The organism is Roseateles paludis (genome assembly GCF_039872745.1).
GTDB classification, from domain to species: domain Bacteria; phylum Pseudomonadota; class Gammaproteobacteria; order Burkholderiales; family Burkholderiaceae_C; genus Pelomonas; species Pelomonas paludis.
The window spans coordinates 881,299-992,977 of record NZ_JBDPZD010000001.1 but is presented as its reverse complement, the minus strand read 5'-3'; the positions used below and the strand labels follow the sequence as shown (position 1 = coordinate 992,977).

Sequence of the window (111,679 nt, the reverse complement as noted above, 5' to 3'; positions counted from 1 at the left end):
CGGGGTGATGCTCTACGAACTGGCCAGCGGCCACCTGCCTTTTGGCTCGGCCAGCAGCAGCCGCACGGCGCTGGAGCACGCGGTGCTGCACACCCAGGCGCCCCGTATCACCCGCAGTGCTACGGGCGCCGAGGTAGACCCGCCCCAGAACGGGCCCGGCCGCCCGCCCGACGCCGCCCGTGCGCGCGGTGACCTGGAGGCCGTGGCCGCCAAGGCCATGCGCAAGGAACCTGGTGAGCGCTATGCCAGCGTGGGCGCCCTGATCCTGGACCTGCAGCGCTGGCTGGACCAGCGCCCGGTGAGCGTGCGCGCCGAGGACTGGCGCCACCGCACCCACCTCTGGATGCGGCGCAACGCGGCCCTGGTGACCGGCGGCGTGCTGGTGCTGGCCACGCTGAGCGTGGGCCTGGGCGTCAGCCTGCACCAGCGCCAGCTGGCGCAGCAGGCGGCCAGCGACGCCGAGGCCGTCAGCAGCTTCATGACCGAGTTGCTGGAGTCCGCCAGCCCCGACCGCCACGGCGGCCAGCCGCCGAGCCTGCTGCAGTTGCTGGAGAGCAAGCGCGCCGAGCTGCCGACGCGCTTCGAGGGCCAGCCCCAGGTCAAGGACAAGGTACTGGCCACGCTGACCGCCACCTACCTGGGCATGAACCGCTTCGACATCGCGCTGCCACTGGCCGAGCAGCGTCTCGCGTCGGCCCGGCAGCATTGGGGCGAGGACGCGCCCCAAACCCAGGACGCCCAGCTGGGCCTGGCCCGGCTGCTGGTCATCCAGGACAACAGCCGCCAGGTGATTGCGCTGCTGGAGCCGCTGTTGCCCAAGCTGCGCGCCCGCCTCGGCCCCGACCACGAGCAGACCGTCAGCGCACGCCAGGTGCTGCTGATGGCCTATGCGGGTCGCGGTCGCTTTGCGGAATCTGAGGCCCTGTTCCTGGAGGAGCGCGCCTCGGCGCGCCGGCGCTTCAAGCCCGACCACTACAGCTACCACTACAACGCCCAGTACCTGTTCGTGCTGCGCAGCGAGCAAGGCCGGCTGACCGAGGCCGAACAGCTGATGGCCGAGCTGGCCCGCCACGGGCACCTGGCCAATGAGCGGCAGCAGCGCTTTGTGCGGGTGACCGACCGCAACCTGGCCCAGGTGCAATGGCGCTTACTGATGGACAACGCCCAGCAGGCGCAGGCCCGGGCCCTGGCAGCCGGGCAGCGCATGGACGCCTTGCTGGGCCGCGGCAACGACCTGCATGGCAGCTTGCTGAGCGCACTGGCTGACCACCTGTGGCAGCTGGACGAACCCGCCGCTGCCCTGGCCCATTTGCTGCGCTGGCAGCAAGACCAGCGTGCCGTGGGCGCCGCGCCGCATTCCTTCGGCGGCGTGGTGCGCGAAATGGCCATCCTGGCCGCCCGGGCGCGTGCGGGTCAGGCGCTGGAGGCCCAGGAGGTCGAGGCCGGCCTGCAGGCCCTGGACAGCCAAGCCTTGGTGACCAGCCACCGCCGCGCCGAGGGCCTGCTGCATCTGGCCACCGCCAGCCTGTGCGGCCTGCCACCCGCGCAGGGCCAGCCCTTGTTGGCGCGGCTGCTGGAGGCCCTGGACGCGCCGGGCCTGATCACGCTGCCGCAGTGGCAGGCCCGCGCCGAACACGTGCGGGCGCTGGTCGCGGCGCGCCAGGGTTCGACGCAGGCCGCCCTGGAAGCCGCCCGTCGCGCCAGCCGCCTGCTGGCCGACCTGCCCGAGCCGCAGGGCCTCGCCACCTATGCGGCGCACCTGCATCTGGCGTCGGCGCTGCAGGCGGCCGGCGCGCCCGCCACAGAGGTCCAAGCCGCACTGGCGCGCGCCGATGCAGCACGCCCGGCGCGGCTGGACCAAGCCATGGCCGGCCGCCAGCACCCGCTGGACCAGTGGCGCCAGCAGGGCGCGGCAGGGGAGCCGCCTGCGGGCTTTTGAGCCCCACAGCGGCGCTTTGCGGGCACCGGCGGGGGCCCTCCGGACCGTGTCAGATGTCACGAAAAACGGGGTTAATCCCCGGAGAACCCGCAGTAGCTGTCGATAGTCTGTCCTCTCCAGAACCATTGCGGAGCCCGACTTCATGGCCAGCATCGCCGCCGACAGCCTCGCCCTCCAGCGCCTCTACCACTGGGCCCGCCAGTCGCCGGATCGCGTCACCCTGACCCAGCCCATGGGCGGCGGCGAGTGCAAGACCTACACCTGGGCCCAGGTGGCCGACGAAACGCGGCGCATCGCCGCCTTCCTCAAGGCCAAAGGCGAGGCCGAGGGCTGGGGCCCGGGGGCCAAGGTGGCCATCCTGTCCAAGAACTGCGCCTGGTGGCTGATGACCGACCTGGCCATCTGGATGGCCGGCTATGTGTCGGTGCCGCTCTACCCCACGCTGGCCGCCGACACGGTGAACCAGATCCTCACGCACAGCGAGAGCCGCTTCATCTTCGTCGGCAAGCTGGACGACTGGGCGCAGATGAAGCCCGGCGTGCCAGCCGGCCTGCCCGGCATGAGCTACGCGCTATCGCCCGACGACGCGCGCCAGCGCTACGAAGGCTGGGACGCCGTCTGCGCCCGCACCCAGCCGCTGCCGGGCGAGCCGGTGCGCGGTGCCGAAGAGCTTTGCACGCTGATGTACACCTCGGGCACCACGGGCAACCCCAAGGGCGTGATGCACACCTTTGGCGGCTTTGCCTGGGCCGTGCGCGAGGGCCTGACGCGCATCCCGATGGCGGCGTCTGACCGCCTGCTGTCCTACCTGCCGCTGGCCCATGTGGCCGAGCGCGCGCTGGTCGAGCACGGCTGGCTGGCCGAGGCCCCGCAGCTGTGGTTTGCCGAGTCGCTGGACACCTTCACCGCCGACCTGCAGCGCTGCCGGCCGACCGTCTTCTTCTCGGTGCCGCGGCTGTGGATCAAGTTCCAGCAGGGCGTGCAGGCCAAGATGCCGCCCGAGAAACTGAACCGATTGCTCAAGCTGCCGCTGATCGGCGGCCTGGTTCGGCGCAAGATCCTCAAGGCCCTGGGCCTCGACCAATGCAAGCTCGCCATCGGCGGCGCCGCACCCATGCCGCTGGCCCTGCTGGAGTGGTACGACCGGCTCGGCTTGCCAGTGGCCGAGGGCTATGGCATGACCGAGAACTTCGCGCTCTCGCACCTCACCATCCCCGGCAAGAAGCAGTACGGCACGGTCGGCCCTCGCTACCCCGGCGTGCAGACCCGCATCGACCCCGCCACCGGCGAGCTGCAGATGCGCAGCCCCGGCGTCATGCTCGGCTACTACAAGGAGCCCGATCTCACCGCCCAGGCCTTCACCGAAGACGGCTGGCTGCGCACCGGCGACAAGGTCGAGGAGCGGCCCGACGGCTGCCTGCGCATCACCGGCCGCGTCAAGGACCTGTTCAAGTCCAGCAAGGGCAAGTACGTCGCGCCCGCGCCCATCGAGGACAAGCTCGGCATGAGCCCCTACATCGAGGCCTGCTGCGTGGTGGGCGCCAACCTCAGCCAGCCGCTGGGCATCGCCATGCTGTCGCCGCTCGGGCTCTCGGTGCTGGAGGCCAATGACGCCGCGATCAACTCGACCTTGCTGGCCCACCTGGGCGCGCACCTGGCCGACGTGAACCGCCGGCTCGACCCGCACGAGCAGCTCGACTGCCTGGTGCTGATCCGCACGCCCTGGACGGTGGACAACGGCTTCATCACCCCGACCTTCAAGGTCAAGCGCAACCGCATCGAGGAAGCCTACGGCCCGCGCTTCGAGGCCTGGGTGGCCGAGAAGCGGCCCGTGCTGCTGGGGGACTGATGGCCTTTCGTGATTTGCAAGCCAGCCGGGTTTGACGGCGCGCAAATCCTGCACATTCTTAGGCCTTTTCTCTTGTCGTTTTCCCCTTGCAAGCGCCGCACAAGGCGCGCAAACTGGGTTCGCCTTCCCCACTTTTCGCAAGCTTCAAGACCCAGTTCATCCACGCCTTCACGACACCTCTTTCACCCTTCTTCCCTCCCTACTCCCTGTGAAAGGAGTCTCTATGAATTTGACGATCAGTGGCCATCACCTTGAGGTCACGCCAGCTCTGCGCGAGTACGTACTCACCAAGCTGGATCGGGTCACCCGCCATTTCGATCAGGTGGTTGACATCAATGTTCTGCTGACGGTGGAAAAGCAGAAGGAGAAGGAACGCAGGCAGCGCGCCGAGGTCACGCTGCACGTCAAGGGTCGCGACATCTTTGTCGAGCAGTCCCATGAAGATCTTTACGCCGCGATCGACCAGCTGATGGACAAGCTGGATCGCCAGGTGTGCCGCCACAAGGACCGGGTACAAGACCACGGCCACGAAGCGGTCAAACGAATGCAGGTGCCCGCCACCTGATCGCAACGAGGCGGCCGAGGGCCGCCTCTTCGCTTGAGGGCCCCGTTCATGCGCCCACAGTGGCGGAACTCGCTGAAACACCCAGTTCGGGGATTGCGTAGCGTATTTCGCGAGACATGCTGGGACCCCCTTGATCGATTGCGGTCATCCGAGTTTCATAATCTCGTCCTCTGCCCTCTTCGTTGTGTGGGGCCCCTGCTACCGCACAACGTCGCCCGACCATGAACCGTCTCGCCGCCATCCTTCCCGCCGACAACGTGTTGGTGCATGTGGATGCGTCCAGCAAGAAACGCGCGTTTGAAGCCGCTGGCCTGCTCTTCGAGAACCACCACTCGATGTCGCGCGCGCTGGTGACCGACAACCTCTTCGCCCGTGAGCGCCTGGGCTCCACCGGCCTGGGTCACGGTGTGGCCATCCCGCACGGCCGGATCAAGGGCCTCAAGAATCCGCTCGCCGCAGTGCTGCGCCTGAGCCAGTCCGTCGCCTTCGACGCGCCGGACGACGAGCCCGTCGATCTGCTGATCTTCCTGCTGGTGCCCGAGGCGGCCACCCAGCGCCACCTGGAAATCCTCTCCGAGATCGCCGAGATGCTGTCGGACCGCGAGCTGCGCGAGCGCCTCAAGTCCGAGCCCGACGCGGCCCAGCTGCACCACCTGATCTCGGCCTGGGAGCCGCTGAAGTCGGTCGCCTGACGGCCCCCATCGCGCGGCTGCCAACGTGCTAGCGTGTCGCTTTGCGCGACAGTGTTCCAGGCACCCATGAAACCCTCTTCGATCAGCGCCGAGCTGCTTTTTGAAAAGCTGCGGGACGACCTGCGCTGGGAATGGAACGCCGGCCAGGGCCACCCCGAGCGCCGCTTCCACGAAGCCGCCGTGCGCGATGCGCAAGGCGCCGCCGACCTGGTCGGCTACCTGAACTACATCCACCCCTACCGGGTCCAGATCGTCGGCCACCGCGAAGTCGCCTACCTAACCGCCGACACCCTGGAGACGCAGGACCGCCGCATCTCGCGCATCGTCACGCTGGAGCCGCCCGTCATCATCGTGGCCGATGGCCAGAAGCCCCCGCCGCGCCTCGCGGCCATGTGCGACCGGGCCGAGATCCCGCTGTTCAGCACCATGTCCTCGGCCGGCCATGTGATCGACGTGGTGCGCGCCCACCTCGCCCAGCTGTTTGCGCGGCGCACCACACGGCATGGCGTGTTCATGGACATCCTCGGCGTCGGCGTGCTGCTGACGGGCGAATCGGGCCTGGGCAAGAGCGAACTGGGCCTGGAACTGATCTCGCGCGGCCACGGCCTGGTGGCCGACGACGCCGTGGACTTCTATCGCATCTCCCAGACCGCCATCGAAGGCCGCTGCCCCGAACTCTTGATGAACCTGCTCGAGGTGCGCGGCATCGGCTTGCTCGACATCCGCGCCATCTTTGGCGAGACCGCCGTGCGCCGCAAGATGCGGCTCAAGCTCATCGTGCACCTGGTGCGCCGCGAGACCCTGGAGCGCGACTTCGAGCGCCTGCCCTACGAGCCGCTCTACGAAGAGATCATGGGCATGCCGGTGCGCAAGGTCATCATCGCGGTGGACGCCGGCCGCAACCTCGCCGTGCTGGTCGAGGCCGCCGTGCGCAACACCATCCTGCAGTTGCGCGGCATCGACACCTATGCCGAGTTCGTGGCGCGCCACCAGCGCGCCATCGAGTCGGGCGAGGCGCCCGAGTAGGCCGCGCGAATAGGACTCAACCCCGCCGGTTGGGGCAATCCTTCTTGATGCAGTTGGCGTAGAGCGCCAGCGAGTGTTCCTGCAGTTCAAAGCCTCGCTCGGCCGCCACCGCGTGCTGGCGGCGCTCGATCTCGGGGTCGAAGAACTCTTCCACCCGGCCGCAGGTCAGGCAGACGAGATGGTCATGGTGATGACCCTCGTTCAGCTCGAACACCGCCTTGCCCGACTCGAAGTGGTTGCGGGACAGCAGGCCCGCCTGTTCGAACTGGGTCAGCACGCGGTACACCGTCGCCAGACCGATGTCGGCGTTCTCGTCGAGCAGGGCCTTGTAGACATCTTCAGCCGTCATGTGCCGCTGCTGCGCGCGCTGGAAGACCTCCAGGATCTTGATGCGCGGCAGCGTGGCCTTGAGACCGCTGTTCTTGATGTCGGTGGACTGGCTGTGGGGCATGCTGGGGCGACGTGCCTAAAATCGGCCGGATCATAGCCAGCCAGGGTGCGTTTGCGCCTGGGCCCAATCCCTCGCCATGCGCATTGCCCTCCTGTCGTCGACGTTGCTGCTCCTGGGCGGCTGCTCCAGCCTCTCGCTGGACTCCCTGCCCTCTCTGCCGTCCCTGCCCACCATCACCGGCGACAAAGTGCTCGGCTTCATCACGCCCTACCGTGTCGAAGTGGTGCAGGGCAATGTGATCACCAAGGAACTTGCCGGCCGCATCAAGCCCGGCATGCCCAAGGGCGTCGTGCGCGACATGCTCGGCACCCCGCTGCTGACCGACGCCTTCCACGCTGACCGCTGGGACTACACCTTCACCATCGCCCGCCAGGGCGCAGCGCCGCAGAAGCGCGTCGTGGTGGCGGTGTTCGACGGTGACAAGCTCAAGGCCTTGGAAGCGCCGGACGACCTGCCCACCGAGCGCGAGTTCGTCGCCTCCATCAACACCTACAAGCCCGGCGGCAAGCCGCCGCGCCTGGACCTCGACGAGGCCGAGCGCAGCCGCCTGCCCAAGCCGGCCAAGAGTGCCGAGGCCGCTCCGACGGCTGCCGCCGAAGGCGTCGCCCCGGGCCGCGTCTACCCGCCGCTTGAAGCCAAGGCGGAGCCGCGTTCATGATCAAGGTCGCGGTGATGGGCGCCAGTGGGCGCATGGGCAAGATGCTGATCGAGGCCGTCGAGGCCGCGGACGACTGCCTGCTCCACGCCACGCTCGACCAGGGCAGCGACCTGCGCGCCGGCCTCAGCGGGGCCGACGTGATGATCGACTTCACCCGCCCCGAAGGCACGCTGGCCCACCTGGCCGTCTGCGCCGAGCTGGGTGTGCGCGCTGTCATCGGCACCACGGGCTTCGACGAGGCTGGCAAAGCCGAGATCGCCAGCTTCGCCAAGCGCATCCCCATCGTCTTCGCGCCCAATATGAGCGTGGGCGTGAACGTCGTGCTCAAGCTGCTCGACCTGGCCGCCCGGGCGATGAACGAAGGCTTCGACATCGAGATCATCGAGGCCCACCACCGCCACAAGGTCGATGCCCCCAGCGGCACCGCGCTGCAGATGGGCCAGGTGGTGGCCGACGCCGTGGGCCGCGACCTCAAGGCTTGCGCTGTCTATGGCCGCGAAGGCGTCACCGGCGCGCGCGACCCCAGCACCATCGGCTTTGCCACGGTGCGCGGCGGCGACATCATTGGCGACCACACCGTGCTCTTCGCCGGCATCGGTGAGCGCATCGAGGTCAGCCACAAGGCCAGCAGCCGTGCCATCTACGCCCAGGGCAGCCTGCGCGCCTCGCGCTTCCTGGTGAAGCAAGCGCCGGGGCTGTACGGCATGAACGACGTGCTCGGTTTCCGCTGAACGGCACGGGCATGGGCATGGGCATGGGCAGCTTCAACGACTTCTGGACCCAGGCCGATCTCGTTGGCCGTCTCGTCGCCCTGCTGCTGCTGACCATGTCGGTCAGCAGTTGGGCCTTGATCCTCTGGCGCGGCTGGCTGCTGCGCCGCGCACAAGCGGGCCTGGCGCGTGCGCTGCCCGCCTTCTGGCAGGCGCCGGCCTTGGCTGAAGGGCGCCAGGCGTTGCAGGGCTTCGACACCGAGGGCCTGCTGCAACCCCTGCTCGACGCCGCCACCGCCGACACTCAGCCCGCCACGCTCGAAGCCGCAGGCCGCCAGGACTCCCGCCTCACCCGCCGCCTGCGCGACGCCCTGCACGGCGTGCTGGCGCGCCTGCAGTTCGGCCAGGTGCTGCTGGCGTCCATCGGCGCCACCGCGCCCTTCCTGGGGCTCTTTGGCACCGTCTGGGGCATCTATCACGCCCTCGTGTCCATCTCGGCGGCCGGCAACATCACCATCGAGAAGATATCCGGCCCCGTGGGCGAGGCCTTGATCATGACCGCCGCCGGCCTGGCCGTGGCCATCCCCGCCGTGCTGGCCTACAACGTGTTCGGCAAGTGGGTCGCGGCCTGCGAGGCCGAGCTCGAAGGCTTTGCGCATGACCTGCGCGAGCTGCTCTCCAGCCAGGTCTGAGCATGGCCAGCTTCGGTCGTCTGGAGCGCAGCGGCACCTCTAGGCCGATGAGCGACATCAACATGACGCCGCTGATCGACGTCATGCTGGTGCTGATGGTGATCTTCATGCTCACCGCGCCCTTGATGACCGCCGCGCTGCGCCTCGACCTGCCCAAGAGCGAAGCCGCCACCACCGTCGACACCCCGAGCTTCATCGCCCTGGCCCTGACGCCCGATGGCCTGCTGCACCTGGGCGACGACAGCTTGCCCGCTGACGAATTCCGCAAGCGCGTGACCATGCTCGCCCGCGCCAACCCGCAGCTCGAAGTGCAGCTGCGCGCCGACCGCAGCGTGCCCTATGGCCGCGTGGCCGAGCTGATCGGCTGGGTGCAGGCCGCCGGGCTGAACCGCATCGCCTTCGTCGCCGACGCGGCTGCTTCGGCGCCCTGAAGTTGGGCCGGGGGCGCCGCAGCCCCCCCACCTACAATTTCGGGATGACTGCGAAGCCCGAACCCAGCCCCTACAACCCCACCGAAATCGAAGCCGCCGCCCACGCCTACTGGGCGGCGCGCGATGCCTACCGCGTCACTGAGGACGCGAGCAAGCCGCACTTCTATGCCTGCTCCATGCTGCCCTACCCCTCGGGCAAGCTGCACATGGGCCACGTGCGCAACTACACCATCAACGACATGCTGGCCCGCCAGCTGCGCATGAAGGGCTACAACGTCCTCATGCCCATGGGCTGGGACGCCTTCGGCCTGCCGGCCGAGAACGCCGCCATGAAGGGCAAGGTGCCGCCGGCGCAGTGGACCTACTCCAACATCGCCCACATGAAGGGCCAGATGCAGGCCATGGGCCTGGCCATCGACTGGAGCCGCGAGGTCGCCACCTGCCAGCCCGCCTACTACAAGTGGAACCAGTGGCTGTTCCTGAAGATGCTCGAGAAGGGCATCGCCGAGCGCCGCACCCAGGTCGTCAACTGGGACCCGGTGGACCAGACCGTGCTCGCCAACGAGCAGGTCATCGACGGCCGCGGCTGGCGCTCCGGCGCCCTGGTCGAGAAGCGCGAGATCCCCGGCTACTACCTGAAGATCACCGACTACGCCGAAGAGCTGCTCTCGGCCGTGGCCAACCCTGAAGATCCGAACTACCTGTCCGGCTGGCCCGAGCGCGTGCGCCTGATGCAGGAGAACTGGATCGGCAAGAGCCAAGGCGTGCGCTTTGCGTTCCCGCACAGCATCGAGGGCGGTGGCGACAAGCTGTGGGTGTTCACCACCCGCGCCGACACCATCATGGGCGTCACCTTCTGCGCCGTGGCCCCTGAGCATCCGCTGGCCACCATCGCTGCGCAGACCCAGCCCGAGGTCGCTGCTTTCATCGAGGAATGCAAGGCCGGTGGCACCACCGAAGCCGAGCTGGCCACGCAAGAGAAGAAGGGCGTGCCCACCGGCCTCGTCGTCACCCACCCGCTGACGGGCGCCCAGGTGCCTGTCTGGGTCGGTAACTACGTGCTGATGAGCTATGGCGACGGCGCCGTGATGGGCGTGCCCGCGCACGACGAGCGCGACTTCGCGTTCGCCCAAAAGTACGGCATCGAGATCAAGCAGGTGATCGCGGCTGAAGGCGAAAGCTTCTCGCTCGATGCCTGGGCCGAGTGGTACGGCGACAAGTCGCGCGCCGTCTGCGTCAACTCCGGCGTGCTCGATGGTCTGACGCACAAGCAGGCCGTCGACAAGGTCGCCGAGCTGCTGTCCGCCAAGGGCCTCGGCGAGAAGAAAACCACCTGGCGCCTGCGCGACTGGGGCGTCAGCCGCCAGCGTTACTGGGGCACGCCGATCCCGATCATTCACTGTGACGACTGCGGCGTGGTGCCGGTGCCCGAGAAGGACCTGCCCGTCGTGCTGCCCGAGGAGTGCATCCCTGACGGCAGCGGCAACCCGCTGAACAAGCACGCCGGCTTCCTCAACGTTGGCTGCCCGAAGTGCGGCAAGCCCGCCAAGCGTGAGACGGACACCATGGACACCTTCGTGGATTCGTCCTGGTACTTCATGCGCTACTGCGACCCGACCAACGACCAGGCCATGGTCGCGGAGGGGACGAAGTACTGGATGCCGATGAACCAGTACATCGGCGGTATCGAGCACGCCATCCTGCACCTGCTCTACGCGCGCTTCTGGACCAAGGTGATGCGTGACCTCGGCCTCGTCAGCGTGGCCGAGCCCTTCAGCAAGCTGCTGACCCAGGGCATGGTCCTGAAGGGCGCCTTCTTCCACAAGCCCGAGGGCGGCGGCAAGGACTACTACTGGGACCACGAAGTCGACGTGATCCACGACGACAAGGGCGGCATCGCGGGTGCCAAGCTCAAGAAGGACGGCACGCCTCTCGAGTACGAGATGACGACCATGTCCAAGTCCAAGAACAACGGCGTGGACCCGCAGGCGCTGATCGACCAGTACGGTGCCGACACGGCCCGTTTGTTCGTGATGTTCGCCAGCCCCCCGGAGCAGACGCTGGAGTGGAACGATGCGGCCGTGGAAGGCGCGCACCGCTTCCTGAAGCGGGTGTGGAACTTTGGCGCGCGCAATGCCGACGCCATCAAGACCGGCGGCGCCGACTACGCCGCGCTCAGCGCAGACGGCAAGGCCCTGCGCCGCGAGGTGCACAACGTGCTCAAGCAGGTCTCGTTCGACTACGAGCGCATGCAGTACAACACCGTCGTCTCCGGCGCGATGAAGCTGCTCAATGCGCTCGAAGGCTTCAAGGCGGAGGGCCAAGCAGCCGCCGTGCGCGATGGCTTCTCGGTGCTGCTGCGCGTGCTCTACCCCGCCACGCCACACATCGCCCACCAGCTCTGGCAAGACCTCGGCTTTGCCGCCGAGCTGGGCGACCTGCTGGACGCGCCCTGGCCCACGGTCGATGAGGCCGCGCTGGTGCAGGACGAGATCGAGCTGATGCTGCAGGTCAACGGCAAGCTGCGCGGCGCCGTCAAGGTGCCGGCGAGTGCCGACAAGGCCGCCATCGAAGCCGCAGCGCTGGCAACCGAGGAGTTCGCCAAGTTCAGCGAAGGCAAGACGCCCAAGAAGGTCGTGATCGTGCCCGGCCGCCTCGTCAACGTGGTGGTCTGATGCACCGCCGCGCCGCCCTGCTCAGCCTCGCGGCCCTAGCCAACCTCACCGGCTGCGGCTTCGCGCTACGCAAGGAGCCGGTGCTGCCCTTCCAGAGCCTGGCCCTGGTGGGCTTTGAGCCGGGCTCACCGCTGGCCGCCGCGCTGCGCCGCCAGGTGCAGCACACGCCCGTGCGGCTGGAGGAGGACGCGAGCCGCGCCCAGGTCGTGATCGAGGCGCTGCGCGAGGCGCGTGACCGCAGCGTGGTGGCCTCCACCGCCGCCGGCCAGGTGCGTGAGTGGGAGCTGCGCCTTTACTTCGACTACTGGCTGCGCACGCCCAGCGGCGAGTTGCTGGCGCCCAAGGTCGAGCTGCGCCTGACGCGCGACCTCAACTTCACCGAGACCCAGGCCCTGGCCAAGGAGCAGGAGGCGGGGCTGCTCTACAGCTCGATGCAGTCTGACGTGGTGGCGCAGGTGATGCGCAGGCTTGCGGCCGTGAGATTGCCCGGCTGAGCGCCATGCAACTCCGCCCCGAGGCCCTCGCCCCGCACCTGACCAAGACCCTGGCCAAGGTCTACACCGTGCATGGCGACGAGCCGCTGCTGGCGCAAGAGGCGGCCGACCTGATCCGCGCCACGGCGCGGCAGCAGGGCTTCACCGAGCGCCAGGTCTTCACCGTGCAGGGCGCCTACTTCGACTGGGCGCCGGTGCTGGCCGCTGCGCAGGCCATGAGCCTGTTTGCCGACCGGCAGTTCATCGAGATCCGCATCCCCACCGGCAAGCCTGGCAAGGATGGCTCCGAGGCCCTGCAGCGCTATTGCGAGCACGCACCCGACGATGTGCTGACCCTGGTCACCCTGCCGCGCCTCGACAAGACCCAGCTGACCAGCGCCTGGTTCACCGCGCTCGACGCCACCGGTATCACCCTGCGTGTCGAGCCCGTGGAGCGGCAGCGCTTGCCCGTCTGGCTGGCCCAGCGGCTCAAGGCCCAAGGCCAGCAGGTGGCCGATGGCCCGAACGGCCAGCAGGCCCTGGCCTTCTTTGCCGACCGGGTCGAGGGCAACTTGCTCGCCGCCCACCAGGAGCTGCAAAAGCTCGCCCTGCTCTACCCGGCGGGCGAGCTCAGCCTGGAGCAGATCCAGGCCGCCGTGCTGGACGTGGCGCGCTTTGACGTCTTCAAGCTCAGCGAGGCCGTGCTCTCGGGCCAGGTGGCGCGCGTGCTGCGCATGCTGGATGGCCTGGCAGCCGAGGGCGAGGCCGCCGTGCTGGTGCACTGGACGGTGGCCGAGGACGTACGGGCGCTGGCCCGCATCCGCGCCGCGCTCGACGCCGGCCGGCCGCTGCCGCTGGCGCTGCGCGAGGCGCGCGTCTGGGGTGCCAAAGAAAAGCTGATGGAGCGCGTCGCGCCCCGCCTTGACGCGGCCGACTGCGCCCGCCTGGTGGGCGCTGCGCAAACGGTGGACGGCATCGCCAAGGGCCTGCGCCACCCCGACTGGCCACTCGACGCCTGGGCCGCGCTGCGCCGCCTGGCGCTGATGCTGACCGAGACGGCCGCCGGCAAGACCGGCATCGCGCTACAGGCCTGAACCCACCCCGCGCCCGTTCGCGTGACGGACGCCACGCCAAGCGCGCTGGCGTCGTGCCCGCCCAGCCCACAGCGGTCGGATGCCCTCGCCGCCGGCGGCCTTGCGCGCTATCGTCGGCCCCAGGTTTCTCCCATGGTGACTCTCTCAATGCATCGGTCCCTGCGCCGGGCCGCGCTGGCTGGCGCCCTGCTCTGGCCAGCTGCGGCTGCGTGGGCCGCCCCCGTCACGCTGCAACTGCGCAATGCCGCCGGCCAGCCGGTGGCAGACGCCGTCGTGGCCGTGGAGCTGCGCGGGCGCCCACAGCGCACCAGCACCGCCAAGGCCGAGATGAGCCAGCGCGACCGCAACTTCCAGCCGCCCGTGCTGGTGGTGCAGACGGGCACCGCCGTGTCCTTCCCCAACTTCGACACCGTGCGGCATCACGTCTACTCGTTCTCGCCGGTCAAGGTGTTCGACATCAAGCTCTATGCCGGCACGCCGGCCGAGCCCGTGGTCTTCGACAAGCCCGGCGTGGCCGCACTGGGCTGCAACATCCATGACCGCATGAGCGCCCACATCGTGGTGGTGGACACGCCGCTCTTTGCCCGCACCGATGCGCGCGGCGAGGCCGTGCTCGACCTGCCGGCGGGCGAGCACCGGCTGCTGACCTGGCATGCCGCGCAGAAGCAAGCCCAGCAACTGCAGGCCCAGCCGATCGACGTCACCGCCAGCATCAAGAGCCTGGTCGTCACGTTGCCCGATTGATGCCAGATTGATGCCCGCTTTCCTCAACCTCCGCCGCCTGGAGGGCCGCATCGTGGCCCTCTTCCTAGGCTTGCTGTTGCTGGTGCAACTGGTGAGCTTGGTCGTCACGCGCAGCGCGGTGACGGGCAATGCCGAGGTCTCGCTCGCGGCCGACCTGCAAACCGGCGAGCGCGTGCTGCGCCGCCTGCTCAACCAGCAAGCCACGCGCCTGCGCGACGCGGCCGAGCTGCAGGCCAAGGACTACGGCTTCAAGGAGGCCGTCGGCCAGTGGCTGGCCCACCCAGACGCTGCCACCGCCGAGACCGTGAAGAGCGCGCTCGACAACCAGGGCGAGCGCATCGGCGCCCGCGTGGTGGCCTACTTCGACGCCCAGTTCCAGCTGGTGGTGGCAACGCACCCGGATGCGTCTGCGCTCTCGGCCGCCTTGCGTGAAGTGGCCGGCAAGGCCCGAGATGCAGTGCTCACGGTACGTGGCGGCCAGGCCTACCAGGTGGTGGCCGTGCCCGTGCGCACGCCTGCGCCGGTGGGCTGGGTGCTGATGGCCTTCACGCTGGACCGCGCAGTGCTGGACGACCTCAAAGCCCTGTCCGACCTTGACGGCGTGCTGCTGATGCGCACGGCCGAGTCCGGCTGGAAGCCGCTGGCCCAAACGCTCGATGCCTCGCGTGCCCAGGCCCTGGCCTTTGGTGCCGAAGGCGCGCCTCAGCTGACCGAGATCGACGGCGAACGCGTCAGCTCGCGCTTCGTGACCCTGATTTCCGATGGCGGCCAGATGGCCGGCGTGCTGCTGCTGCGCTCGCTGGACGCCGCGCTGGCGCCCTACCGCCAGCTGCAGCTGCTGCTGCTCGGGCTCACCTTGCTGGGCGTGGTCGTGTTTGCCGCTTTGAGCGTGCTGCTGGCGCGCTCCATCAGCGAGCCCATCAAGGGCCTGTCCCAGGCCGCGCGGCGCCTGGAGCGCGGCGACTACGAAACCCCCGTCAGCGCCTCGCCCGGCGTGGTCGAGGTGCGCAACCTGTCCATTGCGCTGGAGAACATGCGCGAAGGCATCCAGCGCCGTGATGCCCTGGTGGCCAACCTCGCCTATGTGGACCAGCTGACCCTGCTGCCCAACCGCGCCCGCCTGGCCGAACTGCTGCAGCAGCACCTGCTGACGCCCGAGAGCCACGGCGCCGTGCTGATGCTCAACCTGGACCGCTTCAAGCGCGTCAACGACGTGCTCGGCCGCGAGCTGGGCGACCGCCTGCTGCAAGCCGTGGGCAAGCGCCTCGGGCAGCTGTGCGGCGCCGTGCATGCCGACCTGGCGCGGCTCTATGGCGACGAGTTCGTCATCGTGCTGGAGCAGGTCAACGCCCGCCAGGCCAGCGAGGCAGCGTTTGCCATCCTCAAGGACTTTGAGCGCCCGCTGCAGATCGACGACCAGACCATCGACCTCGGCGCTGGCATCGGCATCGCGCTCTACCCCGAGCATGGCCACGAGGTCAACTTGCTGCTGGCACGCGCCGAGCTGGCCATGGACGCCGCCAAGCAGCGCCAGTGCGGCAGCCTGATCTATCACGCCCAGCTCGACGTCGGCAGCCAGGAGTCGCTCTCGCTGCTGTCTGAGCTGCGCCAGGCCATCGCGGCTGGCGAGCTGCGGCTCTACCTGCAACCCAAGGTGGACCTGCGCGCCCGCAAGATCGTCGGCGCCGAGGCCCTGGTGCGCTGGCAGCACCCCACGCGCGGCCTGGTGCCGCCGATGCAGTTCATCCCCTTTGCCGAGCAGACCGGCTTTGTGCGTCAGCTCACCGCCTGGGTGCTCGCGCAAACCGCCGCCTTCTCGCGCCAGGCGCTGGACGCTGGCCTCAGCCTGCGCCTGTCGGTCAACCTCTCCACCCGCGACCTGCTCGACCAGGACCTGCCCGCCAAGATCGAAGCCCTGCTCACGCCGCTTGGCGTGGCCCCGCAGACCCTGTGCCTCGAGATCACCGAGTCGGCCATCATGGACGACCCCGAGCGCGCGCTCTCCACGCTGGAGCACCTCAGCGCCCAGGGCTTCAAGCTCAGCATCGACGACTTCGGCACCGGCTACTCCTCGCTCGCCTACCTCAAGCGCCTGCCCGTGGACGAGCTCAAGATCGACAAGAGCTTTGTGCTCGCCATGGAGCGCGACCTCGACGACGCCCGCATCGTGCGCTCCACGGTGGAGCTGGCACACAACCTGGGCCTCAGCGTCGTGGCCGAGGGGGTCGAGACCGCACGCGCCTGGAACCTGCTCGCCGCCCTGGGCTGCAACGAAGGCCAGGGCTACTTCCTCGCCAAGCCCATGCCGGCCGACCAGTTCCTCGACTGGGCCAAAGCCTGGGCGCCGCCCTCGCAGCTGGAAGAGTCGGGCGAGAGCCTGCTGGGCTGGCTGGGCTGACCCAGCAAGGACAATGCGCGGGCCATGAGCCCCACCACCGCTGACCTGCCCCGCACCGCCGAGCTGCACGGCGCCGACGCCCCCGACTTTGCGGCCCGCTTCCGCGCCGAAGTCTTGCCCGCCAACCGCCCGGTCATCCTGCGTGGCCTCGTCAAGCACTGGCCCGCTGTGCAAGCGGCCCAGACCTCGGACCAGGCCGTCTGCGAGTACCTGCTGCCCTTCTACCAAGGCGCCCGCATCCCACTCAGTCTGGGTGACCCAGCGGCAGGGCGCCACCTGTTCTACCGCGAAGGCATGGCCGGCCTGACCTTCGAGCGCCGGCCGACCGAACTCGCCGACGGCCTGCGCCTGCTGCTCGCGCAGGCCCACGACGCCACGGCCCCCGCCATTTACATGGACTCCATGCCCCTGCCTGCGTGCTTGCCGCAGTTGGCTGGAGCTATCCCGCTTCCGCTGATGAATCCCCAGGTCATGCCTCGCATCTGGATCGGCAACGCCGTCCGGGTGCAGACCCACTTTGACCTGATGCAGAACCTCGCCTGCGTCGTCGCCGGCCGCCGCCGCTTCACGCTCTTCCCGCCCGAGCAGCTGCCCAATCTCTACATCGGCCCCATCGACTTCACGCCCGCCGGCCCGCCCGTCAGCATGGTCGACCTCGAAGCCCCAGACTACGACCGCTACCCCCGCTTCCGCGAGGCCCTCGCCCACGCCCAGGTCGCCGAGTTAGACGCCGGCGACGCCCTCTACCTGCCCTATGCCTGGTGGCACCAGGTCGAGTCCCTCTCAGGCTTCAACATCCTCGTCAACTACTGGTGGACCGACACGCCCCCGCCCACCAAACCCTTCGACGCCCTGCTCCACGCCGTCCTCGCCTTCCGCCACATGCCACCCGAGCAGCAGGCCGTATGGCGCGGGCTGCTTGACTACTTTGCGTTCGAGCACCACGGGCCGGCGCTGGCCCATCTGGCGCCTGAGCATCGGGGGCTGATGGGGCTCTCGTCACCGCAGCAGGCCGAGGCGATCAAGGGGATCTTGGGGGAGGCGTTCAAGCGGGGCTGAGTCCAAATGCTTGGACGACGAGAGACCAAGCGCTTGCTCCACCGGCTCGGGCGACTAGGAGGCTGGGGTCCGGCGGAATGGGCGGAGGTTGACCAGACGCGGCTTTGCGGCCTCGCCGGGGTCTTATTCACTGGCAACTTAGGGGGAGCGCCGCCTTTCCGCGTTGCTGATGCACGAGGGAATCCTCCATTCGGGGGGGTCGCCGTCACAGCTCCGCCAACTTATGCTAGTCTTGGGTTTTCCCTTAACCAACGTGAAGGAATGCGCACATGGGAGCGATTCATAAGGCTTTGGCTGTCGGCGCAATGCTCGTGGCCGCTGGCGGTGCTTCGGCCGTGACGGCCACGGCGTCGTTGAGCAATGTTCAAGTGCTGGTCTTTGATCTGACCCCGTTGGACGGCATCGCACCAAGCTTCAGCATCTTGTCCGGCAGCAATTACGCGAGTGCCTACACGCAATCGGGCTTGAATGTTTGGAATTACGACTCGCCGGCCGTCGCTCATCTCACCGCGACCGGTCTGGACCTCACCGGGGCGTCCAACGGCTCGGGTGTCAACCTTGGCAGCTACTCGTTGACGGCCTCGGCCAGCGACACCGCACTGAGCACCTATGGCTATGCCTACGGGTATGGCAGCGCTAACTTCCAAGTTGAAGTGGGCGCAGGCACGTTGGTGCTGATCACCGCTGACGCCAGCGTGGCCGCAGACGCTTCCGGGGCGGTGAACGGTACGTACGTTTACGGCAATACGTCCATCCAGTTCAACAACTGGACCGACGGCGCTGGGACCAGCAATTACGGCTACAGGCAGGCCTACACCGGCTTTGGCTACTCGAACCTGTCTCCCAGCAGCGCTGGGTTGGTTAGCGCTAGTTTTTCCAACTTTGGCGCCAGCACCTTGACGGCGAGCTTGAACCTTAATGCACAGTCCAGCGTCAACACTCCGATGGCGCCCGTTCCTGAGCCGTCGTCTGCCGCCATGCTGCTGAGCGGCTTGGGCGTTGCGTTCGGTTTGGCCTTCCGCCGTCGCGAGCGTCGGGCCTGATCGAGCTTCAGGCTCCATGCCAAGGCCACCCCGTGGGGTGGCCTTTTCAATTGGCGATCGGGGCTCGACGGGGTCGTCGGGCAGCCATGCCGCCAAACTCAATCTGAAGCTGGCGCAAGTTCACGGCGTAGGGCATTCAGCCCTGACTCAATCGTCTGAACACGAACCGCGCGTCGATCGCCGTCGAAGCGCTCGCACCACACCCGCAGCACCCCGCTGCGCCCCGCCAGCGCCAGCCATACCGTCCCGACCGGCTTCTCGGCACTACCACCCCCCGGGCCAGCGACGCCCGTGACGGCGACGGTCCAGTGGACGGTGCTGGGGACTCGGGCGAGCAGCCCTGTCGCCATGGCTTCAGCGACTTGGGCGCTGACGGCACCGTGATCGTCAATCAGGGCCTTGGGCACGCCGAGCAGCTCGGTCTTGGCCTCATTGCTGTAGGTCACCACGCCGCGTTCGAACCAGTCGCTGGAGCCGGCGAGGTCGGTGCAGGTGGCGGCGATGAGGCCGCCGGTGCAGGACTCGGCGGTGGCGAGGCGTTCGCCGCGGGCGCGGAGCAGCGTGGCGATCTCGGTGACGAGGGCTGGGGGCGTCATGCCAGCACGAAGCGGTAGACGGCGATCACGGCCAGCGTGCAGCCGGCGGCGACGAAGTCGTCGAGCAGGATGCCGGCGCCCTGGCGCCAGCCGATGGCCTCGCCGCGCTGGAGTTTGAAGAGGCCGTCGGCCCAGGCGACGGGGCCGGGCTTGGCGGCGTCGAAGTAGCGGAAGAGGCCGAAGGCCACGAGCTGGCCGACGAAGCCCATGGGGCCGGCGAGCCAGAGCACGAGCCAGAAGGCGACGACCTCGTCCCAGACGATGGCGCCGGGGTCCGCGATGCCCATGTGCTGAGCGCAGCGGGTACAGGCCCACCAGCCGATGAGGGTGGACACGGCGATGCAGAGCAGCCATTCACGGTCGCCCCAGGTGGGGAAGATCAGGCCCAAGGCCCAGAAGGCGAGCCAGGCCCAAAGCGTGCCCACCGTGCCGGGCGCCTTGGGCGAGAGGCCGCTGCCAAAGCCGAGCGCGATCCAGCGGGCCGGGTGGGGCCACATGAAGGCGGCGGTGGCGTTTCGCGGTGTCATGACTTGAAGTGATCAAAGCTGCGCCACGAGGTGGGCAGCAACTGGCCGGCTTCGTCGCGCACGCGCAGCCCCGGCTCGGGCTCGATGACGCCAATGCGGTAGAGCGGCAAACCCACGTCGGGCAGCGCGTGGCCGGGCGAGGCGGTGAAGACGAGTTCGTAGTCGTCACCGCCGGCCAGCAGGCATTCGATCTGCGCGGCGCGGGGCTGGGCCGCCAGCTGGGGGCTGCGCGGCAAGGCGGGCAGGTCGAGGCAGGCGCCCACGCCGCTGGCGGCGAGGATGTGGCCGAGGTCGCCGGCGAGGCCGTCGGAGATGTCAATGCTGCTGGTGGCGATGCCGCGCAGGGCTTGGCCGAGGGCGACGCGCGGGGTGGGTCGCTCCATGGCGGGGCGCAGGACATCGAGGCCGGCGCTGCTCACGCGGCCACGGAAAGCTTCCAGCGCGAGGCGGGCGTCGCCCAGGCGGCCTGAGACCCAGATCTCGTCACCAGGCTTTGCGCCATTGCGGCGCAGCATCTGGCCGGCCGGCGCCTCGCCAAAAACAGTGATGCAGATGTTGAGCGGGCCTTGCGTGGTGTCGCCGCCGACCAGGGGGCAGGCATGCGCGTCGGCCAGCGCAAAGAGGCCTTGCGAGAAGCCGGCGAGCCAGGCTTCGTCCACGCGCGGCAGCGCGAGCGCGAGTGTGAAGCCGCGCGGCGTGGCGCCGCAGGCGGCGAGGTCGGAGAGATTGACGGCCAGGGCCTTGTGGCCGAGTGCGGCAGGGTCCACGGTGGGCAGGAAGTGCCGGCCCTCGACCAGCATGTCGCTGGAGATGAGCCAGTGGTGCCCCGGCGTGGGCACGAGCGCGGCGCAGTCGTCGCCAATGCCAACGGCAACGCCGTGCGCTGTGTGGTCGGGCCGCGTGAAGTAGCGGCGGATCAGATCGAATTCACCCATCGAGCTGATTGTCCCGGAGCAGGTTGGTCAGCTCGACGGCGGACTTGACCTCCATCTTCTCGAACACACGCGCGCGGTGGACCTCGACGGTGCGCACGCTGATGTCGAGCGCATCGGCAATGAGCTTGTTGGGCTGGCCCTGGGTGACGAGGCGCATCACCTCGCGCTCGCGCTCGGTCAACTCCGAGAGGCGTTTGCCGCAGGCCAGGCGGTGGTCGCGCCGGGCCAGCGCGGCGCGGCTGTGCTCCAGGGCCTGCTGGGCGCGGTCCACGAGGGCGTTGTCGGAGAAAGGCTTCTCGACAAAGTCAAAGGCGCCGCGCTTGACGGCGGCCACGGCCGTGGGCACGTCGCCATGGCCGGTCAAAAAGATCACCGGCAGCACGTCGGTGAGGCCGCGCTCGATGAGCAGCTCAAACAGCGCCAGGCCGCTCATGCCCGGCATGCGCACGTCGAGCAGCAGGCAGGACGGGCAGGTGGGAAAGGGCGGCTGCCGGCTGTCCAGCAGCGCGAGGAAGACCTCGGCACTGTCGAACTCCTCGGACAGCAGGCGCCGTGAGCGCAGCAGCCAGGCCAGCGCCTCGCGCACCACGGGTTCGTCGTCGACCAGATAGATGAGTGGAATAGACGTCATGTCGCCCCCCCAGGGGTAGCAATCGGCAAGGTGAACCTGAATTCACACCCCCCGCCCTGCGCAGCAGCGAGGTTCTCAAAATCAAGCGCACCGCCGTGCTGCTCAATCACCGTGCGGCACAGGCTGAGCCCCAGGCCCATGCCCTCGCCGCGCGTGGTGAAGAAGGGCGTGAACAGCTGCTTGGCCACCTCGGAGGGGATGCCGGGGCCGTGGTCGCGCACGCTCAGCTCCACCCAGCGCTCGGCGCGCAGCCGCGCGGCCAGGCGCAGCTCGCGCGGGGTGCCGGGTGCCGCGTTCTCCATGGCCTGCAGGCCGTTGCGGCTGAGGTTGAGCAGCACCTGCTCGACCATGGTGCGATCACAGCGCACCTTGAGTCGCTCGGCCGGCAGGTCCAGCACGACCTGGCTGCCGCCCTTGCGCGCCTGCAGCCGGATCAAGGGCAGCACGGCCTCCAGCAGGGTGGCCACGTCGATGTTCTCGCGCAGGTGCTCGCGGCGGCGCACAAAGTCGTGCACGCTCTTGATCACGCGGCCCGCGCGGTCGGCCTGGGCGGCGATGCGCTCCAGCGCCTGTCGCACGAGGCCGGGGGTGTCTTCGGGCGGCTCGGGGTCGGCCAGCAGGTTGAGCGAGCCATTGGCGTAGCTGGCAATCGCCGCCAGCGGCTGGTTCAGCTCGTGGCTGAGCAGCGAGGCCATCTCGCCCACGGTGGCGAGGCGGGCCGTGGCCTGCAGGCGGTCTTGCTGCTGGCGCGAGAGCTCCTCCACGCGGCGCTGCTCGGAGATGTCGAGCACGGTGCTCATCAGCCCGGTCTGGCGGCCGTGGGCGTCGCGCAGCGGGGCCTCGTAGATGCGCACCGGAAAGCGCTCGCCGCTCTGGCGCATGAAGACGGTCTCAAAGCCCTGTTCGGCCTGCTGGTCGGTCTGCTGATCGGCGGCATGGGCGTCGCCCTCCGCCCAGCGGGCGCGGCGCTCGGCATTGCGGCGCAGGTAGTTCTCAACATGCTCGGGCGGCCAGTAGGGCGGCGGCCAGCGCCCGAGGATCTCGCCCGCCGGCAGGCCCACCATGCGGCAGAAGGCCGGGTTGACGTAGGTGACGCGGCCCTCGGCATCACGCGCGCGCAGGCCGGTGACGAGGGAGTTCTCCATGGCCTGGCGCACCGTCAGCGACTCGGCCAGCGCAGCCTCGACGCCCGCGCGCCGCCGGCCGTCTCGCGCCAGCAGCACCACCATGCCAAAGAGCGCGAGCGTGAGGCCCATGACCAGGGCGATGGGCAGGTTGGGCACCCAGGAGGGCGCACCGGCCACGCTGTCCACCCGCAGTTGGAAGGACTGGCCGGGCAGGTCGACGAGGCGCTGGAAGACATAGACCCCGCGCCCATGCTTGAGCCCGGCGCGCGCCAGCCGGGTGTTGTCGGCCTCGACGAGGCTGACCTCGTAGCCGCGCGCGTGCTCGTCCAGCAGCGCAGCCTCCAGCAGGGTGCGCAGCGCCAGGGTGGCGATGACGAAGCCATCGGGCTCGCCCCCATGCAGCCGCGCTGCGCACAGGTCGGCCACCTCCAGCCCCAGGCCCGGCGCCAGCGGCACAAAGTAGCTGCGCGAGATCTGGGCACTGCCCTGGCGCAGTGCGCTGGCGCAGGCCAGCTCGGTCTCGGGCACCAGGCCCTCGGGCCCGCTGTGCGGCAGCGGCGGGAGCTGGCGCGGGTTGTTCACCGCCTGCGTGAGCTGCCGATGCACGCCGCGCCACTCCATGCGTACCAGGGCGGGCGAGTCCTGCCAGGCGGGCGCTGCAGCGGGGCGGTCAGCCGCAAACTGCAGCAGCCCGAGCGACTGCGAGACCTGCTTGCGGATCTGTCCGGCCACCTCGGCAGCCACCTGCTCGGCCTGGTCCTGCGCCTTGCCGGCCTCGTGGCTGACGGTGAGGGCCAGCAGCAGCGACTGCGCCACCACCAGCAGGGCCAGCAGCGCCACCCAGGGCAACGCGCGGCGCCAACCCCAGCCGGGGCGCAGGCGGGCGGGTGTGGGGCTCGGTAAGGTCTGGGGCAAGGCCATCGCGCGGCCAGTATCACGCGCTCAGCAGCGGGGGCGGCACGCAGTTCCCACAAGGCACCGGCCGGGCGTCGGCGGCCTCAGCTGCCTCAACTGCCGCTGGTGCGTCCTTCAGCGGCCAGCGCTTCCTTGTCGCGCAGCACGCGCTGCATCAGCGCGAAGAAACGGTCATAGAAGTCCCCGGCCGGGATGGTCTCGGAGGCCACACGCACCATCGAGTCGTTCGACGAGGACAGTGGCACCGAGATCGAGCCCAGCGCGCTGACGCCAAGGCTGGCCGCCTGCGGGCTCTTCTTGAGCGTGAAGCGCTCCTGCTGAGCGCTCACATAGGCCGTGGCCACCTGGGACTTGACCCCGTCACCCACGCAGACCACGGTGATGGCGATCTCGACGTGCACCTCGCCCTCGGGCTGGAAGAACTTGATGCCACGCACCTCGCCGCCAGCCGCCTTGCCGATCACATAGCCCTGGCTGAGCAAGGCACGGCGCGCCGCCTCGCAGGTGTCGCTCACGTCGGCGTCAAAGAGCCGCGAGAAGGTCTCGTCGGCGCTGAAGCGCTCGGCCAGATAAACAGGCTTGGGCGTGGACTGCAGCGCAGCAGGCACTGCGCTGCAGCCAGACAAGGCGGCGGCGCAGGCCAGCAGGATCAGCGACGGGGGCGGGCGGTACGGCATGGGCCCGATTATCAGGTTCAGGGATACAGCCCGCGCTCCTCGCGCGCCTGCAGCACCCGCGTGCAAGCCACGGTGAAGGCCGCCGTGCGCAGGCTGATGCGGTGCTGCTCGCTCGTCTCCCAGATGCCCTTGAAGGCGCCGACCAGGATCTTGTCGAGCCGCACATTGATCTCGTCCTCGGTCCAGAAGAAGGACGAGAAGTCCTGCACCCACTCGAAGTAGGACACCGTCACCCCGCCCGCGTTGGCAATCACGTCGGGCACGACGGGGATGCCGCGCTCCGCAAGCACGGCCTCGCCGTCAGGCGTGGTGGGGCCGTTGGCGCCCTCCACCACCAGGCCGGTGCGCAGGCGGTTGGCGCGCTCGGCACTGATCTGGCCCTCCAGCGCGGCGGGGATGAGCACGTCGCTCTGCACGTCCCAGAAGTTCTCGTTGTCGATGGCATCGGCGCCGGGGAAGCCGGCCACGCCCTTGTGCAGCGCCACGTGGTCGAGCAGGCGGGCCATGTCCAGGCTCTGCTCGTTGAGGATGGTGCCACTGTGGTCCTGCACGCAGACGATGCGCGCGCCGTTGGCCACAAACATCTTTGCCGCCACCGAGCCCACATTGCCAAAGCCCTGCACGGCCACCCGCGCGCCTTCCAGCGGCAGGCCGAGCCGGCGCATGGCCTCACGCGCGATCACGAACACCCCGCGCCCGGTGGCCGCCACGCGCCCCAGCGAGCCGCCCAGCGGAATGGGCTTGCCGGTGACGACGCCCGTCGCCGTGGCGCCGGTGTTCATCGAGTAGGTGTCCATCATCCAGGCCATGATCTGGCCATTGGTGTTGACGTCGGGGGCCGGGATGTCCTGGTTGGGGCCGATGATGATGCCGATCTCGCTGGTGTAGCGCCGCGTCACGCGCTCCAGCTCCTTGAGCGACAGATCGCGCGGCTCGACCCGGATGCCGCCCTTGGCGCCGCCATAGGGCAGGTTCACCGCCGCGTTCTTGACCGTCATCCAGGCCGAGAGCGCCATCACCTCTTCGAGCGTGACCTCGGGGTGGTAGCGCACCCCGCCCTTGCCAGGGCCGCGGGTGAGGCTGTGCTGCACGCGGTAGCCCTCGTAGTGGGCAATGCGGCCGTCGTCCAGCTCGATGGGGATGTCAACAATCAACGCCCTCTTGGGGCGCCTCAGCGTCTCCGCCCAACGCGCCAGCTTGCCGAGGTAGGGCAAGGTGGCTTCCACCTGGGCGAGGTAGGTCCCCCAGGGGCTGTTGCGGGTGGGGCTGATGAAGGACAGGTGGTCCATGAAACTCTCCGTAACTGCGAGAGTTGCACGGTAGCGCAATGGCGGCGCCGCAGCTGGCGGCTAGGGCCTGTTAACGCTACGGGGGCTCACTTCCGCTTCACAGCAACGCGAAAGTCCGCGTCGTCGATCAGCTTGCCCACGAGGGTCTTGTAGAGCGCCCCGTACTGGTGGATCGCCGCAGGCAATGCCACGGCCCCCACGAAGGACGATTCCCAGGACGCCTCGGCGACCAGTTCCTTGTCAAAGACGACAGCCCCCGCGCGCTTGACCTTGAATCGGGCCGCCAATCGGCCTCGGCCGGTTCCGATGGCTGCATCCACCATGCTGTCGGTGAGCTCGCCTTCAATGGCCACCGGCGAGGCTGGGTCCAACAGACCAGCACCCTTCAGTTCTGCGATCAGCTCTTCGCGCAACTGCTTGGAGTAGCTGCCTGCGCTCGGTGAAATCGAAGACCCGCGCAGGCCGCCAACACTGGTGTCCATGGAGGCAGGCTTGCCAGCAGCCAGACGGAACTCGCCAACTTGCGCTGGGCCAATCTGGGCCGCCCGAAGCTTCTCGAGATTGGTTGCACTCGCGCTTGGGGGCGGCATCTGCACATTGGCACATGCCGTCAGCAACAGCACCTGGAGCGCCGCGAAGGCATAGGCGATGGAACGAAGGTTTGAGGTCAGCTTCATGTCGAGTCCCTTCACTTGAAGTTCGCGTCGCGCGAAATGTCGTTGAGCATGTTGCTCACGACGTCCTTGCCCATTTGCATGGCCGCCGTCTTCAGATCGGGCATCTTGACCGCGTTGCTGGGTGCCGCGCCCGAGCCCAGGCTGGTGTGGATGGCGTGCCTGACCTTCTTCGTGATCGGCTCAGCGCTGGGCGTTGCGCGGAAGGTTGCTGAACACACATAGCCGTCGGTGACTTGGGAGCCTGCCAGGCCAAAGGTCAGCCCGGTCACGAAGCCTTTGCTGAAGGCGTCGTCGGTCAGCGGGACGTTATTGATCGTGAGGCTGAGGGTGGCACCACCGGGCACCGGGCCCGCCTCCACAGCGCTGAACAAGCCACTGGCCTTGACCTGGGCCGTCACCTGGTCCTTGAGCATGCTCGTGGCCGGTGCATTGAGGACCCCCTTGGTCTGGAATTCAAACAGCAGCTGAACCGGGGCTGGCGACGCCGGCTTCTTGTATTCGCTGATCGGGATTTCCTTGGTGGTGCCGTCCAGATAGGGCGTGGCACAGCCGGTCAGCAAGACCGCAAAGGCCAGCGCTGCACTGCGCGCGAGACGGGACAGGAGTTTTTGCATGCTCATCGTCGACTCTTTCAAATTCAAATGTTGGCTCCGCCGAGACCGTTCTCTAGCGGAGCGCGACCTTAGCAGCGCGTGACCCGCGGCTTCGTTAGCGCGCACCCGCGTGCGCAGCGGGAATATTGCCAAGCGGGCCTGCCCGACAAGTACACCGCCGCCCCGCTGCCACCGGACACGGCAAATCCCTCGGCAGAGGCCCCGCATAACATCGGCCCCCGATGACCTCGCTGGACCTTGCCCTTCTCTATCTCGTCGCGGCCGTGCTGGGCGTGGTGGTGTGCCGCAGCCTGAAGCTGCCGCCCATGCTGGGCTATCTGGTGGTGGGGGTGGTGATCGGGCCCAATGCGCTGTCCTTTGCGCATGACACGGCCAGCATCCGCTACCTGGCGGAGTTCGGCGTGGTGTTCCTGATGTTCGCCATTGGGCTGGAGTTCAACCTGCCCAAGCTGCGCACGCTCAAGACCGCCGTGTTCGGCATCGGGCTGGCGCAGGTGGCGCTGACGATTGCTGGCGCCATGGTGGGCAATGGCTTGCTGGTGCTGGGCTTTGCCTGGCTGGGCCGGGCCTGGGAGCTGGACTGGCAAGGCGCCCTGGTGCTGGGCGCGGCGATGGCGATGAGCTCCACCGCCATCGTCGTGAAGATGATGGCCGAGCGCCTGGAGCTGGAGAGCCCGCACGGCAAGCTGGTGATGGGCGTGCTCTTGTTCCAGGACTTGGCGGTGGTGCCGCTGCTGGTGCTGATCCCCGCGCTGCACAGCCCGGCCTCGCAGCTGATGGCCGAGCTGGGCTGGGCGGCGCTGAAGGCCGCCGTGCTGCTGGGCCTGCTGTTCTACGGCGGCCAGCGCCTGATGCGCTGGTGGCTGACCCTGGTGGCGCGGCGCAAGAGCGACGAGCTCTTCATGCTGAACCTGCTGTTCGTCACGCTGGGCCTGGCCTGGCTGACCGAGCACGCGGGCCTGTCGCTGGCGCTGGGGGCCTTCATCGCCGGCATGCTGATCGCCGAGACCGAGTACCGCCACCAGGTGGAGACCGACATCCGGCCCTTCCACGATGTGCTGCTCGGGCTGTTCTTCATCACCATCGGCATGAAGCTGGACTGGCATGTGCTGGTGGAGAACTGGTGGCTGGTGCTGCTGCTGACCGGGTTGCCGGTGTTCGCCAAGTTCGTGCTCGTGGCGGGCTTGGCGCGGCTCTTTCAGGCGCCCACGGGCACGGCGCTGCGCACCGGCCTCTTCCTGGCGCAGGCGGGGGAGTTCGGCTTTGTGCTGCTGACACTGGGGGCTGACCACGGCCTGATCGCTCCGCACTGGATCAGCCCTGTGCTGGCCAGCATGGTGCTGTCGATGCTGGCCACGCCGCTGCTGATCCAGTACAGCAACCTGATCGTGATGAAGCTCTCGGCCAGCGACTGGTTGCTGCAGTCGGTGCAGCTCACCACCATCGCCAAGAAGGCCATCAAGGCCGAGGCCCACATCATCATTTGCGGCTTTGGCCGCAGCGGCCAGAACCTGGCCCGGCTGCTGGAGGGCGAGCGCATCCCCTACATGGCGCTGGACCTGGACCCCGACCGCGTGCGCCACGCCGCCGCCGCCGGCCAGAGCGTGGTGTTTGGCGATGCCGCCAAGATCCAGAGCCTGATGGCCGCCGGCCTGGCGCGCGCCAGCGCCGTGGTCATCAGCTATCACGACACGCCCTCGGCGCTGCGCATCCTGCACCTGGTCCAGGCCCATGCGCCCAAGGTGCCGGTGGTGGTGCGCACCATCGACGACAGCGACCTCGAAAAACTCCGCGCCGCCGGCGCCACCGAGGTGGTGCCCGAGGCCATCGAGGGCAGCCTGATGCTGGCCTCACACGCACTGGCCCTGGTGGGCGTGCCCATGCGCCGCGTGATCCGCATTGCGCGGGATGCGCGTGACAAGCGCTACGGCCTGCTGCGCGGCTACTTCCATGGCGCCGACGACAGCGGCGACGACGACGGCGAGCAGGCCCGGCTGGCCACCATCACCCTGCCTCAGGCCAGCCCGCTGGTCGGCGAGACCCTGGGCGACCTGGCGCTGCAGGCCATTGGCGTGCACGTGGTGTCGCTGCGCCGCGCCTCGGGGCGTGTCGAGTCCGGCGCCGACGAGCTGGTGCTGGCCCCCAATGACGTGATCGTGCTCTCCGGCCCGCCGCCCGCGCTGGCGCTGGCCGAGGACAAGCTCCTCAAGGGCTGACGCCACCGCCGCCTGCCACATCGGCGACAGCCCACGCCGCGCAGCGGCTGCACACTCAGCGCAACAACGCACCTGCACAAGCACCTGCAAAGCACGGCCATGCACTTCGACTACAGCCCCAAGGTCCAGCAGCTGCGCGCACGGCTGATCGAGTTCTTCGATGCGCACATCACGCCGAACGAGCGCCGCTTCCTCGACGAAGTGGCCGCCAACCGCGCGGCCGGCAATGCCTGGCAGCCCACGCGGCTGATCGAGGAGCTCAAGCCCCTGGCGCGCGCCGCCGGGCTCTGGAACCTCTTCCTGCCGCAGTCGGCCCGCGCCCCCGAGGGGCTCAGCAATCTGGAGTACGCGCCGCTGTGCGAGATCATGGGCCGCACCTACTGGGCGCCCGAGGTCTTCAACTGCTCGGCCCCCGACACCGGCAACATGGAGACCCTGGAGCGCTACGGCACCGAGGCCCAGAAGGACCGCTGGCTGGAGCCCCTGCTGCGTGGCGAGATCCGCTCGGCCTTTTTGATGACCGAACCCGAGGTGGCCTCCAGTGACGCCACCAACATCCAATGCCGCATTGAGCGGGATGGTGACGACTACGTCATCAACGGCCGCAAGTGGTGGAGCAGCGGCGCCGGCGACCCGCGCTGCCAGCTCTACATCGTGATGGGCAAGACCGACCCCGAGGCCGGCCGCCACGAGCAGCAGTCCATGGTGCTGGTGCCCGCCAATACGCCCGGCGTCACGGTGCTGCGCGCCCTGCCCGTGTTCGGCTACGACGACGCGCCCCACGGCCACATGGAGATCGAGCTCAAGAACGTCCGCGTGCCTGCTGCCAACGTGCTGCTGGGCGAGGGCCGCGGCTTCGAGATCGCGCAGGGCCGGCTCGGGCCCGGGCGCATCCACCACTGCATGCGCTCCATCGGCGCCGCCGAGCGCGCGCTGGAGTTGATGTGCCAACGCGCCGCCAGCCGCGTGGCCTTTGGCAAGCCGCTGTCGCGCCAGACCGTCACGCAGGAGCGCATTGCCGAGAGCCGCTGCCTGATCGAACAGGCCCGATTGCTCACGCTCAAGGCCGCCTACATGATGGACACCGTGGGCAACAAGGCCGCGCAGGCCGAGATCGCGATGATCAAGATCGTCGCGCCGAGCATGGCGCTCAAGGTGCTCGACTGGGCCATCCAGGTCCACGGCGGCGCCGGTGTCAGCGACGACACCCCGCTGGCCATGATGTGGGCCCACCAGCGCACCCTGCGCCTGGCAGACGGCCCCGACGAGGTCCACCGCAACGCGCTGGCCAAGCTGGAAGTGGCGCGGCATACGCCACTGAACCTGCGCTGACCTCTCGGCCAGAATCGCGGGCATGCCCCGCCCCCTCCTGAAGCGCCGCTCTGCGCTCGGCCTGCTGACCGCCTTGCCCATGGCGCCGCTGCTGCCCGCCTGCAGCGACCCTGAAGGCAAGGCCCGCCAGGTCATCGACACCGACTGGCACCGCGCCGACCTGCTGGATCGCCTGCTGCCCGCCTGGGCCAGCCGCGCCCCGACGCCGAACGGCGCGTTTCGCACCGCCTTCCAGCGCGACTGGACGCCCAAGCCGGACGACCGCGTCTCCCTCACCAGCCAGGCGCGCTTGATCTACAGCTTCGCGGTCGGGCACGAGCTCACCAAGGCCACAGGCCGCAGCAGCCCCGTCCCCTACCTCGACCTCGCGCGCCAAGGCGCCGACTTCCTGCTCTCCGCCCAGCTCGACCCGGTGCACGGCGGCTTCTTCCACACCGTAGGCCTCGACGGCAGCCTGCGCGTTGATGGCAAGGACACCTACGGCCACGCCTTTGCCCTGCTCGCGCTGGCCGAGCTGTATCGCATCGGCCAGGACCCGCGGCACAAGGCCGCCGCGCTGGAGGCTTGGCGCGTCATCGAAACCAGCCTGATCGACCCGCAGGGCGGCGTCTACCGCGACGTGCCACGCAACCTCTCACCCGGCAAGGGCGGCCGCACGCAGAACCCGCTGATGCACATGTTCGAGGCCGTGCAGGCCCTGCACCGCGCCACCGGCGAGGCGGCCAGCGGCGTCAAACGCCTGGGCGACTTTGCGCTCTACAAGCTGCTGCAAGGCCTGCCCGAGGCCGAGGGCGGCGGCGCCCGCATCCCCGAGTGGTACGACGAAGCCTGGCGCCCGCTGCCCACCCAACAAGCCGGTGGCTACATCGACCTCGGCCACCAGTTCGAGTGGGCCCACCTGCTCACCACGGCCAGCAGCGTCGCGCCCGTCTACGCCCCCGTGGCCGAGCGCGTGCTGACCTACGCACTGCAGACCGGCTACGACGACATCGACGGCGGCTGCGGCACGCGCGCCTACCCCGACGGCGGCAAGCCCGAGAAGGCCAAGGGCTGGTGGCAGCAGGCCGAATGCCTGCACGCCCTCATCGTCTGCGCCCGCCACACCGGCCGCAACGACCTCTGGCGCCGCTACGAGCAGACCCTCGGCCTCGTCAAAGACCAGCTGCTCGACGCCCCTTCCGGCAGCTGGCACGCCGCCTATCGACTGCCCTGCAAGACCGGCGGCTGCGAGGACACCCTGCCCGACCCATACCACATGGTGTCATTGCACCGCGTGGCGTTGATGGGCTGAGGCGAGGCTGAAGCGCGGGTGATTCGGTGGTGGGTGGCGTGCGGCCACCGTTCGGTGGCTCAGCGCCGCCGAGCCTTGAACGCCCCAAGCAAGCCCAGGCCGAGGAGCATCATCCCGAGCGTGGACCCTTCGGGCACAGGCGCCGTCGAGAAGCGGTAGTCGGCGCCGGATGCTGACGTCACGGCATAGGGGCCGGCAAAGCTCGCCCCATCCACGCTCAAGCTCTCGATGCCCGACCAGTACACGGTGTTGCTGAATGCCGCGCCTGCGGTCGCCGTCCCGCCGCTCGTCACCACGCTCTGGGCATCGACGATCATGGTGAACGCGATGCTGCTTTGCGCGTGGCCGAGGGCGTCGAACTGCAGGGTCGAAACGACAGGGAAGACGAAGCCGCGCAGGTTGCTGTCGGGCGATCCAACAGCGCCGCCGGCATAGGTCTCGGTGATGCCTTGATTCACCAAGCCCACACCGAATGCGCCGCCATAGCCCGTCCAGCTGGCCCGGGCGCCGCCAAAGCTGGCGCCAACCCCGGCAGACAAGACCCCTTCGACAACGACGCTGCCCGTCACGGTGACCGTCTTGCCAGCCAGTGCGAGCGAGTCAAACGTCAGGTCGTCCGAGAAGCTGGCTTGTGATCTGGCCGTGCCGCCCGAGCGCCCATCGCCTCCCGCAGACACGCTGCTGAAGGCCGAGAGCTGCAGGTAGCCCGGGCCGACACGCGCGTTCGCGTTGTTCGCCTCGGTCGAGCAGTTCGCGAACCCCGCATGAACCGCCGTGCAGGAGGGGGTGACGATCACACCATCCACGTTGATGGCGTTCCCGGTGGTGGTGACGTTCACCGACGACGTGAACGTCGCGCCCGTCGCCATCAAGGGCGCCAGGCTGACGCACAGGAGCAGGGCTGATGCAATTTTGTTTCTCATGGTCTTCTCCTCAGTGGCTGGTTTGCGCGGCTGCGGCTGTGGCACGGCGGCGCTGCAACGGCGCGAGCGCGCCCATGGCCGCCAGCGCCAGCCACCCGGTGCCCGGCAGCGGCACGCGCGCAGCGCGGGTGTCGCCCGTCAGCTCGGCAAACCCGCCCACCAGACCAAACTGCCCGGGGTAGCGCATGGCAACGCCCGGGTCGTAGCGCACGTCCAGTGCCGACCCCAGGCCAAAGCTGATGCCCCGGAACGTGCCGCCGTTCGCGGTGGTCGGGCCCGTGCCCGTCAGCTCGATGGCATAGGTGTAGCCGAGCAGGGGGTCGTCCCACATCAGGAAGATGTCGGCATGCGTGATCGTGAAGTCGAGCGCGCCCATGTGCAAGGTGCCGGACGCGGGGCCCAGGTCGCCGCTCGCCGGCGGGCCGCTGCTGAAGTTCTCGTTGAAGACGGCATCGAAGGACACCGCCGTGCCCACCGGGAAGCTGTCGAGGATGAGCGGACTGCCCAAGCCCATGCCGCTGACGCTGCCTGTGAACGAGATCGCAACCGGCGCTGCCAGCGCAGGCGCGGTGAATGCCACGGGCGCGCAGCACGCCGCGATCAGGCAAAGTTTTGAGAGATTCATGGGCGTCCTTCAGGCGGCGGAAGGCTCTCATTCTTCAAAGCCACCGTTAGCCAGCCGTTATGGCGCGAGGCCCGCACCTTGCCCCGTCCGTTCGGGCCCCGGTGGCCCATCACCGCCGGGCAGGCTCAGCCCTTGGCCCGCCAGCGCCACGCCGCCAGCGCAAACACCCCCACACCCAGCGCGCCCAGCAGGGCCTCGGTGTGCAGCATGGCGGCGGCGCCACGCTCGTCGGCCACCCAGCCCAGCAGCAGGCCCAGCCACCAGATCGGGAAGTTGGAGATCGAGGCCAGCAGGCTGTACTTGGTGGCCCCGGCGCCGCGGCCGATGGCTTCGCGCGTGACGGCTGTGAAGCCGGCGTAGGCAATGCCCACGCCCAGGTTGTAGACGCAAGACGCCACGACATAGGTGGCCACCGTGGCCGGCGCCAGCGCCATGCCCGAGGCCACGGCCGCCAACGCGAGGCTGATGATCATGTAGACCCCACGCGGCGCCCGGCGCTGGCACCACCAACCCCCGATGAAGCAGCCACCGGCCGTGATGACGCCGGCCAGCGTGCCTTGCATCAGCGCCACCTCGCCGGCACCGGCGCCCCAGTGCGCGGCCACCGCCGCTTGCGTCAGCACGCTGGCCGCTGCGCCGGTGCCCACCGGCAGCATGAAGAGCAGTGCCGCCAGCGCGCCGCCGCGCGAGCGCAGCGTGGCCCACAGGTCGCCCACCACCCAACGCACATGGGCCCAGGCGCCCTCGTGCGCGGGCGGTGCGCCGTGCCGCTCGATGGGCGGCACCCAGTACAGCGCCCCGCAGCAGGCCAGCATCACCACGGCCATCACGGCGCCCGCCATCCAGTGCGCGGGCAAGACCTCAAGCAGCATCAGCCCGAGCCCGCCACCCAAGCCGGCCCCGCCCAGGTTGCCCGCCTGCAGCCAGGCACTGGCGCGCCCGACCTGCGCGGGCGCCACCGTGGCCGCCACGCTGGCCTCCACCGCCATGCCCACCAGGCTGTTGACCAGGCTGGTCAGCGCGATCACCACCAGCAGCAGGCCCAAGGTGGCCGGCCCCAGCGGGATGAGCGACATCGCCAACACCCCCAGCCCCGTGCACACCGTGGCCAGCACATGCCAGCGGCGCGGCGTGAGCGTCACGTCCACCAGCGGCGCCCACAGCCATTTGAGCCACTGCGACAGCACATTCGCGCCATTGAGCAAGGCGCCATCGGTGATGGACAGGCCGTGCTTGGTGGCCATGAAGGTCAGGCCGACGCTGACGAAACCCGTCAGCGCGCCAAAGGGCAGCATCAGCACCGCCCAGACGGCGGGCGGGGGAGCGTGGGTGGGGGCGGTGGAGGTGGTCATGAGTGATGTTGCTTAGCCCAACCTCGCCAGCTCTTCCTGCAGGGCCACGTGCTGCCACAGCTGTTCGAGCGCACCGGCCAGGTCGCCCTCCTGCTGCAGCAACTGGGCCAGCTGCCGGTGGGCGCGGCTCGCCTGGGTGCGGGCCTGGATGCGCTGCGCCAAGGCCAGGGCGTGGCGGGCGCTGAGGATGGCGGCCTGGGTGTCACCACGGGCCAGGGCGATGTCGGTCCAGGTGCGGCTGGCGGCGGCTTCGAGCCAGGGGTAGCCGTGGCGGGCGGCCAGGCCCATCACGAGGCGGCAGTCGGCCACGGCCCAATGCAGGTCCTTGCGGGCCAACGCGGTCTCGGCCAAATGCCAATGCGCCTCGGCCTCGAACTCACGGTGCAGGCCGCGCCGGGCAGCGGCCAGGCCGTGGCTGAACTGGCGCTCGGCGGCGGGCAGGTCACCCAGCTCAAAGTGCCCCACGCCGAGGTTGAGCGCCAGCTTGGCCTGGAGGTAGCTGTCGGCAGCGTCGGCATGCCGCGCGGCTGACTCATGCGCGTGCAGGCCAGCGGCCCAGTCGCCATGGGCGTAGTGGATCTGCGCCAGGCCAATCTCGGCGGCCACGCGCAGCTGGGCGTTGCCACAAGCCTCGGCGCCCCGCAGGGCCTCGCGCCAGTGCATCCCGGCTTGCTGGTACTCGGCCTGCTGGTAGGCGATGCGGCCCAGGGCCTCGTGCACGCGGGCGGCTTGCAAGGGCAGGCCGGCGGCATCCATCAAGGCGGCGCGTAGCGCGGTGGTCAGCTCGGCGCCTCGGCCGCGCGGCTCCAGCAGCGCAAAGCACTGCACCAGCGCATCCACCGCCAGGGCGGCCTCGCCCCGCGCCCGGGCGCCGGCCGAAAGCCGCTGCCAGGCCCGCTCGGCCACCAGCGGGTGGCGGTGGGCCACGTGGGCCAGGCGCTCAAAAAGGGCCTGGGCGTCGGGGCAGGGCAAGGGCTGGAGGAGGAGCACGGCAGTCTGTTTGGTCTGTGACTGGTATTCTTGATCAAGCCACCCGCTTTCGGCCGATTGCGGCCCCTCGTTTCCCAGGAAGCCGGGTTTTCACGGGGCCTGAAAGCCTGTTTTTCCCACCCAGACCAGTATGAAACCAATTGACCCACATCATGTTTGGTATTAAAGTGGTATCGATGCAAGCCCACCTCCGCCTCGACCCCAGCACCTGGTGGGCCCTGACGCCCGCCAGCGGCGCCCGGGCCCGCTGGTGGGCCGGGGTTGATGGCGGCGGCACCCGGACACGGGCGCGCTTGATGGACCTGGAAGGCCGCGTGCTCGGCGAAGGCGAGGCCGGCGCCTCGGCCCTGGGCCAGGGCGCAGCGCAGGCCTGGCGGCATGTGCTGGCGGCCGTCGAGGCTGCGGCGCAAGGCGTGCCTGGCTTCCTGCTTGCGGAGTGCGCGCTGGGCCTGGGGCTCTCGGGCACCGGCCGCGCGGGCCCCTTGGCGGACTTTGTGGCCAGCTGCCCAAACGTGGCTGCCGCAGCGCTGACGTCCGACGGCCTTGCCGCCGTGCTCGGTGCGCATGGCGGCCAGCCCGGCGGCTTCCTGATCGCCGGCACGGGCTCGGTGGCGGAGGCCATTGACGCGCAAGGCCAGCGCCACCAAGTCGGTGGCTGGGGCTGGCAGTTGGGCGACGACGGCGGCGGCGCCTGGCTGGGCCGCGAGGCCCTGCGCCACGCCCATGCGGCGCTGGATGGCCGCGTGCCCACCGGCCCGCTCGCCACCGCGGTGCTGGCCGCCTGCGGCACCGCGCGCGACAGCCTGCTCAGCTGGAGCCTTGCCGCCGGCCAGGCCGAGCTGGCCTCGCTGGCGCCACTGGTCTTCGAGCACGCGGCGCAAGACGCCACGGCTGCGCAGTTGCTCACCGCTGCGGCCCGCGCGCTTGACGACCTGGCCAGTGCGCTCCCGCCTGTTCCTCTCGCGCTGGGCGGCAGCATTGCCGAGCGCCTGCAAGACCGCCTCGCCCCCGCCACACGCGCCCGCCTCGTTGCCCCGCAGGGCGATGCGATGGACGGTGCCCTCTGGCTTGCGAAGCACTCAACCGTTTGATCCCGCCATGGACCTCCTCGACTTCCACCCCGACCCCGCGGCCGCCTCGCCGCTCTATGTGCAGCTGGCCCAGGCCCTGCAACAGGCCATCCAGGACGGCCGCTTCAAGGCCGACGAAGCCCTGCCCTCGGAGCGCGTGCTGGCCGAGCAGCTCGACCTCTCGCGCGTCACCACCCGCAAGGCCATCGACCGCCTCGTTGAGCAGGGCCTGATCGTGCGCAAGCGCGGCTCGGGCAACTACATCGCGCCCAAGCTGGAGCAGCCCTTGTCGCGCCTGTCCAGCTTCTCGGAGGAGCTGCACCAGCGCGGCTTCGTGCCCAGCTCGCGCTGGCTGGCGCGCGGCTTCTCGCTGGCCGCGCCGGACGAGCAGCTTTCGCTCGAACTCAAGGCCGGCGAGCAGGTCGCGCGGCTGGAGCGCCTGCGCCTCGCAGACCAGGTGGTGATGGCCTATGAGGTGAGCGTGCTGCCGCAGTCCGTGCTGGCCGACCCACAGGCCGTCGAGGCCTCGCTCTACAGCCACCTCGGCGACCGCGCCCCCGTGCGCGCGCTGCAGCACATCCGCGCCCTCAATGCCGACGCCAAGCTCGCCGGCCTGCTCGAAGTGCCGGTGGGCGCCGCCGTGCTCTTCATCACCCGCGTCGGCTACGACCCCGCCGGCCAGGCCGTGGAGCTGACCCACTCCTACTGCCGCAGCGACTACTACGATTTCGTCGCGGAAATGAGAAGGACGTGACCCTGCTCGACGCCGACTGGCTGACGCCCTCGGGCTGGCAGCGGGGCCACCTTCATCTGCAAGACGGGCGCATCGTGGCGCTCGACGCCCAGCCCATCGCGGCGAGCGAGGCGGGCTCGGGCGGCCGTCTGCGTGGCCTGCCCGGCTTCATCGACACCCATGTCCACGGCGGCGGCGGCCGAGACAGCATGGAGGGCGCCGAGGCCCTGGACGTGATGGCGCGGCTGCATGCACGGCACGGCACCACGGCCCTGCTGGCCACCACGATGACGGCGCCCCTGGCCGAGATCGAGGCCGCGCTGCGGGCCTTCGCGCCGGCCTGCGCGGCCCGCCGCCCCGGCGCCGCACGCGTGCTGGGCGTGCACCTCGAAGGGCCCTACCTCAACCCCGAGCGCCTCGGCGCCCAGCCCGACCACATCCTGCCCGCCGCGCTGGCCGAGGTGCAGCGCCTGCATGCGCTGGCGCCCATCCGCGTGCTGACGCTGGCGCCCGAGCTGCCAGGCCACCTGGCCCTGATCGGACCGCTGCGCGATCTCGGCATCCGCGTGCAAATCGGGCACAGCAATGCCGATTACGACACCGGCTGCGCGGCGCTGGCCGCTGGCGCTGCCGGCTTCACCCACCTCTTCAACGCGATGACGCCGCTGCACCACCGCGCGCCCGGCCTCGTCGGCGCCGCGCTGGCGCATGCCCAGCATGCGGAGTTGATCCCTGACCTGCTGCACGTCCACCCCGGCGCCATGCGGGCTGCACTGCGCGCCATCCCCGGCCTCTTCTGCGTGACAGACGCCACTGCGGCGGCCGGCATGCCTGAGGGCGACTACCAGCTCGGCGGCCAGCCGGTGCGGCTCTGCCAGGGCGGCGTGCGCCTGCCGGACGGCACCCTCGCCGGCAGCGCCCTGACCATGGACCAGGCGCTGCGCCACCTGGTGCAGATCGGCCTGCCGCTGGAAGACGCCGCGCGCCGCGTCTCGACCCTGGCGGCCGAGTTCCTGGGCCTCCCTGACCGCGGCCGCATTGCGGCCGGTGCGTGGGCCGACCTTGTGCTGCTGGATGAGGCCTTGCAGGTGCGGCGAGTTGTTGTTGAAGGAGAGGAAGTCCATGTCCACCCAGATGCTTGAGGAGGCGCTGTCGGCCCCCGAAGCCATCGCCCATCTGCTGACCCAGGACGCCGCGCGCTACGAGGCACTGGGCAGTGCCTGGCGGGCCGAGCCGCCGCGCGGCATGCTCACGCTGGCGCGTGGCAGCTCGGACCACGCGGCGCACTACTTCGCCTACCTCGCCATGGCGCGGCTGGGGCGCCTGGTCACCTCGCTGCCGATGTCGCTGCTGACGCTCTATCAAAGCCAGCTCGATACACCCGGCCTCAGCTCCATCGCCTTCTCGCAATCGGGCCGCAGCCCCGACCTCATCCTGCCGACCGAGCAGCTGCGCCGCAGCGGCGCGCGCACCGTCGCCCTCGTCAACGTGGACGACTCGCCGCTGGCCCAGGCCGCCGAGCACGTGCTGCCCCTGCACGCCGGCCCCGAGCGCAGCGTGGCCGCCACCAAGAGCTACATCGCCCAGCTGGTGGCCGGCGCGCGCCTGGTGGCCGCCTGGCAGGGCGACCCGGCCTTTGCGCACGCACTGCAAGCCCTGCCCGAGGCGCTGCGCGCGGCGAGCCGGCTCGACTGGAGCGCTGCCCTGCCCGTGCTGCAAGGCGCTGACCGGCTCTTCGTGATCGGCCGTGGCCTGGGCCTGCCGGTGGCGCTGGAAGCGGCGCTCAAGTTCAAGGAAACCTGCGGCATCCAGGCCGAGGCCTTCTCGGGCGCCGAGGTCAAACACGGGCCCATGGCCTTGGTCAAGAACGGCTACCCGCTGCTCGTCTTCGCGCCGCGCGGCCCGGCCCAGGCCGGCCTGCTGCAACTCGCCGACGAGATGCGCGGCCGAGGCGCCCGCGTGCTGCTGGCTGCCCCGGTGGGCACACCCGGCGCCGAGCTGCCGCTGGCCCCCACCGCCCACGCAGACCTCGACCCCATCGCCCTGGTGCAGAGCTTCTACCCGATGGTCGAAGCCCTGGCCCGCGCACGCGGGCGCAACCCGGACGCACCGCCCCATCTGGCCAAAGTGACGCAGACGACATGAGCACTCTTTTCAACCCCGGCCGGCTGGTGATGGTCGACATCCCCGGCAAGACCCTGGCCCCTGACGAAGCCGCCTTCCTGCGCGAGCACAGCATCCGCGCGGTCTGCCTGTTCCGCCGCAACCTGGGCACCGAGGACGAGGTGCGCGCGCTCATCACGCAGCTCATCGAGGTGCTCGGCCCCGAGGCCCTGATCGGGCTCGACCAGGAGGGCGGCGGCGTGGTGCGTGCCACCTTCCTGCCGCTGGCGCCGGCCGCCATGGCGCTGGGCGCTTGTGGCGACGCGGCGCTGGCCGAGGCCACCGGCGCGGCCGTGGCACGGGGGCTGCGCGCACTGGGCATCAACTGGAACTTCGCGCCCGTGCTCGACGTCAACAACAACGCCGCCAACCCGGTGATTGCCGAGCGCAGCTTCAGCGCCGACCCTGACGAGGTGGCGCGCCTGGCCGGCGCCTGGATGCGCGGCTCGCTGCGCGAGGGCGTGGCCTGCTGCGTCAAGCACTTCCCCGGGCATGGCGACACGCATGTGGACTCGCACCACGCGCTGCCCACCGTGGACAAGAGCCTGGCCGAGCTGGAGCAGCTGGAGCTGCGCCCCTTCAAGGCCCTGGCGGCCGAGGCGCCCTCGGTGATGACGGCCCACATCGTCTACCCGCAGATCGACCCCGAGCTGCCCGCCACGCTCTCGCCCGCCTTGCTAGACGGCATCCTGCGCCGCGCCTGGGGCTATGAGGGCGTGATCCTGACCGACGCGCTGATGATGAAGGCCGTGGCCGACCGCTGGGGCTACGCCCGCGCCGCCGAGCTGGCCATCGCCGCCGGGGCCGACATGATCCTGGCCCAGGGCAGCCTGGCCGAGCAACGCGAAGCCCTTGATGCACTGCACCGCGCCTTTGCCGACGGCCGCCTGCCGCTGAGCCTGGGCACGCGCGCCGCCGAGCGGCTCGACACCCTGGCCCGCCGCTACCCCGCGCGCATCCAGCCCGACACGCCCGCCCAGCGCAGCGCCGACGAGGCCTTGATGCTGCAAGGCTGGGCCGCTGGCCTCACGCCCCTGCGCGGCGCCACACCGCCGGCGCGCAGCACGCCGCTGCGAGTCATCGTGCAGGCCAAGGTGCCCACCGACATGGTCTCCGAGCCCGGCCCCAGCGGGCAGGACGCTGCCGCCCTCTTTGCCGGCTTCACCGACGTGGTGGTGCAGGAGGTGGACGAGCTCTCGCGCCTGGACTGGTCCACGTTGCCGCAAGACGGCCGCTATGCCGTGCTCGTCACCTCGCGCCGGGGCCGCTATGGCGCGGCGGCGGCCGGCTGGCGGCCCGACCTGCACCTGGCGCTGTGGAACCCGTATCACGCGCTCGACATCGCGGGGCCGGCGTTGTTGGTCTATGGCTATGCGCCGGGGGCGTTGGCCGCCGTGCGGGCTTGGCTTGAAGGTTCCGCATCGGCGACGGGTAGACCACCTGAAGGTTTGCGGTGACCACGCGCACTCCGCTCCAGTGGGTCCCCACCCTGTACTTCGTGCAGGGCATGCAGTTCTTCGTGGTCATGCTGATCGCGGGGCTGATGTTCAAGAGCCTCGGCGTCAGCAATGAACTCATCGCGCGCTGGACCGGTGTGCTGGGTCTAGCCTGGGCCTTCAAGCCGCTGTGGAGCCCCTTCCTGGAGCTGGCGCGCAGCAAGAAGCGCGTCGTCGTCGTCACGCAAGTGGTGGGCGCGCTCTGCCTGGGGCTGATGGCCGTGGCCCTGCAGCTGCCGGCCTGGTTTGGCGCCGCGCTGGTGGTGCTCTTCCTGATCGCCTACGCCTCGGCCACACACGACATCGCTTGCGACGGCCTCTACATGGGCGCGCTCAGCCCCAAGCAGCAGGCGGCCTTTGCGGGCTGGCAAGGCGCTTTCTTCAACGCGGCGCGCTTCTTCATCACCGGCGTCATCCTCAAGGTGGCCGGGCAGTTGGAAGGCAGCATGGGTGCGCACGCCGCCTGGTCCACGGTGTTTGGTGGCCTGGCCGTGCTGGTGCTGCTGCTGGCGGCCTACAACGCGCGCATGCTGCCGGGCACGCCGAACGTGGCCAGCGCCGAGCCCGGCAAGCTCAGTGCGAAGCAAATCGCCCGCACGCTGCAGGAGGTCATCGCCGACTTCTTCAGCAAGCCCGGCATCTGGCGCGCGGTGCTCTTCATCGTGCTGTTCCGCTTTGCCGAAGGGCAGGTGCAAACCATCGGCCCGCTCTTCCTGCTCGAAGCGCGTGACAAGGGCGGCCTCGGCCTCACGACGAGCCAGGTGGCCGACGTCTATGGCTGGGTCGGCACCGGGGCCTTCCTCGTGGGCTCGGTGCTGGGCGGCAGCTTCACCAGCTGGCTCGGGCTCAAGCGCGCGATGCCCGTGCTCATCGTCGCCATGGCCGTGCCCAACGCGACCTTCTACTACCTCGCCGCCGCGCTGCCGACCGACCTCGTCCACATCGGCGCCGCCGTAGGCATCGAAATGCTGGGCTATGGCTTCGGCTTCGTCGGCATGATCTTGTTCATCATGCAGGCCGTGGCGCCGGGCCGCTTCCAGACCGCGCACTACGCGCTGGGCTCGGGCGTGATGCAGCTGGGCTTCATCTTCTCCAAGACCCTGTCGGGCGACGTCCAGGCCCGCCTCGGCTACGAGCACTTCTTCCTCTGGACCCTGGCGGCCGGCATGCCGGCCTTGCTGCTGTTGGCCTGGGTGCGGTTGCCCGACAAGGAGCCCGTGTGAAAGCCCTGCTTGCCGTTCTGACCCTGCTCGCCAGCACGGCCCAGGCCGGCGAGTTTTTTGACGACTTCTCGCAGCCCGACCTCGCCACGCTGCAAGCCCAGGGCTGGAAGCTGCGCGAGGGCACCGGCCACCCCGGCGTGGCGGGTTCGCGCTTTGGGCGCGAGCAGCTGTCGCTCGGCCAAGGCCTGCTGCGCCTGACGCTCAAGACCGACGGCGACTACGCCCGCACCCAGCTTGCCCAGCTCTGCGCAGCGCGCAAGTTCCTGGTGGGCACCACCACGGCCCGCGTGCGCCTGCGCGACACCGCCACGCCCGACCCCGTGGTGCAGAGCTTCTTCCTCGCCGGCCCGCTGCGCTTTGACTTCGACCCCGAGTTCAGCGAGGTGGACTTCGAGTACCTGCCCCACGGCGGCTGGGGCAACCCGGCCCGCAGACTCTATGGCGTGGCCTGGCAGACGGTGCGCCTGGAGCCCTGGCTGGCCCACAACCACGCCGTCGAGCGCTTTGGCTCGCACGACGGCTGGCAGCTGCTGACCGTGCAGGTCGAGCCCGGCCGCACCCGCCACTACGTGAACGGCGAGTTGCTGCGCGAGGCTGAGGGCCGCACCGTCCCCACCGTGCCCATGGCTATCAGCTTCAGCCACTGGCTGGCGGCAGGCGCGCAAGCCGGCCCCGCGCGCGAGCACGCCTTCGAGGTCGACTGGGTGCTGCACGTGGCCGACCGCAGCCTGCCCCCCGCCGAGATGGAAGCCCGCGTGCAGCAGCTGCGCGCGCAGGGCTTGAAGCAGACCGACACCGTGCCCGACCGAGGCCTGACCAGCGAGTGCAATCTATGAAGTCTTTGCTTGCCACCCTCCTGCTCACAGCCTCCGCCGCCCACGCCCAGGTCGTCGGCGTCTACGTGCTCAACGAGCGGCCCACCACGCATGTTGAGCAGCTCAAGCCCGGCCGCGTCACGCATGTGCTCTATGCCTTCCTGCGCCTGTGCGGGCCCGGCCAGCTCAAGGACGACGCCAAAGCCTGCGAAGGCCGGCCGGCCTTCTCGGTGGCGCCCAACGAGGCGCATGACCGCTTCGCCAAGGCCCTGGCCGACCTCAAGGCCCGTGACCCCAAGGTGACCGTGCTTGCCTCGGTCGGCGGCTGGGGTGGGTCCGACCCCTTCTTCCACCTCGCCGCCACGCCCACCGGCCGCGCTGCCTTCGTGCAAGGCGCGCTCGACTTCCTGCGCAAGTACCCGGCGTTCGACGGCATCGACATCGACTGGGAGCACCCTGGCAGCAATGGCAGCGCCAATGGCGTGCCCTTGGGCAGCCGAGAAGACGGCGAGCACTACGTGGCCCTGCTGCAAGACCTGCGCGCCGCGCTGGACGCCCACGGCAAGGCGAGCGGCCGCCGCATGCTGGTCACCACCGCCATCAACCCCTCGCGCGAGCAGATGGCGCGCCAGCCCATGGGCCAAGCCGCCAGGGCACTGGACTTGATCTTTTTGATGACCTACGACTACTACGGCAACTGGGGCGACCGCGCCGGCCACCACGCCGCCGTCCAGCCCACGCCGGGCCGCGACGACGGCTTTGCTGCCGGCATCGCCAATCTGCGCGCGCAGGGCGTGCCCGCCGCCAAGCTGGTGGGCGGCGTGGCCATGTATGCGCGCGGCTTCGAGGGCGTGCAGGCCGATGGCCGCTACACCAAGCCCTACCCCGCACCGCTGGGCGAAGCCACCTTCAAGGAGCTGGCCAGCCTGCCCGGCCTCAAGCCCCAGTTCGATGCGCAAACCCAGGCCTGGGCTCTGGTGGGCGATGGTGGCCGCTTCGTCGGCTACGACGACCCCCGCGCCGTGCGCGCCAAGCGCCTGCTCGCCGCCCGCGAGGGCCTGGCCGGCCTCTTCGCCTGGGAGCTGAGCCAGGACGACGGCCGCATCCTCGACGCCATGCAGCCCGCTGCGAAATGAAGCCGATTGCCGAAGCGCCTGCTTCGGCAGCGCACGCTTGCCTGACTCAACAGCAGCCCGTGGTGCTGCGCGGCCTGGCGGCCGACTGGCCTTGCGTCAAGGCTGCTAGCCAGGGGCTGGATAACTGCCTGCGCTTCTGGCTTGAAGAAGCCAACGACGAGCCCGTCGACGCCGTGCTCGGCCACCCGCGCGAGGGTCGGCAGTTCGGCTTCACGCTTGACGCCACGGGCTTCAACTTCCTGCACGACCGCAAGCCCATCGCCGCGCTGCTGGAGCAGCTGTGGCGCTACGCCCAGTTCCCCGACCCACCGGCCCTCGCCCTGCAAAGCGCCGAGATCCGCCGCTGCATGCCCGGCTTCGAGGCTCGCCATCCGATGCCCTGGGTGCCGCCCGGGACGGCGCCGCGCCTCTGGCTCTCCAACCGCGCCACCGTGCCCGCGCACTTCGACGCCTCTTACAACCTCGCCATCGTCGTCGCCGGCCGCCGCCGCTTCACCCTCTTCCCGCCGCAGGCCGTGCCCGACCTCTACTTCGGCCCGCTCGAACACGCGCCCACGCAAGCGCCTACGAGCATGGCCAACGTCCAGGCCCCCGACTTCGAGCGCCACCCCCGCCTGCACGCCGCGCTGGCCGTGGCCACCCAAGCCGAGCTGGCCCCCGGCGACGCCATCTACATGCCGCCGCTGTGGGTCCACAGCGTCGAGTCCCTCGACCCCGTCAACGGCCTCGTCAACTGCTGGTGGCGCCCCGAGACCGCGCCCGGCGCCGGCCCCGACAACCCCGCCGCCGCCCTCTGGCTCGCCACCCTCGCCCTGCGGCGCTTGCCGCCCGAAGAACTCGCCAACTGGCGCGCAGTGTTCGAGCATTTCGTGTTTGATGCGGGGGCGGATTGGTCCCACATCCCGGCGGAGCGGCGGGGGATGTTGGGGGACTTGGATGCGGAAGCGGTACGTGCGCTGCGGGCGAGGATTCGGGGGATGGTGGGGGAGTAGCGGCTGGCGCCGATCGCATTGCCGCGCCGGCCTCCCAAGCCCGGCCGCCTCACGCCATAGCGGCCCCACGGGCGCCCCGGTAAACTAGTCAGCATTCTGGTCAGCAGGAGGCCACCATGCAGACATGGCCCATTCAAGACGCCAAGGCCCGGTTCAGCGAGTTCCTGGAAACCTGCCTCGCCGAGGGCCCGCAGATGGTTACCAAACGCGGCAGCGAAGCCGCCGTGCTCGTGCCCGTAGACGAATGGCGCCGCCTGCAAGCCGCCGCCCGCCCGTCGCTCAAGCAACTGCTGCTGACCGACGAGGCACGCGCCGTACTGGTCCTGCCCTCGCGCGGTCAGGCGCGGCGCCGCAAGCCCCCAGTGCTCGGCTGAACGGCCATGTACCTGCTCGACACCAATGTCGTCTCCGAGCTGCGCAGACCCAAGCCTCATGGCGCCGTGCTCGCATGGCTGCGGGGCATCGATGAACTGCAGTTGCACCTCTCCGCCGTCACCATCGGCGAGATCCAGGCTGGCATCGAAATCACCCGCGAGCAGGACGCCGCCAAAGCCGCCGAGATCGAGACCTGGCTCGCCCAGGTCGCTGCGGCCTACAACGTCCTGCCCATGGACGCCGCCGCCTTTCGCATCTGGGCGCAGCTGATGCACCGCCAGTCCGACACCCTCTACGAAGACGCCATGATCGCCGCCACCGCCAAGGCCCACGGCCTGACGGTGGTGACACGCAATCTGGCGGACTTCAAGCGGTTTGGGGTGGCGCTGGTGAATCCGTTCAAGGCGTAGGCGAAGAGCGGCTGGCTGCGGTTTTGGGTTCCGCAGCCACGCAGATTCCATATCGGCGTGGGCCTAACTCATATGCCGGCCACACGACTGCGGGAATCTCTTCCACGTAGCGCATATCAATCGTGAATTTGCCGCCGCGAGGAAATCTATATACAAAGCTAGCCAGCTCCAAACCCGGAGGCAGCCAACTCAGAGGAGACGTCCGCCAATGAGTACACGGCAAACGAATGGGTTGGATTCAGGCTGACCAAGCCAGCTTGAACGAAGGTTGCTTCCTCAACACTCGTCACCAATATCCATACGCGAATGTCACTCAAGACATGAGCGACCAGGGCACTTTGCTCCTCATTGATGAGGCCGGCCTGTTTGCGCATTTCCAGACTGGCCAGTCGATCCGAGAGGATGCTTTCAATCGTTTTGAGCCGCCATAGAACGGCTTCTGGGCGAAGGTTTGTGAAGTTTCCAAAATAGATTACCCGCGTTCCGCTGAAGTCGTTCAGAAGAGAGAAGCCGAGTGGGCTTCCTAGGTCGTGCAGATTCTTCTCGCCTTGATCGGCCAGCGAAGCGACCAAGCCACCCTTCGCTAGGAGAAATGCGCCGAGAAGTTGATCGATGGGGACCTCGGTTGGCTCGCGCTGCGTTGTCGCGGCGATTGCCTGATCAATCGCTTGCGAGGCAAGCCGCTCGAAGTCTCGGTTGCCGTACTTGATCGTATCTAGCCCGGCCACATTGAATGGAAGCTTCTGACTTGATCGTTGGAAGGGAATCACGTACTTATTGAAGCCGAGCATCAGTCCGTATTCCATATTGACGTTGGCACTAGGAATCTCTTGACCACCTGACTCGGAGTTGTTGAGAAGAACAATACAAAACTGTGCAGCAATGATCTTGGAGCAAATCTTCGCGCAGTATGCATTTTGGCCGGGCGTAAGGCTCCCGCCCGCTTCAATTGGTTGAATCGAGCGCTCTTCCAACAACTTCCGCAGAAGTGACATTTCGAGCGTACTCTCCTCAAATCCATACGCAATGAAGCAACTTCGCGTCGACGAAAATACAAAATCACAGCGCGGCAGTCCAATCACGCAGTGCAGGTTCTTGCGAATGCTGATGTCCAAGGTGAATCTCCATAATGCCCCGAGCGGCCTTGTGTGACTCTGCCAGTCTGCACAACGCAGACAGCTGACAAATAATGCCACGCTCACCAGATCCGCGTCATCGATCCGTTTGCGCTCTTCTCGCTGGCGCAGCATTCGGCAGTCTTCCTATCGCGGATCGCCCGCCGTTGCAATTGCAGCGCACACACCCACCGCCACCCACAAAGGCCCGCCCGGGCTGGCTGGGGCGCGGACTTTTGGGGCGCCGAGGAGCGGAGGCTTGTGGGGCGTGCGCGCAGCGCACTTCAACCTCTGACTTCGCGCCGCCTGTTCGACCGGAGCGTAGCGAAGGAAGTTCGGCGCGAGCCCCAGGGCGATGCCGGACGAGGCCTTCGCGGGCAGCGCATCCCTGGACTGAGGCGATCTGCGGCGTTGCAAATGCTCGCTGTAGCACGGCTACAGCTGTGCTTTGCGCCTAGCAGCTCATCCTCATCCAGGGCGCGCTGCACCGCGAGGCCTCATCCGACATCACCCGCCGAGCACCACAGGGCAGTCGCGCAGCGACCGCCCCAACTGGAGCGCCCCAGCCAGCCCGGGCGGGCCTTTGCCAACCCAGTCGCCGCACGAGCGCTCACCGCACAGGCCCAATCGCCGACAAGTGCAGAACAGCAGCTCAGCCCGGCTGCGGCCCGTCGTAGCCTTCAATGATGACGAGGTCGCCCTCGGACACCGGCTGGCGCAACTTGAGCGCAGCCTGGTACTCGGGCGAGTGGTAGCAGTCGAGCGCAGCTTGATAGCTGGGGAACTCGATGACGACGTTGCGGCTGCGGCTCGTGCCCTCCACGGCCTCGAAGCGCCCGCCGCGCACCACGAACCGCGCGCCGAAGGTCTTGAACGGCAGGGCGTTGGCGGCGACGTATCGCTTGTATTGCTCGGCGTCAGCGACGTCCACGCGGGCGATCCAAAATCCTTTGGCCATGACTCAATCCTTGGGTTTCAGCGCGCTGAAGTAGAGCACCGTCAAGGCCATCAGGCCCCCGCCCAGCAACACAGCAGCAAGCCAGCTCAGGCACAGTCCGCCCCACCCTGACGCTGCAACGCCCCTATGCGCCTGCCCACTCCCGTTCGCCTGGCCAGCCTGGCCGCTGTGCTGTGTCTTTGCGCTTGCGGTGGCCCTGGCGGGCCGGGAGGGCACGGCGGCAGGCCGGGGTTTGCGCCGGAGCCCATCACCCCACTGCCCACGCTGGACGCCGCGCTGCGCGTCAGCCATGTCGAGCTGCCGGACGGCCTGCCCGTGGAACTGCTGCGGCGGCCGGGCGGCGGGGCGCTGCCGGTGGTGGTCTACCTGCCGGGCCTGGGCCAGCACGAGAGCGCGGGCCAGCGCTGGAAGTGGGCCTGGGCCGAGGCGGGCTACGCGGTGGTGTCGCTGCAGCCGCTGGATGAGGACCTGAACGCCTGGCGCTCGGAGCTGGCACGCACAGGCGAGTTCGCGGCGCTGGGGCGCCTTCACTATGGCCCGGGCCTGCGTGAGCAGCGCCTGAAGGCCACGCAAACGGCGCTGGCGCAACTGCGGGCCAGCCTGCCGGCGGCGGAGCTGGACTGGCAGCGCGTGGTGGTGGCGGGCTACGAGACCGGTGCGCAAACGGCGCTCGACCTGGCGCGGCCGGGCCCCGCCTGGCAACCCCAAGGCGTGCTGGCCATCAGCCCGCAGCCCGAGCCCGCACCACCCATGACGGTGGGCCCTGCCACCCCCGCGCCCACGCCACTGGGGGTACCGGCCTTGCTGGTCTCAAGCGACGCCGACCTGGACCCGCTCAGCCTGCTGCGCGAGTCCGCCCAGCGCCTGGGCGTGGTAGACGCTGCCAGCCCCTGGGCGCGCTGGGTGGTGCTGCACGGCACCAGCCACGCGGGCCTGGCCGGCACCTTGCCGACCCTGCATGAGGCCGAGCAGGACGTGCGCAGAGGCATGTCACGCGGCGTGGGTGCGGGAGGTGAGGGTGGCGGCGGGCGCCGTGGGCGCGGTGGCGGTGGTGGCATGTACGGCGAAGGGGGCGGTGGTGGCGCCGGTGCCGCCGGCGTGGCACGCGGCGGCCTGCGCAGCGGCAGCGCCAGCGAGGCGGCGCGGGCCGACCTGCGTCAGGCCCTACAGGCCAGCCTCGACTTCCTGGCCGCCCACCTGCGCGGCGATACGGCAGCCCAGGCCCGACTGCAAAACCTGCCCCCACCCCGCTTTGACCCGCTGGCCGCCAGCGCCGACGCCCAGCGCCGGCCCCAACCCAGGCCGGGCAGACCCGGCGGCCCTGGCGCCCCAGACCCCGCAACCCGGGGGGACGCGCGCCCCGAACCACCGCCCCGCTGAGACGGCGCAGAGACGGCCCCTGCCGACGATGGCGTCAGCCCCAAGCCCTGGGGCCGATCCCGTCCACTCTCAGGAACGCTGTCATGTCTGTGCGCTCTGCCCTTGTTCTCGCCACGGCGGCCACCCTGGCCCTGCCCAGCCTCGCGGCCACGCCCACCTTTTTTGGCCCGCTGGCCTACACCTCCAGCGCCGACATCCCGGCCGGCTTCTACGCGGCCGGCCCGACCCTGCTGGAAACGCTGGAAGACGGCGCGCTCGACAGCCGCCTCGCCGCCAGCCACGGCGTGCTGCTCAGCGATGGCTTCATCGGGGCGCGCGACTCGGTGGACGCCGATGACGGCAGCCTGGACGGCACCTGCGGCCCGCAAACGACCGGCCGCTGCGCCAGCTGGTTCAATGGCGCCGGCAATGAGGGCGTGACCTTCACCTACGTGGGCAGCGGCCCGGCGCCCACCGCCTTTGGCCTGGTCTGGACCGACGGGGCCGGCACCATCACCTTCAGCGCCGCGGGGGCCGACGGCAGCAGCCTGGGCAGCATCACGGCCAGCGGGTTTGCCGATGGCAGCTTCAGTGCCACCACCGGCGAGGACCGTTTCTTCGGCGTGCAGTTCGCAGGCGGGATCCGCTCCATCACCATCACCAACAACTCCGGCGGCATCGAGGTGGACCACATCCAGTTTGGCCAGATGGCGCCTGTGCCCGAGCCAGGCAGCTGGGCCTTGATGCTGGCGGGCGCCGGCCTGCTAGCCCTCCGGCGGCGCCGTCAGGCCTGAGCAGCGCAAAGGCACCGGCACCATGCGCACTCTCCCAACCCTCTCGGCCCTGCGTCACACGCTCGCCGGCCTGGCCCTGTGCCTCGGCGCCCTGGCTGCGCCCGGCGCCCAGGCGGCCCTCACCAGCTACACGGTGACGGGCCACTTCACCGGCAACACCTCGGACGACGCCACCCTCGTCGCGGCCATCGCGCCGCTGCTGGGTGCCGGGCAGGCGCTCAGCCTGCAGCTCACGCTCGACACGGCCACCGCCGCCACGGGCGTGACCCCCGGTTTTGGCGCCACCATCTATCCGGCCGTCACGGCCAGCAGCGGGCGCTTTGCGGGCTTTGACGACGCCACCAGCTCGGGCTGCACCCACCCTTCGGATTTCATCTGCAGCGTCCATATCGAGAGTGGCCTCGGCGGCTTTGCCGACCCGGATCGGGTCTCCGTCTTCCCGGCCATTCTGCGAAGCACGGCGCTGGAAGCTGCCAGCGGCCTCGGGCGACTGCTGAGCCTGCAAGCCATGATGTTCTTCAACGACTTCGGCGGCAGCGCGTTTGCCAGCGATGCGCCGGACCTGGACCTCAGCACCCTCAGCCTCAACGGCTGGACGGGCCAGTTCGGCGTGTTTGCGCTGAAGGACACCGGCGGCTTCGACCGCGCAAGCTTCGAGTTCAGCGTGGACAGCATCCGCCTGGGTGCGCCGGACGACAACGGCGGCGGGCACCGTGTGCCCGAGCCCGCATCGCTCGCACTGGTGTTGCTGGCCCTGGTACTGCTCGGCCTTGGGGCCCGGGCCCAAGGCGCACGCCGGGCAGGGTGAAGGCCCGCCCGCCACGCCGCCTCCCCAAAGCCCACCCGAGAACCCCGCCATGAGCACCTCGCCGCCCCCCGTGCCCTTCCCCAAAGCCCCGGTCGCATCGGCGCGCCGCACCCTGGCCTTGCTAGCGATCGTGAGCACGAGCAGCGCCGAGAACAGCCACCGCTTCACGCGCGACCTCTGCGCCGCCTCCGACCACCCCGCGTCCAGCGGCGCCGACCTGCCGGGCCGCCAGGCCTGAAGTCCCACCCTTCCCTTTTGCGAGACCACCCCCATGTCCACCCGCCGACACCTTGCCCTGCGCGCCCTGCCTGCGGCGCTGGCCTTGATGGGCCTGTGCCCGGGCCTCGGAGGCGCTGCCGTCCACACCTGGACGGGCGCCAGCAGCGCCAACTGGAGCGACGCCAGCAACTGGGCCGCCGGTCTGCCCACGGCGGGTGCGGATGCCGAGCTGGTGCTCGACAGCGCCACGCGGCCGGCCAGCTTCAATGACATCGCCGGGGGCTTCACGCTCAACCGGCTGACCCTGGGGCCCACCGCAGCGGCACCGACGCTGAGCGGCAACCTGCTGCGCTTTCAAGGAGCGGGCGCGCAGTTGGCCATGCAATCCAACCTGGGTGCCGGCACGGTGAACAACGCCTTGGTACTGGACAGCACGCTCGGCGTGGCCGGGGGGCCGAGCTTCAGCAGCCAGCTGTTCCTGCGCGGCGCCATCAGCGGCAGCGGTGGCTTGAACGCACTCAGCGGTGCCACGGTGATGAGTGGCAGCAACAGCTTCAGCGGCGCCACCAGCGTGGCCAGCGGGGCGGTGCTGGGGGTGGCGGGCGGCGCGCTGGCAGGCACGAGCAGCATCCAGGTCGATCACGGCGGCGAGCTGCAGATCGTGGACTCGAACGTCATGACCACACTGGCCCGGCCCATCACCCTGGGTGGGCGCTTGAGCAGCAGTGCCGGCTTCGTGGAAACGCTGTTCGGCATCGCGCCCGGTGGCAATGTGAGCGGTGCGATCACGCTGACCGACAGCGCCGAGATCATGGCGCTCGGAGGCACGGCGCCCAAGCCGGTTAAGTTCGTGGTCAGCGGTGCGGTCGATCGCGCCGGCCAGGCGCTGCAACTGCGCACGGCGGGCGCTCAGAACACGCTGCAGCTCGGCGCCATCAAAGGCGCGGGCAGCCTCACCCTGCGGCCCGAGGGCAGCAACATCAGCACGGGCGCCGTGAGCGGCAATGGCGATGTGCTGGCCACGGGCGCCGGCGGCACCGCCACGGTGGCCAGCCTGGCCGGCGACGGGCGCGTGCTGGTGGACTTTGCGGCGGGCGGCTTCGGCCAGCTGGTCATCACCGGCGCGCTCAGCGGCCAGCGTGACCTGGACGTGCGCAGCGGCACGCTGGACCTCCGCACCACGGTGCCGCTCAGCTTCACGGGCCAGATCACGCTGAGCGGCAACGGCACGCTCAGCCTCGGCCGCGAGAGCTATCTGGGCAGCGCCAGCCCGGTGCTGCAGTTCGAGAACGGCGGCCGGCTGGAGCTGCGCGACGGCTTTGGCCTCAGCCGCAGCATCGTCACCACCGGCGGCCGTGGCGTGCTGCAGTTCATTGGCGGCGGCGCCAACACGGTCAGCAGCAATATCAGCGGCGACGGCGGCTTCAGCTTCGTCGGCGGTGTCATCACGGCCACGGGCAACAACAGCTTTGCCGGTGGGCTCGGCGTACTGAACGACGGCACGGTCAATGCCAATGGTCAGCCCAACTTCACGGTGCTGCGCTTCAACCACGACGGCAACCTGGGCGCCGCAGGCCAGGGCATCCTGCTGGCCGGTGGCCTGGCCCTGCCCGATGGCTACGCGCTGAGCCGGCCGCTGACCCTGTCCGGCACGGCCGCGTCCGTCAGCGGCAGTGGTGCGCACACCATCAGCAGCAATATCTCTGGCGACGGCCGGCTCAACCTCGGCGGCGCCGCGCGCTTTGAACTGACGGGCACCAACACCCACACCGGCGGCGTGGCCCTGGCGGGGCAATCCAACGGGCAGGCCGCCGAGCTGGTGATCGACAGCGATGCGCGCCTGGGCGCCCCGGGCGGTGTGCTCAACATCGGCCGCAGCAGCGGCTTCTCCTCACTGCCCGGCACCCTGGTGGCGGCCGGCAACCTGAACATCGCCGCCACGCGCAGCACCAGCTTCCGCGACATGACGGTGGACACCGGCGGCTTTGAGGTGGTGTTCAACCAGCCCATCAATGGCCTCGGCATGACCAAGGCCGGCGCCGGCACCTGGCTGCTGAACACCGCCAACACCAACAGCAGCGGCGACAACCGCGTGGACGTGCTGCAAGGCCGCCTGGCCCTGGGCGTGGACGAGGCCCTGGGCACGCGCAGCAATGCCACGCTGAGCAGCGGCGCCGAGCTGGCGCTGGGCGGCCGCGTGCTGACGCTGCAGAGCCTGAACACGCAGGACGGCAGCCTGGTGGACCTCGGCAACGGCGGCAGCCTGCGCCCGCTCTTTGCCACGCTGGACGGCACGCTCGCCGGCACCGGCAGCCTCGTCGTCGGGCGCGCGGGCTTCTCGCCCGGCGCGGTGACGCTGAACGGCGCCAACAGCTTCAGCGGCAGCATCACCGTGGCCCACGGCAGCCGCCTCACGCTCGGGCACGCCCAGGCGCTGGGCGCCGCCGGCAATGCGCTCTTGATCGATAACGGCAACCTCGAAGCGACCTCCCGCATGGCCGCCCCGCTGGTCATCAGCAATGCGATGAACCTGAGCATCGGCCCGGGCGGCGCCGGTTTTGTGGCGGGCGGTCAGTCCATCGTGATCGAGCGTGCCTTGAGCGGCCCGCTCGCCCTCAAGATCCAGGGCGGCAGCATGCCGGGCAGCAGCGACAAGTTCGACGTGCGGCTCACCAACGCCGGCAACAGCTTCACCGGCGACCTGGTGCTGGGCGACCCGCAAGGCTTTGGCAGCGCCGTGCTGGGCCTGACCAGCGACGGCGCTCTGGGCGCCGCCAACAACCGGCTCATCCTGGGCAAGAGCTTCTTCGACGGCGAGAGCACCCGCAGCGCCCAGGGCGGCCTGCGCGCCTGGGGCTCGTTCAGCCTGGCTGCGGGCCGCAGCGTGCTGCTGGACGGCAGCGCGGGCGATGAGGCCGGTTTCATCGACACCAATGGCCACACCCTGGTGGTGCCGGGCAGCATCGGCGAGCTGGCCTCAGGCCTCGGCTTGCTCAAGACCGGCGCGGGCACCCTGGTGCTGAACGGCGTGCAGGCCTACACCGGCCGCACCACGGTGAACGAAGGCACGCTGGGCGGCCATGGCGAGGTGGCCAGCCTCAGCGTGCAAGCGGCCGAGCTGGCGCCTGGCGAGAGTGCAGGCCTCTTCAGCGTGCGCGGCGACCTGAGCTTCAGCGGCGGCGCGCTGCTGAGCATGGAGCTGGGCGGCCTGACGCGCGGCGCGGGCTATGACGCTCTGACCGTAGGCGGCAGCGTGGACCTCGGTGGCGACACGGTGCTGCAGCTGAGCTTCATCAACGGCTTCAGCGCCGCAGCCGGCCAGAGCTTTGTGCTGATCGACGCGGCCGGGGGCGTGTTTGGCCAGTTCGGCAACGTGGCCGACGGCGAGCGCCTGAGCGTGCAGGACGGCCGCGGCAGCTTCGTCGTCCACTACGGCAGCGGGCCCGGCCTGGTGCTGAGCGACTTCCAGGCCGCCGCCGTGCCCGAGCCGGGGACCTGGGGGCTGATGGGCCTGGGCCTGGCGGTGCTGGGCTGGCGGGCACGCCGCCAGCGCTGATCAGTCTTCCAGCCCCAGGAAGCCGCCGCTCTGGTGCGCCCAGAGCCGGGCGTAGATGCCGTTCATGGCCAGCAGCTCGGCGTGGCTGCCTTGCTCGACGATGCGGCCGGCGTCCATGACGACGAGGCGGTCGAGCGCGGCGATGGTGGAGAGGCGGTGGGCGATGGCGATCACCGTCTTGCCTTCCATCAGCGTGTAGAGGCTCTCCTGGATGGCGGCCTCGACCTCGGAGTCGAGCGCGCTGGTGGCTTCGTCGAGCACCAGCAGGGGCGCGTCCTTGAGCATCACGCGGGCGATGGCGATGCGCTGGCGCTGGCCGCCACTGAGCTTGACGCCGCGCTCGCCCACGTGCGCCTCCATGCCGCGCCGGCCCTTGGGGTCGGACAGGCCTTCGATAAAGTCGCTGGCGTGGGCACGCTCGGCGGCCAGGCGCAGGGCCTCGTCGGTGGCCTCGGGGCGGCCGTAGCGGATGTTGTCGGCCACCGAACGGTGCAGCAGCGAGGTGTCCTGCGTGACCATGCCGATGTGGCTGCGCAGTGAATCCTGGGTGACACGGGCGATGTCTTGCCCGTCGATCAGGATGCGGCCGCTGCCGCCCTCGGTCTGCGGCAGGTCATGCAGGCGCAGCAGCAGGTTGACGAGGGTGCTCTTGCCGGCACCGCTGCGGCCCACGAGGCCGATCTTCTCGCCGGGGCGGATGGTGAGGTCGAGGCCCTCGATGACGCGTTTGCCGTTGGGGTAATGGAAGTTCAGCGCCTCGAAGCGCACCTCGCCGCGCGGCACCGTCAGCTCGGTGGCGCCGGGTGCGTCCACCACGCCGGCCGCCTTGGTGAGCGTGGCCATACCGTCCTGCACGGTACCGACGTGCTCGAACAGGCTGGCCATCTCCCACATCACCCAGTGCGAGATGCCGTTGAGCCGCATGGCCATGGCGGTGGCCGCCGCCACGGCGCCCACGCCGATCAGGCTGCCGCCCCAGAGCCACAGCGCCATCACCGCCGTGCTGCCCACCAGCAGGGCCGACAGGATGGTGTTGACGATCTCGAACGCGGTGACCAGACGCATCTGGCCGTGCACCGTGGTCATGAACTCCTGCATGGCCTCACGCGCATAGCCGGCCTCGCGGCGGCCGTGGGCGAAGAGCTTGACGGTGGCGATGTTGGTATAGGCGTCGGTGATGCGGCCGGTCATCAGGCTGCGCGCATCGGCCTGCAGCTTGCCCACCTTGCCCAGGCGCGGCACGAAGTAGACGAGGGTCAGCACATAGAGCGCCAACCAGCCCCCAAACGGCGCCATCAGCCAGGGGTCGAAGCTGGCCACCACACCGACGAGGGTGCCGAAGTAGACGATCACGTAGACCAGGATGTCGGCCACGATGAACCAGGTGTCGCGCACGGCCAGCGCCGTCTGCATGACCTTGGTGGAGATGCGGCCGGCAAACTCGTCTCCGAAGAACGAGAGGCTCTGCTGCAGCATGCGGCCGTGGAACAGCCAGCGCAGGCGCATCGGGAAGTTGCCGAACACGCCCTGGTACTTGGTCAGCGCCTGCACGATGGCGAGCGCGATGCTGGCGCCCAGCACCCCCAGCAGCAGCCACAGCATGCGCGGCGGCGCGGCCCAGAGCTGCTCTGGCTTGAGCGCGGCCAGGCCGTCCACCAGGGACGCAACGAGACTGAAGAGCAAGGCCTCGGCCACCGCGATGCCAGCGGTGAGCAAGGTGAGCACCAGCAAGTGCTGCCGCACGCCCTCTGCGCAACGCCACAGGAAGGCGAAGAAGCGCGGCGGCGGGGCGAAGTCGGGGCGGTGGGGGTAGGGGTCAACCAGGCGCTCGACGCGCGTGGCCAGGGCGGTGAACAGCTGCATGCCGCAAGTGTCGCAGCCAGCGGCGTCAGTGGCTGTCAGCAGCGTCGACTCATTGACCGTTCAGCGCCGCCCGCGTGCCGCGTCGCGGCGGCGCCAGTACTGGAAGGCGTCCTCGTGGTGCTCCAGGTCCAGCTCCTGCACGCGCTCTAGCAAGCGCTCCTGCACCTGGGCCACGGCTTGGTTGTAGACCAGCGGGCCGATCTCTTCGAGAAAGTAGGCGAGCAGGCTGCCAGCGGCGATGTTGCCGATGCGCTGGTCCAGCTCCTGCTCGAAATAGCGCTCGATGGAGCGCACCGCCTCGGCGCGGGCCTCGCGGTCCAGCTCGATGGCCATGCTCAGCGCGACGCGGCAGAGGCCGCTGGCACGGCCGGCAGATTGGGCACACCGATGTTGGGCGCCAGCGGCACCTCGTCGGTCAAGACCACCTGGGTGACGAAGTAGCGCGTTTCACCAAAGCAGCTGCCGGGCAAGCCCACCTTCTGCTCGTAGTGCAGGGCCACGCGGCGACCCATCAGCTTGTTGATCTGCTCGGCCGTCGCCCCGTCATGCACGGTGAACTCGAAGCGCTCCACCGCCAGGCTGCCCGGCACCGCCATCGACAGCTCGCCCTCCCAGGTCTTGCAGACCCAGCCCTTGCGCGAGAACTTCTGCACCCAGCCGGCGCGCTCGCCGTCTGAGTAGCTCCACTGCCAGGCCAGCGCAAAGTAGGCGGCCAGCAGCAGGACGAGCGAAAGGGCGACGAGTGCAAGGCGCAGGCGCATGGGCTTGTGTGAGGTAGGCCGCAGACGCGCGGATTGTGCGGCAGAGCCTGGGGCTTCGGGCTAACGCGTGCGCAGCAGCCGGCCCAGGCCCAACCAAGTCGGTCTGGTACCACCCGAGCCGGAACCAGCCGGCGCAGGCACCGCACGCTGTCGCAGCCAGTAACCCCCGTACAGGATGTCGGGTCGGCCGTCGCCGTCGAGGTCGCCGACCGCGACGATGTCATCGACGAAAAATTGGTCCCAAGGCCGTGGAAACGACTGACTGGTGTCCAAGCTTCCATCGCTGCGCTGCAGTGTCACGATGAGCGGCCAGCCAGTGCCTGCCGACACGATGTCCAGTCGCCCGTCACCATCGATGTCCGCCAGACTGACTCGTGTCGCACCGTCTGTACCAGGCTGTGCCACCCCAGGGAGCAATTGCCCCTTCGCGTCCTGCAGCAGAACGCTGACGGCGTCCACGCCCTGGTTACTGACGATCAGGTCCTGCCGGCCATCGCCGTTGACGTCGCCGATGGCCACACCCTGCCCCCAAAAGCCGGACGCTACGTTCACGTAGACGGGCGACGAGAAGCTGCCGTCGGGCTGCTGATAAGCGACGCCGAACTGCTTGCCAAGCCCGACGCCGCTGGTGACGATGTCCAGCCGACCATCACTGTTGAGGTCGCCCACAGCAAAGCCTGGACTGCCTCCGAAGCTTTCCAATGCCACCGCCCTGCCGGCGCCGAAACGTCCGTCGGGCTGCTGGAGCCAGATCTGCACCTCGCTGCCGTTGTACGGCCGGCCGACAAGGTCAGGGCGACCATCGCCGTTGAAGTCCACGACCCGCACGGCATACGCGCTGGCTGTGTCGATGACCTGGCTCACGGCATGCCGCCCGTCGGGCTGGCGACGCAGAATCTGCAGCGCCGTGAGATCGTTGCCCGCCACAATGGCCATCTGGCCCTTGCGGTCGAGATCGACGACTGCGAGGCTGGTGATGTTCCGCTCATGCCCGGGGGCAGTGGCATAGGTACGCGGCGCTGAGAAGGTGCCTCCTGCCTGGCCCATGAACACCTGCAACGTGGGGCTCACGCCGCTGCCATCGGCCGGCAAGGCCAGCACCACGTCGTTGCGACCGTCACCGTCCAGATCGCCGATGGTGACCGCAGTGACGGTCGCTGTCGTCAACGCCTGGGGTGGCGCAAAGCGACCAGGGTCGGTGTCGAACTCCCAGGCCAAGCTGCCGGCGTTGCCCAACTGGTCCACGAGGTTGCCCAGTTGCACCCGCAGGTGCGCGCCGCGCGGCAGCGGCTTCTTGGGCGTGAGCGTGATGGTGTTGCCCGAGACACTGCGATCCACCTCGATCGACCCGGCCAAGCTCGTCACCTCCAGATCGGCGAGCGCCAATCGCGAGAAGTCAGTGTCGGCTTCGACCGTGAAAACAATCTTGCTGTCGAGTGCGACGTCCTTGGCATTGGGCAGGGGCTGCACCGGCGTTATGGCGGGACCGGTGGTATCGACAACGAACTGCCAGCTGAGCTCTGCAGGCAAGGCATTGCCCGCGACGTCGCGGTTGGCCGTAGTGACCCGTGCGGTGTAGGTGCCGCTGGTCAAGCGCTTCGACGGTGTGAACGCGAAGAAGTCGCCGTGCCAATCCCAGACCGTGTTGCCGGCCACCGGCTTCCCGTCGGGCCCGGTGAGCTGCAGAGGCTCACCAGGGGGCGAGGTGTCCATGAGCCTGTCAAACCTTGCCCCCACGGACACACAGCAGCCACTGACGATCATTCCCGCCGCCGGGGACGTAGCCACGATGCCCGGGGCTTTGGTGTCACTGCGCTGGCTGCCGACGAGCCAACCGGTCAGACTGCTTTCTCGGGTGCTCGGCGGCAGCGAGCCATCGACCGTCGTGACGCGGCTGCGAACGAGGCCGAGCCCCGGCGCATACCAATCGTCGGACGTGACTGTCGTGACGAGTGTGTTGCCGCTGCGGGACAGCTTCTTGCTGCGTGTTCCTACCGTCTGGATGTGCGCCACGCGGGTGAAGTCTTTGCCACCCACCGTCAGCGATTCCATGCCGATCACGGTGGACTCCATGTGCAGAGCGACGACGTCGGGCACGCTGTCGTCGTCGATGTAGACGCCGTTGGAGACGGTCGCATCCACCACGACCCAGCGGTCCCCGACCGTGAGCGTCGGCTTCATGACCAGCAGCGGTCCGAAGGCCGTGGTCAGCTGGTCTGCGATCGGCCCGGGGTACTGGCGCACACCGTTCGCGTCGCGTTGGTAGAACTCCTCCGTCTGACCGTTCTGACCCATCGTGCGCACCAGCATGGCCTGCCCCGACGGGAGTTGCTGCGGCCCGATCGCGGACACCAGCGTCGTGTGCTGGGTGTCCGTTCCATAGGACCAACGGTCGCCGGTGTTGAGCGGGAAGTACTCTTCGGCCGACGGCAGGACAGGCACTGGCGCGCCAGCGCCACCGCTTGGCACAGAGTCACCGCCGCTGCCGCCGCCACCTCCTCCGCAAGCCGTGAGCCAGGCGGCCAGACTCAGCAGCACACAGCGGCCAACACCGCTCAAGAACTTGGACCCCATCTTTTGTCTCCCTGACTCAGGCGATGATTTTCGCCCGGACGAGCGTCGCCTCAGGGCGACTGGGGGGTGCGCTCCGGATGCCGCTCCCGCCACGCCCGCAACGCACGCCGGTAGTCGTCCATGGCGAGGCTGTGCAGGTCAAAGATGCAGGGGTCGCAGCCGTTGCCGCAGCAGTCTTCCAGCGCTGGCGCAGGAGGGGGCTGGGGCATGGGGTCAGCGTCAGGCAGGGGCTCGTCCATGCCAGCCATTGTCAGGAGCGCACCGCCACGCCTGAGGCCAGCAGCGCCGCGTTGCCGCCGGCAGCGGCGGTGTTGACGGTCAGGGTCTGCTCGGCCGCGAAGCGGTAGAGCTGTTGCGGGTGGCCGGCGGACAGGATCAAGGGGACGAGCGGCCCCGGGCGAGCGGCGAGGTGGCGGGCCAGGGGGGCAGCGGCCTCGGCATCGCTGGAGGCCAGTGCCAAGCCAGCCAGGGCGGGCGCGGCCAGCAGACCTGGCAGGGCCTCGGGCGGCAGCACGCGGGCGCTCATCAGCGGCAGCCCTGCCTCGCGCCAGGGGCGCAGCTCGGCCTCGCTGCCGCCGATCCAGCTCAAGGAGTTGCCGGCCAGCAGGGCGCTGGCGGCAGCGGCCAGGCCGGCCTCGCCAAGCCCGATCACGACGACATGCCCGCGCGCGCGGTGCCGCAGGGTGTTGCGCTCGCCCGTGGGGCCGGGCAGTTGCAGCTCGTCGAGCTGGGCCAGGGCGGCGGGCCACAGGGGTGCCAGCAGCGGGCACGCGGCGTGGCGCAGCAGGGCCAGGCGGTCGAGCAAGGGCGTGGCGGCCCAGGCGGCGTCCACCGGCAGATCGATGGATGCCGCCGGCCACGCGAGGTGCAGGGGCGGCAGCGAAGTGCGCAGGGCGGGCTCGGCCACAAAGCGCCGCAGATAGCTCGGGCCGCCGGCCTTGGGGCCGGTGCCCGAGAGGCCTTCGCCCCCAAACGGCTGCACGCCAACGACCGCGCCGACGATGTTGCGGTTGACGTAGACGTTGCCAACCCGCGCCAGGGCCGCCAGACGTTCCGCACGGCTGTCGATGCGGGTCTGGAGGCCGAGCGTCAGCCCATAGCCCAAGGCGTTGATGGCGTCGATCACGCCCTCAGGCTCGCCCTGCCAGCGCAGCACATGCAGCACGGGGCCGAAGATCTCTTCCCGCAGCTCGTCGATGCGGCCGATCTCAAACGCGATGGGGGCCAGCAGGCGCGGGTGCGGCTCAGCCAGCGGGGACTCGGCAATGAACCGCGCTTCGCGCCGCAGGCGCAGCACATGCCGCGCGATGTGGACGTGGGCCTCGTCGTCGATCAAGGGGCCGACGTCGGTGTCCAGCCGCGCCGGGCTGCCCACGCGCAGCTCGGCCATGGCACCACGCAGCATCTCGATCACACGGTCGGCAATGCCGTCGTGCAGGCACAGCAGGCGCAGGGCCGAGCAGCGCTGGCCGGCGGAGCGGAAGGCGCTTTGCACCACAGCGTCGATCACCTGCTCGGGCAGGGCCGTCGAGTCCACCACCATGGCGTTGAGCCCGCCTGTCTCGGCAATCAAGGGGCGCGGTGGGCCCGGCTGGGCCGCCAATGCGCGGTGGATGTGCTGAGCCACGGCCGTGGAGCCGGTGAAGCTCACACCCGCGCAGGCTGCATGCGCCACCAGCGCGGCGCCGACGCGCTCGCCGGGGCCGTGCAGCAGTTGCAATGCGTCACGCGGCACGCCGGCCTCATGCAGCAGCGCCACCATGGCGCGCGCCACCGCGGGCGTTTGCTCGGCGGGCTTGGCGGCCACGGCATTGCCAGCCACCAGGGCCGCCGCCATCTGACCCGCAAAGATGGCGAGCGGGAAGTTCCAGGGCGAGATGCAGACGAACACACCACGCCCGCGCATCAAGGCGGGGTCCTGCTCGGCCTGGCCGGCGTAGTAGCGCAGGAAGTCCACCGCCTCGCGCACCTCGGCCATAGCGTCGGCGGCGGTCTTGCCGGCCTCATGGGTGAGGCGGGCGCAGAAGGCGAGCGTCTGCGCCTCCAGCGCATCGGCCGCGCGGCGCAGGCAGGCGGCGCGGTCAAGAACCGGGCACGCCGCCCAGGCCGGGGCGGCGGCTTGCAGGCGGGCCATGGCCTGCTCGACGTCGCTTTGCCCGGCCTTAGGCACGGGCTCGGTGTCCGCTTGGGTGAGGGCTTGCTGCAGGGCCTCGCGCGGCGCGAGTTCAGTGAAGTCCAGCCCCATCGAATTGCGGCGCCCCTCGCGCTCGAACAGCTGTGCGGGCAGGGGCAGGCCCGGTGTCGAGAGGACTTGATCCAAGGGCGAGGCCAGCAGTTGCTCGATCGGCAACTCGGGGTCGCAGAGCTGGTGCACGAAGGACGAGTTGGCGCCGTTTTCCAGCAGGCGCCGCACCAGGTAGGCCAGCAGGTCACGGTGCTCGCCCACCGGCGCGTAGACGCGCACGGGCACGTCGGGGTGGGTCTTGGCGAACTCGCGGTAGAGGGCCTCGCCCATGCCGTGCAGGCGCTGCAGCTCGAAGCGCGCGCCGGCCGCCTGCGCGAGCCCCGCGACGGCCGCCAGCGTGGCCGCGTTGTGCGTGGCGAACTGCGGGTAGATCAGCTCGCGGTGGGCAATCAATCGGGCGGCGCAGGCCAGGTAGCTGAGGTCGGTGTGGGGCTTGTGGGTGAAGACGGGGTAGCCGCCAAGGCCCAACTCCTGGGCGCGCTTGATCTCGGCGTCCCAGTAGGCACCTTTGACCAATCGCACCATGAAGCGCAGCCCGTGCCTGCACGCCGTGGCCGCCACGTGGTCGATGACGGCGAGCGCGCGCGTCTGGTAGGCCTGCACCGCGAGGCCAAAGCCGCGCCACTGCGGATGCTCGGCGGCGATGCGCGCGGCCAGGGCGTCAAAGACATCGAGCGAGAGCTCCAGGCGCTCGGCCTCTTCGGCATCGAGCGTGAGATTGAGGTTGGCCTCGGCGGCGAGCTGCACCAGCTGCCACACACGCGGCAGCAGGGTGGTGAACACACGCTCGCGCTGCAGCACCTCGTAACGGCTGAAGAGCGCGCTGAGCTTGATCGAGATGCCGTCGGCCGCCTCGGGGCCGGCGCCTGCCATGCGCTGCGCCGCCAGGGCCTGCAGCGCCCCGGCATAGCTGGCCAGGTAGCGCTCGGCATCCGGCTCGGTGCGAGCGCCTTCGCCCAGCATGTCGAAGCTGAAGCGAAGGTGCGCGGCACTGCGCCGCGCTGCGGCCGCCTCGGCCTGGGCCTCCTCGATGTTGCGCCCCAGCACGAACTGCCGGCCCAGCAGCTGGATGGCCCGCACCGTGGCGGCCACGACGGTCTGCGCGCCCAGGCGCTTGAAAAGGCCGCCTTCCTCCTGCGCACCAGGCAGCAGCTGCTTGGACAGCCCGATGGCCGAGCTGGCAAGCGCTGCCAACAGCTTGTGCGGGCCGTCAGCGTCTGCATCAAACGCCGCACGGCCCAGCTGGTCGGCCGTCAAGGCGATGGCGGTCGGCGTGTCCGGCACGCGCAGCAGGCTCTCGGCCAAGCGCATCAGGGCCAGGCCCTCATTGCTGCTGATCGGGTACTCGCGCAGCAAGGACTCCAGCGCCCAAAACGGCGCCGGGTGCGCCCGCACCTGCGCCACCCAGGGCGTGGCGGCGGCCTGCGCGGACGGCCAATCCAGCTGGCCTGCCAGCAAAGCGGCGAGGTGTTCGACGACCTCCGCCTCGTCGCGGTAGGGGTCGGGCAGGCGCTGGGCTTCAGGGGGGCAGGCAAACATCACGGCTCTCCGGTGAGTGCAGGCACTCTAGGCAGCTCAGGGCCGAATTAAATTCGGCAATTCGCACACACCACGGAGGATCCTCCCGATGGAAGAGATCGACAAGATCGACGCCCGCATCCTGCGCGTGCTGCAGCAGGATGGGCGCATCTCCAACCTCAAGTTGGCCGAGGCCGTGCATCTCTCTCCCACGGCGGTGCTAGAGCGCGTCAAGCGCCTCACGCGCGAGGGCTACATCCTGGGCTACGAGGCGCGGCTCAATCCCGCCAAGCTCGGCGCTGCCATGCTGGTCTTCATCGAGGTGCTGCTGGACCGCACCGTGCAGGACGTGATGGACAACTTCCGCGCCGCCGTCCAGGCCCGCCCCGAGATCCTTGAATGTCACCTGGTGGCCGGTGGCTTCGACTACCTGCTCAAGACCCGCGTGCGCGACATGAGCGCCTACCGTGAGTTCGTCGGCAACGTCATCTGGACCCTGCCCGGGGTGCGCGAGACGCGGACGTATGCGGTGATGGAGGAGGTGAAGTCGACAACGGCGCTAGCGATCTAAGCCGTTACCCGAACGCGCGATGAAGCAGCCTTGATCATTGCCCCCCAATCCGGGGGACTGAGGACCGGGGCCAGGACACGCTATGTAGACTCCGCGCCGGCTGCTTGATGGGCCCTCAAGAATCCATCGGCACGCCCTTGAAACCAGGGAGAACTCAATGCTCGGCTTCGTACGATCACTTGCCGCCACCTCGGCTGCACTTTTCTTCAGTGCGTTTGCCTACGGCGCCACCGGCTACACCCAGCAAGTCGCGCCGATGCCCTTGGTGGACATCAACAACCGAGGCGTCATCCTTGCCGCATCCGGCCCGCTCGCCTTCTTGTGGAACGGCAAACCTGACGGCGCTGGCGGTCAGTACACCTTGCTCAGCACTCCTGGCAACGACCCCAACGTTGTCTATGCGGGCCTGAGTGACCTCGACGAGGTCGTCGGCGGGTTCACCGACTTCGGCTCAGGACGAAGGCTCGGGTTTGTCAGCTCGGTCAGCGGACTTGAACTGATTGAAGTGCCGGGGGCGGCCTCGACGACGGTCCGCGCCATTTCGCCCAATGGCCGTTACCTCGGCGTCCAAGCGTATTCAGAGCTGGGAACAGCTTCCAGTTTTCTGCTCGACCGGAACACCGGACTCCTCTCGGACATGTCGCCGACTGGAAGCTACGGCTCCGCTATCGAAGGCGTCACAGACAGTGGCCAAGTTGTCGGTCGCATGGGCACTGATGCTGGCTTACGCTCTTTCGTGTTTCAGAACGGCCACGTCGAAACCTTTAGCGTTGGCGGGGATGCCTACACATTCCTGTACGGTGTTTCTGATGCGGGCTACCTTGTCGGCTCTTCTGGGTCCACGCCGCCCGCTCCGGGCGGCCCTGAATGGAACTCTGGCTTCGTCTCGCATGGGGCGGAGACCTGGAAGTTCGCACAAGGCACGCGGATCCTAGGCGTCAACAGCTCTGGCGTTGCCGTCGGGGTCTATTCCCTCTACTCGACCCATGGCGTGCTGTTGACGCCTGTGCCCGAACCCGCCTCTGTGGCGCTGATGCTGGGTGGTTTGGTTGCCGTCTTCGCCTGGCGAGCACGCCGCGTCGCACCTCACGGAGGCTAGACGTCTAGCGCCCTGGGCCAGGCATCACTGGCTGGTGGGGCATTGACGGGTGTCGGCAAGTTGCTTGGCCTCGGTAGAGCAGGCAAGCATCGCTCGAACTCCGGTGAATTCACGGCGTGGCGCAAGAACGCGGTGCCCTCGCAACGGGATGTGTTCGCGAAGCCGGTGTGGGTCAGCTGCCTCAGCGCTGCAACGAGGCGCTGGCCCGCTCCAGCCCATCCGCCACCAACCAGGCCGCCGTGCGCGCCTGGGCCGGCGAATGGTCGGCCATCACCTGCATGCGCAGCCGCGCGCTGTTGAGTGACACAGCTGGGTACTCGACCAGGTTGGCCAGCAGTCCGGCCTCGCCCATCTCGCGGGAGGCGAGGCGGGCCAGGGCGTCGTTGCCCAGCATCACGGGCACGATGGGCGAGGGCTGGCCGAGCACGGTGAGGCCGCGTTCGGTGAGGCCGCTGCGCAGCGCGGTGATGGCGCGCATCAGCCGCGTGCGGCGCTCCTCGCCCTCGGGCGAGCGGATCAGGCGCAGGCAGGCGCGCACGGTGGCCACCTGCACGGGCGAGAGCGCGTTCGAGAAGGTGTTGGGCGCGGCGTAGAAGCGCAAATACTCCTTGATGGCCCGCGTGTGGCTGGCCACGAAGCCGCCGTTGGAGGCAAAGGTCTTGGAGAAGGAGCCCATCACCAGGTCCACCTGGCCCAGCATGCCCTGCAGGCCGATGTGGCCGCTGCCGCCGGGGCCCATGCAGCCGAGGTCATGGGCCACGTCCACCATCAGCAAGGCACCGTGTGCGCGCGCCAGCGCCTGCAGGCGGGCCAGGTCGGGTGAGTCGGCGTCCATGCTGTAAACGCCCTCGGCCACCACCAGGATGCCGGCCTCGGCATCGCGCTGACGCACGCGCTTGAGCAGGCGCTCAACGTGGTCGGCATCGAGGTGGCGGTGCAGGTGGATGTGGGACGTGGCAGCGCGCGCGCCCTCATGCAGGCAGTTGTGCGCGAGCTGGTCGATGATGACGTGGTCGGTCTCGCGCACCAGGCCCTTGACGGCACCAAAGCCCGCCGCCCAGCCGGTGGGGAAGAGCAGGACCTCGGGCATCTGAAGCAGCGCGCCCAGTTCGGCCTCCAGCGCCATCGACTCCTCGACATTGCCGGCCAGGGCGGTGGAGCCGGCGCTGTGCACGCCATAGCGCTCCATGGCCGCGCGCGCGGCCTCCAGCACCTGCGGGTGCCGGGCGAGCGACAAATACTCTTGCGACGAGAAGTTGAGCCCCGCGCTGCGCTGGCCGTCCAGCAAGGTCAGCTCGGCGGTAGCGCCCGGGCGGCCGCCCAGCCGCTTGCCATAGGGGAAGACGCCTTCGCGCACACGGCACTGCGCCCAGTCGTGGAAGGCCGCCGCCTTGGCACCCAGGTCGGCGCCGGGGCGCGACAGGAAGTCAAACGACGAACCGCGCAGCGCCTGGGCGTCCACCGTGTCGGCAGCAGCTTGGGGAAAGGGTTCGGCGCCGCCCAGATCGGGCGAGGCCACCGGTGAGTCCAGCAAGTCATCCATAGGGTTCTCCGCTCCAGCCCTTGCGGGCGATGGTTGTTGGAGCCCACTGTGCCGGCTTGCACCGGCGCTGCCATCACCAGGAGTGACGAGAAAAGGTGGTGAAGGCGCTGCGCAGCAGCCTGGCGCGCAAGACCCGGCCCTGCCGGGGCCTGGCGCTCAACGCCCCTGGAGCGAGTTCAGCAGCGCCTCGGCCGCCGCGCGGTCGGCAAAGCCTTCGGGGCTGGCGAGTGCGGCGCGCAGCTCGACCAAGGCCTCGTCGCGCTTGTTCTTGCGGGCCAGCACGGCGGCCAGGTGGTAGCGGATGGCGGCGGCGCCGGGCTGGCGCAGGCGGGCATCGCGCAGCAGGGCGAGGGCGCGGTCGAGCTGGCCGGCCTCGGCATGCGCCCAGCCGGCGGTGTCGAGCACATTGGGGTTGGTGGGCTCCAGGCTGACGGCCTCGTTGGCCAGGGCCAAGGCGCGAGGGTCCTTGAGGCGCAGCAGCACCTCGGCGAGGTTGTTGCGCACGGCGTTGGAGCCTGTCTGCTTGAGCAGGCGCTCGTAGTGATCACGCGCCTGGGGCAGGCGATTGAACATGACGAGTGACTCGGCCAGCGCATTGCGCACCACGGCGTCGTCGGGCCGCTTGGCGAGCCACTGCTCCAGCATCGCCAGCTGCGGGCCGGGGTCGCGCGTGGGGTTGAGCTGGGCGGCGTAGAGGCGCAGCAGGCTTTCGCTGCTGGGCGCGGTGGCGTGGGCCTTGCGCAGGGCGTCGAGCGCGAGCGTAGCATCGCCCTTGACCACGCCCACCTGGCCCAGCAGGCTCTGCGCCTGGGCGTCGTTCGGCCGGTCCTTGGCCACCTGGCGGGCGCGCTGCTCGGCGGCATCAAGGCGCCCGAGGCGCAGGTCGGTCTCGACCTTGAGCGACTGCAGCGCGATGGAACCGGGCTGGCTTTGCAGGGCCTTGTCGAGCAGGTCGGACGCGGCCTGGTAGTCGCGGGCGTTGACCTGCAAGCGGGCCACCAGCCATTGCGACGTCGCATCCTGCCCCACTTGCTTGGCGGCGGCCGCGAGCCAGGGGCGCGCGGCGGCGGCATCGTTGCCGGCCAACGCCGCGCGGGCGGCCAGCACCAGGGCGTCAAAGTCATCAGGCGCGCGGGCCAGCAGCTCCTTGGCGGCGGCGCGCGCCTCCACCGGCTGGCCACGCCGCATCAGCAGCTCGACCTTGGCGGCAAAGGGGCGCTGGTCGCGGGCGACGGCCTTGGCCATGGCGCGCTCCAGCCAGCCAAGCGCCTCCTTGAGCCGGCCGCGCGCGTCGTCGATGGCGGCCAGTTCCAGGCAGACATCGACGGCGCTCTCATCGGCCTTGAGCATGGCCGTCAGGCGCGCCACTGCGGCGTCGGGGCGGGCCTGGTCGACCTCGACACGCGCCAGCATGATCTTGGCGGCCGTGAGGCTGGGCTGCAGCTTGAGCGCGGCCTCAAAGGCCTGCTGGGCCCCGGCCAGGTCGCGCAGCATCAGGCGCTGGCGGCCCAGCAGCATGGGGACGCGTGCGTCGGCAGGGAAGCGCCGGGCCAGCTCGGCCAGCGGGGCTTGCGCGCCTTTGGGGTCATTGGTGTCGAGCAGGGCTTCGGCCAGTTGCAGGCCGAACTCGATGCGCGCGGGCTCCTTGCGCACCGCCGCTTGCAGGGCCTTGAGCGCCTCGGCCGACTGGCCCATGCGCAGCAGGCTTTGCGCCAGCACGGCCTGGAACTCAGGGCGGTCCTGCCCACTCAGGGCCTCGCGCATCAGCGTGGCGGCTTGCTGTGGCTGGCCGGCCGCCAGTCGCGCCTGGCCGAGCAGGCCCAGGGTCTTGGCGTCGGTCGGGCGGCTGCGCAAATGCGCTTCCAGCGCGGCGATGCCGGCGTCGGTCTGCTTCTGGTTGAGGTAGAGCTGGGCCAGCAGATGGGTGGCTTCGCCCGAGCCGCCACGGCTGTCGCGGTAGATCTCGAAGGCGCGCTTGGCGGCGTCCAGCTCGCCCAGGCCGAAGTGCGCCAGGCCGGTGAGCAGCAGCATCTGCGGCCGGTAGCGCAGCAGGGCTTCGGGCTGGGCGTCGATCTGCTCGGCGATCTTGCGAAGGTGGGTGGTGAGGGCCTTGCTGTCGCCGCGCTGGGCGGCGTCCTGCGCGTGGAAGTACAGCACGCGCGGGTCCGCAGCCTTGGCGGCGGGGATGAGCTTGAGCGAGGCACGCACGGCGTCCCACTCGCCCTGCGCGGCGTGCATCTGCAAGCGCACCAGGCGCGCTTCGAGGTGGCCCGGTTCAACGGCCAGCACCTGGTCGAAGGCCTCGGCGGCCTTGGGGTCCTGCCGGGCTTGCAGCACCAGGGCGCGTGCAAAGCGGGCCTCGGCCGACTGGGGCTCGCGCTTGAGCGCCAGGTCGGCCAGCGCCATGGCCTGCGGGAGCTGGCCGAGTTGCAGGCGCAGCGGTAGCTCGGCCAGGGCGAGCTCGGGGGACTCGGGCTCGGCCTTGCGCAGTGGCTCCAGCAGGGCGAGGCCGGCGTCAGACGCGCCCATCTCCAGGTGGGCGCGGGCGCGGATCAGGCTGAGGTGGCGCTGCACGCCGGCCGCGTAGCGCGCGGGGTCCAGCCGGGCGTCGGTCAGCAGTGCGCGGTGCTTGCCTTGCAGCAGCTGGGCTTCGGCCAGCGTGGGGGCCAGCTCGCCGGGGTCGATGCCCAGCTTGAAGGCGCGCTCCACCGCCGCCTCGGCCCCGGCGGCATTGCCACCGGCCAGCAGCACGCGGCCCAGCAGCACCTGGGCCAGCAGCATGTCGGGGTCGGTGATCAGGGCCTTGCGGACGTTCTCCAGCGCACAGGCCAGGTCCCGCTTGTCCCAGCAAGCTTCGGCCTTGCCGAAGAAGCTGTCGGCCAGCTCGCGCTTGCGTTCGGTGGCCGGCGCCGTGGACGTGGCGGGCGGGTTGGCGGCGAGCGCCGCGCCAGCCAGCAGGCCGCTCAGCAGCAGCGCAACGACGGGCGCGCGCGCTTGGGTCAAATGCGCTGACGGCGACGCGCCAGCGCCGCGCAGGCCAGGGCCAGGCCCACCAGGGCCAGGGACTCGGGCTCAGGCACTTTGTTGGAGCCGCCGCCCACATTGCCGGTGAACGAGTACAGGTGGATCTGGTTGCCCGTGCTGTTCAGGGTGTCCACGATCACCGAGCCTTCGATGTCAGCGGTGTTCTTGAAGGTCGCACTGGTCGCCAGGATGGTGCCGCCGAACTGGGCGTTCACGTTCAGGCTGGTGGCCTTGTTGAAGTTCCAGACCGCTGCATGCGCGAGCAGGCCCGTGGCGCTGCCACCCAGGAAGTTGGCACCAACGGTGACGCTGGTCAGGTCGGTATTGAAGATGAAGGTGGTGGCACTGCCGAGGTTGAACTCGAACTCGGTCGCCCCGAACACCGTGGCGCCCAGCGCGCCATTGAGGTTGAACACCGCGCGACCATCAGCCCCGGCCACGGCCGTGAAGACGGCCTTGCTGCCCGACATGGACACCGTGCTGTTGGCCGTGAGCGCGGCGAGCTGGTTGGACAGGCCGGACATCACCGCCTTCATGTCCGTCGAGCTGGAGGCTGTGTAGGCGTTTTGCAGCTTGGCACTGTCGGCCAGGTTGGCCACACGGCCGCCGTTGAACTGCACATTGGTGGCAGTGCCGCCCACATAGGCGGCCCCGCCGTTGAAGTTGATGTTGGTGGCGTTACCCGACACGGCACCGCCGCCGTTGTTCACCGTCGAGATGCCGGTGGTGCTGATATTGCCGCCGGCCACCAGGCCCACAGCGGCCGAGCCGTTGTTGTTGACCGTGACCTGGCTGCCGGTCACGCTGCCCGTCACCGTGAGGGCGGCGTAGTTGGAGGTGGGGATGGGCGAGTCGTTAGCGAACTCGGCGCCCGAATTGGCCACGAAGTTGCCCCCAATCCAGCCACGGCCGTGCACGTGCGTGGCGCTGGTGCCCCCGCTCAGTGCCACGAGGTTGAACTGCTGCAAGACCTCTTGCCCCGACAGCGGCGAGAAACCGGCCCAGGCCAGGGGGCTCAGAGCCAGGGTGGCGACGAAGGAAGCGAGGCGGGAGAGGCGCATGACAACGTTGGCGTGGAGGTCCGCGAGGGAGTCGCAGGGACTGCAGAGGACTTCATTCTAGCGAGACGCCCGAAAAATCCGGCCTTGGCGCCCCCCTGTCTGGGGAGGTTCAAGCGGCCGATTTCGTCGATTTGTGGCAGGAATTTTCCGGGGCAGCGCTACCCCGGCCTCACCGAAGGCGACAGGCGCTTTTCAGCGCGGGAGGGACAATGCACCGTGATGAAGATTTCCCGCATCGTTGCGACCCGGCTGCCAACGCCGTTTGCCGAGTTCACCATCCATGGCTTCCGCGAGGAAGCCACCGGCCAGGAGCACGTGGTGCTGACCCTGGGTGATATTGCTCAGGGGTCGGCCGACGAGCCGCCGCTGGTGCGCGTGCACTCCGAGTGCCTGACGGGCGAGGTGTTTGGCTCGCTGCGCTGCGACTGCCGCCCGCAGCTGGAGGCCGCGATGCAGCGCGTGGCCGACGAGGGGCGCGGCGCCATCGTCTACATGCGCGGCCACGAGGGCCGGGGCATTGGCCTGGTGCAAAAGCTGCGCGCCTATGCCGAGCAGGATGCCGGGGCTGACACCATCGAGGCCAACGAGATGCTGGGCCTGCCCATCGACGCCCGGCGCTACGACGCCGCCGTCTGCATGCTGCGCCACCTGGGCGTGCAGCGCTTGCGCCTGCTGACCAACAACCCGCTCAAGGTGGCCGCCCTGCAGGACCTGGGGCTGGAGGTGGTGGCCCGCGAGTCGGTGCTGACCGCCCCGGGGCCGGACAACGAGCGCTACCTGCGCACCAAGGCCGACCAGATGGGCCACCGCGACCTGGGGCATTTGTTCGACTGAACCGGCCTTGCCCTGGCTCAAGGCCAGGCCGCGACAACGGCGCCACACTGGACCTCGCAAGGAGGCTCCATGAACCCACAAGTCCTGACCCGGATCGACGACGCTGTTGACCAGGTCCTGGCCCGCATCGATGGCCCCATCGTGCTGGGTCTGCCGCTCGGCATCGGCAAGCCCAACCCCTTCGTCAACCGGCTCTATGAGCGCATGCGCGCCGACCCGTCGCGTCGGCTGACCATCGTCACCGCGCTGAGCCTGGAGAAGCCGAGCGCCGCCAGCGAGCTGGAGCGCGCCTTCCTGGACCCCGTCGTCGAGCGCGTCTTCAAGGACTACCCGGACCTGGCCTATGTGAAGGACGCGCGCGCCGGCCGGCTGCCGCCGCACATCGAGGTGCGCGAGTTCTTCATGAAGACGGGCGACTACCTGCACAACGACGCCGCCCAGCAGCACTACATCTGCACCAACTACAGCTTTGCCGCGCGCGACATGCTGCAGCAGGGCCTGAACGTGCTGGCGCAGGCGGTGGCGGCCGGCCAGGACGGCGAGCTCAGCCTCTCCAGCAACCCCGACGTCACCGCCGAGCTGGCCGAGCGCATGGCTGCCGCCGGCAAGCCGCTGCTCAAAGTCGCCTGCATCAACGGCGAGATGCCCTTCATGCTGGGCGACGCGGTGGTGCCGCCCGGCTTCTTCGACATCGTGGTCACTGACCCGGCCAGCACCCACACCCTGTTCGCGCCGCCCAACGCCAAGGTCAGCACCGTGGACCACGCCATCGGCCTGCACGCCAGCAGCCTGGTGCGCGACGGCGGCACGCTGCAGATCGGCATCGGCTCGCTGGGCGACGCGGTGGCCCACGCCTTGATCCTGCGCGACCGCCAACCCGAGGCGCACGCGGCCATGCTCGCCTGCTTCGAACCCGAAGCCACCGGCGCCGAGCGCGGCCCGTTCAAGCACGGGCTCTATGGCTGCTCGGAAATGTTCGTGAACGGCCTGCTGCAGTTGATCGACGCCGGCGTGATCAAGCGGCGGGTGTTTGACGACCACGTGACCCAGCAGGCCGTCAACGACGGCAGCCTGCTGCCCGACGAGCTGCCCGGCGGCACGCTGATGACGGGCGGCTTCTTCCTGGGCCCCACGCGCTTTTACGAGCAGCTGCGGCGCCTGTCGCCCGCGCAGCGCGCGGCCATTCGCATGGACCGCATCGACCGTATCAACCAGCTGGACAGCGCCGACCCGCACGAGTCCGCGCTGCGCCGCGCCCAACGCGTCAAGGCCTCGTTCGTCAACACGACCATGAAGGTCACCCTACTCGGTGCTGCGGCCTCAGACGCGCTGGAGTCGGGCCAGGTCGTCAGCGGCGTGGGCGGCCAGTACAACTTCGTGGCCATGGCGCATGCGCTGCCCGATGCGCGCTCCATCCTGATCCTGCGCGCCTGCCACGAGACGGCCCACGGCCCCGTCAGCAACATCGTCTGGCAGTACGGCCACTGCACCATCCCGCGCCATCTGCGCGACATCGTCGTCACTGAGTACGGCGTGGCCGACCTGCGCGGCCAGTGCGATGCCGAGATCATCAAACGCCTGCTGCGCATTGCCGACTCGCGCTTCCAGCCCGAGCTGGTGGCGGCCGCAAAGAAGCACGGCAAGCTGGAAGCCGACTGGGCCCTGCCCGAAGCCTGGACGCACAACACGCCCGAGGCCCTGGACGCCAAGCTGCATCCCTTCACCGCGCAGGGCCTGCTGCCGGGCTTCCCGTTCGGCACCGACCTGACCGACGACGAGATCCACATCGTGGCCGCGCTGCGCCGGCTCAAGAAGAGCCTGCACCACCCGGTGGAGCTGGTGAGCACGGCGCTGCGCAGCGTGTGGGAGGGGCGCGAAGCGCCGCCGGCTTATCTGGCCCGGCTGGGGCTGGATGAGGCGGCGGGCTTCAAGGGGCTGGTGTTGAAGAAGCTGTTCGCGGGGAATCTTTGAGGGGCGGGACCCGGCATGGGCCTCGCCACACAAAACACCTTCTGAGTCGCGCCCGATCCTGCGCTCAGTCCAGCACCACCTCGGTCCGCACCACCCCTGCCCGCTCCGCGCTCGCGCTCAGCGCCAACCGCGTGCCCACCGGCGCACGCACCACCCATTCGGCCACGGCGCGGTCGGCCATGGGTTCGCGGGTGGGCAGGAAGGCGAGCTGGGTCTGCTTGGGCGCGTGGCCTTCGAGCTGCGGGCCCTCGATGCGCTCGCGGCCGCCGATGAGGCTGATGGCGGGGTCGCCCACGGGCATGTGGATCTCGAACATCACGCCGCGCACGGTCTTGCGCTGCAGGGCGCGCTGGGTCACGTAAGCGGGCAGGTAGCCGCTGTTGGCCACGGCCAGGCGCACGCGCCAGGTGTCGGGGCCCAGGGCGCGCACCTCGGTGCGCAGCAGCTCCAGCTGCGGCAGGCTCATGGCGAGTTGCGTCAGCCACGCGGGGAAGCGCGCGGCCTCGCGCTCGCGCAGCTGCGGCGGCGGGTTGCGCCAGTAGTTCATCTTGTCCCAGCCGCCGATCTCGACGGCGCCGAGCTGCGGGTGCTGGAAGGGCGTCCACGCCACGTGCGCCTGGCCGCCGCATTGCTCGTCGCTCCACCTGAGCAGCTTCAAGTCGTCCTCGACCGGGTGGTCGCGGAACCAGTCGATCCACTTGTAGCCCTCGATGCCTGCCTCCTTGTTGGGCGACCACAGCTCCACCACCCAGAACAGCGCGCCCAGGTGCTCGTAGAGCCAATCCTGCGTGCCGCTGATGACGTCGTCGGGCCGGTAGCGGAAGTCCTCGTGGATGCTGACGGCCGGGTAGCCGGTGTGCTTCTCGCCCAGGGCTGAGAACTGCTTGATCAGCCACAGGTCCTCGGGCGCCATGTCCTTGTCGGCCTGGTTGCCGGAAGGGCGCAGGATGACGCCGCTGTGGGTGTGGAAGCTGACCGCCGCGCCGATGTTGGGGTGCTGGGTGACGAAGTCGACCATGGCGCGCACTTCGGGCTCGCTGGTCGGGTAGGGGCCGGCGCCGACCTGGCTGCTCTCCTGGCGCCAGTCGGCGGGGAAGTTGCGGTTCAGGTCCAGGCCTTCGCGGTCGGCGTTGACCTTGAAGGTGAGGCCGTCGTGGTTGCGGATGAAGCCCTCGGGGATCAAGCGGTAGTACTCGCCGCCAAACTCGCCCGGCTCGCGCGGCACCATCAGGCGCGGGTCGGCGGCGTGCTTCTTGTAGCCGCCGTGGGGGTCGGGCACGCGCATGGTGAGGATGCGTCCGTCGCCGTCCACGTCCTCGATGGTCAGGCCGTCCACCGTCTCTTCGGTGTAGGGGTAGGGGCGCGTGGACGAGCGGATGTGGCGCGGCCGGTCGGCCAGGGCCAGCTCGGCGCCGTCGGGGCACAGGCGCGGCACGAGGTAGATGGCGCGGGTGTCGAGCAGCCGGTTGACGACGGCCGCCTCGGGCGAGCTGCCGCCGTGCAGGGTGACGAGCTGGTGCAGGTAGTAGAGGCAGGTGGTGGAGGCCGTCAGCTCGGCGGCGTGGATGTTGCCGTCCACCCAGAGCGCAGGCTTGTCGATGTCGGCCCCGCTGGCCAGGTTGGTCAACACCACGATCCAGATGTCGCGGCCCTCATGGCTCTTGCCGATGGAGCGCACCGAGACGATGTTGGGCCGCGCTTCGGCATACGCAAACAGCAGCGCGGTCAGCTCGTCGTGGCGGTAGAAGTGGTCGAAGCGGGGCGAAGGAAGAACTGCGGTCATGACATCCCGGGGTGGTGGATTGCTGCCGCGCGACCACGCCCTGGTTCGGGGCATGGGGCGGAAGGGAAATGTCACATTTTCTTACGCGAGACGTTTTCGGCGCCAACTTGCGCCACACGTCACCCCCCGGGATGCGGCAGGGGCTAACCCTGTACTTCAGCCTGGAGCAAGCCTTCGTCCAGCCACTGGCGCAGCAGCTGGATCACCGTTGACACAGCCGCCCCCGGGTCGGCCACCAGCGGCGCCGCCGTCTCGCACAGGGCAGCAAAGGTCTGGCCGGCGGCCACGGCGTCAAGCAGCGCAGCCTCCAGCGGCTCCAGCGAACGCCAGCGCGTGTCGAGCCCCTCGCGCCACACGAGCAGGGTGTGCGGATGGGGCGTGGGTTCGGGCAGCTCGGGTTGCGCGTCGCCCGGCTCCCAGGCACGCAGCACGCGCCAGGCGGGCTCGATGGCCCAGGCCAGGCTCACGCGCCGCACGCTGGGGTGCAGGCACAGCCGCAAGTCTGCCCAGGCCTCGGTTGGCAACGCGGCCAGATGCTGAGGGCTCAGCAAGGGCGCATCGAGGGCGTCGAAGGCGTCACGCAGCGCCCAGTCCATGCGGGCGAAGTCGATGAAGCTCGCGTGGCCGACGAGGCCTTCGTCCGCCTCGGCCATGAAGGCCGCAAGCTGGTGGCCGAACCAGCGGATGGACGGGTGGTGGCTGGGGTGGGCGTCGAGGTAGGCGCGGCCCAGGGCCTCAAAGTCCTCGTCGCCCATGGCGCGCGCGAGCACGGTGTAGTTGTCGTTCAAGGCCGCGAGCAGGCGCGCGCTATAGGCATTGCGGTAGACGGCAAGACCTGGCTCCACGGGCGCGGCGAGCACGCCTTGGGGGTCGAGCTGCAGGCGCACGGCATCGGCCAGGCGGCGTTGTTGGTCGGCGAGCTGCATCGTCATGCCGGCACCGTCTCCAACGCCGCACGCGCCACGGCCCGGGCCTGATCCAGCTCGGCCAGCAGCTCGGGCAGCGGCGGGATGTGGTCGTCGCGCTCGATCATGGTGGGCACCGCGCCAAAGCGCCGCACGGCCTCGGCGTAGAGCGCCCAGACCTCGTCACGCACCGGGTGGTCGTGGGTGTCGATGACGATGTCACCCCTGTCCTCGTGGCCGGCAAGGTGGATCTGGCGGACCTGGGCGGCGGGCAGGCGGTCCAGGTAGTCGGAAGCGTCAAAGCCATGATTGCGGCTCGACACGTAGATGTTGTTCACGTCTAGCAAGAGACCGGCTCCCGTGCGGCGCAGCAGCTCGGCCACGAACTCGGCCTCGCTCATCTCATCGGCCGCAAAGCGCACATAGCTGGAGACGTTCTCCAGCACCAGGGGGCGCTGCAGCAGCTCTTGCACCTGCTGCACGCGCGGGGTCAGGTGATCGAGCGACGCCGCCGTGTAGGGCATCGGGAGCAGGTCATGCAGATTCCGATGGTCAACCCCGGTCCAGCAGATGTGATCCGACACCCAGCCCGGCTGCAGCCGGTCGGCCAGCGCCTTCAAGTCGCGCAGGTAGTCGAGGTCCAGCGGCGCGGTGCTGCCGATCGACATCGACACGCCGTGCATCACCAGCGGGTAGTCCGCGCGGATGCGCTCCAGATGCCACAGCGGCTTGCCGCCCGGCACCATGTAGTTCTCGGAAATGATCTCCAGCCAGTCGGGCCGCACCGCAGCGTCCACGCCTGCCTCAAAGGCGGCGTAGTGCTCCACACGCAGGCCGAGGCCAAAGCCTTGGATCTTGGTCATGAGTTGGGGGCGAGCGGATCACAGCAGCACAGCATGCAGCGCGCCGCCGCAGGCGGTCGCGCTACATCCAGCGGCACCCGTGGAACCGGCTTTGCCGGGCCACTGGGTGCGCCCCCTGGGGGGAGGCGCGAAGCGCTTCGGGGGGGTCTTATTTCTCGACCTTGCCACCAGCCTTGGTGCACTCGTCAGCCGACTTCTTGCTGACCCAGCCTTGGCCCTTGCAGCTGTTGTGGCCCTTGCAGTCGCTCTTGGCGGTCTTGCACTCGGAGGTGCCCTTGCAGCTGTTGACGCCAGAGCACTTGACCATGCCGTCAGCGGCGGCGGCGGTGGTGACGCCAGCGGTGGTGGCAAACAGGGCAGCAGCGGCAGCGGCCACGGACAGGCCGGTCTTGAGGGTTGCGTTCATTGAGAGATCTCCAGGAGAGTTTGAGGGTAGGGACACAGGCCGTTCGCTGGCAGGGCCGCATCGGCTTGCCTGCTTGGGTCGGGCCGGGGCCGGAGTCCTTACAGCCCGCGCCCAAAAAGATTCTGAGCACGTGGCCCGGGGGCCTGCTGTTCGTCATGGCATGCTTGCCGGCTGACACCATGCTGCACACCGAGACCCCGAACTCCGAACATCCCGACCTGGACCTGTACGCCACGGCCGAGTTGCTGGATGCGTTTGTCGCCGACCAGCGCCGCGCCGTCGATGCCGTGCAGGCGGCCACCCCCCAACTTGAAGCCGCCGTCGAGGCTGCCCTGCCCCGGTTGCGGGCGGGTGGCCGGCTGCTGTACGCCGGGGCCGGCACCTCGGGCCGGCTGGGGGTGCTGGACAGCGTGGAGCTGCCGCCCACCTTCTCATGGCCGCGCGAGCGGGCGGTGGCGGTGCTGGCGGGCGGGCGGGGCGCGATGTTCGAGGCCGTGGAAGGGGCTGAAGACTCCACCCCGCTGGGCGCCGCCGACATCGCTGCCCTGGAGCCTGGGCCGAACGACGTGCTGATCGGCATCGCCGCGTCTGGATCCACGCCCTATGTGCTCGGTGCCCTGGCCGCCGGTCGCGCGGCCGGCGCGCTGACCATTGGCATCGCCAACAACCCAGGGAGCGAGGTGGCCCTGGAGGCCGAGATCGGCATCGTGCTCGACACCGGGCCCGAGGTCATCTCGGGCAGCACGCGGCTCAAGGCCGGCACGGCGCAGAAGATCGCGCTCAACACCTTGTCGTCGGCGCTGATGGTGCGCCTGCACAAGGTCTACGGCAATTTGATGGTCGACCTCAAGGCCACCAATGCCAAGCTGCGCCGCCGCGCGTTGGCGCTGACGGTGCGCGCCACCGGCGCCAGTGAACCGCAGGCCGCCGAGATGCTGGCGCAGTGTGACCAGCATGTGAAGACGGCGGTCGTGGCGATCCGGCTGGGGGTGTCGGTTGAAGCCGCGCGGGCGAAGCTGGCGGCGAGCGAGGGCAGCGTGCGCGGAGCGCTTGAGTGAGCAAGTCACCCTGGGCTTGGGTGCCCAGCCTCTACTTTGCGCAGGGCATTCCGTATGTGGTCGTGATGACGCTCAGCGTCATCCTCTACAAGAACCTGGGCTTCTCCAACACGGACATCGCGCTCTACACGAGCTGGCTCTACCTGCCCTGGGTCATCAAGCCGCTGTGGTCGCCGCTGGTGGAGCTGTTCGGGCGCAAGCGGCAGTGGGTGGTGTTGCTGCAGTTTGTGCTGGGCGCGGCGCTCGCGTCTGTCGCCCTCACGTTGCCGGGGCCGCAGGCTTTCAAGATGTCGCTCGCGGTGTTCTGGCTGATGGCCTTTGCCTCGGCCTCGCACGACATCGCGGCCGATGGCTTTTATCTGCTGGCCTTGCCGCAAAAGACCCAGGCGGCGTTTGTCGGCGTGCGCTCCACGGCCTACCGGCTCGCCAATATCGGCGGCCAGGGCGGGCTGGTGTGGCTGGCCGGCCATTTGGCCGAGCGCACGGGCAGCATCGTCACGGCCTGGAGCTGGGTGTTTGGCGTGTTGGGCGGCGGCTTTGCGCTGCTGGCGCTGTGGCACCTGTGGGCCCTGCCACGCCCGTTGGCCGACGCTCCGGGGCCAGGGCGGCATGGCGCGGGCTCGCTGGTGCAGGACTTTGTCGGCGTCTTTGCCCGCTTCTTTGCCAAGCCCCGCATCGCGGTGATCCTGGGCTTCTTGCTGCTCTACCGCTTCCCCGAGGCGCAGCTGCTCAAGCTGGCCACGCCCTTCTTGCTGGACCCGCCGAGCGAAGGGGGACTGGGCCTCACGACCCAGCAGGTCGGCATCGCCTATGGCACTGTGGGCCTCACGGCATTGACGCTCGGCGGCTTGCTCGGCGGCTGGGTCATTTCGCGCGTGGGGCTCAAGCGCGCGCTGTGGCCGCTGGTGGCGGCCATGCATGTGCCCAATGTGGTCTTCCTCGTGCTGGCCCTCGTGCACCCGCCAGGCCTGGTGGTGGTGAGCAGCCTGCTGGCGCTGGAGCAGTTTGGCTATGGGCTCGGCTTCACCGCCTACCTGATGGCCATGATCCTGTTCGCCGAAGGCCAGGACAAGACCGCGCACTACGCGATCTGCACCGGTTTTATGGCCCTGGGGATGATGCTGCCCGGCATGTGGAGCGGCGCGCTGCAGGACGCCATCGGCTACGTGCCCTTCTTTGCCTGGGTGCTGCTGGCCACCATCCCGAGCCTCGCGATGACGGCGCTGCTGCGCATCCCTGAAGGGTTTGGGCGGGAGGACGCGGCCTCATGAGGCTCCTCAGTCTCGACATCTTCCGCGGCCTCACCATCGCCGCGATGCTGCTCGTCAACAACCCGGGCGACTGGGGCCATGTCTATGCCCCGCTGCTGCACGCCCACTGGCATGGCTGGACGCCGACGGACTGCATCTTTCCCTTCTTCGTGTTCATCTCCGGCGTGTCCATGCACCTGTCGCTCGCGCGGCGCGCGCAGGCCGGGGCGGACAAAGGCCAATTGCTGGCCACCACGGCACGCCGTGCGCTCTTGATCATTGCCATTGGCGTGCTGCTGAACGGCTTCCCCTTCTACGACCTCGCCACGCTGCGCCTGCCCGGCGTGCTGCAGCGCCTGGGCCTGTGCACGCTGTGTGCGGCGCCGCTGGTGCTGGGGTGCGGCGCGCGCGGGCTGTGGCTCTGGGCGCTGGGCCTGCTGGCCGCCTACGCCGCCGTGCAGTTGGCCCTGCCGGTGCCCGACGCAAGCGGCCTCGTGCACACCGGCGCACTGCAGCCCGGGCAGGACGTGGGCGCCTGGCTGGACCGCGCGCTCTTTGGCACCGCCCACCTCTGGGCCCAGGCCGGCACCTGGGACCCCGAAGGCCTGCTCTCCACCGTACCCGCCGTGGCCAGCCAGCTGCTGGGCGTGCTGGCCGGGCGCGAGCTGACCAGCACCGCCAGCCCACGCCAACGCGCACTGCGCTGGGCGGCAGCGGGCGTGCTGGCCCTGGTACTGAGCCAGCTGCTCGACGCCACGCTCATGCCCATCAACAAATCGCTCTGGACCCCGCCCTTCGTGCTGCTCAGCACCGGCTGGGCGCTGCTGGTGCTGGCGGGCCTGCATGCCTGGGTGGATGCCCCCGCGCACCCTGCGCGCCCGGCGCCGCGCGCACTGCTGCCCTTTGTCGTCTTTGGCATGAACGCCCTCTTCCTCTACATCGTCGCGGGCGTGCTGGCGCGGCTGCTGGAGCTGCTGCCCGTTGGCGGCGGCCAGCACCTGGGCCAGGCGCTCTATGCCCCCATCGTGGCCCTGGGCCTCGCGCCCGAGCTGGCCTCGCTGCTGCATGCGCTGGCCTTTGTGGCCGTGCTGTTTGGCGTGGCGCTCTTCTTGTACCGGCGCCGCTGGTTCGTCAAAGTCTGATCGGCATGCACCGTCGTCGTCATTTGCTCGCCCTCGGCAGCCTGCCCTGGCTAAGCGCCTGCGAAAGCCCCAAGGGCACCGCCCCCGCGCCCGTCGAGACCCTGCCCAATGCAGCGCCCCCAGCCCCGCTGCCATCAGCCGGCCCGGCGCGCCCACCGGGCTCGCCCAGCGCGCCTGCTCGCGAGTGGCGCGCCGCCTGGGTCGCCACCGTCGCCAATATCGACTGGCCCAGCAAGCCCGGGCTCAGCCCCGAGCAACAGCAGGCCGAGATCCGCAGCCTGTGCGACACGGCGGCGCACATCGGCCTCAATGCCCTGCTGCTGCAGGTGCGCACCAGTGCCGACGCCTTCTACGAGTCACGCCTCGAACCCTGGAGCGAGTACCTGACCGGCACCCAAGGCCAGCACCCCGGCTACGACCCGCTGGCCGTGTGGCTGCGCGAGGCCCGCGCGCGCGGGCTGGAGCTGCATGCCTGGATCAACCCCTACCGCGCCCGCCAGAGCAAGGCGCGCGGCCCGGCAGCGGCCCAGCACCTGAGCCGCACGCGGCCCGAGTGGGTCAAGGCCTATGGCGACCAGCTCTGGATCGACCCCGGCGAGCCCGCCGCCGCCGAGCACCTGCTGGCCGTGGTGCGTGACCTGCTCAGCCGCTACGCGGTGGACGGCCTGCACCTGGACGACTACTTCTACCCCTACCCCGTGCCCGCCGGTGGCGCTGCGGCCAACCCCGTCGCCGCCGCGCTCGCGTCAACCGAACCGGCCAAGCCCGCCCCTGAGCTCGACTTCCCCGATGGCCCCAGCTGGCAGGCCTATGTGATGGCCGGCGGCCAGCTCTCGCGCCCCGACTGGCGGCGCGACAACGTCAACCGACTGGTCAAGCGGCTGTACGCACTTGTGAAGGAAGTACGCCAAGGCCAAGCACCGGCCCGCTTCGGCATCAGCCCCTTCGGCCTGCCCAGGCCAGAGAACCGCCCGCCCGGCATCGCCGGCTTCAGCCAGTACGACAAGCTGTATGCCGACGTCGAGCTCTGGCTGCGCGAGGGCTGGATGGACTACCTCGCCCCCCAGCTCTACTGGCCGCGCGCGCAAACGGCCCAGGCCTTCGACGTGCTGCTGCAAACCTGGCAGACGCTGAACCCACGCGGCATCGCCCTGCACCCCGGCCTCTTCACCAGCCGCATCGACAACTCCGCACAGAGCTGGCAGCCCGACGAGATCCTCGGCCAGATCGACAGCATCCGCCGCCTCAGCCCCGGCAGCGGGCACATCCACTTCAGCCTCGTCGCGCTGGCGCAGAACCGCAAGGGCGTGGCCGAGCTGCTGCGGGAGCGGGCCTACAGCCGCTGAACCGAGGGGCTCAGAGCCCCAGCTCGTCCAGCCCCGGGTGGTCGTCAGGCCGGCGGCCGAGCGGCCAGCGGAACAGGCGCGAGGCCTCGGCGATGGGGAGGTCGTTGATGCTGGCGAAGCGGCGGCGCATGAGGCCGGCTTCGGTGAACTCCCAGTTCTCGTTGCCGTAGCTGCGGAACCAGTGGCCGGAGTCATCGTGCCACTCGTAGGCAAAGCGCACGGCGATGCGCGCGCCCTCAAAGGCCCACAGGCCCTTGATGAGGCGGTAGTCCAGCTCGCGCGCCCATTTGCGCTGCAGGAAGCCACGCACCTGCTCGCGCCCCTGCGGGAACTCGGCCCGGTTGCGCCACACCGTGTCCTCGGTGTAGACGCCCACCACGCGGTCGGGGTCGCGCGTGTTCCACGCGTCCTCGGCCATGCGCACCTTGAGGCGCGCAGTCTCTTCGGTGAAAGGCGGGAGCGGTGGGCGGGCTTGCATGGCCAGCTCAGTAAGTCTTGTACGGAAGGAACTTGCCACTCATCACGATGTTGACGCGGTCGCCGGCGGCATTGGGCTCGCGCTTCAAGTCCATCTTGAAGTCGATGGCGCTCATGATCCCGTCGCCGAATTCTTCGTGGATCAGTTCCTTGAAGGTGGTGCCGTAGACGCTGACCAGCTCGTAGAAGCGGTAGATCAGCGGGTCGGTCGGGACGCTGGTGGGCAGGCTGCCCTTGTAGGGGACGACCATCAGCCACTTCTTCTCGTCGGCACTGAGGCCGAAGATCTTGCCGATGGTGTCGGCCTGCTTCTTGTCCAGCGTCATCTGCCCGAGGCAGGCGGCCGTGACCCACTCCTTGCTGAGGCCGACCTTGGCGGCCACGTCGGCCCACTTGATGCCTTTGGCCACCTTGGTGGCGATGATTTTTTCGGTGACGTCGAGACGGGACAGTTCGCTCATGGTGTGGGCTCCTCGTTGAGTGCGGCGGGTTGGGTGGGGGTGACGCCGGGGTCGTTGAGACCGGGGCAGACTTCAGGCGGCACGCTGGGCGCGCGGCCGTGGGAGAGGTCCTTGGACCGGGCGACCAGGAAGTCGACCAGGTGGTTGCGGATGGGGTAGTACTGCGGGTCGTGGTGCAGCGTGGCGCGGGTGCGGCTGCGCGGCATGGTGTTGCGCACGATCTCGGCCACGCGGGCACGGGGCCCATTGCTCATGAGCAGGATGCGGTCGGCCAGCAGGATGGCTTCGTCCACGTCGTGCGTGATCATGAAAACGGTCTGGCGCGTCTCGGCGCAGATGCGCAGCAGCTCGTCCTGGATGCTGCCGCGCGTCAGCGCATCCAGCGCGCCAAAGGGCTCGTCCAGCAGCAGCATGCGCGGCTGGATGGCAAAGGCCCGCGCGATGCCGACGCGCTGCTTCATGCCACCCGAGAGCTGGCTGGGTTTCTTGTCGATGGCGGGGCTCAAGCCCACCAGGCCCACGTACTGCTCGACGTGAAGATTGACCTGCGCCTTGTTCCACTCGGGCCACTTGCTGCGCACCGCGAACGCGATGTTCTGGCGCACGGTGAGCCAGGGCATCAGCGCATGGCCCTGGAAGACCACGCCACGGTTGAGGCTGGGGCCGGCCACCTCGCGGCGGTCCATGAAGACATAGCCCTCGCTCGCCTGCTCCAGGCCCGCCAGCACGTTGAGGATGGTGGTCTTGCCGCAGCCACTGTGGCCAATGATGCAGACGAACTCGCCCTCGGTCAGCCCGAAGTTGACGCCCTCGAACACCGGCTCAGCGTTGCCGGGGTAGGACTTGGCGAGGCCCTGGACTTGAAGGAACTCAGTCTGCATAGGTCACCGCCTTTTGCAGCTGGGCAAACATCGCGTCGAGCAGCATGCCGACCACACCGATGGTCAGGATCGCGAAGATCACATTCGGCAGGCTGAGGTTGTTCCACTCGTTCCAGACGAAGTAGCCGATGCCCGTGCCGCCCACCAGCATCTCGGCCGCCACGATGACAAGCCAGGCAATGCCCATGCTGATGCGCATGCCGGTGAGGATGGTGGGCGCCGCGGCGGGCAGGATCACCTCGAAGGCGCGGCGCAGCGGCCCCACCTCCAGGGTGCGCGCCACGTTCAGCCACTCGCGCCGCACACCGGCCACGCCAAAGGCCGTGTTGATGAGCATGGGCCAGACCGAGCAGATGAAGATCACGAAGATGCCGCTGATGCCGCTGTCCTTGATGGTGTAGAGCGCGAGCGGCATCCAGGCCAGCGGCGAGATGGGCTTGAGGACCTGGATGAAGGGGTCGAGCGCGCGGTAGACCAGGGGGCTCATGCCGATCAGGAAGCCGAGCGGAATCGCCACCACGGCGGCGATCAGATAGCCCAGGCCGACGCGGCCCAGCGAGTAGCCGAGCTGCAGGCCGATGCCCTTGTCATTGGGGCCGTTGTCATAGAAGGGGTGGGCCAGCTGCGCGGCAATGGCCTTGCCCATTTGCGCCAAGGTCGGGAAGCCGGACTTGGCCGGCGCAGCGGCGGCGCCGGCGGTTGGGTCTTTGCCCATCAGCTTGGCGTACTCAATCTGCTCGGGCGTGAGCTGCACCGCAGGCGCGGCGGCCGGCGTGCTCGTCATGGTGGCGACGTGCCAGATGCCGAGCAGGACGAGCAGGATCAACAGCGACAGCAGGGCCGCCTTGGCGCGGAGCGAGGTCAGCATGTCAGGAGATCTTGCTGACCTTGAAGCTCTTGGCGTAGTCGTCCGCCTTGGCGGGGTCGAAGACCTTGCCCATGATGGTGAACTTCGGGTACGCGCCCTCAGGCACCGGCATGCCGAGCTGCTTCATGGTCTTCTTGGCATCGGTCAGCAGGAAGACCTGCTCAGCCATCTGCTTGTAGTTGACCTCGCCCTTGATGTAGCCCCAGCGCTTGAGCTGAGTCAGGATCCACACGGCCATGCTCTGCCAGGGGATGGGGTCGAAGTCGGCGCGGTCGGGCACCACCTTCACATTGCCGAGGCCATCGGCGAACTTGCCGGTCAGCACCTGCTGCAGCACGATCTCGGGCTGGTTCAGGTACTGCGCGGGCGAGATGACCTTGGCAATCAGCTCGCGGTTCTCGGGCTTGCGGGCCATGGCCGCAGCGGTGAGCACCGAGCGATAGAGCGCGGCAAAGGTGTTGGGGTTCTGCTTGATGAACTCGGTGCTGGTGCCAAAGGCGCAGCAGGGGTGGCCGTTCCAAAGCTCTTTCGTGAGCAGGTGGATGAAGCCGATTTCCTCGTACACCGCGCGCTGGTTGAAGGGGTCGGGGCCGAGGTAGCCGTCGATGTTGCCGGCGCGCAGGTTGGCCACCATCTCGGGCGGCGGCACCACGCGGATCTGGATGTCGGTGTCGGGGTTGAGGCCTGCCTCCGCCACGTAGTAGCGCAGCAGCATGTTGTGCATGCTGAACTCAAACGGCACCGCAAACTTGAAGCCCTTCCAGTCCTTGGGGTCGCGCTTGTCCTTGTGCTTGTTGGCCAGGGTGATGGCCTGGCCATTGGTGTTCTGGATGGTGGCCACATTCATGGGCACCGGGTTGCTCCCGAGCCCCATCGAGATGGCCAGCGGCATCGGCGACAGGAAGTGCGTGGCGTCGTACTCCTTGTTGATCATCTTGTCGCGGATCAACGCCCATCCTGCGGTCTTCACGACCTCGACGCTCAAGCCCTCGTTGCGATAGAAGCCCAGCGGGTGGGCCATGATCAAGGGCGTCGCGCAGGTGATGGGGATGAAGCCAATCTTGAGATCCTTCTTCTCAAGCGCCGCCGGCTTGGTCTGCGCCATGGCCTGCAGACTGGTCAAGGCACCGGCCGGCAGCACGCTGGCAATCGCGGCCATCGCCGTCTTGCGGCCCACGGCGCGCAGGAAGTTGCGGCGCAGTGCGTCCTGCGGGATCAGCGCCTTGACGAGCGAGGCCTCGATGAATTCGTTGGAGTAGGACTGGAAGTCCTCGGTCTCGCTGCGCCGGCGCAGCTCGGCGACGGCCGTCTCTGCGTTGTGTTCAGCCTCAGTCGCATGCGCGCCGCAACGGCAGCCCATGCGAAGTGGGCGGTCAGCGTCGTAGGGGTCGAAGTAGGTGCTCATTGCGGCGTCTCTCCATGCAACCGGGAAGGGGTTGCATGGAGTCTCTGCCGCAGCCTCAGCGCGCGCTATCGATCGCGCGTGGCTCTTGCTGTAGGGCTGGAACTACACGGCAACGGGCGCGCGTCAAATCGGCGAAGCCAGCCGATTGGCTTCCGATTCGAACCATTCGAGGAACTGGAAAATGGCTCCCAGTACATCTGCGACGGGGAGAGTGGCCGACAACCCATGCTCCTCGGAGAAAGCGCGGTTCAGTATGAGTACCTCTCCATTCGACCGGCACAGGATGAAGGACTTTCCGTCGTCGTCGAACTGTTCACCCCAATTCGTCAGGAAGTTGTAGTCGCCCCAGGTCTGCTCATCAGCCCTGCACTGCTCAAGCGTTCGGTCGTCCGGCTGCGGCTCGTCGCCTCGATAGCCATACAGCAGTCCGTCGAAGTGATTCCACAAATCCTGGTCCGAGAGTCCATCCAGCTCTACATGCCAAAGATTCGGCAGCCTGCCGGCCAGTCGCTTAAACCCCAGGTACGACTCATAGAGTGCGCAGTGGGGCTCGGAGAAATCTCCAATGCTTTCGCCTGCGCACCAGACCCGCATCCGACCCCAAACGGCGGAAGGAGCGCTCAGCCCCGGCTCGGTCATCACTTCGATGCCAAATCCTTGCTTGGCCCCGAACAGCCGTCCATGCTGGTTGCCGCCTGCGGTGGACTCGCGGTGCGTCACGCCACCCCCAACACCAACTGCTGCCCGCACGCCTTCACATACTTGCGCAAAGTCGCCACCAAGGGCGAGCGCTTGCCGGTGGCCAGGGCACGCTCCAGGCGGGTCACGGCGGGGGCTTGGGTGCCCATGCGCTCGGCAACCTGGGCCTGGGTCAGCCCCGCCTCCTGATGGGCCTTGAGCAAGGCGTCGAGCAGCGCGGACTCCTCACGCTCGATGCGCTCCACTTCGGCGCGCACGCCGGACCGCGCCATGAGCTTCTTGACGATGTGATCATGGCTTCGCATGTTTGACTTCCTTCAAGCGTGAATCGGCAATGTCCAGCTCGCGCAGCGGGGTCTTCTGGGTCTTCTTGACGAAGCTATGACGCAAAAGCAGCCGTCAGCCACCCGCCTTGGTGATCTGCACCCGCAACTCGCCGCAGCCCGCAAAGACGTGGCGCGACTGCTGGCCGATGCGGATGTCGTGCACGCCCGTGAGCATGCCGGTGGAGATGACGTCGCCGGCGCGCAGCGCGGCGCCTTGCTGGGCGCGCTTGTTGAGCGTGAAGGCCAAGGCACCCAGGGGGCCGGGCTTGATGTGGGCGGTGCCGGTGCCCACCGATTGCCCGTCGATGAAGGTCTCGACGTCAATCGTCTGGACCTCGCGCCAGTTCGGGATCTCGGCGCCGACGACCACGCCCCAGTTGTTGCCGAAGTCGGAGATCACGGCGCCGGGGCCGAGGTCGTTGAGGGTGGCGAGCGGGCTGCTGGCCACCTCGACGCCGATGTGCATGGAACGCACGAAGGGGATCACGTCGTCGGCCGTCCAGTCGGTCTTGCCGGCCGGCGTGTCCTGCGCGACCACGATGACGATCTCGGCCTCCACAGCCGCGAAGCCGCCCTCAAACACCGGGCACTGGGCCATGGCGCCGGCCACCGGGCGGTGGATGTTGGCCGCAAAGGCGGGGCCGATGAGGCGCTCGTCGGGGTACTGGGCGGCAAAGGGGCCGGGCACGCGCGCCACCTTCCAGCCGGCCACGGCGTCGGGCCAGCGGGCAATGGCGGCAGCCTGCACGGCATAGGCCTCGGCCAAGGTAGCGGGCGCGGTGTTGGGCGGGTTGCTGGGGTAGTGGCTGATGGAGCGGCCGGCGGCGCGCGCGGCGGTGAAGGCGGTGGCGATGTGTTCAGACATGGAGACGGCAGTCACTGCGGGTCCTTGTGCGCCCGAATCTTTGGGAAGGGGCGCGTGGGTCTTTCGGGTGCGGTGCGTAGTGCGGTGCGTTTGGGGGGGTGAAGGGTGCGGCGCGTAGGGCAGTGCGGGCGAGATTTTCCGCGACACCCCGAATCAGCACTTGCAAGGCCGACGAACTGAGCATATGCTGTGTATACACATTATGCACAGCAAGCTTCTCATCGCTCAGGCCGACCCGCGGCCCATGTACCTGCAGATCGTCGAACAGATCCGGCAGCGCGTGGCCACGGGCGACTGGCCGCCGGGCACCGAGCTGCCGTCGATCCGGACGCTGGCCGCCGACCTGCGGGTGAGCGTGATCACCGTCAAGCGCGCCTACCTGGACCTGGAGACCGAGGGCGTGATCGTGACGCGGCACGGCCGGGGCTCCTGCGTGGCGGACGCGCAAGACCGCGCCCAGGCCACGCAGCTGGCCGAGCTGGACACCCACCTGGCCGCCGCCGGCCGCATTGCCGCCACCCTGGGGCTGACCGACGAGGCCCTGATGGACCGACTGCACAAAACCCTGCACCCCGAGGAGGGCGAGGCATGAGCACCACTGCAACAGCCTTCGAGATGAAAAGCGTGAGCAAGGCCTTCCGCTTCTTCTCGCTGGAGGACATCTCGCTCACGCTGGAACCCGGCCAGGTGATGGGCCTTGTGGGCCCCAATGGCGCGGGCAAGAGCACCAGCATCCGCTTGCTGATGGGCCTGCTGACGCCGGATGCCGGCGAGATCCGGCTGCTCGGCAAGGCCATGCCGCAGCAGCAGCCCGCCGCCAAGGCCGATGTGGGCTTTGTCAGCGACGACATGCGGCTCCTCCAGCACGCGACGCTGCAGTGGCACATGGACTTCATGGCCAACATCTACCCAGGCTGGGACGCGGCCTATGCGGCGCTGCTGCTCAAGCGCTTTGGCCTCAAGGCCGCGCAGCCGGTCAAGGGCCTCTCGACCGGCGAGCAGGCCAAGGCCCTGCTGCTGCTGGCGCTGGCACGCCGGCCGCGCCTGCTGGTGCTGGACGAACCGACCTCGGGCCTCGACCCCGTGGCCCGCCACGAGCTGCTGACCGAGTTCATGGACGTGCTGCGCGACGACGCGCGCAGCATCCTCTTCTCATCGCACAACACCGTGGATGTGGAGCGCATCAGCGACCGGCTGTGCTTCATCGACCGCGGCCGTGTGGTGGCCAACGACGACACCGGCGCTTTCCTCGAGCGCTGGCGGCGCGTGCAACTGCGCCTGCCAGCCGACGCGCCTGCCTGGACCCAGCCCGAGATCGTCCACTGTGAGCGCGATGGCAGCCTGGCCACGCTGACGGTGGACGGCTTCAGCGACGACTGGCTGGCCCGCCTCGCCGCGCCCGTGCAGGCTGTGCAGCGCATGAGCCTGGAGGAGATCTTTGTCGCCACCGTGATGCACAGCCGCGAGGGCCGCCCGTCATGAACGCACTCACCCGCCAACTCGTGGCTCGCGAGTTCCACCAACACCGCGCCATGCTGCTGGTGGCCACCCTGGTGGGCCTCGGGAGCCTGGTCGTCGCGGCCGGCGGCCCGGTCGCCTTCAACGTCGGCTTCCTGGTCTGGCTCACGGCGCTGATCGCCCTCGGCGTGCTGCTGGCCATGTTCGGCATCACCGGCGAGCGCAAGGAGCGCGCCTTGCTCTTCGTGCTCAGTCTGCCGATCTCGCCGGCCGGCTATGTGCGCGCCAAGCTGCTCGGCCTGCTGCTGTGCTTCCTGGGGCCCTGGGCCCTGCTGAGCAGCGGCGCGCTGGCCCTGGTGCTGCTGGCCCCGGGCATCGCCGACGGCCTGCTGCCCTATGGCGTGTTGCTCTGCGTCTACCTGCTGCTGAACTTCACGCTGGTGCTCTGTGCCACCTTCCACGTCCGCTCCGAGGGCGCGATGGGTGGCGTGATCATCGTCACCAATATGGGGGTGTCGCTCTTCATGATGGGCGCCACCCAATTGCCGGGCCTCAGCGCCCACATGGCGGCCTCCGCGCCGGTCTGGAACGAAACGTTCTGGCTGGCCCTGGCCCTTGAACTGGGCGCAACGGCGCTCGCCCTCAGCCTGCCCCTGCTCGTCGCGGCACGCCGACGCGACCTCCAGGGCCTGTGAAGGCTACGGCAATGGGTCGCGTTGTGACCAAAGCAATCGCAAGCAAGGCGCAAACCGCAAGTCGGGGTGGACCCCGACGAGGATTTGCAACGCCGCATGCGGCCGCTTTGGTCGCAACCCTCCGGGAAGGCCCGAGGCAGGGGGCCACTCTGCGTTGCGTCTCTTGCCCGCACGTCAGTGCGGGCGGCGAGCCGCGCCTTGATTGGCCCCCTGCCTCGGGCCTTCGCGACCCATTGCCGTAGCCTTCACAGGCCCCTTAGAAGGAAATTCCATGTCACCCCACCCCAACGGCGAGAGGCTTCACGCCCTCGACGCAGTGCGGAGCTTTGCCCTTTTACTGGGCGTGGCCTTCCACGCGATGCTGTCCTTCATCCCCGGCATGCCGCCCGGCATGTGGGCGATGAACGATGTCTCGACCAGCCCCTTGCTGGCCGACGCGAGCTTCGTCGCGCACAGCTTCCGCATGCTGCTGTTCTTCTTCATCGCGGGCTTCTTTGCCCGGCAGCTGCACCAGCGCCTCGGCACGCGGGCGTTCTGGGTCAACCGGCTCAAGCGCATCGCCGTCCCGTTGGTGGTGGGCTGGCTGCTGCTCTTCCCGCTGATCGGCTTTGTCTGGTACCTCGGGATGCAGAAGGTCTTCAACGGCGCACCGCCGGCTGCGCCGGCCATGCCCGCTCAGGCCGGCGCCTTCCCGCTGGCGCATCTGTGGTTCCTGTACCAGCTGCTGTGGCTCTATGCCGTCGTCCTCTTGGTGCGCGGCGCCGTGGCGGGGCTGGACCGGCGCGAGACGCTGCGCGGCTGGGCCGACCGTGCCACCACCTTTGTGCTGCGCTGGCCCGCCGGCGCGCTGATGCTGGGCTGGCCGCTGGCGGCCGTGCTGCTGGGCCTGCCGATGTGGCTGCCCGTGGGCGGCATCCCCACGCCCGACCAGTCCCTGCTGCCGCAGCTGCCGGCCACCGTGGGCTATGGCACGGCCTTCGCCTTTGGCTGGCTGGTGCAGCGGGCGCCGGGTGCGCTCAGTGCGCTGCGCCAGCGTTGGCTGCCGCATCTGCTGCTGGCCCTGGCGTCGACGGCGGTGTGCCTCTACATCAACAAGACGCAGCCCGTCTTCGGCATGCCTGAGCCGGCCAAGCAGATCTTTGCGCTGGCCTTCGTGGCCTCGGCCTGGGCCTGGAGCTTTGCGATCACTGGCGCCGCGCTGCGCTACCTGACGCGCGAGAACGCCGCCATCCGCTACGTGGCCGATGCGTCCTACTGGATCTACCTCGTGCACCTGCCGCTGGTGGCAGCGCTGCAGGTCTGGGTCGGCCACTGGCCGCTGCACTGGGGCTTGAAGTACGCGCTGGTCGTCTCCACCGCCCTCTTTGTGCTGCTGCTCAGCTACGAGCTGCTGGTGCGCCACACGGCGGTGGGCCGCGTGCTCAATGGCAAGGCCTACCCGCGCCGTGGCAAGGCGGCCAGCGTGCCGGCCGAGGTGCCTGCCGCTGAGACTGATGACGTGGTTGCCCAGCTGCACGCTGTCTCCAAGCGCTATGGCCAGCTCGAAGCGCTGAGCCGTGTGGACTTGGAGTTGCGGCGCGGCGAGCTGCTCGCGCTGCTGGGCCCCAACGGCGCGGGCAAGTCCACGGCCATCTCGCTGTGGCTGGGCCTCAATGACGCCGACACCGGCGTGGTGCGGCTGCTGGGCGGCGCGCCGCAAGACATCCTGCGCCGCCAGGGCCTCGGGGTGATGATGCAGAACGTCGAGCTGCCCAAGGACTTGAAGGTGCACGAGCTGGTGGCCCTGAGCGCCAGCTACTACCCAGCTCCTTTGAGCCTGCGCGAGACCCTGGCACGCTGCGGCATCGAGGCCCTGGCCGAGCGCCCTTACGGCAAGCTCTCGGGCGGTCAAAAGCGCCAGGTGCAGTTCGCGATGGCCATCTGCGGCCAGCCCAAGGTGCTGTTCCTCGACGAGCCCACCGTGGGCCTCGACCTGCAAGCCCGCGAGGCCATGTGGGCGCACATCCGCGCGCTGCTGGCCGAGGGCTGCTCCATCCTGCTCACCACGCATTACCTGGAGGAAGCCGAAGCCCTGGCCACCCGCGTGGCCGTGCTGGCCCAAGGCCGCGTGATCGCCTCGGGCAGCGTCGATGAGATGCGCGCCCTGGTCTCGCGCCGGCACATCCGCTGCGAGTCGCAACTGCCCGCCGACACCTTGCGCCACTGGCCCGGCGTCGTCGAGGTCAGCACCGAGCCCGGCCGCCACGCGCCCCAGCTGAGCATCGTCGCCACCGACGCCGAAGCCGTGGTGCGCGACCTGCTCGCCGCCGACCCCCAGCTCAGGCAGCTCGAAGTCCGCCAGGCTGGGCTGAACGAAGCCTTCCACCAACTGACAAGCGAACGCCGGGCCGCCCCAAGTTCGCTTGACCCCCTCGGGGGGCGGGCTGGGAGCAGCCCAGCCCCGGGGGCAACTATTCGTGAGGCCGCATGAACACCCTGACTCACTCCCTGCCGCTCGCCACAACCCCCTTCAGCCGCAGCGTCGCGCCCTACTTGCTGGAGCTGCGCCTGGAGCTGCTGCGCCTGCTGCGCACACCGGCCTTTGCGCTGCCGATGTTCCTGCTGCCCCTGGGCACCTATTTGCTGTTCGCCTTCGCGGTGGCCGGCGAGGCGGTGGCCAAGGACCCCGACACCGGCCGCTTCATGTTTGCCGGCTTCTCGCTGATGGCCGTCACCATGGCCGCGCTCTTTGCCACCTGCCCCAACCTGGCCATGGAGCGTGAGCAAGGCCTGCTCACGCTCAAGCGTGCCCAGCCCGCGCCAGCTGGCGCCTGGATCGCGGCCAAGATCGGCGCGGGCGTGGCTTGCGGGGCCATTGCCTACCTGCCCATCCTGGTGCTGGCGGCCGTCACCGGCCAGGCGCATCTGAGCCCCACGCAGCTGGCAGCCATGAGCGCGGTGTTCATCGTCGGCACCCTGCCCTTCTGTGCGCTGGGCGTGATGATGGGCGCGCTCACCAGCGGCTCGGCCGCGCCGGGTTTTGCCAACCTGGTCTACCTGCCAGGGCTGTACCTGTCGGGCACCTTCTTCCCGCTGCCGGCCTCCATGCACTTCCAGACCGTGTTCTGGCCGCACTTCCACCTCAACCAGTTGGCCTTTGCCGCCGCCGACGTGGCCAAGTTCCGCTGGATCTCGCCGCAGATGGCGCTTGGGGTGCTGCTGGGCTTCACGCTGCTATGCAGCCTGGTGGCCTACTACAGGCTCAAACGCCGTGGCTGAGCGGCACGGCGCCGTGAACCGCCGGTCGGCGCTCAGAGGCTTGGCTGCCCTGGGCACCAGCGCGGTGACGGGATGCGCACACGTGGAGCCGCTCCCGCCCACGTTGCCTGGCGTCCTGTCGGCATCGCTGGGCGACGACTTCGACGGCCTGATCGCCTACGTGGATGTGAGCGATCGTCCTCCCGCGCTGCACGCGGCCGGGTTCAAGGACCGTCGGACTCAAGTGCCCAGCGATCCCCAGGCGCTCTTCAAGATCGCCAGCATCAGCAAGCTCTACGTGGCCGCTGCGGCCGCCCAGTTGGCAGCCGAGGGCGCTCTGGACTTGGGCCGGCCGCTGGCCACCTACCTCCCGCAGGCTGCGCAAGGACTCGCCAACGCGGATCGAATCACGGCCACCCAGCTCCTGACCCACCGCAGCGGGCTCTACAACTTCACGGATGCCAGCAACTACCACTGGTTCGACCCGCCACAGGACCTCGAAGGCCACTTGAGCTGTGTGCGTGGCCGGCCCGCGCTGTTCGAGCCCGGTGCCGCCTATCGCTACTCCAACACCAACTACCTGCTGGTGGGCGCCATCCTGGACAGCGTGCTCTCAGAGCCTCACCAGGCCTACATCGAGCGCACCCTGCTGAGGCCGCAGGGCCTGCACGCCACGCATGGGCCGCTAGGGCCGGTCGACCCAGACCGGCTCGTGAGCGCCTACCACCCGGCTCACGCGGGTGACCTGAAGGCCGTGCGCTACACGGCGCCTGGCGGCTCTCTGGTGGCAACGGCGCAGGATGTGGGCATCTTCACGCGGGCGCTACGCGAAGGCCGGATCCTGTCTACCCGAGCACAGCGCATCTACGCCTCGCACTATGTCTTTGACCACACAGGCCTGCTCCCGGGCTATCACAGCATCGTCCGGCACCATGCGGCACTCGACGCCGTGATCGTGCTGCTGGCCAACAGCAGCAACGCGCCCGGCTGGGGTGCCATCGAAGCCGCCGAGACCCGTGTGCTCAGGTGGGCGCGGCGCTAGGAACGTGGGCTCAAGCGCCTGGCGCCGGCACCGCCCCCTCGCCACGCCGGATGGCATAGAGCGCCAGCTCGACGTCGTTGCGCGTGCCGGTTTTCTCCAGGATGCGGGCGCGGTAGGTGCTGACGGTGTTGGACGAGAGGCTGAGCTGCTGGGCGATCTCGCCCACGCTGCGGCCGGCGGCGAGCTGCTGGAAGACCTGGAACTCGCGCTGCGAGAGCAGCTCGTGCAGGGGCTTGCCGTCGTCGTCGGCACTGCCGCCCAGGGCATTGGCCAGCAGCTCGGCCACGGCGGGCGTGATGAAGCGCTGACCACCAGCAGCGCGGCGCACGGCGGTGGTGATCTGCTCGGAGTCGGCGCTCTTGTTGAGGTAGCCCGCCGCGCCAAGCTTGAGGCTGCGCACCGCGTACTGGCGGTCGGGGTAGGTGGAGAGCATCAGCACCGGCAGGCGCGGCCATTCGTCGCGCAGCTGGCGCAGCACATCGAGGCCGTCTCGGCCCGGCAGGGCGATGTCGAGCAGCAGCACGTCGATGCCGCCCTGGCGCAGGCGCTGCACGGCGGCGGGGCCGTCGGCGGCCTCGGCGCAGACCTCAATGTCGCCGGCCTCCAGCAGCAGCTGGCGCAGGCCCTGGCGGACGATGACGTGGTCGTCGCAGATCAGGACCTTGATCAAGAGGCACCCCCGAGCGGCATCACCAGCCGCACCCGCATGCCCTGCCCCGGCGCGGTCTCGATGCTGACGCGGCCGCCAAAGGGCGCGGCGCGTTCGTGCATGCCCATCACGCCATAGCTGCGCGGGGCGCTGAGCTGGTCGGGGCGGGCGCCGATGCCGTCGTCGCGCACCTCCAGGTAGAGCGTGGGTTCGGGCGGGTCATCCACGGCGATGCGGATCCACACATGCTGGGCACGCGCATGCCGCGCCACGTTGGACAGGATCTCCTGAAAGATGCGGAACACCGCGATGGCGAGACCGCCCTGCGGCGGCACCACGCCGGCAGCCACATGCACCTGGAGGTCGGCGGCCAGCTCGGTGGTCTCGATGAACTCTTGCGCCTGCCACTCCAGCGCGGCCCACAGGCCCTGGTGGTCGAGGATGCTGGGGCGCAGGTCGGTGATGATGCGGCCGAGGTTGTCCACCGCCGTGTCGATGGTGCGGCCCATGGCCTGGAGCTTGCCGTGCAGGGTCTCGTCGGCCGGCAGGCGCCGCGCGAGCCAGCCGGTGTCGAGCTTGAGGGCGACGAGCAAGGACCCCAGCTCGTCATGGATCTCGCGGGCGATGCGCGTGCGCTCGGCCTCGCGCACACCCTCCAGGTGCTGGGCCAGGTCGCGCAAGCGGGTGAGGGCGTCGTTCAGCTCGCCGGTGCGGGCGGCCACCCGGGCTTCGAGCACATCGTTGGCGCGGCGCAGCAGGGTCTCGCCGCGCTTGCGCTCACCGATGTCCACAAAGCTGACCACCGCGCCCACCACGCGGCCCTGCTCCAGCAGCGGGTGGCTGGCGTACTCGGCCTGGAAGGGCGTGCCGTCGGCGCGCCACAGCACCTCGTCGTCGATGCGGCAGGGCTGCCCGAGGCGGAAGGCCTTGAAGATCGGGCAGTCGCATTCGGGGTAGTGCTGCCCATCGGCATGGGTGTGGTGCACCAGGTCATGCATGTTCCGGCCGAGCACCGTCTCGGTGCGGTGACCGAGCAATTGCAGTGCGGCCGGGTTCACAAAGGTGCAGCGGCCATCCAGGTCAATGCCAAATATGCCCTCGCCAATGCTGGCAAGCATCAGGGAGTGGGCATCGGCGGCGTCGAGCGGCATGGACAGTAGGGCCTGTTAACGCGACGGGAATGGGTCGCGAAGGCCCGCCACAAGGGGCCAATCAAGGCGCGGCTCGCCGCCCGCACTCGCGTGCGGGCCAGAGGTGCAACGCCGAGTGGCCCCTTGTGGCGGGCCTTCCCGGAGGGTTGTGACCAAAGCAGCCGCATGCGGCGTTGCAAATCCTCGTCGGGGGGCCACCCCGACTTGCGGTTTGCGCCTTGCCTGCGGCTGCTTTGGTCACAACGCGACCCATTCCCGTCGCGTTAACAGGCCCTAGTCGCAAGCCCCATGCCGGGGCGTACCTACAGCTTGGCGAAGCGCGGCTGCTCGCGGCCGTCCACCATCACGGTCTCGATGAACATGGCATGCGGCCGCACCCACCAGCCACTGTCGTTGTAGAGCGGGCGGTAGACCACTTGGGGCTCCAGGGTCTCGCTGTGGCGGGCCACGGCCAGCACTTCGTACTCGCCGCCCTTGTAGTGGCGATAGCGGCCGGGGGCGAGGGTGGGGAGCGGGGGCAGGTCTTGGTTCATGCGCGGTATTGGACGACAGACAGCTTCAGCCCCTGGATTTCCGCCACCAGGGCTCCTAGCATCGCTAGCCGGCAAAGATTCAGGAGGACGACGTGGAAGCGATCTACAGCTTGAAGGTCCGTACCCGCTTGATCGGAGCGTTCGGGTTTGTGCTGCTGCTGTTGCTGGCGGTGGCCGGCATGGGCGTGCGCAACCTGGGCCAGACCTTCGATCGCCTGGCCAGCGTCTACAACGACAACCTGGTGCCACTGCACGAGCTGTCCGATGTGACGCGGCTGACCAACCGCAATCGCATCCTGGTGATGGACATGCTGCTCATCCCCAGCGCCGACAACATCGCCAGCCGCGATGCCGAGATGGGCAAGAACGCGGACACCATCGACAAACTCTGGAAGTCATACAAGGCTTCGCAACTGACGGCGAAGGAGCAGCAGCTGGTGCCCGTGTTCGAGGCGGCGCTCCGTGCCTACCGCGTTGAGGGCCTGACCCCCGCCCGCGAGGCCCTGCGAGCGGGCGACGTGGACAAGGCCGCCAAGCTCTACAAGGAGGCCATCAGCGCGAAGCTGGCCAGGCCGCTGACCGAAACGCTGAACCAGTTGACCGAGATCCAGGTCCAGGCTGGCAACGACCAATACGCGCTGGCCGAGCAGATGAACCGCTCGACCCGCTGGATGCTGATCGGCCTGACGGCCGTGGCCTTCGTGGTGGGCGCGCTGCTGGCGCTGCGCATCGCGAGCAGCGTCACCCATCCCATCGACCAGGCCGTGGACCTGGCGCAGCGCGTGGCCGACGGCGACCTCTCGGCACGCCAGCTGCGCACACGCGGCGACGAGCTGGGCCAGCTGCTCGCGAACCTGGGCGAGATGCAGCACAGCCTGCACCAGGTGGTGAGCCAGGTGCGCGGCAGCGCGGACAACGTGGCCAATGGCAGCGCCGAAATCGCCCACGCCAACAACGACCTCAGTGCCCGCACCGAGCAGCAGGCCTCGGCGCTGGAGGAGACGGCCTCGTCCATGGAGGAGCTGGGCTCCACCGTGCGCCACAACGCTGACTCGGCCCAGCAGGCCAATCAGCTGGCGCAGGCTGCGTCCACCGTGGCCGTGCGCGGCGGCGAGCAGGTGGGCGAGGTGGTCAGCACCATGGGCGAGATCCAGGACGCCAGCCGCAAGATCGCCGACATCATTGGCGTCATCGATGGCATCGCCTTCCAGACCAACATCCTGGCGCTGAACGCCGCCGTCGAGGCTGCCCGCGCCGGCGACCAGGGGCGGGGCTTTGCGGTGGTGGCGGGTGAGGTGCGCACGCTGGCCAGCCGCTCGGCCGAGGCGGCGCGCGAGATCAAGGCCCTGATCGCCTCCAGCGTGGAGCGCGTGGAACGTGGCACCGCCGTGGTGGACCAGGCCCGCACCACCATGGCCGAGGTGGTGGACAGCATCCGCCGCGTGACCGACCTGATGGGCGAGATCTCCAGCGCCAGCAAGGAGCAGTCCATGGGCGTGGCCCAGGTGGGCGAGGCCATCACCGCCATGGACAAGACCACCCAGCAGAACTCCGCCCTCGTCGAGGAAATGGCCGCCGCCGCCACCAGCCTCAAGCAGCAGGCCGACGGCCTGGTGGGCGCGGTGGCGAGGTTCCGGCTCGGCACCCAGTGATCGGCTGACAATCACCCGCCCCGCCGCTGCGAGCGCCGCGCCCGCAGCGGGTGAGAACGGAGTGATTGAGGAATGACTGCGACTGCCCTGCCCCCTGGCGCCCTGGCTGGCCTGCGCGTCGTCGAGATGGGTCAGCTGATTGCCGGCCCCTTTGTCGGCAAGACGCTGGGCGACTTTGGCGCCGACGTGATCAAGATCGAAGCCCCCGGCGGTGGCGACCCGCTGCGTGGCTGGCGCCTGGTCAAGAACGGCACCTCGGTCTGGTGGCAGGTGCAGTCGCGCAACAAGCGCTCCATCGCGCTGGACCTGCGCGCCCCCGAGGGCCAGGACATCGCCCGCCAACTCATCGCCGAGGCCGACGTGCTGGTCGAGAACTTCCGACCCGGCACCCTGGAGGGCTGGGGCATGGGCTGGGACGAGCTGTCCAAGCTGAACCCCGGCCTCGTCATGCTGCGCATCTCGGGCTATGGCCAGACCGGCCCCTACAAGGACCGCCCCGGCTTCGGGATGATTGGCGAGGCTGTTGGAGGATTACGCCACCTGACCGGCGAGCCCGGCCGCGTGCCGGTGCGCTGCGGCATCTCCATCGGCGACACGCTGGCCGCCCTGCACGGCGTGATCGGGGTGCTGACCGCGCTCTACCACCACAAGGTCAATGGCGGCCCGGGCCAGGTGATCGACGTGGCCCTGCACGAGGCCGTGTTCAATGTGATGGAGAGCCTGATCCCCGAGTACAGCGCCTTTGGCGCGGTGCGTGAGCCTGCGGGCTCGGCCCTGCCCGGCATCGCGCCCAGCAATGCCTACCCCTGCCAAGACGGCGTGGTGCTGGTGGCCGGCAATGGCGACAGCATCTTCAAGCGCCTGATGACGGCCATTGGCCGCGACGACCTGGGCCAGGACCCGCAGCTCGCCACCAATGCCGGCCGCGTGCAGCGCGTGGCCGAGATCGACGCCGCCATCGGTGCCTGGACCGCCCCGCGCCGGGTGGACGAGGTGCTGGCCGCCTTGGAGGCCGCCAGCGTGCCAGCCGGCAAGGTCTACACCGCCGCCGACATCGCGCACGACCCGCACTACCAGGCGCGCGACATGCTGCTTCAGCAGCCGACGCGCGATGGCGAAACGGTGACCGTGCCCGGCGTCGTCCCCAAGCTGCTGGGCACCCCCGGCAGCCTGCGCATCCCCGCCCCGCGCCTTGGTGAGGACACCGACGCCGTGCTGCGCGAGATCGGGCTGAGTGCCGAGCAGATCAACGCGCTGCGCGAGCGTGGCGTGGTGGCCTGAATCCAGCGCATGAAATTTCCTTCGGTGACCGAGAGCCCCGCTGAGCCCGCATTGCGGCTCGGCCCCAAGCCCGCCAGCCCCGAGGCCCGCACCCGGCGCGCGCTGGGGGTCTCGCTGCTGCTGCATGGCCTGTTGCTCTCGCTGCTGGTGGGCGGCCCCGACGCCGGGGAGCTGGGCTTCAACCTGCCCTGGCAGACGCGGCGCATCGATGCGCCGCCCGTGCCGCAGGCAAGCCCGCTGCGGGTGGTGATCAAGCCAGAGACGCCGGCACAGACACCGGCACCTGCGCTCGAAGTCCCCGCAGCGCCCAGCGCCGCCGCGTCGGCCACGGCCGCCGCCGAGCCCACCACCACGACCGAGTTCATCTGGCGCCCGGTCACCAAGCTGCCGCCGCCCGAGCCCAGCCCGCCCACCGACACCGTCGCCACCGCACCGCCGGCCGCCGCCGACCCCGCGCCGCGCCTGATCACCATCGACCGCCCCGACCGCGCGGGCTGGGCCGTGGCCGCCGCGTCCGCCCCTCTGCCCAGCCCGGCAGCGGCCGAGCAGCCAGCCAGCAGCGCGTCGGCACCCGACATCGCCGCCGATGAGGCCGCACAGCAGCGCACCGCCGCCGAAGCCGAGAAGGCCCGTCTGCGCCTCGAAGCCGAGCGCGCCGAGCGTGCACGGCAAGAACTGGCCCGGCTCGAAGCCCTCAAGCGCGAGACCGCGCTGGAGGAAGCCCGCAAGGACGAGCAGCGCCGCGAGGAGGCGCGGCGCGAGCAAGCCCGCCAGGAAGCCGCCCGGCAAGAAGCCGCCAAGGTCGAGGCCGCCAGGCTCGAAGCCCTGCGCGCCGAAGCCGCGCGCCAGACCGCCGAGAAGCAGGAGGCCGCGCGCCGAGAAGCTGCCAAGGCCGAGGCGGCTCGTCTTGAAGCCGCACGTTTGGAGGCGGCGCGTTCGGAAGCGCTACGCCAGGAAGCCGCTCGGCAAGATGCCGCTCGTGCCGAGGCCGCCAAGGCGGAAGCGGCTCGCCAGGAGCAGGCCCGGCTGGAGCAGCTGCGGCAAGAGCAGGCTCGCCTCGAAGCCGCCAAGTTGGAAGCCGCCCGGCTGGAGGCGGCCAGGCAAGAGGCCAGGCAAGAGGCCGCAAAACAAGAGGCCGCCAGACAGGAGGCTGCCCGCCAAGAAGCGGCGCGCCAGGAAGCCACAAAGCAAGAGGTGGCTCGGCAGGAGGCGGCACGGCAAGAAGCGGCCCGACAAGAAGCCACCAGACAGGAGGCCGCTCGCCAAGCCGCCGCCAAGCTTGAGGCCGCCCGTGCTGCGGGCGCCGCAGCGGCTGCGGCCAAGGCCGAGGAGGAAGCGCGACGCGAGGCCCGGCTGCGCGCCATCGGCCGCCAGCTGGACGAAGAGGCTGCCAAGCGCGACGCCGCCCTCAAGGCGGGCTACAACGCCGCACGCCGGGGCCGGCTCTTTGGCTACACCGACAGCAATGCCGAGCTGGTGCTCTACGCCGAGGCCTTTGCGCGCAAGATCCAGCTCAACCCCACCTTCGACCTGGTCCGGGAGGCCACGCGTGCGCCCTACACCGACCCGCTGGTCACGGTGGCCATCCGCAGCGACGGCAGCGTCGAAACCATCACCTTCGTGCGCCGCAGCGGCGTGCCGCAGCTGGACGATGCCATCGAGCGCGTGATCCGCAGCCTGGAGCGCTACCCGGCCTTCCCGCCCGCGCTGGCGCGCGACTACGACGTGGTCGAGATCCGGCGCAGCTGGCATTTCGACATGGCGATACGCTTGTACTGACCACCACCTCCTGGAAGAACGCCATGCCCGACGACGGATCCAAGCAGTCCAGCACCGTTTGGCCGCTGCCCAAGTTCCGCTTCCAGGTAAGCATCGATGGCGCCAGCGCCAGCTTCACGGAAGTCTCGGGGCTGGACATGGAGGCCCAGGTCATTGAGTACCGCGGGGGCAACAGCAAGGTCTTCAGCCCCGTGAAGATGCCGGGCCTCAAGAAGTTCTCGGACGTGACGCTCAAGCGGGGCGTGGCCACCACCAGCTCCCCGTTCTTTGCGTGGTTCAAGTCGGCAAACCTTGCCAGCGTCGTGCGCAAGGACGTCACCATCAGCTTGCTCGACGAAGCCGGCGGCGTCACCATGGTCTGGACCCTGAGCAACGCCTGGCCCACCAAGATCACCGGCACCGACCTCAAGGCCACGGGCAACGAGGTCGCCATCGAGACGGTGGTGTTGGCGCATGAAGGCCTGCGCGTCGAGGGCCGATGAGCGGCTCAAGCTCTGGCTGGCTCATGCGCCTGCTGGTCCTGGGCCACGCCGCAGGGGCACTGGGCCTGGTGGCTGCTGGCATCTACACCTACCGCTTGCACTGCGAGAGCTTTGCCTGCTTTGCGCTCGGGCTGATGTGGATGGTGTGGGCCGCCGCGCAAGCGCTGACTTTGGGCCTGGGCCTGTGGGCGCGCGCACGCACGCAGGCCGGGAGCGTCTGGCGCCGCTTCACATGGGCCGCGCTCGGCGTGCAAGGCCTGTCCGTCGCGGCGGCGCTGGCCGCCTGGGTGGTGCATCGCTAGCGGGTGTCGAACAGGCCGCCCGTCAAACGTCGTCCTTGGCTCCCTCCAATCACCTTTCACTCAAGAAGGCCCCGCCATGTCCCCCAAGAACACTATCTGCCTCTGGTACGACGGCGCCGCGCTGGAAGCGGCCGAGTTCTATGCCAAGACCTTCCCGAACAGCACGGTGGGCAAGACCTACCGCGCGCCGGGCGACTACCCCTCGGGCGAGGAGGGCCAGATCCTCACGGTCGACTTCACGGTGCTGGGCATCCCCTGCCTGGGGCTGAACGGTGGGCCGGCCTTCCCGCACACCGAGGCTTTCTCCTTCCAGGTCGCCACCGACGACCAGGCCGAGACCGACCGCTACTGGAATGCCATCCTCGAAGGCGGTGGCACCGAAAGCGCCTGCGGCTGGTGCAAGGACAAGTGGGGCCTGAACTGGCAGATCACGCCGCGCGCGCTGATGCAGGCCATCGCCCACCCCGACCCCGCCGCCGCCAAGCGCGCCTTCGCGGCCATGATGGAGATGACCAAGATCGACATCGCCGCCATCGAGGCGGCCGTGCGCGGCTGAGCCCCTGAACCGCTCAGGCGCGCGGCAAGCCGCAGGCCGCCAGCAAAAAGTCGATCAGCACCCGCAGGCGCAGCGGCATGTGGCGCTGGGCAGGGTAGAGCAGCGAGAAGGGCCGTGAGGTGCCGCCAAGTTCGGGCAGCACGGCCTCTAAGCGCCCTTGCTGCAGGTCGTCCTCGACGATGAAGCGGTAGGTCTGCAAGAGTCCGGCGCCATGCCGGGCCAGGGTGACGGCGCCCAGGATGTCTTCCGAGCAGCAGAAGCCGCCGCGCGTGACCTGCTCGAAGTCCGCGCCCTCGCGGCGCAGCAGCCAGGGGATGACCTGGCCGGTGGCGGGCCGCATGAACTGGATGCAGTCATGCGTCTGCAGCTCGTCCAGCACGGCAGGGCGGCCACGGCGGCGCAGGTAGTCGGGCGTGGCCACGATGACGAGCTCGGCGTCTTCGAGCTTGCGTGCGACAAGCCCTGAGTCCAGCAGCGCGCGGCCACGCACCGCGAGGTCGAAGCCCTCGGCCGCGAAGTCGACGTTGCGGTTGGTGAGCTGCACGTCGAGCGTGATGCCCGGGTAGCGCTCGCGGAAGGCGGGCAGCACCGGCAGCACGCGGTGGTGGCCGTAGGACGTGGGCAGGCTGATGCGCACGGCACCCGTGGGCACGCACTGCTCGCCAGTCACCTCGCGCTCGGCCTCCACCAACTGGCCGATGGCCTGGCGGCAGCGCTCGTAGTAGGACTGCCCGCTGTCCGTCAGCCGCACCTGGCGCGTGGTGCGCACCAGCAGGCGCACGCCAAGGCGCTCCTCCAGCCGGCTCACCGAGCGGCTCACCGCCGCCGGCGTCAGCCCCGAGGCCTGAGCTGCCGCCGTGAAGCTGCGCAGCTCGGCCGTGCGGCAGAAGAGTTCGATGCTGCCGAGCTTGAGGTCTTCGAAGTTGCGCGGCATTCATCGCCTCCAGGTAAAAGGTGAAGTGAATCGTCTCATGTTTATTGATTTTGAAGTGCTGAATACCATGCCGGCACGGTCTTCAACCCACGGAGTCAATGACATGAAGCTCTACTTTTCCCCCGGTGCCTGCTCCCTCGCTCCCCACATCGTCCTGCGCGAGGCGGGCCTGCCCTTCGCGCTTGAAAAGGTCGACACCGCCAAGCACACCCTGGCCTCCGGCGCCGACTTCTACGGCATCACCTCCAAGGGCAAAGTGCCCCTGCTGGAGCTGGACGACGGCACCCGCCTGAGCGAGGGCCCGGTGATCGCGCAGTTCATTGCCGACCAGGCCGGCAACGCCAGCCTGATGCCTGGCAGCGGCAGCCTGCAGCGCTACCGCGTGATGGAGTGGCAGAACTACATCACCTCGGAGCTGCACAAGTCCTACACGCCGCTCTTCACCCCCGGCTTCGACGACGCCGCCAAGTCCCTGCACCGCCAGACCCTGCGCCACAAGTTCGAGTGGGTGGATGCCCAACTGGCCGGCCGCGACTACCTGACGGGCGCGGCCTTTACCGCCGCCGACGCCTACCTGTTCACCGTCTCGGGCTGGGCCAAGTACGTGGCGCTCGACCTCTCGGACCTGGCGCACCTGCAGGCCTTCCTGGCCCGTGTGGCAGCCCGGCCGGCGGTGCAGGCGGCGATGAAGGCCGAAGGCCTGCTGGCGGCTTGAACTGCAGGAGCCGACGATGCCCTACGTCCAGATCCAAATCACCCGCGAGGGCGCCACCCCTGCCCAGAAGGCCGCCCTCATCCAGGGCGCCACCGAACTGCTGGTGAAGGTGCTGAACAAGAACCCGGCCACCACCTTCGTCGTCATCGACGAGGTGGACACCGACAACTGGGGCATCGCCGGCGAGACGGTGACGCGGCTGCGGCAGGCCGCCGCAGAGGGCGGGCGGTGAGGCCCGAAATGCGGGCCGAAATAGGACCCGACTTCAGCGCGGTGGAAGCCGTGCTGGCGGCCTACTTCGACGGCCTCTACCAGAGCGACGCCGAGGCCCTGCGGCGCGTCTTCCACCCGGCCGCGCTTTATGCCTGCGCCACCGACGGCGTGCTGCGCAGCCTGCGCATGGACGACTACCTGCCCATGGTCGCGCAGCGCCCGTCACCCGCCTCGCGCGGCGACGCGCGCGCCGACCACATCCTCGCCATCGAGTTCATCGGCCCCGTCACAGCCCTGGCGCGCGTGCAGTGCGTGATCCGCCCCAAGCACTTCACCGACCTGCTCACCCTGGTCCACGTGGATGGCCGCTGGCAGATCATCTCCAAGGTCTTCCACTACGAGCTGGAGGCCGGCGGCCAGAGCCGCTGACGCGCGTCGACATAGCCATGCGCCCTCCAGCGAGGCAAGCAGCTTGGTGCGGGATTTCCGAAGCTGTCTGTGGGCTGACACAACCCTGACATCGACGGCCGCAAGACTGGCCGGACTCAGCGATGCACACCGCGCCGCTGGCCTTCCAAACCCTCACAGGACTGCTCACCCATGTTTGCTCGCACCCGCATCGCCCTGGCCGCCGTGGCCACGCTTGGCGCCTTGGCCGCCCCGGCCCTGGCCGCCACCAGCAACTTCAGCAACTTCACCCCGCTGCCCGCCTCGGCTGGCCCCATCCCCGTGGGTGGCGCGGGCGAAGCCACGCCCCTGCTGCTCTCCAGCCCCAACTTCAGCCAGAAGGCGATTGCCGACCGCACGACGCAGAACACCCTGGTCTCTGGCTCCAACTCGGGCAGCTGGGACATGATCGACACCAACCGCACCGGCCCCAATGCCGGCCGCTACCTGTTCATGCCCTTTGAGACGGGCACGGCCGGCGTGCAGCGTGTGGACCTCTGGGACACCAACTACAGCACCCGCACCGTCACCATCGTGGCACCGGGCACCAACGGCTTCACCTCGGGCGACGCCTCGCGCTGGACCCCCTGGGGCGGCTACCTGACGGCCGAAGAATCCTGGGGCACCGGCAGCAGCAAGGGTCGCCTCTTTGAGGTGACCAACCCGACCACGGCCCTGGCCAATGGCGGCAGCTTCGTCCAGCGCTCGGTCATCCCGCGCGTGTCGCACGAGGGCCTGGCCTTTGACAGCAACAAGGCTCTGTACTTTGTGGACGAGCTCAACGGCGGCGCGGTCTACAAGTACGTGTCCAACAACCCCAATGCCACCAATGGCAACGACTACTTCGCCTCGGGCCAGAGCTTTGTGCTGCGCGTGGGTGCCGGTGGCCAGAACGAGAGCACCGGCGGTGCGCCCAACGTCGGCGCCTCGTCGTGGGTCGCCATCACCAATGCCACGGGCGGCGCCATTGCCGGCGTGTCCACCGTGCTGGGTGACGGCACCATCGACGGCCGCGTGACCGCCGACCACGCCTCCATCAAGAGCACCGGCTTCAACCGCCCCGAGGACCTGGAGATCCAGACCGTGGGCGGCACGCAGCGCCTCTACTTCACCACCACCGACTCGGGCTCCTTCAACGGCGGCAGCAGCCGCGTCTACAACCTCGACGTCGCCACCGGCGAGGTCAAGCTCTTCGTCGACACCAACACCATCGACCTGGCCACCGGCCTCAAGGTGGGCGCCGGCCTGAAGAACGCCGACAACCTGGCCATCGACGCCGACGGCAACATGTACATCATCGAAGACCGCAATGGCGGCCAAGACAACGACGTCTGGTTTGCCCGCGACCTGAACAAGGACGGCGACCTGCTCGACGCCGGTGAAGGCATTGGCCGCTGGGTCAGCAATGGCACACAGGGCTCCGAGACCACGGGCCTGTTCTTCAGCCTGACCGACCCGAACAAGGCCTACATCAACATCCAGCACCCCAGCAGCGGCACTGACCGCCTGATCGAGATCAGCGCCGTGCCCGAGCCCAGCACCTACGCGATGCTGATCGGCGGCCTGGGTCTGGTGGGCTTCGTCGCGCGCCGCCGCAAGGCCTGATCGAGCCCACTCCGGCTCCTCCCCTCACGCTGCCGCGCACCTGGGTCCAAGGCGCGGCAGCGTTCTCACGTCGGGCGCCTTCCAGTCCATCTGCAGGTCGCCCGCAAGGATGCTCACCATGATGTCCGCGCTCACCCGCACTGCTGCCGCCGCTGCATTCACGCTGCTGCTGGCCCACACCGCCACCGCCGCCAGCAGCAGCTACCGCAGCACCGTGCTCGTCGCCAACAGCGAGAAGTACGCCCCCACTGCCTTTGTTGACCCCAACCTCGTCAACCCCTGGGGCCTGGCGCTGCGCCCACCCGGCGCGGGCGGCCATATCTGGGTCAGCAATGCCGGCACCGGCACCACCACCACCTACATCGGCGACGTGGGCGGCACGCCGCTCTACCAAGATGGGCTCAAGGTCGTGCCCATCATCAGCAGCGCGCGCGACCTGCACCCCGACATGCCCCCCGGCGCCGACGGCATGGCCCAGGTCACCGGCCAGGTCTACAACGCCGCCAGCGACCGCCCGGGCCAGCCCGTCGAGTTCTTCGTTCAAGGCCCGGCCATCAACTACGCCAACGGTGCCTCCACCGGCGTCAACGCGGGCGCGGCCAAGTTCGTCTTCGTCACGCAGGACGGCACCATCAACGCCTGGCGCAGCAACACCGCCAGCGGCATGCTCGAAGCCGTCGTCGTCAAGGACTACTCGACGATGGACGATTTCATGGCCCAGGGCCTCAAGGCCCGCCCCGGCTTCAACGGCGTGGCCATGACGACCGACGGCTGGACCCTGAATGCCAAGGGCGAGAAGGTGGCCGACAACCGCCTCTTCGCCGCCGACTTTGCGGCCGGCCGCGTGATGAGCTTCGACAACCAGTGGAACGACATCACCGCCAGCACGCCCTTCGCGCGGCCCACCGGCCTGACCGAGATCTGGCACCCCTTCAACGTCCAGGTGCTGGGTGACGGCCGCGTCTACGTGGCCTGGACCGAGAACGCGCTGGAGATCGACGAGCCCACCGAGGAGATCCCCGGCCTCGGCCGCATCGCCGCCTATGACCGCAACGGCAACCTGCTGCAGGACTACACGGCCAGCAGCAAGCTCAACAACCCCTGGGGCATGGCCATCGCGCCCGACTCCTTCGGCGCCCTGGCCGGCGCGCTGCTGGTGGCCAACTTTGGCGACGGCACCATCGCCGCCTACGACCGCACAACCGGCGCCGACCTCGGCTATGTGCGCGGCCCCGACGGCCAGCCCCTGGTCATCGACGGGATCTGGGGCATCGCCTTCGGCAACGGCGTGGCCCTCGGAGACGCCAACGCGCTGTACTACACGGCCGGCCCGGACGAAGAGCGCGACGGTGTGTTCGGCCGCATCAACCTGACCAGCGCCGTGCCCGAGCCTCAGATCTGGGCCTTGATGTTGGCCGGTGGCGTGTGGCTGGCGCGGCGCGCGCGACGCTGAGCCCACCCAGCCAAGCCCGCCAAACCCAGCAGCGTCAGCGTGGCTGTTGCCGGTTCCGGCACGGCCGGCAGGCTGGCGCTGGCAAAGCCCAGCACGGCCTGCGCACTGACGTCCGTTCCGTTGGGGTCAAAGGCCTCGAGCGACACCATGCGCAAGGTGTGCGAGTAGTCCGCCACGGACGAGAGCGACTCACCAGGGTTGGACACATAGGCGAAGAGCTTGGCCGTTGAAATGAGCTCGAGGTTAAGTGAGAGGCCCTGGTTTTGGGGGTTGCTGAAGAATGAGGGGCCCAAGGTCAAGGTGATGTCCCCATTCGGATCCAGGCTGAGCGCACTCTTTGCGGCGTTGATGCTGTCGTACGGAACCACCACCGTGCTTTGCGAGCCGTCCGACTTCAGCGTCGAAACCACTGACGACGTGAGCGAGGCGTAGGGCTCGAAGGCACCGAAGGACCCGTCCGGGTAGAGGTTGCCCGATCCGACCGAGACCCGAAAGTCTGCTGAAGCGAGGCTCTCCAACGGGTAGGCCGAATGATGTGGATCGTTCAGGTCCAAGGTGCCCGACAGCTGAAAGGTCAGCCGCATTGCAGAAACCGGCTGCTGTGGGTCGAGCCGGATGAAGTCACCAAACTGGGCCCGGGCGATCGCCCAGTTGTATTGCCACTGGTTGTAGGCCGGGGCATTGCCCGTGTTGGTGTTGGTATCGATCTGCGCCAAGGCCTTGAGCTCGGCGTACTGCCCGGGGCTTGGGGCGGTAGCGCTGGCAAGGAGCGTGACCTGGGAGCTCGTCTGACGGTAGATGTGCGTGCAGCCCAGGCTGCTGATTTCGCTGGAGAACCCACGGTCAAGCGAAGAGCCGCAGGCTGCATTGGGTAGGAGGTTGACCCGCGCATCCTGATCCATCGAATAGAGCGCGGTGGACACCGAGGCGCCCAGGGCTTGGGCACCGGTGGCCACCAGGGCCAGCCCGAGCAGCACGCTCAGGCGCGCGAGGGCACTCGCAGGCGAACGCCCGGCCCAAGACGCCATGGGTGAGCCGGGCTTCACCGGAACGATTTCATGCATGCTGTCTCCCGTGGATGCAGATTGAAGTCTATCCCCGCAGATGCATTCGGGCCACCCCACGATTGACCACTGCCAGGCTGCGGTAAGCCTGGCCCGCCTGGCGTCAGTGGCCTGCCACCCAGGCCACCACACGCGCCCGCTCGGCCTCGCTCAGGTGCAAGCCCAGCTTGCTGCGGCGCCACAGCACGTCCTCGCCACTGCGCGCCCATTCGTGGTCGCGCAGGTAGGCCAGCTCGCCCTCGTAGACGCCCGGCGCAACCTCTTCGCCTAAAGGCGCCGCCAGCAGGGTGGCGATGGCTGAGCCATAGGCGTGCGCCCAGCGGCGCAGCAGGGCGGGCGGGTGCTCGGGGTGCTGCGTGGTCAGGGCGCCCACGAAGCGTTCGAAGTCCGCATCCGGCTGCCTCGGCGCACCGATCCAGGCGGAGAGGTCGCCACCGGGCAGCAGCGCACCGCGTGTCCAGGCACCTTGGGTGTTGCCCAGGCGCGGGGCCAGCAGGTCGGCGGCGTCTTCGGCCAGGCGGCGGAAGGTGGTGAGCTTGCCGCCCCAGAGGTTGAGCAGCGGGGCTTGGGCCTCGGGTGCATCCAGCTCCAGCCGGTAGTCGCGTGTCACCTCGGCCGGGTTGCCGTGCTCGTCGTCGAGCAAGGGGCGCACGCCGGCATAGGTCCACAGCACCTGGTCCGGCGTCACGGGCGTGGCGAAGTAGCGGCTGGCCTGGGTGCAGAGGTAGGCGATCTCTTCATCGCTGATGCGCACATGGCCGATGGGGCCGTGGTGCTCGACGTCGGTGGTGCCGATCAGCGTGAAGCGGCCCTCGTAGGGGATGGCAAAGAGGATGCGGCCGTCGGGGTTCTGGAAGATGTAGGCATGGTCGTGCGTGAAGCACTGCGGCACGACGATGTGGCTGCCCTTGACGAGGCGCAGGCTGCGCCGCTCGGGCTCGCCCTGCTTGACGTGCTCGGCCAGGAACTGCGCGGCCCAGGGGCCGGCCGCGTTGACGAGGGCGCGGGCCTGCACCAGCTGCTCTTGGCCCGCCGCGTCGCGCAGCCGCGCCTGCCAATGCTCGCCCACGCGGCGGGCATCGACGCAGGCAGTGCGCGTGAGCACCCTGCTGCCCCGCGCCACCGCGTCCTGCGCGCAGGCCACCACCAGGCGCGCGTCGTCCACCCAGCCGTCGGAGTAGGCAAAGCCCGTGGTCAAACGCGCTTGCAGCGGTGCGCCGGTGGGGTGCTTGCGCAGCTTGAGCCGCTCGGTGCCCGGCAGCCATTCGCGCTTGGCCAGGTGGTCGTACAGAAAGAGCCCGGCCCGGATCATCCAGGCCGGCCGCATGCGTTCGTCATGGGGCATCACAAAGCGCAGCGAGCGCATCAGGTGCGGCGCACTCTTGAGCAGCACCTCGCGCTCGCCCAACGCCTTGGCCACCAGGCGGAACTCGTAGTGCTCCAGGTAGCGCAGCCCGCCGTGGATCAGCTTGCTGGAGGCCGACGAGGTGTGGCTCGCCAGGTCGTGCTGCTCGCACAGCAACACCCGCAAGCCCCGCCCCGCCAGGTCGCGCGCCACGCCCACGCCATTGATGCCGCCGCCGACGACGAAGGCGTCAAAGAGCTCGGGCAAGCGGGGGTGGGCGGCAGCCGTCATGGAGCCTGGATTTTGCAACCCGATGAGCGGCGCTCAGAAGGTCAGCAAGAAGCAGGCGCCGCCCTCGGGCCGGCGCGCGTGCCGCACCGTGCCGCCGAGGCCATGCACCAGCTGGCGCACCACGGCCAGGCCCACGCCGCTGCCGCCAGCGCGGGTCGAGAAGAAGGGCGTGAAGATCTGCGCCTCCAGCCCCGGTGCGATGCCGGGGCCGTTGTCCGCGACGGTGATGCAAAGGCGCGCGCCGCGCGTCAGGCGGGCCTCCAGCTGCAGGCGCGGGGCGGGCCGGCCGGCGCAGGCTTGCAGCGCGTTTTGCGCGAGGTTGATCAGCACCTGTTCAAGCTGCGCGGCATCGGTGCGCAGCACCAGGCTGGCGGGTTCCACGCGCACCTCGACCTGGCCGCCAGCCGCGTGCCAGGCGGGTGCCAGCAGGCGCTGCACGCTCTGCAGCATCGGCTCCAGGGGCAGGTCGGCCAGCGTGGGCGCGGGCGGCTGGCTGACGCTGCGGTAGCGCTCGACAAAGGTTTGCAAATGCGCCGCGCGGCGGGCCAGCGTGGCCAG

104 protein-coding genes and 2 pseudogenes (2 of these 106 running past the window's edge) are annotated in these 111,679 nt (G+C 69.2%); 61 read left to right on the top strand and 45 right to left on the bottom strand.

Going from position 1 to position 111,679, the window contains the following annotated elements; genetic code table 11:
• The 5 genes from ABDJ85_RS04705 to hprK all read left to right on the top strand — a co-directional run.
• On the top strand, positions 1-1,939 hold the 3' portion of the coding sequence (locus tag ABDJ85_RS04705; protein ID WP_347703579.1) for a serine/threonine-protein kinase. The gene continues 854 nt to the left of window position 1, outside the view; the window shows 1,939 of its 2,793 coding nt (coding positions 855-2,793); its start codon lies off the left edge, out of view; it ends in the stop codon at positions 1,937-1,939.
• Between the two features lie 142 nt (positions 1,940-2,081).
• On the top strand, positions 2,082-3,788 hold the full coding sequence (locus ABDJ85_RS04700) for an AMP-binding protein (RefSeq protein ID WP_347703578.1): 1,707 nt from the start codon (positions 2,082-2,084) through the stop codon (positions 3,786-3,788).
• 223 nt (positions 3,789-4,011) lie between these two features.
• Positions 4,012-4,353 (top strand): ribosome hibernation-promoting factor, HPF/YfiA family, encoded by a 342-nt coding sequence (hpf, locus tag ABDJ85_RS04695; RefSeq protein WP_347703577.1) that lies wholly within the window; start codon positions 4,012-4,014, stop codon positions 4,351-4,353.
• A 221-nt stretch (positions 4,354-4,574) separates the two neighbouring features.
• On the top strand, positions 4,575-5,045 hold the full coding sequence (locus ABDJ85_RS04690; RefSeq protein ID WP_347703576.1) for a PTS sugar transporter subunit IIA: 471 nt from the start codon (positions 4,575-4,577) through the stop codon (positions 5,043-5,045).
• 66 nt (positions 5,046-5,111) lie between these two features.
• Positions 5,112-6,071 carry an HPr(Ser) kinase/phosphatase gene (hprK, locus tag ABDJ85_RS04685; protein WP_347703575.1) on the top strand — a complete coding sequence of 320 codons (960 nt, stop codon included), beginning with the start codon at positions 5,112-5,114 and terminating at the stop codon, positions 6,069-6,071.
• 16 nt (positions 6,072-6,087) lie between these two features.
• Here the strand turns inward: hprK and fur are convergent, their stop codons facing one another.
• Positions 6,088-6,522: a ferric iron uptake transcriptional regulator gene (gene fur / locus ABDJ85_RS04680; protein ID WP_347703574.1), complete on the bottom strand. Its 435-nt coding sequence runs from the start codon at positions 6,520-6,522 to the stop codon at positions 6,088-6,090.
• A gap of 76 nt (positions 6,523-6,598) precedes the next feature.
• Here fur and ABDJ85_RS04675 point away from each other — a divergent pair, with 76 nt between their 5' ends.
• The 11 genes from ABDJ85_RS04675 (at position 6,599) to ABDJ85_RS04625 (ending at position 18,499) form a co-directional block, all read left to right on the top strand.
• Positions 6,599-7,180, top strand: a complete 582-nt coding sequence (locus ABDJ85_RS04675) for an outer membrane protein assembly factor BamE (RefSeq protein ID WP_347703573.1) — start codon at positions 6,599-6,601, stop codon at positions 7,178-7,180.
• Positions 7,177-7,911: a 4-hydroxy-tetrahydrodipicolinate reductase gene (dapB, locus tag ABDJ85_RS04670; RefSeq protein ID WP_347703572.1), complete on the top strand. Its 735-nt coding sequence runs from the start codon at positions 7,177-7,179 to the stop codon at positions 7,909-7,911. Before ABDJ85_RS04675 ends, dapB begins: the two co-directional genes overlap by 4 nt.
• Before the next feature lie 23 nt (positions 7,912-7,934).
• Complete coding sequence (locus ABDJ85_RS04665; RefSeq protein ID WP_347703827.1) at positions 7,935-8,582, top strand: MotA/TolQ/ExbB proton channel family protein; 648 nt, start codon at positions 7,935-7,937, stop codon at positions 8,580-8,582.
• A 2-nt stretch (positions 8,583-8,584) separates the two neighbouring features.
• Positions 8,585-9,013: an ExbD/TolR family protein gene (locus ABDJ85_RS04660; protein WP_347703571.1), complete on the top strand. Its 429-nt coding sequence runs from the start codon at positions 8,585-8,587 to the stop codon at positions 9,011-9,013.
• A 44-nt stretch (positions 9,014-9,057) separates the two neighbouring features.
• On the top strand, positions 9,058-11,688 hold the full coding sequence (leuS, locus tag ABDJ85_RS04655; protein WP_347703570.1) for a leucine--tRNA ligase: 2,631 nt from the start codon (positions 9,058-9,060) through the stop codon (positions 11,686-11,688).
• Complete coding sequence (locus ABDJ85_RS04650) at positions 11,688-12,182, top strand: LPS-assembly lipoprotein LptE (RefSeq protein ID WP_347703569.1); 495 nt, start codon at positions 11,688-11,690, stop codon at positions 12,180-12,182. Before leuS ends, ABDJ85_RS04650 begins: the two co-directional genes overlap by 1 nt.
• A 5-nt stretch (positions 12,183-12,187) precedes the next feature.
• Positions 12,188-13,255 (top strand): DNA polymerase III subunit delta, encoded by a 1,068-nt coding sequence (gene holA / locus ABDJ85_RS04645; protein WP_347703568.1) that lies wholly within the window; start codon positions 12,188-12,190, stop codon positions 13,253-13,255.
• Positions 13,256-13,387: 132 nt separating this feature from the next.
• Positions 13,388-13,999 (top strand): methylamine utilization protein, encoded by a 612-nt coding sequence (locus tag ABDJ85_RS04640; protein ID WP_347703567.1) that lies wholly within the window; start codon positions 13,388-13,390, stop codon positions 13,997-13,999.
• 10 nt (positions 14,000-14,009) lie between these two features.
• Entirely contained in the window at positions 14,010-16,397 is a 2,388-nt protein-coding gene (locus ABDJ85_RS04635; protein WP_347703566.1) for a putative bifunctional diguanylate cyclase/phosphodiesterase, read from the top strand.
• Between the two features lie 24 nt (positions 16,398-16,421).
• A complete protein-coding gene (locus ABDJ85_RS04630) occupies positions 16,422-17,456 on the top strand; it encodes a cupin-like domain-containing protein (RefSeq protein ID WP_347703565.1) in 1,035 nt (344 codons plus the stop codon).
• Between the two features lie 269 nt (positions 17,457-17,725).
• The gene (locus ABDJ85_RS04625; protein WP_347703564.1) at positions 17,726-18,499 is read left to right on the top strand and encodes a PEP-CTERM sorting domain-containing protein; all 774 of its coding nucleotides are present in this window, start codon (positions 17,726-17,728) and stop codon (positions 18,497-18,499) included.
• A gap of 98 nt (positions 18,500-18,597) precedes the next feature.
• Here the strand turns inward: ABDJ85_RS04625 and ABDJ85_RS04620 are convergent, their stop codons facing one another.
• The 9 genes from ABDJ85_RS04620 to ABDJ85_RS04580 all read right to left on the bottom strand — a co-directional run bounded on the left by ABDJ85_RS04620 (position 18,598) and on the right by ABDJ85_RS04580 (position 26,487).
• On the bottom strand, positions 18,598-19,095 hold the full coding sequence (locus tag ABDJ85_RS04620) for a CinA family protein (RefSeq protein WP_347703563.1): 498 nt from the start codon (positions 19,093-19,095) through the stop codon (positions 18,598-18,600).
• On the bottom strand, positions 19,092-19,622 hold the full coding sequence (locus ABDJ85_RS04615; protein WP_347703562.1) for a phosphatidylglycerophosphatase A family protein: 531 nt from the start codon (positions 19,620-19,622) through the stop codon (positions 19,092-19,094). Before ABDJ85_RS04615 ends, ABDJ85_RS04620 begins: the two co-directional genes overlap by 4 nt.
• Positions 19,619-20,557, bottom strand: a complete 939-nt coding sequence (gene thiL / locus ABDJ85_RS04610; protein WP_347703561.1) for a thiamine-phosphate kinase — start codon at positions 20,555-20,557, stop codon at positions 19,619-19,621. Before thiL ends, ABDJ85_RS04615 begins: the two co-directional genes overlap by 4 nt.
• On the bottom strand, positions 20,550-21,188 hold the full coding sequence (locus ABDJ85_RS04605; protein WP_347703560.1) for a response regulator transcription factor: 639 nt from the start codon (positions 21,186-21,188) through the stop codon (positions 20,550-20,552). Before ABDJ85_RS04605 ends, thiL begins: the two co-directional genes overlap by 8 nt.
• Entirely contained in the window at positions 21,185-23,236 is a 2,052-nt protein-coding gene (locus tag ABDJ85_RS04600; protein WP_347703559.1) for a sensor histidine kinase, read from the bottom strand. Before ABDJ85_RS04600 ends, ABDJ85_RS04605 begins: the two co-directional genes overlap by 4 nt.
• A gap of 86 nt (positions 23,237-23,322) precedes the next feature.
• Positions 23,323-23,907 carry a DUF2242 domain-containing protein gene (locus ABDJ85_RS04595; RefSeq protein WP_347703558.1) on the bottom strand — a complete coding sequence of 195 codons (585 nt, stop codon included), beginning with the start codon at positions 23,905-23,907 and terminating at the stop codon, positions 23,323-23,325.
• Between the two features lie 17 nt (positions 23,908-23,924).
• Positions 23,925-25,196: a Glu/Leu/Phe/Val family dehydrogenase gene (locus tag ABDJ85_RS04590; RefSeq protein WP_347703557.1), complete on the bottom strand. Its 1,272-nt coding sequence runs from the start codon at positions 25,194-25,196 to the stop codon at positions 23,925-23,927.
• 86 nt (positions 25,197-25,282) lie between these two features.
• A complete protein-coding gene (locus ABDJ85_RS04585) occupies positions 25,283-25,873 on the bottom strand; it encodes a hypothetical protein (RefSeq protein WP_347703556.1) in 591 nt (196 codons plus the stop codon).
• Positions 25,874-25,884: 11 nt separating this feature from the next.
• Positions 25,885-26,487, bottom strand: a complete 603-nt coding sequence (locus ABDJ85_RS04580; RefSeq protein WP_347703555.1) for a hypothetical protein — start codon at positions 26,485-26,487, stop codon at positions 25,885-25,887.
• A 221-nt stretch (positions 26,488-26,708) separates the two neighbouring features.
• On the opposite strand from ABDJ85_RS04580, the gene ABDJ85_RS04575 reads away from it, so the two are divergent.
• From ABDJ85_RS04575 to ABDJ85_RS04565, 3 genes are all read left to right on the top strand, one after another.
• Positions 26,709-28,703 carry a monovalent cation:proton antiporter family protein gene (locus ABDJ85_RS04575; protein WP_347703554.1) on the top strand — a complete coding sequence of 665 codons (1,995 nt, stop codon included), beginning with the start codon at positions 26,709-26,711 and terminating at the stop codon, positions 28,701-28,703.
• Between the two features lie 99 nt (positions 28,704-28,802).
• Complete coding sequence (locus ABDJ85_RS04570) at positions 28,803-30,035, top strand: acyl-CoA dehydrogenase family protein (RefSeq protein WP_347703553.1); 1,233 nt, start codon at positions 28,803-28,805, stop codon at positions 30,033-30,035.
• A gap of 22 nt (positions 30,036-30,057) precedes the next feature.
• Complete coding sequence (locus ABDJ85_RS04565) at positions 30,058-31,326, top strand: AGE family epimerase/isomerase (protein ID WP_347703552.1); 1,269 nt, start codon at positions 30,058-30,060, stop codon at positions 31,324-31,326.
• Positions 31,327-31,385: 59 nt separating this feature from the next.
• Here the strand turns inward: ABDJ85_RS04565 and ABDJ85_RS04560 are convergent, their stop codons facing one another.
• From ABDJ85_RS04560 to ABDJ85_RS04545, 4 genes are all read right to left on the bottom strand, one after another.
• Positions 31,386-32,249, bottom strand: coding sequence for a PEP-CTERM sorting domain-containing protein (locus ABDJ85_RS04560; protein ID WP_347703551.1), 864 nt, complete (start codon positions 32,247-32,249; stop codon positions 31,386-31,388).
• A 10-nt stretch (positions 32,250-32,259) separates the two neighbouring features.
• Positions 32,260-32,874, bottom strand: coding sequence for a hypothetical protein (locus tag ABDJ85_RS04555; RefSeq protein WP_347703550.1), 615 nt, complete (start codon positions 32,872-32,874; stop codon positions 32,260-32,262).
• A gap of 125 nt (positions 32,875-32,999) precedes the next feature.
• The gene (locus ABDJ85_RS04550) at positions 33,000-34,226 is read right to left on the bottom strand and encodes an MFS transporter (protein ID WP_347703549.1); all 1,227 of its coding nucleotides are present in this window, start codon (positions 34,224-34,226) and stop codon (positions 33,000-33,002) included.
• A 12-nt stretch (positions 34,227-34,238) separates the two neighbouring features.
• A complete protein-coding gene (locus ABDJ85_RS04545) occupies positions 34,239-35,216 on the bottom strand; it encodes a tetratricopeptide repeat protein (protein ID WP_347703548.1) in 978 nt (325 codons plus the stop codon).
• 176 nt (positions 35,217-35,392) lie between these two features.
• Between ABDJ85_RS04545 and ABDJ85_RS04540 the strand changes: the two genes are divergently transcribed.
• From ABDJ85_RS04540 to ABDJ85_RS04490, 11 genes are all read left to right on the top strand, one after another.
• A complete protein-coding gene (locus ABDJ85_RS04540; protein ID WP_347703547.1) occupies positions 35,393-36,307 on the top strand; it encodes a glucosamine kinase nucleotide-binding domain-containing protein in 915 nt (304 codons plus the stop codon).
• Between the two features lie 7 nt (positions 36,308-36,314).
• Positions 36,315-37,040 (top strand): GntR family transcriptional regulator, encoded by a 726-nt coding sequence (locus ABDJ85_RS04535; RefSeq protein ID WP_347703546.1) that lies wholly within the window; start codon positions 36,315-36,317, stop codon positions 37,038-37,040.
• Positions 37,041-37,042: 2 nt separating this feature from the next.
• Positions 37,043-38,161, top strand: a complete 1,119-nt coding sequence (gene nagA / locus ABDJ85_RS04530; RefSeq protein ID WP_489433294.1) for an N-acetylglucosamine-6-phosphate deacetylase — start codon at positions 37,043-37,045, stop codon at positions 38,159-38,161.
• Positions 38,142-39,164 (top strand): SIS domain-containing protein, encoded by a 1,023-nt coding sequence (locus ABDJ85_RS04525; protein WP_347703544.1) that lies wholly within the window; start codon positions 38,142-38,144, stop codon positions 39,162-39,164. The genes nagA and ABDJ85_RS04525 overlap by 20 nt, the downstream gene beginning before the upstream one ends.
• Complete coding sequence (nagZ, locus tag ABDJ85_RS04520) at positions 39,161-40,639, top strand: beta-N-acetylhexosaminidase (protein WP_347703543.1); 1,479 nt, start codon at positions 39,161-39,163, stop codon at positions 40,637-40,639. Before ABDJ85_RS04525 ends, nagZ begins: the two co-directional genes overlap by 4 nt.
• The gene (locus tag ABDJ85_RS04515) at positions 40,636-41,901 is read left to right on the top strand and encodes an MFS transporter (RefSeq protein WP_347703542.1); all 1,266 of its coding nucleotides are present in this window, start codon (positions 40,636-40,638) and stop codon (positions 41,899-41,901) included. The genes nagZ and ABDJ85_RS04515 overlap by 4 nt, the downstream gene beginning before the upstream one ends.
• Positions 41,898-42,737 carry a glycoside hydrolase family 16 protein gene (locus ABDJ85_RS04510; protein ID WP_347703541.1) on the top strand — a complete coding sequence of 280 codons (840 nt, stop codon included), beginning with the start codon at positions 41,898-41,900 and terminating at the stop codon, positions 42,735-42,737. The genes ABDJ85_RS04515 and ABDJ85_RS04510 overlap by 4 nt, the downstream gene beginning before the upstream one ends.
• Complete coding sequence (locus ABDJ85_RS04505; RefSeq protein WP_347703540.1) at positions 42,734-43,852, top strand: glycoside hydrolase family 18 protein; 1,119 nt, start codon at positions 42,734-42,736, stop codon at positions 43,850-43,852. The genes ABDJ85_RS04510 and ABDJ85_RS04505 overlap by 4 nt, the downstream gene beginning before the upstream one ends.
• On the top strand, positions 43,849-44,844 hold the full coding sequence (locus ABDJ85_RS04500) for a cupin-like domain-containing protein (RefSeq protein ID WP_347703539.1): 996 nt from the start codon (positions 43,849-43,851) through the stop codon (positions 44,842-44,844). Before ABDJ85_RS04505 ends, ABDJ85_RS04500 begins: the two co-directional genes overlap by 4 nt.
• 116 nt (positions 44,845-44,960) lie before the next feature.
• Positions 44,961-45,218 carry a type II toxin-antitoxin system Phd/YefM family antitoxin gene (locus ABDJ85_RS04495; RefSeq protein WP_347703538.1) on the top strand — a complete coding sequence of 86 codons (258 nt, stop codon included), beginning with the start codon at positions 44,961-44,963 and terminating at the stop codon, positions 45,216-45,218.
• 6 nt (positions 45,219-45,224) lie between these two features.
• Positions 45,225-45,629: a type II toxin-antitoxin system VapC family toxin gene (locus tag ABDJ85_RS04490; protein ID WP_347703537.1), complete on the top strand. Its 405-nt coding sequence runs from the start codon at positions 45,225-45,227 to the stop codon at positions 45,627-45,629.
• A gap of 158 nt (positions 45,630-45,787) precedes the next feature.
• Here the strand turns inward: ABDJ85_RS04490 and ABDJ85_RS04485 are convergent, their stop codons facing one another.
• Together ABDJ85_RS04485 and ABDJ85_RS04480 are read right to left on the bottom strand one after the other, a co-directional pair.
• Positions 45,788-46,879, bottom strand: a complete 1,092-nt coding sequence (locus ABDJ85_RS04485; protein ID WP_347703536.1) for a hypothetical protein — start codon at positions 46,877-46,879, stop codon at positions 45,788-45,790.
• 517 nt (positions 46,880-47,396) lie between these two features.
• Positions 47,397-47,702, bottom strand: coding sequence for a DUF1330 domain-containing protein (locus ABDJ85_RS04480; RefSeq protein WP_347703535.1), 306 nt, complete (start codon positions 47,700-47,702; stop codon positions 47,397-47,399).
• A 126-nt stretch (positions 47,703-47,828) separates the two neighbouring features.
• Between ABDJ85_RS04480 and ABDJ85_RS04475 the strand changes: the two genes are divergently transcribed.
• The 5 genes from ABDJ85_RS04475 to ABDJ85_RS04455 all read left to right on the top strand — a co-directional run bounded on the left by ABDJ85_RS04475 (position 47,829) and on the right by ABDJ85_RS04455 (position 54,438).
• Positions 47,829-49,082, top strand: a complete 1,254-nt coding sequence (locus ABDJ85_RS04475) for an alpha/beta hydrolase (protein WP_347703534.1) — start codon at positions 47,829-47,831, stop codon at positions 49,080-49,082.
• A gap of 83 nt (positions 49,083-49,165) precedes the next feature.
• Entirely contained in the window at positions 49,166-49,855 is a 690-nt protein-coding gene (locus ABDJ85_RS04470) for a PEP-CTERM sorting domain-containing protein (protein WP_347703533.1), read from the top strand.
• 22 nt (positions 49,856-49,877) lie between these two features.
• Entirely contained in the window at positions 49,878-50,663 is a 786-nt protein-coding gene (locus ABDJ85_RS04465; protein WP_347703532.1) for a PEP-CTERM sorting domain-containing protein, read from the top strand.
• 49 nt (positions 50,664-50,712) lie between these two features.
• Positions 50,713-50,901, top strand: a complete 189-nt coding sequence (locus ABDJ85_RS04460; protein WP_347703531.1) for a hypothetical protein — start codon at positions 50,713-50,715, stop codon at positions 50,899-50,901.
• A 33-nt stretch (positions 50,902-50,934) separates the two neighbouring features.
• Entirely contained in the window at positions 50,935-54,438 is a 3,504-nt protein-coding gene (locus ABDJ85_RS04455) for a beta strand repeat-containing protein (protein ID WP_347703530.1), read from the top strand.
• Here ABDJ85_RS04455 and ABDJ85_RS04450 read toward each other — a convergent pair whose 3' ends face one another.
• The 6 genes from ABDJ85_RS04450 to putA are packed head-to-tail and all read right to left on the bottom strand — an operon-like array spanning position 54,439 to position 63,420.
• Positions 54,439-56,301 carry an ABC transporter ATP-binding protein gene (locus tag ABDJ85_RS04450; protein ID WP_347703529.1) on the bottom strand — a complete coding sequence of 621 codons (1,863 nt, stop codon included), beginning with the start codon at positions 56,299-56,301 and terminating at the stop codon, positions 54,439-54,441. It abuts the gene before it with no gap.
• Positions 56,302-56,361: 60 nt separating this feature from the next.
• The gene (locus ABDJ85_RS04445; protein ID WP_347703528.1) at positions 56,362-56,634 is read right to left on the bottom strand and encodes a DUF2164 domain-containing protein; all 273 of its coding nucleotides are present in this window, start codon (positions 56,632-56,634) and stop codon (positions 56,362-56,364) included.
• Between the two features lie 2 nt (positions 56,635-56,636).
• Positions 56,637-57,062, bottom strand: coding sequence for a hypothetical protein (locus tag ABDJ85_RS04440; RefSeq protein WP_347703527.1), 426 nt, complete (start codon positions 57,060-57,062; stop codon positions 56,637-56,639).
• Between the two features lie 60 nt (positions 57,063-57,122).
• Positions 57,123-59,636, bottom strand: coding sequence for an FG-GAP-like repeat-containing protein (locus ABDJ85_RS04435; protein ID WP_347703526.1), 2,514 nt, complete (start codon positions 59,634-59,636; stop codon positions 57,123-57,125).
• Between the two features lie 50 nt (positions 59,637-59,686).
• Complete coding sequence (locus ABDJ85_RS04430) at positions 59,687-59,875, bottom strand: oxidoreductase-like domain-containing protein (protein ID WP_347703525.1); 189 nt, start codon at positions 59,873-59,875, stop codon at positions 59,687-59,689.
• Between the two features lie 11 nt (positions 59,876-59,886).
• Complete coding sequence (gene putA, locus ABDJ85_RS04425; protein WP_347703524.1) at positions 59,887-63,420, bottom strand: bifunctional proline dehydrogenase/L-glutamate gamma-semialdehyde dehydrogenase PutA; 3,534 nt, start codon at positions 63,418-63,420, stop codon at positions 59,887-59,889.
• A gap of 88 nt (positions 63,421-63,508) precedes the next feature.
• Between putA and ABDJ85_RS04420 the strand changes: the two genes are divergently transcribed.
• Positions 63,509-63,970: an Lrp/AsnC ligand binding domain-containing protein gene (locus tag ABDJ85_RS04420; RefSeq protein WP_347703523.1), complete on the top strand. Its 462-nt coding sequence runs from the start codon at positions 63,509-63,511 to the stop codon at positions 63,968-63,970.
• A 157-nt stretch (positions 63,971-64,127) separates the two neighbouring features.
• Positions 64,128-65,069, top strand: a complete 942-nt coding sequence (locus tag ABDJ85_RS04415; RefSeq protein WP_347703522.1) for a PEP-CTERM sorting domain-containing protein — start codon at positions 64,128-64,130, stop codon at positions 65,067-65,069.
• Positions 65,070-65,250: 181 nt separating this feature from the next.
• Here ABDJ85_RS04415 and ABDJ85_RS04410 read toward each other — a convergent pair whose 3' ends face one another.
• The 3 genes from ABDJ85_RS04410 to ABDJ85_RS04400 all read right to left on the bottom strand — a co-directional run bounded on the left by ABDJ85_RS04410 (position 65,251) and on the right by ABDJ85_RS04400 (position 70,697).
• Positions 65,251-66,612, bottom strand: a complete 1,362-nt coding sequence (locus ABDJ85_RS04410; protein WP_347703521.1) for an aminotransferase class I/II-fold pyridoxal phosphate-dependent enzyme — start codon at positions 66,610-66,612, stop codon at positions 65,251-65,253.
• Positions 66,613-66,768: 156 nt separating this feature from the next.
• Positions 66,769-69,615, bottom strand: coding sequence for an XrtA/PEP-CTERM system TPR-repeat protein PrsT (prsT, locus tag ABDJ85_RS04405; RefSeq protein ID WP_347703520.1), 2,847 nt, complete (start codon positions 69,613-69,615; stop codon positions 66,769-66,771).
• On the bottom strand, positions 69,612-70,697 hold the full coding sequence (locus tag ABDJ85_RS04400) for a choice-of-anchor A family protein (protein ID WP_347703519.1): 1,086 nt from the start codon (positions 70,695-70,697) through the stop codon (positions 69,612-69,614). The genes prsT and ABDJ85_RS04400 overlap by 4 nt, the downstream gene beginning before the upstream one ends.
• 219 nt (positions 70,698-70,916) lie before the next feature.
• On the opposite strand from ABDJ85_RS04400, the gene ribA reads away from it, so the two are divergent.
• Positions 70,917-71,531, top strand: a complete 615-nt coding sequence (ribA, locus tag ABDJ85_RS04395) for a GTP cyclohydrolase II (RefSeq protein WP_347703518.1) — start codon at positions 70,917-70,919, stop codon at positions 71,529-71,531.
• 69 nt (positions 71,532-71,600) lie between these two features.
• Positions 71,601-73,502, top strand: a complete 1,902-nt coding sequence (locus tag ABDJ85_RS04390) for an acetyl-CoA hydrolase/transferase C-terminal domain-containing protein (RefSeq protein ID WP_347703517.1) — start codon at positions 71,601-71,603, stop codon at positions 73,500-73,502.
• A gap of 64 nt (positions 73,503-73,566) precedes the next feature.
• Here the strand turns inward: ABDJ85_RS04390 and ABDJ85_RS04385 are convergent, their stop codons facing one another.
• The 4 genes from ABDJ85_RS04385 to bufA2 form a co-directional block, all read right to left on the bottom strand.
• Positions 73,567-75,285 carry a M14 family metallopeptidase gene (locus tag ABDJ85_RS04385; protein ID WP_347703516.1) on the bottom strand — a complete coding sequence of 573 codons (1,719 nt, stop codon included), beginning with the start codon at positions 75,283-75,285 and terminating at the stop codon, positions 73,567-73,569.
• 143 nt (positions 75,286-75,428) lie between these two features.
• Positions 75,429-76,217 (bottom strand): HvfC/BufC N-terminal domain-containing protein, encoded by a 789-nt coding sequence (locus tag ABDJ85_RS04380; RefSeq protein WP_347703515.1) that lies wholly within the window; start codon positions 76,215-76,217, stop codon positions 75,429-75,431.
• On the bottom strand, positions 76,214-77,053 hold the full coding sequence (gene bufB / locus ABDJ85_RS04375) for an MNIO family bufferin maturase (protein WP_347703514.1): 840 nt from the start codon (positions 77,051-77,053) through the stop codon (positions 76,214-76,216). The genes ABDJ85_RS04380 and bufB overlap by 4 nt, the downstream gene beginning before the upstream one ends.
• Positions 77,054-77,201: 148 nt before the next feature.
• Positions 77,202-77,459 (bottom strand): BufA2 family periplasmic bufferin-type metallophore, encoded by a 258-nt coding sequence (bufA2, locus tag ABDJ85_RS04370; RefSeq protein WP_347703513.1) that lies wholly within the window; start codon positions 77,457-77,459, stop codon positions 77,202-77,204.
• Between the two features lie 179 nt (positions 77,460-77,638).
• Here bufA2 and murQ point away from each other — a divergent pair, with 179 nt between their 5' ends.
• Genes murQ through ABDJ85_RS04350 form a run of 4 tightly spaced genes read left to right on the top strand, consistent with a single transcriptional unit; the run spans position 77,639 to position 82,255 of the window.
• A complete protein-coding gene (gene murQ / locus ABDJ85_RS04365; RefSeq protein ID WP_347703512.1) occupies positions 77,639-78,517 on the top strand; it encodes an N-acetylmuramic acid 6-phosphate etherase in 879 nt (292 codons plus the stop codon).
• Positions 78,514-79,788, top strand: coding sequence for an MFS transporter (locus ABDJ85_RS04360; protein WP_347703511.1), 1,275 nt, complete (start codon positions 78,514-78,516; stop codon positions 79,786-79,788). Before murQ ends, ABDJ85_RS04360 begins: the two co-directional genes overlap by 4 nt.
• Positions 79,785-80,909, top strand: a complete 1,125-nt coding sequence (locus ABDJ85_RS04355; protein WP_347703510.1) for an acyltransferase family protein — start codon at positions 79,785-79,787, stop codon at positions 80,907-80,909. The genes ABDJ85_RS04360 and ABDJ85_RS04355 overlap by 4 nt, the downstream gene beginning before the upstream one ends.
• Positions 80,910-80,914: 5 nt before the next feature.
• The gene (locus ABDJ85_RS04350; protein WP_347703509.1) at positions 80,915-82,255 is read left to right on the top strand and encodes a glycoside hydrolase family 10-like protein; all 1,341 of its coding nucleotides are present in this window, start codon (positions 80,915-80,917) and stop codon (positions 82,253-82,255) included.
• A gap of 10 nt (positions 82,256-82,265) precedes the next feature.
• On the opposite strand, the gene ABDJ85_RS04345 is transcribed toward ABDJ85_RS04350, so the two are convergent.
• The 9 genes from ABDJ85_RS04345 to ABDJ85_RS04305 all read right to left on the bottom strand — a co-directional run bounded on the left by ABDJ85_RS04345 (position 82,266) and on the right by ABDJ85_RS04305 (position 88,237).
• A complete protein-coding gene (locus ABDJ85_RS04345; RefSeq protein ID WP_347703508.1) occupies positions 82,266-82,733 on the bottom strand; it encodes a nuclear transport factor 2 family protein in 468 nt (155 codons plus the stop codon).
• A 7-nt stretch (positions 82,734-82,740) separates the two neighbouring features.
• Positions 82,741-83,184, bottom strand: coding sequence for a cyanase (gene cynS, locus ABDJ85_RS04340; protein ID WP_347703826.1), 444 nt, complete (start codon positions 83,182-83,184; stop codon positions 82,741-82,743).
• 5 nt (positions 83,185-83,189) lie between these two features.
• Complete coding sequence (locus ABDJ85_RS04335) at positions 83,190-84,074, bottom strand: ABC transporter ATP-binding protein (protein ID WP_347703507.1); 885 nt, start codon at positions 84,072-84,074, stop codon at positions 83,190-83,192.
• Positions 84,064-84,942, bottom strand: coding sequence for a nitrate ABC transporter permease (gene ntrB / locus ABDJ85_RS04330; protein ID WP_347703506.1), 879 nt, complete (start codon positions 84,940-84,942; stop codon positions 84,064-84,066). Before ntrB ends, ABDJ85_RS04335 begins: the two co-directional genes overlap by 11 nt.
• A 1-nt stretch (position 84,943) precedes the next feature.
• Positions 84,944-86,347: a CmpA/NrtA family ABC transporter substrate-binding protein gene (locus ABDJ85_RS04325; RefSeq protein WP_347703505.1), complete on the bottom strand. Its 1,404-nt coding sequence runs from the start codon at positions 86,345-86,347 to the stop codon at positions 84,944-84,946.
• Positions 86,348-86,470: 123 nt separating this feature from the next.
• On the bottom strand, positions 86,471-87,067 hold the full coding sequence (locus ABDJ85_RS04320; RefSeq protein WP_347703504.1) for an Imm42 family immunity protein: 597 nt from the start codon (positions 87,065-87,067) through the stop codon (positions 86,471-86,473).
• Positions 87,064-87,351: a helix-turn-helix domain-containing protein gene (locus ABDJ85_RS04315; RefSeq protein ID WP_347703503.1), complete on the bottom strand. Its 288-nt coding sequence runs from the start codon at positions 87,349-87,351 to the stop codon at positions 87,064-87,066. Before ABDJ85_RS04315 ends, ABDJ85_RS04320 begins: the two co-directional genes overlap by 4 nt.
• Positions 87,338-87,436, bottom strand: a complete 99-nt coding sequence (locus ABDJ85_RS04310) for a type II toxin-antitoxin system RelE/ParE family toxin (protein ID WP_347703502.1) — start codon at positions 87,434-87,436, stop codon at positions 87,338-87,340. Before ABDJ85_RS04310 ends, ABDJ85_RS04315 begins: the two co-directional genes overlap by 14 nt.
• A gap of 9 nt (positions 87,437-87,445) precedes the next feature.
• On the bottom strand, positions 87,446-88,237 hold the full coding sequence (locus tag ABDJ85_RS04305; protein ID WP_347703501.1) for a 2-keto-4-pentenoate hydratase: 792 nt from the start codon (positions 88,235-88,237) through the stop codon (positions 87,446-87,448).
• A gap of 202 nt (positions 88,238-88,439) precedes the next feature.
• Between ABDJ85_RS04305 and ABDJ85_RS04300 the strand changes: the two genes are divergently transcribed.
• From ABDJ85_RS04300 to ABDJ85_RS04275, 6 genes are all read left to right on the top strand, one after another.
• Positions 88,440-88,829 carry a GntR family transcriptional regulator gene (locus tag ABDJ85_RS04300; RefSeq protein ID WP_347703500.1) on the top strand — a complete coding sequence of 130 codons (390 nt, stop codon included), beginning with the start codon at positions 88,440-88,442 and terminating at the stop codon, positions 88,827-88,829.
• Positions 88,826-89,719, top strand: coding sequence for an ABC transporter ATP-binding protein (locus ABDJ85_RS04295; protein ID WP_347703499.1), 894 nt, complete (start codon positions 88,826-88,828; stop codon positions 89,717-89,719). Before ABDJ85_RS04300 ends, ABDJ85_RS04295 begins: the two co-directional genes overlap by 4 nt.
• Entirely contained in the window at positions 89,716-90,390 is a 675-nt protein-coding gene (locus ABDJ85_RS04290; RefSeq protein ID WP_347703498.1) for a hypothetical protein, read from the top strand. The genes ABDJ85_RS04295 and ABDJ85_RS04290 overlap by 4 nt, the downstream gene beginning before the upstream one ends.
• A gap of 271 nt (positions 90,391-90,661) precedes the next feature.
• Complete coding sequence (locus ABDJ85_RS04285) at positions 90,662-92,860, top strand: acyltransferase family protein (protein WP_347703497.1); 2,199 nt, start codon at positions 90,662-90,664, stop codon at positions 92,858-92,860.
• Positions 92,857-93,648, top strand: coding sequence for an ABC transporter permease (locus tag ABDJ85_RS04280; protein ID WP_347703496.1), 792 nt, complete (start codon positions 92,857-92,859; stop codon positions 93,646-93,648). Before ABDJ85_RS04285 ends, ABDJ85_RS04280 begins: the two co-directional genes overlap by 4 nt.
• 82 nt (positions 93,649-93,730) lie before the next feature.
• A complete protein-coding gene (locus ABDJ85_RS04275; RefSeq protein WP_347703495.1) occupies positions 93,731-94,669 on the top strand; it encodes a serine hydrolase domain-containing protein in 939 nt (312 codons plus the stop codon).
• Positions 94,670-94,679: 10 nt separating this feature from the next.
• On the opposite strand, the gene ABDJ85_RS04270 is transcribed toward ABDJ85_RS04275, so the two are convergent.
• From ABDJ85_RS04270 to ABDJ85_RS04260, 3 genes are all read right to left on the bottom strand, one after another.
• Complete coding sequence (locus tag ABDJ85_RS04270) at positions 94,680-95,339, bottom strand: response regulator (protein WP_347703494.1); 660 nt, start codon at positions 95,337-95,339, stop codon at positions 94,680-94,682.
• The gene (locus ABDJ85_RS04265; RefSeq protein ID WP_347703493.1) at positions 95,336-96,469 is read right to left on the bottom strand and encodes a sensor histidine kinase; all 1,134 of its coding nucleotides are present in this window, start codon (positions 96,467-96,469) and stop codon (positions 95,336-95,338) included. The genes ABDJ85_RS04270 and ABDJ85_RS04265 overlap by 4 nt, the downstream gene beginning before the upstream one ends.
• Positions 96,470-96,771: 302 nt before the next feature.
• A complete protein-coding gene (locus ABDJ85_RS04260) occupies positions 96,772-97,002 on the bottom strand; it encodes a DUF1653 domain-containing protein (RefSeq protein ID WP_347703492.1) in 231 nt (76 codons plus the stop codon).
• Positions 97,003-97,094: 92 nt separating this feature from the next.
• Between ABDJ85_RS04260 and ABDJ85_RS04255 the strand changes: the two genes are divergently transcribed.
• The 6 genes from ABDJ85_RS04255 (at position 97,095) to ABDJ85_RS04230 (ending at position 103,054) form a co-directional block, all read left to right on the top strand.
• Positions 97,095-98,654, top strand: a complete 1,560-nt coding sequence (locus ABDJ85_RS04255; protein ID WP_347703491.1) for a methyl-accepting chemotaxis protein — start codon at positions 97,095-97,097, stop codon at positions 98,652-98,654.
• Positions 98,655-98,726: 72 nt separating this feature from the next.
• Positions 98,727-99,935, top strand: a complete 1,209-nt coding sequence (locus ABDJ85_RS04250) for a CaiB/BaiF CoA transferase family protein (RefSeq protein ID WP_347703490.1) — start codon at positions 98,727-98,729, stop codon at positions 99,933-99,935.
• A 9-nt stretch (positions 99,936-99,944) separates the two neighbouring features.
• Complete coding sequence (locus tag ABDJ85_RS04245) at positions 99,945-101,714, top strand: TonB C-terminal domain-containing protein (protein WP_347703489.1); 1,770 nt, start codon at positions 99,945-99,947, stop codon at positions 101,712-101,714.
• 23 nt (positions 101,715-101,737) lie between these two features.
• Positions 101,738-102,196, top strand: a complete 459-nt coding sequence (locus tag ABDJ85_RS04240) for a phage tail protein (protein ID WP_347703488.1) — start codon at positions 101,738-101,740, stop codon at positions 102,194-102,196.
• 23 nt (positions 102,197-102,219) lie between these two features.
• Positions 102,220-102,498: a hypothetical protein gene (locus ABDJ85_RS04235; RefSeq protein WP_347703487.1), complete on the top strand. Its 279-nt coding sequence runs from the start codon at positions 102,220-102,222 to the stop codon at positions 102,496-102,498.
• Positions 102,499-102,574: 76 nt separating this feature from the next.
• Complete coding sequence (locus ABDJ85_RS04230) at positions 102,575-103,054, top strand: VOC family protein (protein WP_347703486.1); 480 nt, start codon at positions 102,575-102,577, stop codon at positions 103,052-103,054.
• Between the two features lie 13 nt (positions 103,055-103,067).
• On the opposite strand, the gene ABDJ85_RS04225 is transcribed toward ABDJ85_RS04230, so the two are convergent.
• Complete coding sequence (locus ABDJ85_RS04225) at positions 103,068-103,988, bottom strand: LysR family transcriptional regulator (RefSeq protein ID WP_347703485.1); 921 nt, start codon at positions 103,986-103,988, stop codon at positions 103,068-103,070.
• A 103-nt stretch (positions 103,989-104,091) separates the two neighbouring features.
• Here ABDJ85_RS04225 and gstA point away from each other — a divergent pair, with 103 nt between their 5' ends.
• The 6 genes and pseudogenes from gstA (at position 104,092) to ABDJ85_RS04200 (ending at position 108,421) form a co-directional block, all read left to right on the top strand.
• Positions 104,092-104,703 (top strand): glutathione transferase GstA, encoded by a 612-nt coding sequence (gstA, locus tag ABDJ85_RS04220; RefSeq protein WP_347703484.1) that lies wholly within the window; start codon positions 104,092-104,094, stop codon positions 104,701-104,703.
• Positions 104,704-104,719: 16 nt separating this feature from the next.
• Entirely contained in the window at positions 104,720-104,935 is a 216-nt protein-coding gene (locus tag ABDJ85_RS04215; RefSeq protein ID WP_347703483.1) for a tautomerase family protein, read from the top strand.
• A gap of 8 nt (positions 104,936-104,943) precedes the next feature.
• Positions 104,944-105,345, top strand: a complete 402-nt coding sequence (locus tag ABDJ85_RS04210; protein WP_347703482.1) for a nuclear transport factor 2 family protein — start codon at positions 104,944-104,946, stop codon at positions 105,343-105,345.
• A gap of 171 nt (positions 105,346-105,516) precedes the next feature.
• A pseudogene (locus ABDJ85_RS04205) lies at positions 105,517-106,839 on the top strand (alkaline phosphatase PhoX); the annotation flags it as partial.
• 33 nt (positions 106,840-106,872) lie between these two features.
• A pseudogene (locus ABDJ85_RS20330) lies at positions 106,873-106,968 on the top strand (FxDxF family PEP-CTERM protein); the annotation flags it as partial.
• A gap of 118 nt (positions 106,969-107,086) precedes the next feature.
• Positions 107,087-108,421, top strand: a complete 1,335-nt coding sequence (locus ABDJ85_RS04200; RefSeq protein ID WP_347703480.1) for a TIGR03118 family protein — start codon at positions 107,087-107,089, stop codon at positions 108,419-108,421.
• On the opposite strand, the gene ABDJ85_RS04195 is transcribed toward ABDJ85_RS04200, so the two are convergent.
• From ABDJ85_RS04195 to ABDJ85_RS04185, 3 genes are all read right to left on the bottom strand, one after another.
• Complete coding sequence (locus tag ABDJ85_RS04195; protein ID WP_347703479.1) at positions 108,361-109,485, bottom strand: PEP-CTERM sorting domain-containing protein; 1,125 nt, start codon at positions 109,483-109,485, stop codon at positions 108,361-108,363. The two genes, ABDJ85_RS04200 and ABDJ85_RS04195, sit on opposite strands and share 61 nt — an antisense overlap.
• Positions 109,486-109,588: 103 nt before the next feature.
• Entirely contained in the window at positions 109,589-111,121 is a 1,533-nt protein-coding gene (gene glpD, locus ABDJ85_RS04190) for a glycerol-3-phosphate dehydrogenase (protein ID WP_347703478.1), read from the bottom strand.
• A 33-nt stretch (positions 111,122-111,154) separates the two neighbouring features.
• Positions 111,155-111,679, bottom strand: the end of a protein-coding gene (locus tag ABDJ85_RS04185) for a sensor histidine kinase (RefSeq protein WP_347703477.1). The gene runs 648 nt beyond the window's last position; 525 of the gene's 1,173 nt are visible here — the last part of the coding sequence; the start codon falls outside the window, past its right edge; the stop codon is at positions 111,155-111,157.

Bases quoted from the DNA above. Each gene is read 5' to 3' on its own strand.
- ABDJ85_RS04700 (WP_347703578.1), top strand. From the start codon at position 2,082: ATGGCCAGCATCGCCGCCGACAGCCTCGCCCTCCAGCGCCTCTACCAC.
- hpf (WP_347703577.1), top strand. From the start codon at position 4,012: ATGAATTTGACGATCAGTGGCCATCACCTTGAGGTCACGCCAGCTCTG.
- ABDJ85_RS04690 (WP_347703576.1), top strand. From the start codon at position 4,575: ATGAACCGTCTCGCCGCCATCCTTCCCGCCGACAACGTGTTGGTGCAT.
- hprK (WP_347703575.1), top strand. From the start codon at position 5,112: ATGAAACCCTCTTCGATCAGCGCCGAGCTGCTTTTTGAAAAGCTGCGG.
- fur (WP_347703574.1), bottom strand. From the start codon at position 6,522: ATGCCCCACAGCCAGTCCACCGACATCAAGAACAGCGGTCTCAAGGCC.
- ABDJ85_RS04675 (WP_347703573.1), top strand. From the start codon at position 6,599: ATGCGCATTGCCCTCCTGTCGTCGACGTTGCTGCTCCTGGGCGGCTGC.
- dapB (WP_347703572.1), top strand. From the start codon at position 7,177: ATGATCAAGGTCGCGGTGATGGGCGCCAGTGGGCGCATGGGCAAGATG.
- ABDJ85_RS04665 (WP_347703827.1), top strand. From the start codon at position 7,935: ATGGGCAGCTTCAACGACTTCTGGACCCAGGCCGATCTCGTTGGCCGT.
- ABDJ85_RS04660 (WP_347703571.1), top strand. From the start codon at position 8,585: ATGGCCAGCTTCGGTCGTCTGGAGCGCAGCGGCACCTCTAGGCCGATG.
- leuS (WP_347703570.1), top strand. From the start codon at position 9,058: ATGACTGCGAAGCCCGAACCCAGCCCCTACAACCCCACCGAAATCGAA.
- ABDJ85_RS04650 (WP_347703569.1), top strand. From the start codon at position 11,688: ATGCACCGCCGCGCCGCCCTGCTCAGCCTCGCGGCCCTAGCCAACCTC.
- holA (WP_347703568.1), top strand. From the start codon at position 12,188: ATGCAACTCCGCCCCGAGGCCCTCGCCCCGCACCTGACCAAGACCCTG.
- ABDJ85_RS04640 (WP_347703567.1), top strand. From the start codon at position 13,388: ATGGTGACTCTCTCAATGCATCGGTCCCTGCGCCGGGCCGCGCTGGCT.
- ABDJ85_RS04635 (WP_347703566.1), top strand. From the start codon at position 14,010: ATGCCCGCTTTCCTCAACCTCCGCCGCCTGGAGGGCCGCATCGTGGCC.
- ABDJ85_RS04630 (WP_347703565.1), top strand. From the start codon at position 16,422: ATGAGCCCCACCACCGCTGACCTGCCCCGCACCGCCGAGCTGCACGGC.
- ABDJ85_RS04625 (WP_347703564.1), top strand. From the start codon at position 17,726: ATGGGAGCGATTCATAAGGCTTTGGCTGTCGGCGCAATGCTCGTGGCC.
- ABDJ85_RS04620 (WP_347703563.1), bottom strand. From the start codon at position 19,095: ATGACGCCCCCAGCCCTCGTCACCGAGATCGCCACGCTGCTCCGCGCC.
- ABDJ85_RS04615 (WP_347703562.1), bottom strand. From the start codon at position 19,622: ATGACACCGCGAAACGCCACCGCCGCCTTCATGTGGCCCCACCCGGCC.
- thiL (WP_347703561.1), bottom strand. From the start codon at position 20,557: ATGGGTGAATTCGATCTGATCCGCCGCTACTTCACGCGGCCCGACCAC.
- ABDJ85_RS04605 (WP_347703560.1), bottom strand. From the start codon at position 21,188: ATGACGTCTATTCCACTCATCTATCTGGTCGACGACGAACCCGTGGTG.
- ABDJ85_RS04600 (WP_347703559.1), bottom strand. From the start codon at position 23,236: ATGGCCTTGCCCCAGACCTTACCGAGCCCCACACCCGCCCGCCTGCGC.
- ABDJ85_RS04595 (WP_347703558.1), bottom strand. From the start codon at position 23,907: ATGCCGTACCGCCCGCCCCCGTCGCTGATCCTGCTGGCCTGCGCCGCC.
- ABDJ85_RS04590 (WP_347703557.1), bottom strand. From the start codon at position 25,196: ATGGACCACCTGTCCTTCATCAGCCCCACCCGCAACAGCCCCTGGGGG.
- ABDJ85_RS04585 (WP_347703556.1), bottom strand. From the start codon at position 25,873: ATGAAGCTGACCTCAAACCTTCGTTCCATCGCCTATGCCTTCGCGGCG.
- ABDJ85_RS04580 (WP_347703555.1), bottom strand. From the start codon at position 26,487: ATGCAAAAACTCCTGTCCCGTCTCGCGCGCAGTGCAGCGCTGGCCTTT.
- ABDJ85_RS04575 (WP_347703554.1), top strand. From the start codon at position 26,709: ATGACCTCGCTGGACCTTGCCCTTCTCTATCTCGTCGCGGCCGTGCTG.
- ABDJ85_RS04570 (WP_347703553.1), top strand. From the start codon at position 28,803: ATGCACTTCGACTACAGCCCCAAGGTCCAGCAGCTGCGCGCACGGCTG.
- ABDJ85_RS04565 (WP_347703552.1), top strand. From the start codon at position 30,058: ATGCCCCGCCCCCTCCTGAAGCGCCGCTCTGCGCTCGGCCTGCTGACC.
- ABDJ85_RS04560 (WP_347703551.1), bottom strand. From the start codon at position 32,249: ATGAGAAACAAAATTGCATCAGCCCTGCTCCTGTGCGTCAGCCTGGCG.
- ABDJ85_RS04555 (WP_347703550.1), bottom strand. From the start codon at position 32,874: ATGAATCTCTCAAAACTTTGCCTGATCGCGGCGTGCTGCGCGCCCGTG.
- ABDJ85_RS04550 (WP_347703549.1), bottom strand. From the start codon at position 34,226: ATGACCACCTCCACCGCCCCCACCCACGCTCCCCCGCCCGCCGTCTGG.
- ABDJ85_RS04540 (WP_347703547.1), top strand. From the start codon at position 35,393: ATGCAAGCCCACCTCCGCCTCGACCCCAGCACCTGGTGGGCCCTGACG.
- ABDJ85_RS04535 (WP_347703546.1), top strand. From the start codon at position 36,315: ATGGACCTCCTCGACTTCCACCCCGACCCCGCGGCCGCCTCGCCGCTC.
- ABDJ85_RS04525 (WP_347703544.1), top strand. From the start codon at position 38,142: ATGTCCACCCAGATGCTTGAGGAGGCGCTGTCGGCCCCCGAAGCCATC.
- nagZ (WP_347703543.1), top strand. From the start codon at position 39,161: ATGAGCACTCTTTTCAACCCCGGCCGGCTGGTGATGGTCGACATCCCC.
- ABDJ85_RS04505 (WP_347703540.1), top strand. From the start codon at position 42,734: ATGAAGTCTTTGCTTGCCACCCTCCTGCTCACAGCCTCCGCCGCCCAC.
- ABDJ85_RS04500 (WP_347703539.1), top strand. From the start codon at position 43,849: ATGAAGCCGATTGCCGAAGCGCCTGCTTCGGCAGCGCACGCTTGCCTG.
- ABDJ85_RS04495 (WP_347703538.1), top strand. From the start codon at position 44,961: ATGCAGACATGGCCCATTCAAGACGCCAAGGCCCGGTTCAGCGAGTTC.
- ABDJ85_RS04490 (WP_347703537.1), top strand. From the start codon at position 45,225: ATGTACCTGCTCGACACCAATGTCGTCTCCGAGCTGCGCAGACCCAAG.
- ABDJ85_RS04485 (WP_347703536.1), bottom strand. From the start codon at position 46,879: ATGCTGCGCCAGCGAGAAGAGCGCAAACGGATCGATGACGCGGATCTG.
- ABDJ85_RS04480 (WP_347703535.1), bottom strand. From the start codon at position 47,702: ATGGCCAAAGGATTTTGGATCGCCCGCGTGGACGTCGCTGACGCCGAG.
- ABDJ85_RS04475 (WP_347703534.1), top strand. From the start codon at position 47,829: ATGCGCCTGCCCACTCCCGTTCGCCTGGCCAGCCTGGCCGCTGTGCTG.
- ABDJ85_RS04470 (WP_347703533.1), top strand. From the start codon at position 49,166: ATGTCTGTGCGCTCTGCCCTTGTTCTCGCCACGGCGGCCACCCTGGCC.
- ABDJ85_RS04465 (WP_347703532.1), top strand. From the start codon at position 49,878: ATGCGCACTCTCCCAACCCTCTCGGCCCTGCGTCACACGCTCGCCGGC.
- ABDJ85_RS04460 (WP_347703531.1), top strand. From the start codon at position 50,713: ATGAGCACCTCGCCGCCCCCCGTGCCCTTCCCCAAAGCCCCGGTCGCA.
- ABDJ85_RS04455 (WP_347703530.1), top strand. From the start codon at position 50,935: ATGTCCACCCGCCGACACCTTGCCCTGCGCGCCCTGCCTGCGGCGCTG.
- ABDJ85_RS04450 (WP_347703529.1), bottom strand. From the start codon at position 56,301: ATGCAGCTGTTCACCGCCCTGGCCACGCGCGTCGAGCGCCTGGTTGAC.
- ABDJ85_RS04445 (WP_347703528.1), bottom strand. From the start codon at position 56,634: ATGGCCATCGAGCTGGACCGCGAGGCCCGCGCCGAGGCGGTGCGCTCC.
- ABDJ85_RS04440 (WP_347703527.1), bottom strand. From the start codon at position 57,062: ATGCGCCTGCGCCTTGCACTCGTCGCCCTTTCGCTCGTCCTGCTGCTG.
- ABDJ85_RS04435 (WP_347703526.1), bottom strand. From the start codon at position 59,636: ATGGGGTCCAAGTTCTTGAGCGGTGTTGGCCGCTGTGTGCTGCTGAGT.
- ABDJ85_RS04430 (WP_347703525.1), bottom strand. From the start codon at position 59,875: ATGGACGAGCCCCTGCCTGACGCTGACCCCATGCCCCAGCCCCCTCCT.
- putA (WP_347703524.1), bottom strand. From the start codon at position 63,420: ATGTTTGCCTGCCCCCCTGAAGCCCAGCGCCTGCCCGACCCCTACCGC.
- ABDJ85_RS04420 (WP_347703523.1), top strand. From the start codon at position 63,509: ATGGAAGAGATCGACAAGATCGACGCCCGCATCCTGCGCGTGCTGCAG.
- ABDJ85_RS04415 (WP_347703522.1), top strand. From the start codon at position 64,128: ATGCTCGGCTTCGTACGATCACTTGCCGCCACCTCGGCTGCACTTTTC.
- ABDJ85_RS04410 (WP_347703521.1), bottom strand. From the start codon at position 66,612: ATGGATGACTTGCTGGACTCACCGGTGGCCTCGCCCGATCTGGGCGGC.
- ABDJ85_RS04400 (WP_347703519.1), bottom strand. From the start codon at position 70,697: ATGCGCCTCTCCCGCCTCGCTTCCTTCGTCGCCACCCTGGCTCTGAGC.
- ribA (WP_347703518.1), top strand. From the start codon at position 70,917: ATGAAGATTTCCCGCATCGTTGCGACCCGGCTGCCAACGCCGTTTGCC.
- ABDJ85_RS04390 (WP_347703517.1), top strand. From the start codon at position 71,601: ATGAACCCACAAGTCCTGACCCGGATCGACGACGCTGTTGACCAGGTC.
- ABDJ85_RS04385 (WP_347703516.1), bottom strand. From the start codon at position 75,285: ATGACCGCAGTTCTTCCTTCGCCCCGCTTCGACCACTTCTACCGCCAC.
- ABDJ85_RS04380 (WP_347703515.1), bottom strand. From the start codon at position 76,217: ATGACGATGCAGCTCGCCGACCAACAACGCCGCCTGGCCGATGCCGTG.
- bufB (WP_347703514.1), bottom strand. From the start codon at position 77,053: ATGACCAAGATCCAAGGCTTTGGCCTCGGCCTGCGTGTGGAGCACTAC.
- bufA2 (WP_347703513.1), bottom strand. From the start codon at position 77,459: ATGAACGCAACCCTCAAGACCGGCCTGTCCGTGGCCGCTGCCGCTGCT.
- murQ (WP_347703512.1), top strand. From the start codon at position 77,639: ATGCTGCACACCGAGACCCCGAACTCCGAACATCCCGACCTGGACCTG.
- ABDJ85_RS04355 (WP_347703510.1), top strand. From the start codon at position 79,785: ATGAGGCTCCTCAGTCTCGACATCTTCCGCGGCCTCACCATCGCCGCG.
- ABDJ85_RS04350 (WP_347703509.1), top strand. From the start codon at position 80,915: ATGCACCGTCGTCGTCATTTGCTCGCCCTCGGCAGCCTGCCCTGGCTA.
- ABDJ85_RS04345 (WP_347703508.1), bottom strand. From the start codon at position 82,733: ATGCAAGCCCGCCCACCGCTCCCGCCTTTCACCGAAGAGACTGCGCGC.
- ABDJ85_RS04335 (WP_347703507.1), bottom strand. From the start codon at position 84,074: ATGCAGACTGAGTTCCTTCAAGTCCAGGGCCTCGCCAAGTCCTACCCC.
- ntrB (WP_347703506.1), bottom strand. From the start codon at position 84,942: ATGCTGACCTCGCTCCGCGCCAAGGCGGCCCTGCTGTCGCTGTTGATC.
- ABDJ85_RS04325 (WP_347703505.1), bottom strand. From the start codon at position 86,347: ATGAGCACCTACTTCGACCCCTACGACGCTGACCGCCCACTTCGCATG.
- ABDJ85_RS04315 (WP_347703503.1), bottom strand. From the start codon at position 87,351: ATGCGAAGCCATGATCACATCGTCAAGAAGCTCATGGCGCGGTCCGGC.
- ABDJ85_RS04305 (WP_347703501.1), bottom strand. From the start codon at position 88,237: ATGTCTGAACACATCGCCACCGCCTTCACCGCCGCGCGCGCCGCCGGC.
- ABDJ85_RS04300 (WP_347703500.1), top strand. From the start codon at position 88,440: ATGCACAGCAAGCTTCTCATCGCTCAGGCCGACCCGCGGCCCATGTAC.
- ABDJ85_RS04295 (WP_347703499.1), top strand. From the start codon at position 88,826: ATGAGCACCACTGCAACAGCCTTCGAGATGAAAAGCGTGAGCAAGGCC.
- ABDJ85_RS04290 (WP_347703498.1), top strand. From the start codon at position 89,716: ATGAACGCACTCACCCGCCAACTCGTGGCTCGCGAGTTCCACCAACAC.
- ABDJ85_RS04285 (WP_347703497.1), top strand. From the start codon at position 90,662: ATGTCACCCCACCCCAACGGCGAGAGGCTTCACGCCCTCGACGCAGTG.
- ABDJ85_RS04280 (WP_347703496.1), top strand. From the start codon at position 92,857: ATGAACACCCTGACTCACTCCCTGCCGCTCGCCACAACCCCCTTCAGC.
- ABDJ85_RS04265 (WP_347703493.1), bottom strand. From the start codon at position 96,469: ATGCCGCTCGACGCCGCCGATGCCCACTCCCTGATGCTTGCCAGCATT.
- ABDJ85_RS04260 (WP_347703492.1), bottom strand. From the start codon at position 97,002: ATGAACCAAGACCTGCCCCCGCTCCCCACCCTCGCCCCCGGCCGCTAT.
- ABDJ85_RS04250 (WP_347703490.1), top strand. From the start codon at position 98,727: ATGACTGCGACTGCCCTGCCCCCTGGCGCCCTGGCTGGCCTGCGCGTC.
- ABDJ85_RS04245 (WP_347703489.1), top strand. From the start codon at position 99,945: ATGAAATTTCCTTCGGTGACCGAGAGCCCCGCTGAGCCCGCATTGCGG.
- ABDJ85_RS04240 (WP_347703488.1), top strand. From the start codon at position 101,738: ATGCCCGACGACGGATCCAAGCAGTCCAGCACCGTTTGGCCGCTGCCC.
- ABDJ85_RS04235 (WP_347703487.1), top strand. From the start codon at position 102,220: ATGCGCCTGCTGGTCCTGGGCCACGCCGCAGGGGCACTGGGCCTGGTG.
- ABDJ85_RS04230 (WP_347703486.1), top strand. From the start codon at position 102,575: ATGTCCCCCAAGAACACTATCTGCCTCTGGTACGACGGCGCCGCGCTG.
- ABDJ85_RS04225 (WP_347703485.1), bottom strand. From the start codon at position 103,988: ATGCCGCGCAACTTCGAAGACCTCAAGCTCGGCAGCATCGAACTCTTC.
- gstA (WP_347703484.1), top strand. From the start codon at position 104,092: ATGAAGCTCTACTTTTCCCCCGGTGCCTGCTCCCTCGCTCCCCACATC.
- ABDJ85_RS04215 (WP_347703483.1), top strand. From the start codon at position 104,720: ATGCCCTACGTCCAGATCCAAATCACCCGCGAGGGCGCCACCCCTGCC.
- ABDJ85_RS04210 (WP_347703482.1), top strand. From the start codon at position 104,944: ATGCGGGCCGAAATAGGACCCGACTTCAGCGCGGTGGAAGCCGTGCTG.
- ABDJ85_RS04200 (WP_347703480.1), top strand. From the start codon at position 107,087: ATGATGTCCGCGCTCACCCGCACTGCTGCCGCCGCTGCATTCACGCTG.
- ABDJ85_RS04195 (WP_347703479.1), bottom strand. From the start codon at position 109,485: ATGCATGAAATCGTTCCGGTGAAGCCCGGCTCACCCATGGCGTCTTGG.
- glpD (WP_347703478.1), bottom strand. From the start codon at position 111,121: ATGACGGCTGCCGCCCACCCCCGCTTGCCCGAGCTCTTTGACGCCTTC.